The sequence below is a fragment of the Rhizobium sp. P1_C7 genome (genome assembly GCF_056406295.1).
This window is the reverse complement of record NZ_JBFUAL010000004.1, coordinates 170708-285090: the sequence shown is the minus strand read 5'-3', so window position 1 is coordinate 285090 and position 114383 is coordinate 170708. Positions and strand designations below refer to the sequence as shown.

Annotated in this window: 102 protein-coding genes and 1 pseudogene (1 of these 103 cut by a window edge); 45 read left to right on the top strand and 58 right to left on the bottom strand. The window is 61.1% G+C overall.

Features of this window, described 5'->3' with window-relative positions; genetic code table 11:
* From AC1D2R_RS08175 to coxB, 3 genes are all read right to left on the bottom strand, one after another.
* Positions 1–746 carry the 5' portion of a heme o synthase gene (locus AC1D2R_RS08175; protein WP_477966563.1) on the bottom strand. It extends 211 nt beyond the left edge of the window, so 746 of the gene's 957 nt are visible here — the first part of the coding sequence; it begins with the start codon at positions 744–746; its stop codon lies beyond the left edge, outside the window.
* A 68-nt stretch (positions 747–814) separates the two neighbouring features.
* Entirely contained in the window at positions 815–2518 is a 1704-nt protein-coding gene (gene ctaD, locus AC1D2R_RS08170; RefSeq protein ID WP_477966561.1) for a cytochrome c oxidase subunit I, read from the bottom strand.
* Between the two features lie 19 nt (positions 2519–2537).
* A complete protein-coding gene (gene coxB / locus AC1D2R_RS08165) occupies positions 2538–3431 on the bottom strand; it encodes a cytochrome c oxidase subunit II (protein WP_477966559.1) in 894 nt (297 codons plus the stop codon).
* Positions 3432–3768: 337 nt separating this feature from the next.
* Here coxB and AC1D2R_RS08160 point away from each other — a divergent pair, with 337 nt between their 5' ends.
* Positions 3769–4359, top strand: a complete 591-nt coding sequence (locus AC1D2R_RS08160) for an invasion associated locus B family protein (RefSeq protein WP_477966557.1) — start codon at positions 3769–3771, stop codon at positions 4357–4359.
* Positions 4360–4444: 85 nt separating this feature from the next.
* A complete protein-coding gene (tldD, locus tag AC1D2R_RS08155; protein ID WP_477966555.1) occupies positions 4445–5860 on the top strand; it encodes a metalloprotease TldD in 1416 nt (471 codons plus the stop codon).
* A 76-nt stretch (positions 5861–5936) separates the two neighbouring features.
* On the opposite strand, the gene AC1D2R_RS08150 is transcribed toward tldD, so the two are convergent.
* Positions 5937–6245, bottom strand: a complete 309-nt coding sequence (locus tag AC1D2R_RS08150) for a pyrophosphatase (RefSeq protein WP_477966553.1) — start codon at positions 6243–6245, stop codon at positions 5937–5939.
* Positions 6246–6301: 56 nt separating this feature from the next.
* Complete coding sequence (locus AC1D2R_RS08145; RefSeq protein ID WP_477966551.1) at positions 6302–7588, bottom strand: D-alanyl-D-alanine carboxypeptidase family protein; 1287 nt, start codon at positions 7586–7588, stop codon at positions 6302–6304.
* A 229-nt stretch (positions 7589–7817) separates the two neighbouring features.
* Between AC1D2R_RS08145 and AC1D2R_RS08140 the strand changes: the two genes are divergently transcribed.
* Positions 7818–8870, top strand: a complete 1053-nt coding sequence (locus AC1D2R_RS08140; RefSeq protein WP_477966549.1) for a polysaccharide deacetylase family protein — start codon at positions 7818–7820, stop codon at positions 8868–8870.
* A 62-nt stretch (positions 8871–8932) separates the two neighbouring features.
* Here AC1D2R_RS08140 and pdxH read toward each other — a convergent pair whose 3' ends face one another.
* Positions 8933–9553 carry a pyridoxamine 5'-phosphate oxidase gene (gene pdxH, locus AC1D2R_RS08135; protein WP_477966547.1) on the bottom strand — a complete coding sequence of 207 codons (621 nt, stop codon included), beginning with the start codon at positions 9551–9553 and terminating at the stop codon, positions 8933–8935.
* A gap of 66 nt (positions 9554–9619) precedes the next feature.
* Between pdxH and AC1D2R_RS08130 the strand changes: the two genes are divergently transcribed.
* The 4 genes from AC1D2R_RS08130 to AC1D2R_RS08115 all read left to right on the top strand — a co-directional run bounded on the left by AC1D2R_RS08130 (position 9620) and on the right by AC1D2R_RS08115 (position 13156).
* Positions 9620–10078 carry an RT0821/Lpp0805 family surface protein gene (locus tag AC1D2R_RS08130; RefSeq protein WP_477966545.1) on the top strand — a complete coding sequence of 153 codons (459 nt, stop codon included), beginning with the start codon at positions 9620–9622 and terminating at the stop codon, positions 10076–10078.
* A 261-nt stretch (positions 10079–10339) separates the two neighbouring features.
* Complete coding sequence (locus AC1D2R_RS08125) at positions 10340–11536, top strand: DnaJ C-terminal domain-containing protein (protein WP_477966543.1); 1197 nt, start codon at positions 10340–10342, stop codon at positions 11534–11536.
* Between the two features lie 122 nt (positions 11537–11658).
* The gene (gene fabI / locus AC1D2R_RS08120; protein WP_477966541.1) at positions 11659–12477 is read left to right on the top strand and encodes an enoyl-ACP reductase FabI; all 819 of its coding nucleotides are present in this window, start codon (positions 11659–11661) and stop codon (positions 12475–12477) included.
* An 88-nt stretch (positions 12478–12565) separates the two neighbouring features.
* Positions 12566–13156, top strand: a complete 591-nt coding sequence (locus AC1D2R_RS08115) for a histidine phosphatase family protein (protein ID WP_477966539.1) — start codon at positions 12566–12568, stop codon at positions 13154–13156.
* 26 nt (positions 13157–13182) lie between these two features.
* Here AC1D2R_RS08115 and AC1D2R_RS08110 read toward each other — a convergent pair whose 3' ends face one another.
* Positions 13183–13443, bottom strand: coding sequence for a DUF1344 domain-containing protein (locus AC1D2R_RS08110; protein ID WP_477966537.1), 261 nt, complete (start codon positions 13441–13443; stop codon positions 13183–13185).
* 438 nt (positions 13444–13881) lie between these two features.
* Between AC1D2R_RS08110 and AC1D2R_RS08105 the strand changes: the two genes are divergently transcribed.
* The 3 genes from AC1D2R_RS08105 to ribB all read left to right on the top strand — a co-directional run bounded on the left by AC1D2R_RS08105 (position 13882) and on the right by ribB (position 19231).
* Positions 13882–16860: a bifunctional diguanylate cyclase/phosphodiesterase gene (locus tag AC1D2R_RS08105; RefSeq protein ID WP_477966535.1), complete on the top strand. Its 2979-nt coding sequence runs from the start codon at positions 13882–13884 to the stop codon at positions 16858–16860.
* A gap of 160 nt (positions 16861–17020) precedes the next feature.
* A complete protein-coding gene (gene aroC / locus AC1D2R_RS08100; protein ID WP_477966533.1) occupies positions 17021–18118 on the top strand; it encodes a chorismate synthase in 1098 nt (365 codons plus the stop codon).
* A gap of 9 nt (positions 18119–18127) precedes the next feature.
* On the top strand, positions 18128–19231 hold the full coding sequence (gene ribB / locus AC1D2R_RS08095) for a 3,4-dihydroxy-2-butanone-4-phosphate synthase (protein ID WP_477966531.1): 1104 nt from the start codon (positions 18128–18130) through the stop codon (positions 19229–19231).
* Positions 19232–19359: 128 nt separating this feature from the next.
* On the opposite strand, the gene AC1D2R_RS08090 is transcribed toward ribB, so the two are convergent.
* Positions 19360–20550 carry a winged helix-turn-helix domain-containing protein gene (locus tag AC1D2R_RS08090; RefSeq protein WP_477966529.1) on the bottom strand — a complete coding sequence of 397 codons (1191 nt, stop codon included), beginning with the start codon at positions 20548–20550 and terminating at the stop codon, positions 19360–19362.
* A gap of 151 nt (positions 20551–20701) precedes the next feature.
* Between AC1D2R_RS08090 and AC1D2R_RS08085 the strand changes: the two genes are divergently transcribed.
* From AC1D2R_RS08085 to AC1D2R_RS08075, 3 genes are read left to right on the top strand one after another with little or no spacing between them, the layout of a single operon-like run.
* On the top strand, positions 20702–21376 hold the full coding sequence (locus AC1D2R_RS08085; RefSeq protein ID WP_477966527.1) for an energy-coupling factor ABC transporter ATP-binding protein: 675 nt from the start codon (positions 20702–20704) through the stop codon (positions 21374–21376).
* Positions 21376–21984, top strand: a complete 609-nt coding sequence (locus tag AC1D2R_RS08080) for an energy-coupling factor transporter transmembrane component T family protein (protein WP_477966525.1) — start codon at positions 21376–21378, stop codon at positions 21982–21984. Before AC1D2R_RS08085 ends, AC1D2R_RS08080 begins: the two co-directional genes overlap by 1 nt.
* A gap of 23 nt (positions 21985–22007) precedes the next feature.
* On the top strand, positions 22008–22571 hold the full coding sequence (locus tag AC1D2R_RS08075; RefSeq protein WP_477966523.1) for a biotin transporter BioY: 564 nt from the start codon (positions 22008–22010) through the stop codon (positions 22569–22571).
* Here the strand turns inward: AC1D2R_RS08075 and AC1D2R_RS08070 are convergent.
* On the bottom strand, positions 22568–22969 hold the full coding sequence (locus AC1D2R_RS08070) for an acyl-CoA thioesterase (RefSeq protein WP_477966521.1): 402 nt from the start codon (positions 22967–22969) through the stop codon (positions 22568–22570). The two genes, AC1D2R_RS08075 and AC1D2R_RS08070, sit on opposite strands and share 4 nt — an antisense overlap.
* Positions 22970–23231: 262 nt before the next feature.
* Between AC1D2R_RS08070 and AC1D2R_RS08065 the strand changes: the two genes are divergently transcribed.
* The 4 genes from AC1D2R_RS08065 (at position 23232) to dxs (ending at position 27709) form a co-directional block, all read left to right on the top strand.
* Positions 23232–24167 (top strand): histone deacetylase family protein, encoded by a 936-nt coding sequence (locus AC1D2R_RS08065; protein ID WP_477966519.1) that lies wholly within the window; start codon positions 23232–23234, stop codon positions 24165–24167.
* Between the two features lie 2 nt (positions 24168–24169).
* Positions 24170–24421 (top strand): exodeoxyribonuclease VII small subunit, encoded by a 252-nt coding sequence (locus AC1D2R_RS08060; protein ID WP_477966517.1) that lies wholly within the window; start codon positions 24170–24172, stop codon positions 24419–24421.
* A 341-nt stretch (positions 24422–24762) separates the two neighbouring features.
* Positions 24763–25686 (top strand): pirin family protein, encoded by a 924-nt coding sequence (locus AC1D2R_RS08055; RefSeq protein WP_477966515.1) that lies wholly within the window; start codon positions 24763–24765, stop codon positions 25684–25686.
* Between the two features lie 106 nt (positions 25687–25792).
* Positions 25793–27709: a 1-deoxy-D-xylulose-5-phosphate synthase gene (gene dxs / locus AC1D2R_RS08050; RefSeq protein ID WP_477966513.1), complete on the top strand. Its 1917-nt coding sequence runs from the start codon at positions 25793–25795 to the stop codon at positions 27707–27709.
* A 601-nt stretch (positions 27710–28310) separates the two neighbouring features.
* Here dxs and AC1D2R_RS08045 read toward each other — a convergent pair.
* The gene (locus AC1D2R_RS08045; protein WP_477966511.1) at positions 28311–30248 is read right to left on the bottom strand and encodes a methyl-accepting chemotaxis protein; all 1938 of its coding nucleotides are present in this window, start codon (positions 30246–30248) and stop codon (positions 28311–28313) included.
* Between the two features lie 751 nt (positions 30249–30999).
* Here AC1D2R_RS08045 and AC1D2R_RS08040 point away from each other — a divergent pair.
* Together AC1D2R_RS08040 and AC1D2R_RS08035 are read left to right on the top strand one after the other, a co-directional pair.
* Entirely contained in the window at positions 31000–31746 is a 747-nt protein-coding gene (locus AC1D2R_RS08040; RefSeq protein WP_477966509.1) for a TlyA family RNA methyltransferase, read from the top strand.
* Positions 31743–32993, top strand: a complete 1251-nt coding sequence (locus AC1D2R_RS08035) for a class I SAM-dependent RNA methyltransferase (protein ID WP_477966507.1) — start codon at positions 31743–31745, stop codon at positions 32991–32993. Before AC1D2R_RS08040 ends, AC1D2R_RS08035 begins: the two co-directional genes overlap by 4 nt.
* An 86-nt stretch (positions 32994–33079) precedes the next feature.
* Here the strand turns inward: AC1D2R_RS08035 and mcpU are convergent, their stop codons facing one another.
* The 3 genes from mcpU to AC1D2R_RS08020 form a co-directional block, all read right to left on the bottom strand.
* Positions 33080–35167, bottom strand: a complete 2088-nt coding sequence (gene mcpU / locus AC1D2R_RS08030) for a methyl-accepting chemotaxis protein McpU (RefSeq protein ID WP_477966505.1) — start codon at positions 35165–35167, stop codon at positions 33080–33082.
* A 198-nt stretch (positions 35168–35365) separates the two neighbouring features.
* Positions 35366–36118, bottom strand: a complete 753-nt coding sequence (locus AC1D2R_RS08025) for a crotonase/enoyl-CoA hydratase family protein (RefSeq protein ID WP_477966503.1) — start codon at positions 36116–36118, stop codon at positions 35366–35368.
* Between the two features lie 9 nt (positions 36119–36127).
* Positions 36128–37906: an acyl-CoA dehydrogenase gene (locus AC1D2R_RS08020; protein ID WP_477966501.1), complete on the bottom strand. Its 1779-nt coding sequence runs from the start codon at positions 37904–37906 to the stop codon at positions 36128–36130.
* A gap of 307 nt (positions 37907–38213) precedes the next feature.
* On the opposite strand from AC1D2R_RS08020, the gene AC1D2R_RS08015 reads away from it, so the two are divergent.
* The gene (locus AC1D2R_RS08015; protein WP_477966499.1) at positions 38214–39209 is read left to right on the top strand and encodes a transporter; all 996 of its coding nucleotides are present in this window, start codon (positions 38214–38216) and stop codon (positions 39207–39209) included.
* A 52-nt stretch (positions 39210–39261) separates the two neighbouring features.
* Here the strand turns inward: AC1D2R_RS08015 and AC1D2R_RS08010 are convergent, their stop codons facing one another.
* On the bottom strand, positions 39262–39777 hold the full coding sequence (locus AC1D2R_RS08010; protein WP_477966497.1) for a BA14K family protein: 516 nt from the start codon (positions 39775–39777) through the stop codon (positions 39262–39264).
* Positions 39778–39990: 213 nt separating this feature from the next.
* Between AC1D2R_RS08010 and AC1D2R_RS08005 the strand changes: the two genes are divergently transcribed.
* Positions 39991–40935, top strand: a complete 945-nt coding sequence (locus tag AC1D2R_RS08005) for a glycoside hydrolase family 25 protein (RefSeq protein ID WP_477966774.1) — start codon at positions 39991–39993, stop codon at positions 40933–40935.
* 71 nt (positions 40936–41006) lie between these two features.
* Here AC1D2R_RS08005 and AC1D2R_RS08000 read toward each other — a convergent pair whose 3' ends face one another.
* Positions 41007–42251 (bottom strand): aromatic ring-hydroxylating oxygenase subunit alpha, encoded by a 1245-nt coding sequence (locus tag AC1D2R_RS08000; RefSeq protein WP_477966495.1) that lies wholly within the window; start codon positions 42249–42251, stop codon positions 41007–41009.
* Between the two features lie 416 nt (positions 42252–42667).
* Here AC1D2R_RS08000 and AC1D2R_RS07995 point away from each other — a divergent pair, with 416 nt between their 5' ends.
* The 4 genes and pseudogenes from AC1D2R_RS07995 to AC1D2R_RS07980 form a co-directional block, all read left to right on the top strand.
* Positions 42668–43276 (top strand): DUF6656 family protein, encoded by a 609-nt coding sequence (locus AC1D2R_RS07995; protein ID WP_477966493.1) that lies wholly within the window; start codon positions 42668–42670, stop codon positions 43274–43276.
* Between the two features lie 79 nt (positions 43277–43355).
* Complete coding sequence (locus AC1D2R_RS07990) at positions 43356–44330, top strand: L-threonylcarbamoyladenylate synthase (protein WP_477966491.1); 975 nt, start codon at positions 43356–43358, stop codon at positions 44328–44330.
* A 20-nt stretch (positions 44331–44350) separates the two neighbouring features.
* Positions 44351–45778: an FAD-binding oxidoreductase gene (locus tag AC1D2R_RS07985; RefSeq protein WP_477966489.1), complete on the top strand. Its 1428-nt coding sequence runs from the start codon at positions 44351–44353 to the stop codon at positions 45776–45778.
* A 121-nt stretch (positions 45779–45899) separates the two neighbouring features.
* Positions 45900–46154 (top strand): annotated as a pseudogene (locus tag AC1D2R_RS07980) (sterol desaturase family protein); the annotation flags it as partial.
* 125 nt (positions 46155–46279) lie between these two features.
* Here AC1D2R_RS07980 and AC1D2R_RS07975 read toward each other — a convergent pair.
* Complete coding sequence (locus AC1D2R_RS07975; protein ID WP_477966487.1) at positions 46280–49558, bottom strand: DUF1217 domain-containing protein; 3279 nt, start codon at positions 49556–49558, stop codon at positions 46280–46282.
* 299 nt (positions 49559–49857) lie between these two features.
* Here AC1D2R_RS07975 and AC1D2R_RS07970 point away from each other — a divergent pair, with 299 nt between their 5' ends.
* On the top strand, positions 49858–50424 hold the full coding sequence (locus AC1D2R_RS07970; RefSeq protein ID WP_477966485.1) for a DUF6101 family protein: 567 nt from the start codon (positions 49858–49860) through the stop codon (positions 50422–50424).
* A gap of 60 nt (positions 50425–50484) precedes the next feature.
* Here the strand turns inward: AC1D2R_RS07970 and ubiA are convergent, their stop codons facing one another.
* The 4 genes from ubiA to AC1D2R_RS07950 form a co-directional block, all read right to left on the bottom strand.
* Positions 50485–51444, bottom strand: coding sequence for a 4-hydroxybenzoate octaprenyltransferase (ubiA, locus tag AC1D2R_RS07965; protein WP_477966483.1), 960 nt, complete (start codon positions 51442–51444; stop codon positions 50485–50487).
* A 94-nt stretch (positions 51445–51538) separates the two neighbouring features.
* The gene (locus tag AC1D2R_RS07960) at positions 51539–52120 is read right to left on the bottom strand and encodes a histidine phosphatase family protein (RefSeq protein ID WP_477966481.1); all 582 of its coding nucleotides are present in this window, start codon (positions 52118–52120) and stop codon (positions 51539–51541) included.
* Between the two features lie 59 nt (positions 52121–52179).
* Entirely contained in the window at positions 52180–53439 is a 1260-nt protein-coding gene (locus AC1D2R_RS07955; protein WP_477966479.1) for a class I SAM-dependent methyltransferase, read from the bottom strand.
* Between the two features lie 134 nt (positions 53440–53573).
* Positions 53574–55883 carry a Tex family protein gene (locus AC1D2R_RS07950; protein WP_477966477.1) on the bottom strand — a complete coding sequence of 770 codons (2310 nt, stop codon included), beginning with the start codon at positions 55881–55883 and terminating at the stop codon, positions 53574–53576.
* 420 nt (positions 55884–56303) lie between these two features.
* On the opposite strand from AC1D2R_RS07950, the gene glyS reads away from it, so the two are divergent.
* The gene (gene glyS / locus AC1D2R_RS07945) at positions 56304–58532 is read left to right on the top strand and encodes a glycine--tRNA ligase subunit beta (protein ID WP_477966475.1); all 2229 of its coding nucleotides are present in this window, start codon (positions 56304–56306) and stop codon (positions 58530–58532) included.
* A 19-nt stretch (positions 58533–58551) separates the two neighbouring features.
* Here glyS and AC1D2R_RS07940 read toward each other — a convergent pair whose 3' ends face one another.
* Positions 58552–58992 (bottom strand): YqaA family protein, encoded by a 441-nt coding sequence (locus tag AC1D2R_RS07940; RefSeq protein WP_477966473.1) that lies wholly within the window; start codon positions 58990–58992, stop codon positions 58552–58554.
* A gap of 158 nt (positions 58993–59150) precedes the next feature.
* Between AC1D2R_RS07940 and AC1D2R_RS07935 the strand changes: the two genes are divergently transcribed.
* A complete protein-coding gene (locus tag AC1D2R_RS07935) occupies positions 59151–59672 on the top strand; it encodes a 2-thiouracil desulfurase family protein (RefSeq protein ID WP_477966471.1) in 522 nt (173 codons plus the stop codon).
* A gap of 92 nt (positions 59673–59764) precedes the next feature.
* On the opposite strand, the gene AC1D2R_RS07930 is transcribed toward AC1D2R_RS07935, so the two are convergent.
* The 10 genes from AC1D2R_RS07930 to AC1D2R_RS07885 form a co-directional block, all read right to left on the bottom strand.
* A complete protein-coding gene (locus AC1D2R_RS07930) occupies positions 59765–61582 on the bottom strand; it encodes a methyl-accepting chemotaxis protein (RefSeq protein ID WP_477966469.1) in 1818 nt (605 codons plus the stop codon).
* A gap of 342 nt (positions 61583–61924) precedes the next feature.
* Positions 61925–62389: a plant virulence effector HPE1-like domain-containing protein gene (locus tag AC1D2R_RS07925; protein WP_477966467.1), complete on the bottom strand. Its 465-nt coding sequence runs from the start codon at positions 62387–62389 to the stop codon at positions 61925–61927.
* Positions 62390–62494: 105 nt separating this feature from the next.
* On the bottom strand, positions 62495–63766 hold the full coding sequence (gene purD, locus AC1D2R_RS07920; protein WP_477966465.1) for a phosphoribosylamine--glycine ligase: 1272 nt from the start codon (positions 63764–63766) through the stop codon (positions 62495–62497).
* Positions 63767–63856: 90 nt separating this feature from the next.
* Positions 63857–65806 (bottom strand): DUF2207 domain-containing protein, encoded by a 1950-nt coding sequence (locus AC1D2R_RS07915; protein ID WP_477966463.1) that lies wholly within the window; start codon positions 65804–65806, stop codon positions 63857–63859.
* A gap of 41 nt (positions 65807–65847) precedes the next feature.
* A complete protein-coding gene (locus AC1D2R_RS07910) occupies positions 65848–67107 on the bottom strand; it encodes a 3-phosphoshikimate 1-carboxyvinyltransferase (RefSeq protein ID WP_477966461.1) in 1260 nt (419 codons plus the stop codon).
* Between the two features lie 93 nt (positions 67108–67200).
* Entirely contained in the window at positions 67201–67752 is a 552-nt protein-coding gene (locus tag AC1D2R_RS07905) for a LemA family protein (RefSeq protein WP_477966459.1), read from the bottom strand.
* An 82-nt stretch (positions 67753–67834) separates the two neighbouring features.
* Entirely contained in the window at positions 67835–68797 is a 963-nt protein-coding gene (locus AC1D2R_RS07900) for a glycine--tRNA ligase subunit alpha (protein WP_477966772.1), read from the bottom strand.
* Positions 68798–69278: 481 nt separating this feature from the next.
* Positions 69279–69509 (bottom strand): AbrB/MazE/SpoVT family DNA-binding domain-containing protein, encoded by a 231-nt coding sequence (locus AC1D2R_RS07895; RefSeq protein WP_477966457.1) that lies wholly within the window; start codon positions 69507–69509, stop codon positions 69279–69281.
* A 56-nt stretch (positions 69510–69565) separates the two neighbouring features.
* Positions 69566–69760, bottom strand: a complete 195-nt coding sequence (locus tag AC1D2R_RS07890) for a hypothetical protein (RefSeq protein ID WP_477966455.1) — start codon at positions 69758–69760, stop codon at positions 69566–69568.
* Between the two features lie 20 nt (positions 69761–69780).
* A complete protein-coding gene (locus AC1D2R_RS07885; RefSeq protein WP_477966453.1) occupies positions 69781–70641 on the bottom strand; it encodes a S49 family peptidase in 861 nt (286 codons plus the stop codon).
* Between the two features lie 170 nt (positions 70642–70811).
* Here AC1D2R_RS07885 and AC1D2R_RS07880 point away from each other — a divergent pair, with 170 nt between their 5' ends.
* Complete coding sequence (locus AC1D2R_RS07880) at positions 70812–72152, top strand: Nramp family divalent metal transporter (RefSeq protein WP_477966451.1); 1341 nt, start codon at positions 70812–70814, stop codon at positions 72150–72152.
* Positions 72153–72165: 13 nt separating this feature from the next.
* On the opposite strand, the gene AC1D2R_RS07875 is transcribed toward AC1D2R_RS07880, so the two are convergent.
* The gene (locus AC1D2R_RS07875) at positions 72166–72942 is read right to left on the bottom strand and encodes a tRNA1(Val) (adenine(37)-N6)-methyltransferase (RefSeq protein WP_477966449.1); all 777 of its coding nucleotides are present in this window, start codon (positions 72940–72942) and stop codon (positions 72166–72168) included.
* Between the two features lie 7 nt (positions 72943–72949).
* Positions 72950–73177, bottom strand: coding sequence for a putative signal transducing protein (locus AC1D2R_RS07870; RefSeq protein ID WP_477966447.1), 228 nt, complete (start codon positions 73175–73177; stop codon positions 72950–72952).
* A 109-nt stretch (positions 73178–73286) separates the two neighbouring features.
* On the opposite strand from AC1D2R_RS07870, the gene AC1D2R_RS07865 reads away from it, so the two are divergent.
* From AC1D2R_RS07865 to moaB, 4 genes are all read left to right on the top strand, one after another.
* Positions 73287–74303: a polyprenyl synthetase family protein gene (locus tag AC1D2R_RS07865; RefSeq protein ID WP_477966770.1), complete on the top strand. Its 1017-nt coding sequence runs from the start codon at positions 73287–73289 to the stop codon at positions 74301–74303.
* Positions 74304–74433: 130 nt separating this feature from the next.
* Positions 74434–76266, top strand: a complete 1833-nt coding sequence (locus AC1D2R_RS07860) for a tetratricopeptide repeat protein (protein ID WP_477966445.1) — start codon at positions 74434–74436, stop codon at positions 76264–76266.
* 6 nt (positions 76267–76272) lie between these two features.
* Positions 76273–77178, top strand: a complete 906-nt coding sequence (locus tag AC1D2R_RS07855; RefSeq protein ID WP_477966443.1) for a 4-(cytidine 5'-diphospho)-2-C-methyl-D-erythritol kinase — start codon at positions 76273–76275, stop codon at positions 77176–77178.
* The gene (moaB, locus tag AC1D2R_RS07850) at positions 77165–77716 is read left to right on the top strand and encodes a molybdenum cofactor biosynthesis protein B (RefSeq protein ID WP_477966441.1); all 552 of its coding nucleotides are present in this window, start codon (positions 77165–77167) and stop codon (positions 77714–77716) included. The genes AC1D2R_RS07855 and moaB overlap by 14 nt, the downstream gene beginning before the upstream one ends.
* 45 nt (positions 77717–77761) lie before the next feature.
* Here the strand turns inward: moaB and AC1D2R_RS07845 are convergent, their stop codons facing one another.
* Positions 77762–78079 (bottom strand): hypothetical protein, encoded by a 318-nt coding sequence (locus tag AC1D2R_RS07845; RefSeq protein ID WP_477966439.1) that lies wholly within the window; start codon positions 78077–78079, stop codon positions 77762–77764.
* A 185-nt stretch (positions 78080–78264) separates the two neighbouring features.
* On the bottom strand, positions 78265–78783 hold the full coding sequence (locus tag AC1D2R_RS07840; protein ID WP_477966437.1) for a glycosyl transferase: 519 nt from the start codon (positions 78781–78783) through the stop codon (positions 78265–78267).
* A 138-nt stretch (positions 78784–78921) separates the two neighbouring features.
* On the opposite strand from AC1D2R_RS07840, the gene AC1D2R_RS07835 reads away from it, so the two are divergent.
* Both AC1D2R_RS07835 and AC1D2R_RS07830 read left to right on the top strand, forming a co-directional pair.
* Positions 78922–80079: a PA0069 family radical SAM protein gene (locus AC1D2R_RS07835; protein WP_477966435.1), complete on the top strand. Its 1158-nt coding sequence runs from the start codon at positions 78922–78924 to the stop codon at positions 80077–80079.
* A 108-nt stretch (positions 80080–80187) separates the two neighbouring features.
* The gene (locus tag AC1D2R_RS07830; protein ID WP_477966433.1) at positions 80188–80859 is read left to right on the top strand and encodes a ribonuclease HII; all 672 of its coding nucleotides are present in this window, start codon (positions 80188–80190) and stop codon (positions 80857–80859) included.
* 7 nt (positions 80860–80866) lie between these two features.
* Here the strand turns inward: AC1D2R_RS07830 and AC1D2R_RS07825 are convergent, their stop codons facing one another.
* The 9 genes from AC1D2R_RS07825 to corA form a co-directional block, all read right to left on the bottom strand.
* Positions 80867–81622, bottom strand: a complete 756-nt coding sequence (locus AC1D2R_RS07825; RefSeq protein ID WP_477966768.1) for an aminoglycoside phosphotransferase family protein — start codon at positions 81620–81622, stop codon at positions 80867–80869.
* Positions 81623–81705: 83 nt separating this feature from the next.
* Complete coding sequence (locus AC1D2R_RS07820; RefSeq protein WP_477966431.1) at positions 81706–82197, bottom strand: F0F1 ATP synthase subunit B; 492 nt, start codon at positions 82195–82197, stop codon at positions 81706–81708.
* Between the two features lie 3 nt (positions 82198–82200).
* Positions 82201–82839 carry a F0F1 ATP synthase subunit B gene (locus AC1D2R_RS07815; RefSeq protein WP_477966429.1) on the bottom strand — a complete coding sequence of 213 codons (639 nt, stop codon included), beginning with the start codon at positions 82837–82839 and terminating at the stop codon, positions 82201–82203.
* 78 nt (positions 82840–82917) lie between these two features.
* Positions 82918–83145 (bottom strand): F0F1 ATP synthase subunit C, encoded by a 228-nt coding sequence (locus AC1D2R_RS07810; RefSeq protein WP_003588243.1) that lies wholly within the window; start codon positions 83143–83145, stop codon positions 82918–82920.
* Between the two features lie 71 nt (positions 83146–83216).
* A complete protein-coding gene (locus AC1D2R_RS07805) occupies positions 83217–83969 on the bottom strand; it encodes a F0F1 ATP synthase subunit A (RefSeq protein WP_477966427.1) in 753 nt (250 codons plus the stop codon).
* A gap of 73 nt (positions 83970–84042) precedes the next feature.
* Positions 84043–84387, bottom strand: coding sequence for an AtpZ/AtpI family protein (locus AC1D2R_RS07800; RefSeq protein WP_477966425.1), 345 nt, complete (start codon positions 84385–84387; stop codon positions 84043–84045).
* Between the two features lie 281 nt (positions 84388–84668).
* On the bottom strand, positions 84669–85847 hold the full coding sequence (locus AC1D2R_RS07795; protein WP_477966423.1) for a cell wall hydrolase: 1179 nt from the start codon (positions 85845–85847) through the stop codon (positions 84669–84671).
* Positions 85848–86029: 182 nt separating this feature from the next.
* Complete coding sequence (locus AC1D2R_RS07790) at positions 86030–87928, bottom strand: potassium transporter Kup (protein WP_477966421.1); 1899 nt, start codon at positions 87926–87928, stop codon at positions 86030–86032.
* 18 nt (positions 87929–87946) lie between these two features.
* Entirely contained in the window at positions 87947–88924 is a 978-nt protein-coding gene (corA, locus tag AC1D2R_RS07785; RefSeq protein WP_477966767.1) for a magnesium/cobalt transporter CorA, read from the bottom strand.
* Between the two features lie 173 nt (positions 88925–89097).
* Here corA and AC1D2R_RS07780 point away from each other — a divergent pair, with 173 nt between their 5' ends.
* Positions 89098–89313, top strand: a complete 216-nt coding sequence (locus tag AC1D2R_RS07780; protein ID WP_477966419.1) for a hypothetical protein — start codon at positions 89098–89100, stop codon at positions 89311–89313.
* Positions 89314–89328: 15 nt separating this feature from the next.
* Here AC1D2R_RS07780 and apbC read toward each other — a convergent pair whose 3' ends face one another.
* From apbC to AC1D2R_RS07765, 3 genes are all read right to left on the bottom strand, one after another.
* Positions 89329–90486: an iron-sulfur cluster carrier protein ApbC gene (apbC, locus tag AC1D2R_RS07775; protein WP_477966417.1), complete on the bottom strand. Its 1158-nt coding sequence runs from the start codon at positions 90484–90486 to the stop codon at positions 89329–89331.
* 528 nt (positions 90487–91014) lie between these two features.
* Entirely contained in the window at positions 91015–91746 is a 732-nt protein-coding gene (locus AC1D2R_RS07770; protein ID WP_477966415.1) for a helix-turn-helix transcriptional regulator, read from the bottom strand.
* 201 nt (positions 91747–91947) lie between these two features.
* Positions 91948–92739 carry an IclR family transcriptional regulator gene (locus AC1D2R_RS07765; RefSeq protein ID WP_477966413.1) on the bottom strand — a complete coding sequence of 264 codons (792 nt, stop codon included), beginning with the start codon at positions 92737–92739 and terminating at the stop codon, positions 91948–91950.
* Positions 92740–92850: 111 nt separating this feature from the next.
* On the opposite strand from AC1D2R_RS07765, the gene AC1D2R_RS07760 reads away from it, so the two are divergent.
* From AC1D2R_RS07760 to AC1D2R_RS07740, 5 genes are all read left to right on the top strand, one after another.
* Entirely contained in the window at positions 92851–93612 is a 762-nt protein-coding gene (locus AC1D2R_RS07760; RefSeq protein WP_477966765.1) for an SDR family NAD(P)-dependent oxidoreductase, read from the top strand.
* Positions 93612–94529 carry a 2-dehydro-3-deoxygalactonokinase gene (locus AC1D2R_RS07755; protein ID WP_477966411.1) on the top strand — a complete coding sequence of 306 codons (918 nt, stop codon included), beginning with the start codon at positions 93612–93614 and terminating at the stop codon, positions 94527–94529. The genes AC1D2R_RS07760 and AC1D2R_RS07755 overlap by 1 nt, the downstream gene beginning before the upstream one ends.
* Positions 94530–94544: 15 nt before the next feature.
* Positions 94545–95177, top strand: a complete 633-nt coding sequence (locus AC1D2R_RS07750; RefSeq protein ID WP_477966409.1) for a 2-dehydro-3-deoxy-6-phosphogalactonate aldolase — start codon at positions 94545–94547, stop codon at positions 95175–95177.
* Positions 95178–95182: 5 nt separating this feature from the next.
* Positions 95183–96070, top strand: coding sequence for an SMP-30/gluconolactonase/LRE family protein (locus AC1D2R_RS07745; protein ID WP_477966407.1), 888 nt, complete (start codon positions 95183–95185; stop codon positions 96068–96070).
* Between the two features lie 252 nt (positions 96071–96322).
* Positions 96323–96937 carry a PRC-barrel domain-containing protein gene (locus AC1D2R_RS07740; protein WP_477966405.1) on the top strand — a complete coding sequence of 205 codons (615 nt, stop codon included), beginning with the start codon at positions 96323–96325 and terminating at the stop codon, positions 96935–96937.
* A 77-nt stretch (positions 96938–97014) separates the two neighbouring features.
* Here AC1D2R_RS07740 and AC1D2R_RS07735 read toward each other — a convergent pair whose 3' ends face one another.
* Together AC1D2R_RS07735 and AC1D2R_RS07730 are read right to left on the bottom strand one after the other, a co-directional pair.
* On the bottom strand, positions 97015–98370 hold the full coding sequence (locus AC1D2R_RS07735) for a putative bifunctional diguanylate cyclase/phosphodiesterase (RefSeq protein ID WP_477966403.1): 1356 nt from the start codon (positions 98368–98370) through the stop codon (positions 97015–97017).
* Positions 98371–98494: 124 nt separating this feature from the next.
* Positions 98495–100213 carry a response regulator gene (locus AC1D2R_RS07730; protein ID WP_477966401.1) on the bottom strand — a complete coding sequence of 573 codons (1719 nt, stop codon included), beginning with the start codon at positions 100211–100213 and terminating at the stop codon, positions 98495–98497.
* Between the two features lie 176 nt (positions 100214–100389).
* Here AC1D2R_RS07730 and mutL point away from each other — a divergent pair, with 176 nt between their 5' ends.
* Both mutL and AC1D2R_RS07720 read left to right on the top strand, forming a co-directional pair.
* The gene (gene mutL, locus AC1D2R_RS07725; protein WP_477966399.1) at positions 100390–102207 is read left to right on the top strand and encodes a DNA mismatch repair endonuclease MutL; all 1818 of its coding nucleotides are present in this window, start codon (positions 100390–100392) and stop codon (positions 102205–102207) included.
* 68 nt (positions 102208–102275) lie between these two features.
* Positions 102276–102506 (top strand): DUF2093 domain-containing protein, encoded by a 231-nt coding sequence (locus AC1D2R_RS07720; RefSeq protein WP_037059721.1) that lies wholly within the window; start codon positions 102276–102278, stop codon positions 102504–102506.
* Between the two features lie 4 nt (positions 102507–102510).
* Here AC1D2R_RS07720 and lpxK read toward each other — a convergent pair whose 3' ends face one another.
* The 6 genes from lpxK to AC1D2R_RS07690 all read right to left on the bottom strand — a co-directional run bounded on the left by lpxK (position 102511) and on the right by AC1D2R_RS07690 (position 108319).
* On the bottom strand, positions 102511–103551 hold the full coding sequence (gene lpxK / locus AC1D2R_RS07715; RefSeq protein WP_477966397.1) for a tetraacyldisaccharide 4'-kinase: 1041 nt from the start codon (positions 103549–103551) through the stop codon (positions 102511–102513).
* A 106-nt stretch (positions 103552–103657) separates the two neighbouring features.
* Positions 103658–104371 (bottom strand): HAD family hydrolase, encoded by a 714-nt coding sequence (locus AC1D2R_RS07710; RefSeq protein ID WP_477966395.1) that lies wholly within the window; start codon positions 104369–104371, stop codon positions 103658–103660.
* Positions 104372–104383: 12 nt separating this feature from the next.
* Positions 104384–105703 carry a lipid IV(A) 3-deoxy-D-manno-octulosonic acid transferase gene (waaA, locus tag AC1D2R_RS07705; protein WP_477966393.1) on the bottom strand — a complete coding sequence of 440 codons (1320 nt, stop codon included), beginning with the start codon at positions 105701–105703 and terminating at the stop codon, positions 104384–104386.
* Positions 105704–105839: 136 nt separating this feature from the next.
* Positions 105840–106085, bottom strand: coding sequence for a DUF4170 domain-containing protein (locus AC1D2R_RS07700; protein ID WP_477966391.1), 246 nt, complete (start codon positions 106083–106085; stop codon positions 105840–105842).
* A gap of 69 nt (positions 106086–106154) precedes the next feature.
* A complete protein-coding gene (locus AC1D2R_RS07695) occupies positions 106155–106955 on the bottom strand; it encodes a 3'(2'),5'-bisphosphate nucleotidase CysQ (protein ID WP_477966389.1) in 801 nt (266 codons plus the stop codon).
* 17 nt (positions 106956–106972) lie between these two features.
* Positions 106973–108319: a TldD/PmbA family protein gene (locus tag AC1D2R_RS07690; RefSeq protein ID WP_477966387.1), complete on the bottom strand. Its 1347-nt coding sequence runs from the start codon at positions 108317–108319 to the stop codon at positions 106973–106975.
* A 119-nt stretch (positions 108320–108438) separates the two neighbouring features.
* On the opposite strand from AC1D2R_RS07690, the gene AC1D2R_RS07685 reads away from it, so the two are divergent.
* Positions 108439–110250: a monovalent cation:proton antiporter-2 (CPA2) family protein gene (locus AC1D2R_RS07685; protein WP_477966385.1), complete on the top strand. Its 1812-nt coding sequence runs from the start codon at positions 108439–108441 to the stop codon at positions 110248–110250.
* A gap of 74 nt (positions 110251–110324) precedes the next feature.
* Here the strand turns inward: AC1D2R_RS07685 and AC1D2R_RS07680 are convergent, their stop codons facing one another.
* The 3 genes from AC1D2R_RS07680 to AC1D2R_RS07670 are packed head-to-tail and all read right to left on the bottom strand — an operon-like array spanning position 110325 to position 113830.
* Positions 110325–111224 (bottom strand): patatin-like phospholipase family protein, encoded by a 900-nt coding sequence (locus AC1D2R_RS07680; RefSeq protein ID WP_477966383.1) that lies wholly within the window; start codon positions 111222–111224, stop codon positions 110325–110327.
* Positions 111225–111249: 25 nt separating this feature from the next.
* Positions 111250–111810 (bottom strand): 16S rRNA (guanine(966)-N(2))-methyltransferase RsmD, encoded by a 561-nt coding sequence (rsmD, locus tag AC1D2R_RS07675; protein WP_477966381.1) that lies wholly within the window; start codon positions 111808–111810, stop codon positions 111250–111252.
* The gene (locus tag AC1D2R_RS07670) at positions 111791–113830 is read right to left on the bottom strand and encodes a pseudouridine synthase (RefSeq protein ID WP_477966379.1); all 2040 of its coding nucleotides are present in this window, start codon (positions 113828–113830) and stop codon (positions 111791–111793) included. The genes rsmD and AC1D2R_RS07670 overlap by 20 nt, the downstream gene beginning before the upstream one ends.
* An 89-nt stretch (positions 113831–113919) precedes the next feature.
* Between AC1D2R_RS07670 and AC1D2R_RS07665 the strand changes: the two genes are divergently transcribed.
* Positions 113920–114348: a nucleoside deaminase gene (locus AC1D2R_RS07665; protein ID WP_477966763.1), complete on the top strand. Its 429-nt coding sequence runs from the start codon at positions 113920–113922 to the stop codon at positions 114346–114348.
* The last annotated feature ends 35 nt before the right edge of the window (positions 114349–114383 follow it).

The window sequence follows — 114383 nt, the reverse complement described above, 5'->3', positions numbered from 1 at the left end:
CTGGCGAAACCAAGCACGGTCGGCAACACGGCGCAGAGGGCCGTCAAGATGGCGTAGGCTACAATCTGATGCTTGGTAGTGCGTTCGCCCGAGACGTTCGGCAGCATCGGGACGCCGACAGCCTCGTAATCGCCCATTTTAAAGAGAGCGAGCGCCCAGAAATGCGCGGGCGTCCAGAGGAAAATGATCATGAAGAGCACGACGCTCTCGATCGGGACCGTGCCGGTGACGCAGGCCCAGCCGATGACGGGCGGAAACGCACCGGCAGCGCCCCCGATGACGATGTTCTGCGGCGTCGAGCGCTTCAGCCACATCGTATAGATCACAGCGTAGAAGAAGATGGTGAAGGCGAGGATCGATGCAGACAGCCAATTGACGGCGAGCCCGAGGATCGTCACCGCGAAGCAGGACAAAACCAGGCCAAAGGCGAGTGCCTCCCTCGGGGCAATGCGGCCGGCCGGAATTGGGCGCTTGGCTGTCCGGGTCATGATGGCGTCGATGTCGGCATCGTACCACATGTTGAGCGCACCCGAAGCGCCGGCGCCGACAGCGATACAAAGGATAGCGATCAGGCCGATGACGGGATTGATGTGGCCCGGCGCCAGCACCAGGCCGGCAAATGCCGTGAAAACCACGAGTGACATGACCCGCGGCTTCAGAAGTTCGAAATAATCGCGCGCGCTTGCTTCCGACAGGCGAAACTCGCTGTCGTGTGCAAGAGCTTTGCGATTGCCGATGACTGTCATTATCTCGTCCTGCAAACTTGAAGGCGATCGCCACACTCTAACACGCGGCGATCGCAATTTCTTGCATCTTACTTGATGCGCGGGAGCTGTTCCCACTGGTGGTACGGCGGCGGTGAAGACAGCTGCCATTCGAGCGTCGTTGCGCCCTCACCCCAGGGATTGTCGCCGGCAACGCGCTTCTTGGCGAAAGCTTCGAAAACGCAGACCAGGAAGATCAGCACGCCGACAGCCGAGATGTAGGAGCCGATGGAGGAGACGTAATTCCAGCCGGCAAATGCATCTGGGTAGTCGATATAGCGGCGCGGCATGCCTGCGAGACCGAGGAAGTGCTGCGGGAAGAACACCAGGTTGACGCCGATGAACATGACCCAGAAGTGCAGCTTGCCGAGGAACTCGTTGTACATGTAGCCGGACATCTTCGGGAACCAGTAGTACCAGGCAGCGAAGATGGCGAACACGGCGCCAAGCGACAGAACGTAGTGGAAGTGAGCCACGACGTAATAGGTGTCATGCAGCGAGCGGTCGAGGCCGGCGTTGGCGAGCTGGACGCCCGTGACGCCACCGACAGTGAACAGGAAGATGAAGCCAATCGCCCAGATCATCGGCGTGCGGAAAGTGATCGAGCCACCCCACATCGTCGCGATCCAGGAGAAGATCTTCACGCCCGTCGGAACGGCGATGACCATCGTCGCGAAGACGAAGTAGCGCTGCGCGTCGAGCGAGAGGCCGACAGTGTACATGTGATGCGCCCAGACGACGAAGCCGACGGCGCCGATCGCGACCATGGCGTAGGCCATGCCGAGGTAGCCGAAGACCGGCTTCTTCGAGAAGGTCGAGATGATGTGGCTGACGATGCCGAAGCCGGGCAGAATCAGGATGTACACTTCCGGATGACCAAAAAACCAGAACAGGTGCTGGTACAGGATCGGATCACCGCCGCCTTCAGGCGAGAAGAAGGCCGTGCCGAAGTTGCGGTCGGTCAGCATCATGGTGATGGCACCAGCAAGAACCGGCAGCGACAAGAGCAGCAGGAACGCGGTGATCAGAACGGACCACGCGAAAAGCGGCATCTTGTGCAGCGTCATGCCCGGTGCGCGCATGTTGAGGATGGTGGTAATGAAGTTGATCGCACCCAGGATCGAGGACGCTCCGGCGATGTGGAGTGCAAAGATCGCAAGGTCCACTGCCGGACCCGGCGTTCCCGTGCTCGAGAGCGGCGGATACATCGTCCAGCCACCGCCGGCGCCGTATGCGCCCGCCGGGCCTTCGACGAACATCGACATGATGAGCAGAAGGAAGGCCGGAACGATGAGCCAGAAGGAGATGTTGTTCAGGCGTGGGAATGCCATGTCCGGTGCGCCGATCATGATCGGCACCATCCAGTTGGCAAATCCGCCGATCATCGCGGGCATGACCATGAAGAAGATCATGATCAGCGCGTGCGCGGTCGTGAACATGTTGAACATCTGCTTGGCACCGTCGATGGCGGCGTCGCCTTCGTAGCCGTAAACCATCGATGCCAGACCGTGGAAAATCTGGATGCCGGGCTCCTGCAGCTCCATGCGCATGGCAACGGAAAGCGCACCGCCGATGATGCCGGCAATGATCGCGAAGATCAGGTAGAGCGTGCCGATGTCCTTGTGGTTCGTCGAAAAGAACCAGCGGTTGATGAAGCTTGGCTTGTGCGAGTGGTCGTGGTGGTCGTCATGGGCATGTGCGCCATGAGAGTGATCATGCGAATGATGATCGTCGTGTGCGGAAGGTCCAGCCATAGTCCCGTTCCCTCTTCCCTTACTGTGCGACGTTTTCGGCAACATCGACGGTCTTTGCAGGACCATCGGTTGCAGCGATGAGGGCCTTGTAGGCTCCGGGCAGATCGGCAGCGGCGGCGGTCAGCCACTGCTTGTACTTGTCCTGGGAGACAACGCGAATGGCGATGGGCATAAACGCATGGTCCTTGCCGCAAAGCTCGGAACACTGGCCGTAGAAGAGACCTTCGCGCTCGGCCTTGAACCAGGTCTCGTTCAGACGGCCCGGCACGGCGTCGATCTTGACGCCGAAGGACGGCATCGCGAATGCGTGGATGACGTCGGTCGGAGCGGCTGTCACGAGGACACGCACCGTCTTGTTGACCGGCAGAACAAGCTCGTTGTCGACGGTCAGGAGGCGCGGATAGATCGCCTTGTCTTCCTTGCCGGCCGCAGCGCGATCCTGATCCTTGAGCAGGAAGGAATCGAAGGCGAGCGGGCTGTCGCCGGTGCCTTCATATTCGTAGTTCCACTGCCACTGGGTCGCCGTCGCCTTGATGGTCACGTCCGGATTTTCCGGCAGCGTTAGCTGGGCGGTCAGCAGGTTGAAGGAAGGAACGGCCAGAAAAAGAAGAACCAGAACCGGCCCAACGGTCCAGGCGACTTCGATCAGCGTGTTGTGGCTCGTCTTGGAAGGCACCGGGTTCGCGCTGGCGCGAAACTTGAAACAGACGACGAGAATAAGGACCAGAACGAAGAGCGTGATCGGAACAATAAACCAAAGGGTATACTGTTCGAACCAATGGATGTCCCGCATGATCGGCGTCGCCGCCGGTTGCAGAGTCGCCTGCCAGGGCGTCGGCTGGTCGGCATAACTGCCGGAAGCAAAAAGCAGACAGACCAGCGCGGTCAGAGCTGCATAAGCCTTCTTAATCACGTTTATATCTCCCTCGAGCGCTGATCTGCGTAAAATGCGCGCAGAATCCTTGCCATCTTCTGCGCTTCAAACCACAGTTTGGCATCCGCCGCAACAGGCCAAAGCATTTGTCTGTGCGGCATTTTTGCCTGAAGACGCATTCCTCCAAGCACAAAGAAACGTTCCATCTTTTTCGTCATGATACGGAAAAGGCAGCCGCAGGCCAGTCAGCGGCGGCAACATTCTTTAGCAAAGGTCCCATTTCCGCCGTAGTCCCCGGCTTTTGAGCGAGTAGGGCTTTTCATTTCGGACGACGAGCCCCAACTTAGCGGCACTGATTCGAACTGCAGAGGTTTTCATGGGTTTCCGTTCCCTCGCACGGCCATTTGTGCTGACAGCGTGCATTGCGGCCGCAGCGACTGCTCCCGCGTTCGCCCAGCAGCAACCGGCGCAACCCGCCGCCCCCGTTCCCGCCGCGCCTGCGACGCCGGTAACGCCTGGACAAACGCAGCCGCAGGCGCCGGGCACCGTCAAATCGAACCACGGCGCATGGTCGGTCGTGTGCGACAAGCCTGCCGGCGCTTCGGCCGAGCAGTGCGCGCTGATGCAGAACGTCATCGCCGAAGACCGGCCTGAAGTCGGCCTCTCGGTGGTCGTGCTGAAAACCGCCGACCGCAAGTCGAAGATCCTGCGCGTGCTTGCGCCCCTCGGCGTGCTTTTGCCGAACGGCCTTGGCCTCAATGTCGACGGCAAGGATATCGGCCGCGCCTATTTCGTCCGCTGCTTCGCCGACGGCTGCTATGCCGAAGTCGTGCTCGAAGACGAGCTGCTGAAAACCTTCCGCAGCGGCGCCAGCGCCACCTTCATCGTCTTCCAGACACCGGAAGAAGGCATCGGCATCCCCGTCGATCTCAAGGGTTTTGCCGAAGGCTACGACGCCCTGCCCTGATCGTCACCATTTTGGGGGCTTGCTCGAACCGTCCACGGGACCTACATCGGCTGAAAGCATTTCTGCTTCAGCGGAGCATAAAGATATGAACACCGATCTCCTGACGCTTTTCGACGCTGACGAAGCGAAGATGCGTTCGCTTGTTGCCGAAGCGCTTTCCGGCGCTGACGATGGCGAGCTCTACATCGAACACGCCCAGGCGGAATCCCTGATGTTCGACAACGGCCGCCTGAAGGGCGGAAGCTTCAACACCGAGCAGGGTTTCGGGCTGCGCGCAGTGGCGGGCGAAGCGGTCGGATATGCGCATGCGGGCGATCTGTCGGTGGCGGCACTCAAGCGCGCAGCCGATGCGGTCGGAGCGGTGACGCGCGGCTATTCCGGCAGCTATGCCGCCGCTCCCCAGCGCACCAACAAGAAGCTCTATTCAGACGAGAACCCGATCGGCTCCCCGACCTTCGAAGAGAAGGTTAAGGTGCTGCAGGACATCGACGCCTATCTGCGCGGCAAGGACGACAAGGTGCGGCAGGTGACGGCCTCCGTCGCCGCAAGCTGGCAGGTGGTCGACATCCTGCGTGCCGACGGCCACCGCGTCCGCGACATCCGGCCGATGACGCGCATCAACATCTCGGTCATGGTCGGCGAAGGCGAGCGGCAGGAAACCGGCTCCTACGGCAGCGGCGGCCGCATCGGCTTCGGCGATTTCATTGCAGAAGGCAGCTGGCAGTACGGCGCCGACGAGGCGCTGCGCCAGGCTCTCGTCAACCTCGAAGCAATCGAGGCGCCTGCTGGCACGATGGACGTCGTGCTTGGCTCCGGCTGGCCGGGCGTCATGCTGCACGAGGCCGTCGGCCATGGGCTCGAAGGCGATTTCAATCGCAAGAAGACATCGGCATTCGCGGGCCTGCTCGGCCAGATGGTCGCCGCTCCCGGCGTGACCGTCGTCGACGACGGCACGATCGACAACCGACGCGGCTCGATCACCATAGACGACGAAGGCACGCCTTCGGCCTACAACGTGCTGATCGAAGACGGCAAGCTGGTGGGCTACATGCAGGATCGGCAGAACGCACGGCTCATGGGCCTGAAGCCGACCGGCAACGGCCGGCGTCAGGGCTATGCTCACGTGCCGATGCCGCGCATGACCAACACCTATATGCTCGGCGGCGACAAGACGCCGGACGAGATCATCGCCTCTGTAAGGAAGGGCATCTATGCCGTCTCCTTCGGCGGCGGCCAGGTGGACATCACGTCTGGCAAGTTCGTCTTCGGCTGCACTGAGGCCTACCTGATCGAGAACGGCCGGATCGGCGCACCGGTCAAGGGCGCGATGCTGATCGGCAACGGGCCCGAGGCAATGAAGCGCATTTCCATGGTCGGCAACGACATGAAGCTCGACACCGGCATCGGCAATTGCGGCAAGGCCGGACAGTGGGTCCCGGTCGGCGTCGGCCAACCGCATTTGCGGATGGATCAGGTGACCGTCGGGGGAACCAAGGCCTGACCCGCAGGAGCGGCAATGAGACCGTCGGTGTCGGCTGAAGCAAATTTCAAGCAGCTGAATATCCCGACGGCTGGGTCTATGCTTCGTTTGGCCAGAACAGCCCCTTGCGCTTGATGGCGGCCGGGAGATCCAGGAGGTTCCTGTGGGCGAACTGCAGGACTTGCCCGAGCACGTCGGACGTCTCGTCCGCAAGATCGCATGACATTTCCTCGTCGGAACGCCCCTTGCGGCGACCGCGGTCGCTGATACGGTTCCAGGCCTGAGTGAGCTCGCCCATTTCGTCCTGAAGCTTTAACAAAAACCAGTCGGCATCGTGTTCTATGCCGTTCGTCTGCGCATAGGCGCGGGATGCCAACTCAAATTTCTCGGTGAGTTCATCCAGCATGACGTTCTCCTTTTGCTTACGAAGGAGAACGCTGATTCCCGGCCCATGTCCAGAACTCAGCCGCGATCGGGGAGAAGCACGCAATCGTAGGAGCGCTGCCTCAGCGCATCGCAAGCCGATGTCGCGGCCTCGCGGCTCTGGAAGCCGACGAAGCGGGCCCGAAAGACCCTATTGGCGCCCTTGCCGACAGCTTCCGTGTACGGAGACGCGGTCTTCAGCGCAGCACCGCCTTCGGACTTGGCCAGCGCCAGCAGTGCGCGGGCGGCATCATCGCTCGGAGCTGCGGAAATCTGGATCTGCCAATCGCCCGACGCCGGTGCAGCGCCCACACGCTGGGAGGCGGGCTTGCCGATGTTCGCCATTTCCTCAATCGCAGAGGGTCGCTCCATCGGTACGGCCGTGTCGCTCAAATAGCCCAATGCTCTTGGCGCCAGATCGTTCGAACGCGGTGCCGTTGCCGGAACCGGGAGATCGCTCGCCTCCGCGGCAGAGGCAACCTCGACCGGCTGGCGCGAATTGACGCTGGCCACCAGCTTGGCGCCGCCGGATGAGGAGGCACGGCCCAGATACTTGTCGAGCAGACCCGCCATCTTGTCGTCGCGGCTTCGGGCGGTGCGGCCGCCGAGCACGACGCCGACAACGCGGCGGTTGCCGTCCTTGACGGCGCTCACGAGGTTGAAGCCGGAGGCGTTGGTATAGCCGGTCTTGATGCCGTCCATACCCTGGTATCGGTACATCAGGTTGTTGTGCCCGCGGATCGTCTTGCCACGGAAATTGAAGCTCGCCGTGGCGAAGAGGCGGTACTCGCTCGGATAGTTCCGCATCAGTGCGATGGCGAGCGTGGACATGTCGCGGGCGGTCGTCAGCTGACGGCTGTCCGGCAGGCCGGAGGCATTGTAGAAGGTCGTGCGGCTCATGCCGAGCTGGCGAGCCTTTTGCGTCATCATGCGCGCAAAATTGCTTTCCGATCCGCCGAGCGTCTCGCCCATCGCGGCAGCGGCATCGTTCGCGGACTTGGTGATCATGCCGAGGACCGCTTCGCGGACCGTGATGGTGCCGCCAGCGCGTACGCCGAGCTTCGTCGGCGGTCGGGAAGCCGCGTATTTCGACACCGTGATCGGCGTATTCCAGCTGATCTTCCCGCGGCTCATGGCCTCAAACGTCATATAGATCGTCATCATCTTCGTCAGCGACGCGGGATGGTTCAACTCGTCGGCATTTTCAGAGGAGAGAACCTGGCCGGTTCGCGCGTCGAGGATCAGGGAGGCATTGCCCGCCATCGCCATTACAGGCGCCGCAACGACGAGCGTTGCGGTCAGAAACGCGGCGACCAGCTTATTCATGCACTTCCCCTCAGAGATCGAACGACCGTCGTCATCCGGAATTGTCCCGTTCCGCTACAGAAGGGCTCAATGTGGCGCGACATTGCGGCAACTGGCACTATTTTTGCCAAGTTTTATCCTTCATAGTGAAAGAACGGTAAAAGCGCCACGCGAAAAGTTAGCATTCAGTAAGACTTAACCTCAGGCCTGCTAGTTTCCGCGCTCATTGGAACCGGCAAATGGGGCGGAAATGACGGCGAGCGCCAGAATGCTTGCGAGGCGAATCGCCATTACGGGCGGGCTCGAGGCTGCTAATCTGCTGCGCGCGGCGGGTCTGATGCGCGGCGCCCGCGGTCGTGGCGCCGTTTTCACGCTTCATCATGTTCGGCCTGACGAAACGCCATCGTTCGCGCCCAATGCTCACCTGGAGATCACGCCGGGCTTTCTTGACGCCGTGCTCACGCAACTGAAGGCAGACGGCTATCGGTTCATATCGCTTGGCGACATTCCCGCCCTGTTGTCGGAACCCGAGCCGAAGCAACCCTTCGCTGCCTTTACGCTGGATGACGGCTACCGGAACAATCTCGTCTATGCGTTGCCGATCTTCGAGCGCCACCGGGCGCCTTTTACCATCTTCGTGCCCAAGGGGCTGGCGGAACGCACCCACACGATCTGGTGGGAGACGCTGGCAGCCCTGTTGCGCAAGGAGGAAAGGCTCGGCTTCGATTTCGGCAACGGAAACGAGATGGTCGATCTTGCGACGCCCGCGGCCAAGCATCGGGCTTTCGAACGCTTTGCGCAGTATCTGCATCGAAGCGATGAAGCAGCGGCTGTTCTGAAGATAGACAGCGTCGCACGAGCCCACGAGCTCGATCCCGTCGAGATCGTCGACGACCTCGTCATGGGTCCGGCCGAGCTCAATCTGCTGGACGCCAGCCCGCTGGCATCCCTCGGAGCCCACACGGTCAGCCACCGGGCCGTTTCGCGCCTCACCGATGCGGAGGTCCGCGCGGAGATGGAAGAGTCCTGCGAATACGTTGCCGCAATTGCCGGCAAGCGGCCTCACTCCTTCGCATACCCCTATGGCACGCGGGAAGCGGTCACCCAGCGCCAGGCAGAGATCGCCCGTGACCTCGGCTTCACGATCGCCGTCACGACGCAACCCGGCGTGGTGGCGCAGCGCGCGCTGTCCAGCATCACCTACCTGCCCAGGCTTTCGATCAACGGTCTCTATCAAAAGGCCCGCTACGTCTCGGGCCTGGCCTCGGGGATCCCCCTGAAGTTAATCGGCAATCTGGGATGACCACGGCGCAGGCCATCAAGCCGCGCTATGGGGGCCACATGCCGGTTGCCCTGTCTCAAGACCTAAGGATACATCCGCACCTTCGACCAATCGCCGTCGGGCGAGGAGCGGCGAAACTCGATGCGGTCATGGAGGCGGAATTTCTGATCCTTCCAGAATTCGATGGAGACCGGCCGGATGCGGAAGCCCGACCAGTGCGCGGGACGCGGGATTTCGCCGATCGCGTAACGGGCGGTGTATTCGGCAACGGCCTTTTCCAATGCGAATCGACTTTCGAGGGGGCGCGACTGCTTTGACGCCCACGCGCCGATGCGGCTGCCGCGGGCACGCGTCTGGAAATAGGCGTCGGCCTCCTCGTCGCTGACGATATCCACAGGGCCACGCAGGCGAACCTGCCGGCGCAGCGTCTTCCAGTGGAAGCACATGGCCGCTTTTTTCTGTCCGAGGACCTCGCGGCCTTTCTGACTCTCGAAATTCGTGTAAAACACGAAACCGTCTTGATCGAATCCTTTAAGGAGAACCATGCGGACATTGGGAAGGCCGTCCTCGTCGACCGTCGCAAGCGCTACCGCATTCGGGTCATTGATCTCGGAGGCTTCCGCCTCGTTGAGCCAATCTGCAAAGAGATCGAACGGTTCGTTTCGCTCGGTGAAGTCACCGCTTGTTAACTCATTTGCCGACATATTAGCTCAAATGCCCCGGGTTTATTCGAAGATTGCCCAGCTTTACGCTACTGGACAGGACGCAGGGTGGAAGTCATAGCAAAGTCAGATCGTGATACAAAGGGTCTGCTGCGGCAATGCGCGGCCTTCTGCATTGTCGGCATGGCGGTGCTCTCCCTCTCCGGCTGCGTCTCCAGCGGTATCGATATGTTCAGCAGCACCAAGGTCGACCGTTCGGTCGCGACCGGCACCGTGCCGCAGCCTGTCCCTACCAGCGATTCAATTTCCGACGAGATGACCGTCGGCAACGCCGTGACCTCGGCCGATATCCAGCGACTGGAAGGCCGTCCCCTCCCGTGGGCGAACGCATCGACCGGAAGCGCCGGGGTTATCGATACGATCGTCGAGAACACCGACACGGGCCAGGTCTGCCGCCAGTTCCGCACGACCCGCCATTCCTATGTCGGCATTTCAAAATTCTACGGCAAGACCTGCCTCGTCGGCGGCGGCAACTGGCAGCTGTTGAGCTTTCAGCCCGAAAGCTGAGCGAGCCTGGGACCGTGCTTGGCGCTCGGTCCCATTTTCCTTCGAAATTTAGCAAAACAATAACCATTCGGCATGAAACCGCCGCTCCTTTCCCCGTGCAATAAGGACTGATTAGCAACTTTACCGGAAGATCGTTCCCATAAGTACGTTCATTTTTCCGCTTGGGAAGCGAACCTGAACGCACCAAATGAGTTGTATGTGGGCTTCGGGGTGCTGGACAGAGGACAAGCACACCGCATTAGAACACCGGCGGTTTGAAACATGCGCGATCCTTATAAGATCTTAGGCGTCAAGCGCGACGCGGGGCAGGACGAAATCAAGGCGGCTTGGCGCAATATGGCCAAGGCCGTGCACCCTGATCACAATCAGGGCGATCCGACGGCGGGCGCGCGCTTCGCAGAGATCGGCCGTGCCTATGAGACGCTGAAAGACCCCAAGAAGCGCTGTCTCTTCGACACCGCCCTGCGTATGGCGGAAGCTAAACAGAACGAAAACACCATCATGCAGCAGCGCCAGGTGGCCCGCGAAGCGGCGATGCGCGCCAAGGCAGCACAGGCAAACGCCGAGCGCGTGATGGAAGAACTCGCCCGAGCGGCAGCACAAAAGGCAGCAGCCGACGCGGCCAAGCCGCAGCCGGCTCAGCAACAGCAGACCCAGCAGCAACAGACGGGCGCCGCCGAACCCGCCGAGGAGATGATCGAGCGGATCTTCGGGGCACAGGCGCGCACTGCAAGTGCAGGAGGCGGACGGGCTCAAAGTTTTTCGGCAAGCGCGACAAGGCGGCCCGAGACAGAGGCGTCGAACGCCGAGGCGCAGACTGACGCGGCCAGGGCGGCGGAAGGCGAGCCAACGGTTGAGGAGGCCGCTGCCGCGGCGTCTGCGATTCTGCAACCGCTCAGCCTGCTCACGTCGCTCGTTCGCCGTTTCACCGGCAGCGCTCCCTTGCCCGAAAAGGCTCCGGATCAGATTGCCACCGCAACGGTGACCATCGACGATATCCTCAAGGGCAGCTGGACGAGCGTGGATCTAGGCGAGGGCCGTGAAGCGGGCTTTGCGCTGACATCGGGCACGACCGAAGGTCATCAGGTGCGGCTCAAGGGCCAGGGACACAAGCTGGCGGGCATGCAGCGCGGGGATGCCGTCATCAATATCCATATCGCGGCCGATGCGCGCTTCACGGTGGACGGCTTCGACCTGCACGCGGTTCTGCCCGTGACGATCGAGAACGCGGTTCTCGGCACCGAGGCACATATCGATGGCCCGAACGGTTCACTGACGGTGACAGTTCCGGCTTGGTCAGGCTCTGACAAGACGATCCGAATCCCCGGTCAGGGTCTTGCCAACGGCGAAGGCGGCAAGGGCGATCTTGTCGTGGAACTGCGGATTATTCTGTGGGAAAAGCCTGACGCCAAGGTGACAGATCTCATGCGCAGCTTGAAGAATGGGCTGTTTCTGTGAAATTTTGGTGACAAGAGCACCCTTTGTTACGTTCCCTAACAGTTGATGATTGCTGCCAATCTTGAACCGGTTAGCAGCCTATGCCATAGGCAGGACCGATCAATTTCCTTAGGGGGCGAAATATGGCTCAGGCATCAGGCCTCATGTCAGGCAAACGCGGCGTCATCATGGGCGTTGCCAACAATCGTTCGATTGCGTGGGGCATTGCCAAGGCTGTTCATGCACAGGGTGCCGAGATTGCTTTTACCTATCAGGGCGATGCGCTGAAGAAACGGGTCGAACCGCTGGCGGCCGAACTCGGCGGCATTCTCGCAGGCCACTGTGATGTCAGCGATGAAGCATCGATCGACACGGTTTTCCACAATATCGAAAAGACCTGGGGCAAGATCGACTTCATCGTTCATGCAATCGGCTTTTCCGACAAGGACGAACTGACGGGCCGCTACGTCGACACGACGGCTGACAACTTCGCAAAGACCATGCAGATCTCCGTCTATTCCTTCACCTCGGTCGCTCGCCGCGCCGAGAAGCTAATGACGGACGGCGGCTCCATGCTGACGCTGACCTATTATGGCGCCGAAAAGGTCATGCCGAACTACAACGTCATGGGCGTCGCAAAGGCCGCGCTCGAGGCGAGCGTCAAGTATCTGGCGGTCGATCTCGGACCGAAGAACATCCGCGTGAATGCGATTTCGGCAGGCCCCATCAAGACGCTCGCAGCGTCGGGAATCGGCGACTTCCGCTACATCCTGAAGTGGAACGAGTACAACGCACCGCTGCGCCGCACCGTCACAATCGAGGAAGTGGGCGACGTCGGCCTCTACATGTTGTCGGATCTCTCGCGTTCGGTCACGGGTGAAGTTCACCATGCAGACAGCGGCTACCATGTCATCGGCATGAAGGCTGTGGACGCACCGGATATTTCCGTCATAAAAGACTGATCGCACTCCTTTTACTGCGTCGTGCTCGCGGCCCCTCCCCCAACGCGACAGCATTTCGAGGGCCGAGCGTGCTAAACGGAGCCGATCGTTGCTTATCTACGTTATCCGACACGGCCAGACAGACTGGAACGCGGAGCGCCGTCTGCAGGGTCAGAAGGATATTCCGCTGAATGCAATCGGCCGTGAACAGGCCCGGCAAAACGGCATCGACCTTGCGGAAATCCTGAAGATCGAGGCTGTGTCCTTCGATTTCGTTGCAAGTCCGCTGGGGCGCACCCGTGCCACCATGGAAATCATGCGCGCGGCAATGAACCTGCCCGCGCGGGACTACCACACCGACCCGCGACTGGTGGAGGTTTCCTTCGGCGACTGGGAGGGCCACACGGTCAAGGAATTGAAGGCAACGGTTCGCGATCGCATTACTGAGCGAAATCTCAACAAATGGGATTTCATCCCGCCGGGCGACGATGCCGAAAGCTACGAAATCATGTCGTGGCGTGTTGCCTCGTGGCTGAATTCCGTCGAGCAACCCACCGTCTGCGTCACGCATGGCGGCGTGATCCGCAGTCTTTTTCGAACGATTGCCGATGTGCCGAAGAACGAAGCCGCGGAAGGCGAAATCCCGCAGGATCGCATTCTGAAGATAGAAACCAGAGACAGGCTGATAGGCTGGATCTGATCCGCCGCTCCTCGAGGAATATCTCCTTACTGGACGATATCGAGGTCGTTTATAACGCGCTTGCCGTCCACTTCGGTATAGAAGACAATAACCTTCACGCCGGCTTTCAGGCCTTCGAAATTGAACTCCTCGGACGCCTGATAGGTCTTTCCGTCGTCGAGAGTCAGGCTGAGGTTAGCCATGTCGACCTTCTTGATCGTTGCCTCCACGTCCGCGCTCTCGGCAAAGCCGCTGATCGGCGACAGAAAGCTCGCTGTGGCCATAAGCGTAGCTACTACAAAGCGCATGACGGCATTCCTTCGAAAACGCGACTCAAACATCCAATTGCGCACAGATAATCTCCCGAATATGGCGAAAGTTGCCCTGAAGAGTGACCTTCCGCGCCCAATTCATGAATAGCATTTTAACTAAAATCAACACTGCCCGTTAGCAATCCCGCCGGCGCCCCGCCGGTCCCAAGGTGATCTCCGGGAAATCGTAAATTAACCGCTTCAATCTAAGGTCATTCCGAACAGGGAGACCTCATTTTGTTATTCCGCATCAACTACATCGGCACGTCAAGGCGCATTTTGCGGAATACATATGTCTCGATATTGGTCTCCTGCCTTGTCGCAGTTGTTGTCATTTGGGTCGGATTCAGCCTCGACCGTGCCAATACTGCGGCCCACCTTCGAGAATCGGCCATCCGAACAGAGAACGAGACAAACCTCATTCGGGCGCGCGTGATGGCACAGATCAACATGGACATCACGGTCGTCCGCGATCTCGCCAACATGGTGGCGATCAATTCCAGCGTGAACGCCGAGGAGATGGAGCGCCAGATAAACTGGCTGCTCATCCAGAACCCCCATTTCGTACGCATTGCAATCGCCCCTGACTTCATCGTCAACTCTGTCTTTCCGTTGCCCACGGCACAGGCCAGGCTCGGAAAGGACGTGCGCGAGCCGATGCTCGCGCGCCAACCTGCCACCCGCAACACAAGCAATCAGCAGGCACGCTTCTATGGTCCGATCGGGAATCCGGACGGAAAGGAAGCCTTTGCGATTTTCTTTCCTGTCTTCGTCAAGGAAAACGGACAGCGTCGCGTCTGGGGTGCGGTCGAGGTCACGATCGACGCGGACGTGTTCTACCGGAACACCGGGCTGAAGTCGGCGCGCAACGCCGAAAACGAGGAAAAGTATCCGCACCTCGATCACTTAAAGATCGCGGTTCGCGACCTGATCACGGCCGATCAGGCAACGGCTCCTTTCTTCGGTTCACCGGAAGTGCTCGTACAACAGCCGATAACGCGGAGGATTGGATTTGCCGGCGGGCGCTGGGAGATCGCCGCCATACCGAAGACGGGCTGGGAAGCCGTTCCGGAGAATCAGCTCTCTCTGCGTCTAATCATTCTTGCCGCCGGCTGCGCGACGATCATACCGATCTTCTTTGCTACATTGCTACTCGGCGAGCGCAACCGCAACATTGCGCAACTGGAGAAGCGCGAAGCGACACTGCTTGAGCTGTCGCAGCGGCTCGATCTGGCGCTGGATTCATCGAACATCGGGATTTGGGAGCTCCACGAGGGGGGGCGCACCCTGTTTTGGGACAGCCGCGCCTCCATGCTGCATGGCAGGCCGCCGCTGGAAGGCGGGCATTCCATTGATGACTGGCTTGCTGCAATCGTTCCCGAAGACCACGGGACCGCGAAAGTGCACCTGCTCAACGAGAATGCCTCCGGCTCGTCATACACGGCGCAATACCGGATTCGTCTCGGAAACGGCAGTCTTCGGCACTTGCGCTCGGTCGGCTCGGCCTACACGGACGCAGCTGGCGCCAACAAGACCATCGGCATCGTCTGGGATGTGACGACCGATGCGGAGGCGGCGGACACGCTGCGAAAGGCAAAGGATACGAGCGACATCAAGAACGCGGAACTGGAACTCGCGCTCGACGAACTCTCCCGTCGCGAAGCCGAACTCGCCGAACTGTCGGGCAAGCTCGACCTGGCGCTCGACTCCTATCAGTGCGGCATCTGGGAAGCGACACTCGGGGACGACGGCGGCTCCATATGGGATGAGCGGATGCACGAACTCTACGGCCTTGCACCGCGGACGGGCTTCATGACCGAGCCGACCTGGCTCTCCTGCATCGTTCAGGAAGACCGGCCGCTGGCGATAGAAAGCGCACGGCACTTCGAGCAGATTGGCGACACGCACACGCTCATTTGCCGCGTGCCGGCGAACAACGGGACGGTGCGCTACGTCCGCTCCACCGGCAAAGTCCACCAGACGCCGAGCGGCCAGTTGAAAATCATCGGCGTCGCCTTCGACATCACGGAAGACGCGCTCATGACGGCGCAGCTCAAGGCTGCCAAGGACGAGGCGATCGCCAAGAACATCGAGCTCGAACTTGCCAAGAACCGTATCGAGCACAATTCGCTGCACGATCCCCTCACCGGGCTCGCCAATCGCCGAAAGCTGGACATGGCACTCGAAAGTCTGACCCAGGACGGCCGGAACGGGCGACAAAAATTCGCGATCCTTCACATCGATCTCGATCGTTTCAAGGATATCAACGATACACTCGGCCACGCGGCGGGCGACGCAATGCTCGTTCACGCGTCGCAAGTCCTGTCGAGGAACTTGAGAAACGATGACATCGTCGCGCGTATCGGGGGCGACGAGTTCGTCATCCTTGCCGACAATGCCAGCGATGCGGAGATGTCGGGCCTGGCCGGGCGCATCATCGAACAAATGCGCCAGCCGGTCGATTTCCAAGGCTTCGGATGCCGCTGCGGCGTCTCGATCGGCATCGCGCTTGCGAATGGCGTCCATGTCGACGCCCGGAAAGTTCTGATCAATGCCGATATTGCGCTCTACCGCGCCAAGAGCCAGGGCCGCAACCGCTACCAGTTCTTCAATCACAACCTGCAGGCAGACATCATCAACAACAAGCGGCTGGCGGACGAAATCCTGTCCGGCATCGAGAACAACGAGTTCACTGCATGGTATCAGCCTCAGTTCAGCGCGCAGACCATGCGGCTGACCGGTGTCGAGGCGCTGGTGCGCTGGCACCATCCCACCAAGGGTTTGCTGACGCCTGACAAGTTCCTCAAGGTCGCCGAGGAGATCAACGTCATGCAGACCCTCGACCGCATCGTTCTGGAAACGGCACTCAAGGACAAGATGCGCTGGGCTGCGCTCGGCGTTTCCATTCCCAAAGTCTCGGTCAATGTTTCAGCTCGACGCCTGCACGACGAAAGCCTCATCGAGTCTCTGCGCCACCTGCAGATCCGACCGGGAGAGATATCGTTCGAACTCGTGGAGTCCATCTTTCTCGATGAAAGCGAGGACATCGCCGCTCACAACCTCGACCGCATCAAGGCGCTTGGAATCGACATCGAGATCGACGACTTCGGCACCGGGCACACCTCGATCGTCAGCCTGCTGAAGCTGAAGCCGAAGCGGTTGAAGATCGACCGGCAGCTCGTGCAACCGATCGTAACCTCGCAGCAGGAACGGGCGCTTGTCAGCTCGATCATCGACATTGCCCGCTCGCTTGGTGTCGAGACCGTCGCGGAGGGTGTCGAGACGGCTGCCCATGCCACGCTGCTCCATGAACTCGGTTGCGATCTCCTGCAGGGCTACGCTTTCGCACGTCCGCTTTCCTTCCACGACTTTACAGCGGCAGCCACCGGAACGGCATGGCGCATCGCGTCATAGGCCGACTGTTCTCAATTTGCGGAAACACCATTTCCTCAAAGTGGCGATTTCGCGCAAAGAAAGGCGTTTGCCCGCGCTGTTTTTTGGCCTATGAGTGTCGCGCCTTTCAAGAGAATGACGCGGCCGGTGACGACCGGCCGGCGCGATCCGGTCGGAACATATGTCGCACAATACATTCGGTCACCTTTTCCGCGTAACCACCTGGGGCGAAAGCCACGGACCGGCGCTCGGCTGCGTCGTTGACGGTTGCCCTCCCGGCCTGCGCTTCAAGCTCGAAGACCTCCAGGTCTGGCTCGACAAGCGCAAGCCCGGCCAGTCGCGTTTCGTAACGCAGCGGCGCGAGGACGATCTCGTCAAGGTTCTCTCGGGCGTCATGATTGACGCCGACGGCGAGACAATGATTACGACAGGCACGCCGATCTCGATGATGATCGAGAATACCGACCAGCGTTCCAAGGACTACGGCGAAATCGCTCGCCAGTACCGTCCGGGCCATGCCGACTATACCTACGATCTGAAGTACGGCATCCGTGACTATCGCGGGGGCGGGCGTTCTTCGGCCCGCGAGACGGCGGCGCGCGTCGCAGCCGGCGGCATCGCCCGCCTCGTCGCGCCCAGCGTCACCGTGCGCGGAGCGCTGGTGCAGATCGGCAAGCACAAGATCAATCGGCAGAACTGGGACTGGGCACAGATCGACAAGAACCCGTTCTTTGCGCCCGATCCCGAGATCGTGCCTGTGTGGGAAGACTATCTCGACGGCATACGCAAGAAGGGGTCTTCAATCGGCGCCGTCGTCGAAGTCGTGGCCGAGGGCGTTCCGGCAGGGCTGGGCGCGCCGATCTACGGCAAACTCGACCAGGATATCGCTTCGCTGCTGATGTCGATCAACGCCGTCAAGGGCGTCGAGATCGGCAATGGCTTCGAAGCCGCCGAAATCACCGGCGAGGAAAACGCCGACGAGATGCGCATGGGCAACGACGGCACGCCGCTGTTTCTTTCGAACCATGCGGGCGGCATCCTAGGCGGCATTTCCACCGGCCAGCCAGTGATTGCCCGATTCGCGATCAAGCCGACCTCCTCGATCCTCACCGAGCGGCAGTCGATCGACGCCGACGGCCGCAACGTCGATGTGCGCACCAAGGGTCGGCACGACCCGTGCGTGGGCATTCGCGCCGTGCCGATCGGTGAGGCCATGGTCGCCTGCGCCATCGCCGACCATTATCTTCGAGACCGCGGCCAGACCGGCCGGCTGAAATAGGAACGAACCATGCCTTATGACCAGAAGCGCGTCGTGGATGCGATCCGAGCCTTCGAAGCCGGCGAGATCGTCGTCGTCATGGACGACGATGACCGTGAAAACGAAGGCGACCTGATCGTCGCGGCTGTGCATTGCACGCCGGAGAAGATGGCCTTCATCGTTCGCCATACATCCGGCATCGTCTGCACTCCCATGCCGAAGGAAGAAGCCAAGCGGCTGAACCTCAACGCCATGGTAGCGGAAAACGATTCCGCCCATACCACGGCCTTCACCGTCACCGTCGACTTCAAGCACGGCACGACCACCGGCATTTCGGCCGATGACCGGACGCTAACCGTGCGCAACCTCGCAAATCCGAATGTCGGCCCGGCGGATTTCGTTCGCCCCGGCCACATCTTCCCGCTGATTGCGCGCGAAGGTGGCGTTCTCATGCGCTCGGGCCACACCGAAGCTGCGGTCGATCTCTGCCGGCTCGCGGGCCTGCCGCCGGTCGGTGTGATCTGCGAGCTCGTCAATGACAACGGTACCGTCACGCGCGGCCCCGAGGTCGTCGACTTCGCGCAACAGCATGGCCTCAAGCTCGTCTCGGTCGCAGACCTCATCGCTTATCGCCAACGCAAGGAAACGCTGATCGAACTCGGCACCAGCTTCGACATAGAAACGCCTTTCGGCAAGGCGAAGGCCCATACCTATTCGCTTCCCTGGGATCCGATGCAGCATCTGGCCGTCGTCTTCGGGGACATCCGCGACGGCATCGACATTCCCGTGCGCCTGCATCCCGAAAGCGTGGCCGAGGACATCTTCGGCAAGCGGCGCCCCGTCGATCAATACATGAAGCGGATTGCCGAGGAAGGCCGCGGCGTGATCGTCTATCTGCGCGAGGGTTCGGTTGGCGTCGGCCATCACGACAACGGAAGGAAGGCGCGTTCACAGGGCCGCGAAGAACATGCCGAAGCGCAAAACCGCGAAAGCGAATGGCTGGAAATCGGCCTTGGCGCGCAGATCCTGAAGGACCTTGGCGTCTCCTCGATTAAGCTCTTGACCAGCCGCGAACGGCACTATGTCGGCCTGGAAGGTTTCGGCATCAAGATCACCAAGACAGAGATCGGGTGAGGAACAGCCTCCTCAGAATTAAGGCCCAAAGCGTCGGACCTTGCCTGCGGCACGGTCCTATCCCACTCGAACAAGGGAGCTCGGTTCTGCGCCGAAAAATCCTGCGTCCGCCTAACCGCAAGCAGGCTTTAGTCCCGCCAGCCCTCTCCAAATATTACCTTCTCAACGCCCGCGAATTTCGCGACGCGCTCCAACTCGGCCTCCAGACGGTCCAGCCGCCCGGCGGAGGCCCGCACGCCCGGCTCCAGCCATAACCGCTTGACATCGAGGGTTCCGCGCTTGCGGTCGGCCTTCATGTCGATGCGTCCGATGAGCGTGTCGCCCTCCAGGAGCGGAAAAACATAGTATCCGTATTCGCGCTTCGGTTCCGGGACGAAGATCTCGATCCGATAGAAGAAACCGAACAGGCGTTCTGTGCGATTGCGGTCACGGATCATCGGATCGAACGGGCTAAGCACGCGAACTCGGGCCGGTGCCTCTGGGTAGGTGTGGAGCGACGGGAGGATGTCCGCAAAGGCAAACGACGGCCGCGACCTGCCGCCAAGCGCAGGCTCGACCAGCACCTCTGTCAGCTCGTCGCGGTGCGCCCCCACCCAGGCCTTGGCCTCGTCTGGCGAGAGCAGATCCCAGAAAGCGGCGATCTCCCCATGGGTGGCGAAGCCTAGGCGCGTAAGGGCGCTGCGGCAGGCCCAATCCACGAAAACCTCGCGGCTGACTTCCGGCTCGTGGAACTCTGCCGGAATAACACGCTCGACAAGGTCGTAGACTTTCTGGAAATTCGAGCGCCCGGCAATCGCGAACTTGCCTGTGCGCCAGAAATATTCAAGCGCCGTCTTGTTCGGATGCCAGTTCCACCAGCCACCGGAGACGTGGCCATCCGCCTTGATCTCGCGCGCCATGATGGCGCCGTCCCGCCGTACGCGCTCGTAGGTCTCGTCGAACACGTCCTCGAAGCCTTCGCCGCGCCATTTGCGCCAGCGTTCGACCAGCACCTCCTCCTCGTAGCGGAACTTGTGCTTCCAGTAGCGAAAGAAGGCGCTCGGCACGATCGAGGCATCGTGCGTCCAGTGCTCGAAGAGCGCGCCATCCTTTTCCAGCAGCGCGGTCAGGTGTTCGCGCCGGTAGGTCTGGTTACGGGCAAAGAGGATCTGGTGGTGCGCGCGCTCGACCGTCTGGATGCTGTCCACCTGGACGAAACCGATATCATGGATGAGCTGGAGCAGCCCCGGCTTGGTCAGGGCCCTGTTTGGCGGTGCGCTGAGACCCTGCTTGGCAAGGAACACGCGGCGAGCATCGGAATTCGAAATGAGATTCGTCATGGCAGGCATCATAAGCCGGAAAATTTGCCGAGCCACCCGTTATAGACGGCCTTTCTCGGATAGGGCGATCCCCTTGCCGCCGGGGCCGGATTTTCATCTTTCAATACGCAGGATTCGTTTATAAAACGGCGGTTCAAGCAAGGGGGATCGATTGAACATCCGCTTCGAAGGCACAGGTGTGAGCTACGGAACGCGTGTCGCGCTGCAACCGCTGACGCTCGATCTCGCTGAAGCGCGCATCGGCATCATTGGACTAAACGGTTCTGGCAAGACGACGTTTGCGCGACTTATCAACGGCCTGACGAAGCCCACGACCGGCCGCGTCATCGTCAACGGGCGCGACACGACAGACGAGAAGGCCGAGCTCACCGAGGTCGGCTTCATCTTCCAATCGCCGCAGAACCAGATCATCCTGCCCATCGTGCGCGACGACATAGCGTTCGGCCTCAAAAACCGGGGTTACACGAAAGCAGAGATCGAGGAGAAGGTGGAGGACGTGCTGCAGCGCTTCAACGCCAGGCATCTTGCCGATCGCCGCGCGCACGAGCTTTCCGGCGGCGAACTGCAGCTCGCGGCCCTCTGCTCGGTCCTGGCAACAGGGCCGGACATCCTTATTCTCGACGAGCCGACCAATCAGCTCGATCTTCGCAACCGGAGCCTCGTGCAGGCGTTGATAGACAGTCTCCATGAGAACGCCATCGTCATCACCCACGATCTCGATCTGATCGCGGACTACGAGCGCGTGCTGGTGTTCCATGAAGGCCGGCTTGTCGCCGATGCGCCCGCGTCGCAAGCCGTGTCGTGCTACAGGGAGCTGGCCGCGTGATGCAATCGCTTTTCGTCGAAGGCAACAGCGCCCTGCATCGCCTATCGGCGCGAGCTAAGCTGATCGCCCTGGCCGGACTCGGCGTCGTCCTTTTCACCACGGCGAACATTCCCATTCTCTCCGTTGCGGTGCTTGCCGCCGTGGCTCTTTATCTGAGCATCGGGCTCCCCGTGCGGGCTGCCCTGGCACGTCTGAAGCCTATATTCCTGACGATCCTCGTCGTTGCGGCTTTCAGCCTCGCTTTCAATCCGTGGCACGGGGCTGTCGTCGCCCTGCTGCGGCTGACCGCGCTGATGCTCTTTGCCGCGAGCGTTACCGCGACCACCACGATCACGCAGTTCATCGACGAGATCACGCTTCTCGCGCGGCCACTGGAGCGCATCGGGCTCGTGCGGGCAGGCGACGTGGGTCTCGCGGTCGGGCTCGTCGTCCGCTTCGTGCCCGATATTCTCGGGCGCTACCAGGCCATTCGCGAGGCGCATGCAGCCCGCGGCCTGAAGGTACGGCCGACGACTGTGCTTGTGCCGCTGATCATTCTGACGCTCAAGGATGCAGATAGCATCGCTGCGGCGATTGACGCACGCGGCGTTCGGCGGCATGTCAGTTAACAGTTGTTAAACACGGAGCCGTCATGAGCACCCGCAACCTCGTTCTTTCTGCCCTTTTTGCCGCGATCATCGTCGCGCTCGGGATTCTTCCCCCGATCACGCTCGGCTTCATCCCGGTGCCGATCACGGCGCAATCGCTGGGCGTGATGATGGCCGGCGTCGTCCTCGGCGCCCGGCGCGCGACGATCGCAGTGCTAATCGTGCTGGTGCTCGTCGCAATCGGCCTGCCCGTTCTGTCGGGCGGACGCGGCGGGCTTGCGGCTTTCGCCGCCCCCACCACCGGCTTTCTGATCGGCTGGGTCTTTGCAGCTTTAACGACCGGCTTTCTCAGCGAGCGGCTGGCGAAACCGGAACAGCCTGCAGCCCTGCAGTTGGTCGGCTTTTTCGTGGCCGCTATGATCGGCGGCATCATCGTGCTCTACGCCTTCGGTATCGCCTATCTGGCAGTCGCCGCGCAGATCGGCCTCAAGCAGGCCTTCGTCGGTTCGCTGGCCTTCATCCCCGGCGACCTCATGAAGGCTTTTGTCGCAGCCCTGGTCGGCCGTGCCGTGATGGCTGGTTATCCGCTGCTGCCGGCAAGAAGCTAGTTCACGAAACGATAAAGCCAGTCTCGCGTGATTTCGGGAAGGGGGACTGGCGCGCGATCTCCACGCGCCCGCGCCTGCCAGATGATCTCGACTTCTGCGGCGCGCTCGCCGCCGGTGTCCGCAGCGACGATGAAGCCGACAGACCGGACACCGATCTTGTCGACGGCGGCGGTGAACACGACCTTCTCGTCGTAGTGCAGCGGCCGGTGCAGGATACACGTGACTTTCGAGGCGATGTAGAGCGGTTCATCCTCGACTTCCGGCCGCAGCGACCAGAAACTGGCGAGGACCGACTCCGCATAGGAAATATATGAACCCAGGAACATCTGGCCGTTCATATCCACATCGCGAAACGGCACATGCATGTGCACTGTATTCGAGCGCTGCATCTCGTTCATCTATCTATCCACCCCCTGCTCCCCTTGCAAAACAGTAGAACATGATGCCGCAAAGTGTAAGCGCTTTTCGCGCAGCCGAATGGCGCAGTTCCTTGATTTGGAGCCGAATTCATGTTTCAGACCGGCGCTGCGGAAAGTCCCGGCACCAGCGTTGGTCCAAGCCAGAAACATGCCGCCCCCTGATGCCGCATGCTTGTTGAAATCATCGCTCCGAGCCCCATCTGCTGTGGATCACAATGAGACGCACAGATAGAGTGACTCCATGAGCACCCGCCTTTACGAGCATCCGATCTTTCTGGAACACATCACGCCCTCCGGCCACCCCGAGCGCTCCGACCGGTTGCGCGCCATCAACGTCGCACTCGGCCATCCGAATTTTGAGAAGCTGGATCGGAAGGAAGCACCGCAGGCAAACGAGGACGCTGTCCTGCTCGCCCATCCTGAAGAGCACCTGTTGGAAGTCATACGGCAGATCCCGGAGGACGAAGACGAAATCAACCAGCTCGAAGCTGACACCTATGCGAGCCCGAAGAGCCTGAAGGCGGCGCTGACGGGTGTTGGCGCTGCGATGGCGGCGGTCGACGACGTCTTTACCGGCAAGGCGGACAATGTTTTCGTCGCCTCGCGACCGCCGGGGCACCACGCCGAGAAATCCAAGGCGATGGGTTTCTGCTTCTTCAACAATGCGGCGATCGCCGCCCGCCATGCGCAGAAGGTCCATGGCGCCGAACGCGTCGCGATCGTCGACTGGGACGTGCATCATGGCAATGGCACCCAGGACATCTTCTGGGACGACCCCTCCGTGCTCTTCTGTTCGACGCACCAGATGCCGCTCTATCCCGGTAGTGGTGCAAAGGACGAGACGGGCAAGCACGGCACGATCGTCAACGCCCCCCTATCCCCCAATGTCGGAAGCGACCATTTTCGAGAGGCGTTCAAATCTCGGGTGCTGCCGGCGCTGTTCGACTTCCGGCCGGACCTGATCATCATCTCGGCCGGCTTCGACGCGCACCACCGCGACCCGCTGGCGCAGATCAATCTGGTCGGCGAGGATTTCGACTGGGCAACCGGACGGCTGCTCGAAGTGGCCGACAAAAGTGCCGCAAACCGGGTCGTCAGCCTCCTGGAAGGCGGCTATGATCTCGAAGGACTGGCCGAATCGGCAGGCCTGCATATTCTCAGAATGATGAAGGGTTGAGTATGACAGACAGCGTCAAGCCGGAGGTTTCCGGTCTTTCGTTCGAGAAGGCGGTAGCCGAGCTCGAGAGCATCGTTGCCCGCCTGGAGCGAGGCGACGTGGCGCTGGACGAATCCATCGACATCTACGAGCGCGGCGAAGCGCTGAAGAAGCATTGCGAAACGCTGCTTTCGGCCGCCGAGAACCGCATCGAGAAGATCCGCCTCGACCGTGCCGGCAAGCCGCAGGGCGTGGAGCCACTGGACGGGGCGTGAACTCAGAGTGCTATTACGGTTCGAATTTCGTCATAGCGGCGCGCAATCCGTCGCCGCACCCCTCGATCAGCCCGCGAGAGAATTTCCATATCCTCGAGCTTCAAGCTTTTCACGAGCGCGGAAATGCTCGCTTGCGGATAACAGTGCAGGTGCCGGGCAAGCGCCACACCTTCATTTCCAGAATAGCTTCATCACCGAAAACAATGCCTCACGGATGATAATCTGAGCCTTCATGCGCCCACTATGTCATCGTGCGGCATGTGGCTTCAATCGACATAAAAACTGCGTCTGGCTCTTGCGGGCGTTTATGGCTAGTTTCAGCGATCGATTGGAGATCCACCATGTCCTTCTTTCCCGGTAAAGACCCACTACCCGGCGATGCCTTCGCCTGCAATGCGATCGAGAACCTGATTATTCCGCGCACCAGCGACCTTGGCGGGTTTCAGGTGCGGCGAGCGCTGCCGAGCCGGCAACGGCGACTGGTCGGGCCGTTCATTTTCTTCGACCGCATGGGGCCAGCGATCCTGAAGCCGGATGAGGCGCTGGACGTGAGGCCGCATCCGCATATCGGGCTCTCGACCGTCACCTACCTCTTCGACGGCGAGATCCGGCACCTGGACAGCCTCGGCACCGAAAAGGTCATCCGACCCGGCGACATCAACCTGATGACGGCGGGACGCGGCATCGTGCATTCGGAACGTACGCCGGACAACCTGCGCGGCCATCCGCTGCTGATGTCGGGACTTCAGACGTGGCTTGCGCTGCCTGACGACAAGGAGGAAATCGACCCCTCCTTTACCCACACGGAAAAGAGCGACATGCCGGTGATCGACGAACGCGGCGTGCGCGGTCGCGTCGTCATCGGCGCCTTCGGGGGAATGTCGTCCCCGGTGAAGGTTTTCTCGGATACGCTTTATGCCGACATCAATCTCGAAGCCGGGGTGAAATTTCCGTTCGCGGCGGCGCATGAGGAACGGGCCACCTACATATTGTCCGGTGAAGTCGTGATCGCCGGTGACACATTTGCGGCAGATCAGCTGCTCGTTTTCCATCCCGGCGATGCGATCACGCTGGAGGCGGGCAGTCAGGGCTGTCATCTGATGCTGTTCGGCGGAGCGGCGCTCAATTCCAAGCGTTACATCTGGTGGAATTTCGTCTCGTCCTCCAAGGAGCGGATCGAGAAGGCCAAGGAGGAATGGCGGACCGGCCGCTTCGACATCGTTCCGGGGGACGAGGAGGAATTCATACCTTTGCCGGAAGGCTGATCTCCTTTAGAAAGGAAATCTTGAGGTTCTTGAAATCGACTTTTTTAACAGCAATTTATGCCTTAAAGGCATCCCGCCCAAGAATGACAAGAAAGAGTGCCCACCCGTGACACAACCGCCGAAGACGCCGCTGCTGGATAAGGTTACCTATCCAGCCGACCTCCGAAAGCTGGAGGATCGCGACCTGCCGCAGCTAGCGCGCGAGGTCCGGGACGAAATGATCGATGCCGTGTCGCGCACCGGCGGCCATCTCGGGGCGGGACTTGGTGTCGTCGAACTAACGATCGCCATCCACAACGTCTTCGACACGCCTAACGACCGACTGATCTTCGATGTCGGGCACCAGTGTTATCCGCACAAGATCCTCACCGGTCGCCGCGACCGCATTCGCACGCTTCGCCAGGAAGGCGGGCTTTCCGGCTTCACCCGCCGCGCCGAGAGCGAATACGATCCCTTCGGCGCCGCCCACTCGTCGACATCCATTTCAGCCGGTCTCGGTATGGCTGTTGCCGCAGAGCTCGACAAGACGGACCGCCGCGTGATCGCGGTGATAGGCGACGGCGCGCTGTCGGCGGGCATGGCCTACGAAGCGCTGAACAACGCCGGCGCGCTGGATGCCCGGCTGATCGTCATCCTCAACGACAACGACATGTCGATCGCTCCGCCAACGGGGGCGATGAGCGCCTATCTGGCGCGTCTTGCCTCGGGTCGCACCTACATGGGCTTCCGTGACTTCGGCAAGAAGCTCACGGCCTATCTCGGCAAGAAGGTCGACCGTGCCATCACCCGCGCCGTCGAGCACGCCCGGGGTTACGTCACCGGCGGCACCATGTTCGAGGAGATGGGCTTCTATCATATCGGCCCCATCGACGGGCATTCCTTCGATCACCTGCTGCCGGTGCTTCGCAACGTCCGCGACAATGCCAATGGTCCGGTCCTGATCCATGTGGTGACGCAGAAGGGCAAGGGCTATGCACCCGCCGAGGCCGCCGCCGACAAGTATCACGGCGTCAACAAGTTCGACGTCATCACCGGCGCGCAGGCGAAGGTGAAACCGAATGCGCCGAGCTACACGAGCGTCTTTGCCGAAGCGCTGGTGCAGGAAGCCGAACTCGACGACAAGATCGTCGGTGTTACCGCGGCAATGCCGAGCGGAACTGGCCTCGACAAGCTTGCCGGCGTGTTTCCGTCGCGCTGTTTCGATGTCGGCATTGCCGAGCAGCATGCTGTGACCTTCGCCGCCGGCCTCGCCGCAGAAGGATACAAGCCGTTTATCGCGCTCTACTCCACATTCCTGCAGCGGGCCTACGACCAGGTCGTGCACGACGTCGCAATCCAGGGCCTGCCGGTGCGCTTCCCGATCGACCGTGCAGGCTTCGTGGGCGCGGACGGGCCGACGCATGCGGGCTCCTTCGACACAACCTTCCTTGCCGCCCTGCCCGGTTTTGTGGTGATGGGTGCGGCCGACGAGGCGGAACTGAAGCACATGGTGCGCACGGCTGCCGCCTATGACGCCGGCCCGATCTCCTTCCGCTATCCGCGCGGCGAAGGCATCGGCATCGACATGCCGGCGCGCGGCGAAATCCTGCAGATCGGCAGGGGCCGCGTCGTCAAGGAAGGATCCAAGGTCGCCCTGCTTTCCTTCGGCACGCGTTTGGCGGACTGCCTGCTCGCAGCCGAAGATCTCGACGCCGCCGGCCTATCGACGACGGTCGCCGATGCGCGCTTCGCCAAGCCGCTGGATCACGACCTGATCCGCCAGCTGGCGCGCCACCACGAGATGCTGATTACCGTCGAAGAAGGCTCCGTGGGCGGCTTCGGCAGCCACGTGCTGCAGTTCCTCACGACGGAAGGCCTGCTCGACAACGGCCTCAAAGTTCGCTCGCTTGTCATGCCCGACATCTGGGTGGAGCAGGCCAAGCCCGAGATGATGAATGCACAAGCCGGGCTTGACCGGGCGGGCATCGTCTCCACGGTCTTCAAGGCGCTCGGCCGTCCGGCCGTCGTCGGCGTCGCCGGATAGATCAAAGACCGCTGCCCGGCTGATTCCGTTAACGTCCGTCGCTGGAGTTGGTGCCGGTGGCGTCCTGTCGCAGGAAACCGTTAGTCCGGGGAGCGAGCGGACCTCGTATCTGCCGCAAGACGTTTCCGGATGCCGATGCAGTTGCCCCGGGGATCGCGGAACTGGCACATCCAGAGATGCCCGCCGATCTCCATCAGCCCTCGGTAGAACACCGGTCCCACCGCCCGCAGGTGGGCAAGCGATCGTTCGAAATCGTCCACCCATCAATAGACACCGAACCGGCGGCGCTGCTCTTTGCGGGAACAAGCTCCAGCTGCGCCTCACCCATCTTCAGGATTTCGAAGCCGGAGGGCTGGCTGGTCTCGAAGGCCTAGGGAAACGCACGTTGATACCAAGCGATGCCCTCGGACCTGTCGGCCACGTGCACCAATACGGGATATAAAAGATGCCAAATCCACACCTCAAATCAAACAGCACCGATCGGACTCCCGCAACTTGCTGGCAGGGGTTACAGAAAAAGAAAGGCCCCTCGCGGAGCCTCCTCAGGGACGGCTCTTCCGAACCGCCCCGCTTCTGTTGTCGCTGAACTCGGAGGGACGGCTCAAAATTCCGTCCAGTCCTCCTGAACAGCCGCCGCCATCGCGGCTTTGCCGCCGAAGGCCCTGGCGACCGTCCGTGTCAGAGCCCGAGCCGGGGACGCAACGGGACGCGAGCCGCTATTGGCGATGTTTGTCTTCGGCACCTCGACACGCTGCTGACCGAGGTTGAACTGGCGCAGCAGTTCGTCCAGCGCACCTGCTTCCTGGGCGAGAGAATGGCTGGCTGCGGTCTGTTCCTCGACCATCGCGGCGTTTTGCTGGGTGCCCTGGTCCATGTTGTTGACGGCGGTGTTGATCTCCTGCAGGCCGATCGACTGTTCGCGCGTGGCGGTGACGATGGCGCCGACGTGCTTGTTGATCTCCTGCACGGCGCCGACGATCTCGGTCAGTGCCTTGCCGGTTTCGCCGACGAGCGAGACACCGGCATTGACCTGGGTGCCTGATGTGTTGATCAGCGCCTTGATCTCCTTGGCCGCGTTGGCGGAGCGTTGCGCGAGCTCGCGCACTTCCTGCGCGACGACGGCAAAGCCCTTGCCTGCATCGCCAGCACGCGCTGCCTCGACGCCTGCATTGAGCGCCAGCAGGTTGGTCTGGAAGGCGATGTCGTCGATCACGCCGATGATGTTGCTGATCTCGCCCGAGGACCTTTCGATCTCCTGCATGGCGGTAACGGCCTTGCGGACCACCTCGCCGGACTTCTCGGCACCAAGGCGCGTGCGCTCGACCAGCTGGCCGACATCCTCGGCGCGCTTGGCGGAATCGCGGACTGTCGTCGTGACCTGTTCGAGGGCTGCTGCGGTTTCCTCGACGGCTGCGGCCTGCTGTTCGGTACGACGCGCGAGATCATCGGCGGCGGTGCGAATTTCGCCGGCACCTGCATTAATTGCGGAAGCATTGTGGCCGACCGACTGTAGGGCCGCCTGCAGCTTCTCGACGGCATTGTTGAAGTCGCTGCGCAGACGGTCGAACGGCGATGCAAAGGGCGTGGAGATACGAATGGCGACATTGCCGTTGGCAAGATCGGAAAGACCGCCGGCAAGCGCGTCGATGGCGAAGCGCAATTCGCCTTCCTCGCGCGCCTTCTGTTCGTCGCCGGCCTGACGCTGACGTTCGGCGTCGCTGCGCATGCGGTCGGTCTCACCGGAAAGGCGCAGCTTCTCGATCGCGGCGTCCTTGAAGACCAGGACTGATTGCGCCATGCGGCCCACTTCGTCGTGGCGGTCAAGCGCCGGAACGTCGATGTCGTTCTGGCCGCCCGCCAGACGGCCCATCGCCGTTGTCATACCCACGATCGGGTGGACGATGCTGCGCGAGAGCTGCCAGGCAAGAGCGACGGCGGCGAGCGCAGCGGCGATGCCGCCGACGAGGAGCGTCATGCTGAGATCGCCGCCGGCATCGGCCTGGACGGCGGCAAGCGCATTCGATTCATCGCGCGCGGCCGCCTTTATTTTGGTCGACGCCTGACGGAAGCCGTCCAGCTGCCCCTTGGTCTCGTTTACGCCGATCTTGACGATCTGGTCGACCGGCATGTCTGTTTCCTTGCGCGCCTTCGACTGCGGCTCGGCCAGCTGGTGGAAAAAGAGGTCGGCCGCCTTCTGCATGCCGTCGATCTGCTGGACGAAATCGCTTTTGCCGGCTGCCGTTTCCCTGGCGGCGGCGATCGCCTTCAGCATACGCTCGCGATTGGCGAAAATATCGCCATAGGTGCTGTCGCTGCGGAAGAGCAGGAAGCCGCGCAGGTTCACGGCCTGCTCGAGCATGGCCTGCAGCGCATCGTCGATCTGATTGACCAGGCGCTCCGATCTCTTCTGCTCTTCGGAGGCTGCGGCGACGGCACTCGCCTTTGAGTACACAAAGGCGGAAACGGACAGAAAGATAAGGATCAGCACTGCGAAAGTCACAGCAAGCTTACCGTTCAAGGACATGTTTCTTGCAAACATCAGTCAGTCTCTCCTGACGGCTCAAGCCATGGGAAATCGGGCATGCAAGGCATGCCTGCAAAATTCGTGGATGGGGAACATCGTCTGCAGCTGCGGGCATCGAGCCATCATGGCGGATGCGGTTACCATCAACCGCTGCAATTCGACTGACTTTATTGGGCGAGACTTTAAAATTGCTTAAGTTTGTGCGTCGCAACAATCCGCGCCCGCGGGCTTTGCGCCGCTCCCGCATTCGTGCCCGGCCGCCTCAACTCTGTGATGAGTATTTATCTTTTCGTTTTCCGCCAGAGATTTATATTAGCGATAAATCACATAAGAGAAAAACATGCGCGTTGCCATCGGCGTCATCGCCATTGCATTGCTCACCTGCGCAACGGCCGCGGCTGCGGAAAAGATGAAAGGAAAAGAGCTCACGGCACTGCTCCGGAAGGCAAGGAACTGATCCTGGGTGGTCCCGGGAAGGGTATGCCGGCAGTCTCGTGCTCGCTGCCGATGGCACCAGCAAGGGCCCAGTCAAGCTCGAAAGCAGCGACGTTATCCCGATCGAAGGCGTTTTATCGTACGTGGAAAGACGGCCGCGATGCCGGCAAGGAAACTTGCGAGACTTGGGTCAAAAGCGGGCCGAAGTCAGTCGAGGTGCTGGTCGGCTAAAAGGATCTTGGCACCAACTCGTGGAACTAGACGCTGCGCCAACGGGCCAGCATCGAACAAAAGGCTTGCAACTGCGGGCTTTGCCCTGCATGGACAGGCCATGTCCGATCAGAACACACAACGCCTCGACCAACTTCTCGTCAGCCTTGGCCTCTTCGCCAGCCGATCGCGCGCCCGCGACGCCGTGCAACGCGGCACCGTCAAGGTCGGCGGCAAGGTGGTGACCAAGGCCGGCGCACTTTTCGACGAGGATGCAGTCATCGAAATCGACGACCCGGCACAGGATTACGTCTCGCGCGCCGCCTTGAAGCTGACGGCGGCGCTCGATCATTTCAAGCTTGATCCGGCGGGCCACAACTGTCTCGACGTCGGCGCTTCGACAGGCGGGTTCACCGAGATATTGCTGGAGCGCGGAGCAGCGCATGTGACGGCCGTCGATGTCGGCCACGGCCAGATGCATCCGCGGCTCGCTGCCAATCCTGAGGTGACGAACATCGAGGGGTTGAATGCCCGCAATCTGGTGGCCGAAGACATAGGCCATCCCCTTACGTTCATTGTCTCCGATGTGTCGTTCATATCCCTCAAGCTGGCGCTGGCGCCCGCACTCGACATTGCCGAGCCCGGCGCTACGGCGGTCCTGCTCGTGAAGCCGCAGTTTGAGGCCGGGCGCGACGCAATCGGCAAAGGCGGAATGCTGAAGGACCCCTCCTCGGCACCCGCAGTCGCTGCGGAACTGGAGCGCTGGCTTGTCGAGGACATTGGCTGGACGAGCCTTGGCCTCATCGACTCGCCGATCGCCGGCGGCGATGGCAATCAGGAATTCCTACTCGCAGGGACAAAGCCGTGAGCACCGAGACCGTTACCATTCAGAAGCTGGGCGCGCACGGCGACGGCATCGTCAACAGCGCCGACGGGCCTGTCTACGTGCCTTTCGCGCTGCCGGGCGAAACCGTCGCGATCGCTCGGATCAAGAGCCAGGGGACGGTGATGTCGATCACCACCCCCTCGCCGGACCGGCAGGAACCGCAGTGTCGTCACTTCGGCCCGGACGGTGTTAACGGCACCTGCGGCGGCTGCACCCTGCAACACATGAGCGACGCGCCCTACCGCGCCTTCAAGCGGCAGCTGGTCATCGATGCGCTGAGATCCAAGGGACTGACACCTGAGGTCGGCGAGACTATCGCCGCCCATCCCGGCGAACGTCGCCGTGTCGTCTTCGCCGCACGGAAGACGGAAAAGGACATGCTGATCGGCTTCAATCAGGCCGAGAGCCACCATATTGTCGCCATCCAGGAATGTCCCATCTCGTCGGCAGCCATCATCGCCAGGCTGCCGGCGATCACGGCCATCGGCGCGGCGCTCGCCAACAGCGCCGAGGCCTTCCGCATTTCCGTTCTCGAAACGCAGCCCGGCCTCGATATCGCCGTCGACGGCATCAAGAAGCTCTCCGACCAGCAGCGCCGCAAGGCGATCGAGACCGTGCTGGCGCTTCGCGGCATTGCCCGCGTCTCGCTCAACGGGGAAATTCTCGTCGAGCCGTCGAAGCCGGTGGTCGATTTCGGCGGCGTGAATGTCTCACCGCCGCCCGGCAGCTTCACGCAGGCAACGAAGCCAGCCGAGGAGGCCATGGCCGAACTCGTGCTTGCGCATGTCGGCAAGTCCAAGCGAATCGCCGATCTTTTTGCCGGTGCCGGCACCTTTTCGCTGCGCCTTGCCCGCGCCGGCCGAGTGCACGCCGTCGAGAGCGAAGAGAAGCCACTTGCGGCACTCAATCATGCCGCGCGCAACACGCAGGGACTGAAACCCGTCAGCGTCGAGAGGCGCGATCTCTTCCGCCGCCCGCTGATGACGGTCGAACTGAAGGTCTATGACGCCGTGGTCTTCGATCCGCCTCGCGCCGGCGCCGAATTCCAGTGCCAGGAACTCGCACGCTCGGCCGTGAAGAAGATCGCCGCCGTCAGCTGCAATCCGCTGACGCTGGCGCGTGATCTAGCCATCCTGGTCGAAGGCGGCTACCGCATCACCAGCGTGACGCCGATCGACCAGTTCCTCTGGACCTCGCATGTCGAGGTGGTCGCGACCCTCGAAAAGTAGCTGCTCGCGGGCAGGCCAAGACGGCCAAATCATGAAAGCAAAACGCCCGCGCAAGCGCGGGCGTCTGGCTCTGAACCGGTAACCGATTACGCGGCGCGGCGATTTGATCCGGCGTTGTAGGAGTTGTCCGACAGATTGAACTGAGCGAGCAACTGCATCAACTTTGCCGCTTCCTGCGCCAGGCCGTGGCTCGCTGCGGTCTGTTCTTCGACCATGGCAGCGTTCTGTTGCGTGCCCTGATCCATCGTGTTCACGGCTGTGTTGATCTCCGCGAGGCCGGTTGACTGCTCGCGCGTCGCAGTCACGATCGCCTCGACATGGCGGCTGATTTCCTGCACCTGACCAACAATCGCTTCGAGTGCCTTGCCCGTGTCGCCGACGAGCATCACCCCCGAGCGGACCTGGGAATTCGAAGCCGTGATGAGACCTTCGATCTCCTTGGCCGCCTGCGCGGAGCGCTGGGCAAGCTCACGAACTTCCTGCGCAACGACCGCGAAGCCCTTGCCTGCCTCCCCGGCGCGCGCCGCCTCGACGCCTGCGTTGAGCGCCAACAGGTTGGTCTGGAAGGCGATGTCGTCGATGACGCTGATGATGTTGGCGATCTTTTCCGAAGACTGTTCGATTTCGGTCATCGCAGACACCGCCTTGCGGACGATGTTGCCGGACTCCTCGGCGCCAGAGCGGGTGCGGGAGACCAGGCCGCCGACGTCCTCGGCACGGCGTGCCGTGTCCTTGACCGTCGTGGTGATTTCTTCGAGGGCGGCAGCGGTTTCCTCGACCGAGGCAGCCTGCTGCTCGGTGCGGCGGGCAAGGCCATCGGCAGCCGTGCGGATCTCCGTGGCGCCGGCGTCGATCGCATGAGCATTGTTGCCGACCATCTGCAGAGCGCCGTGCAGCTTGCCGACGGCGGTGTTGTAGTCGTTGCGCAGGCGGTCGAGATTTGCCGCGAATGGCGTCTCGATGCGGTGGCCGAGATCGCCGTTGGAGAGCGCGCCGAGGGCGCCGGCGAGTGCGTCCACGGCATGGCGAATCTCAGCGGTCTCGCGGTTCTTCTGGACCTCGCGCTCCTGGCGCTCGCGCTCGGTCAGCGCGCGGCCCGATTCGGCCTCGCCCTCCAGACGCTCGCGGTCGACGGCGTTCTTCTTGAAGACCGCGACCGCCTCGGCCATCGAGCCGATCTGGTCGGTGCGATCCTCGCCCGGAATGACCGCGGACAGGTCGCCGGCGGCGAGCCGCTGCATGGCGGCCGTCATGTCCGTGACCGGGCGAATGACGAGACCATGCAGCAGCCAGGCCATAGCGGCGATCATCAGGCCGACGGCAAGGATCGTCGAGATCGTTGCGGCAATGCGGAATTCGTTCAGCGAGGCAAAAGCGGCGTCGCTATCGACGACGAAGCCGAGATACCATTCGACCGACGGCAGGCCTGCAACGGGCATGAAGCTGACGAGCACGTCCTTGCCGGAATATTCAGTCTCAACCAGATTGCCCGATATCGACGGCGTTGCGGTCGGGAAGGCATCGGCGAGCGTTTTTGTTACCAGCTTGGCATCCGGATGAATGACAATCTGGCCGCTCTTGCTGACGAGGAAGGCGGTGCCTTTGCCGCCGAGATCGATCTCCTTGATCATGTCGACCATCGATTTCAGCGAAAAGTCGCTGCCGACGACGCCTGCAAGCTTGCCATCATGGCTGACGGGAACCGCAGCGCTGATGATGAGGTCGCCGCTTGAGGCATCGGTATAGGGCTCGGTCATGATGCTGGCATTGGCCTTGACCGCATCCTGATACCAGGGGCGTTTGCGCGCATCATAGCCATCCGGCATCGGCAGCTTGGGCCACATGGTGAAGACGCCCTGCTCGTCGCCGAAGTAGGTGCTGACGAACTGGCCGGTGAGGATATCGTTCTGCAGAACGCCTTCGACGCTCTTCTGATTGCCGGCGCGGCCGACGGCGTTGGCCGCCATGGCGGTCAGCGTCACGCGACCGTTCATCCAGTTGGCAAGACTGCGCGCGGCCTGCTCGCCCGAGGAGCGAATATTCGCCTCGATCGCGGCAGTCGCGGTGTTTCGCTCGACGGAGTTGATGTAGTAGGAAAAGGCGGCAAAGGCCGCGAGGACAACGGCGGACGCGGCAAACAGGATGCGCGTCATCAGGTTCGTCTTCTTTTTCAAGGAAATTCCTTTCGGGGAGCGGTCCGCGTCGCAATCCGGAGACGCGGGCAGCTCAATGCGGCACATGCTGGGGCAAAAAGGGAACGAGGCGCCTCATGCGCCCGGACGACTGCGACTTAGGCATACCGTCCAACCCCTAATATTAGAGGGGTATTTAAAACAGGCTTAAAATTTGACGAAGCTCAAACTTTTCTAACCTTAACGCCGCATGAAGGCTTCGAACGCGGCCCGCGCTTCAGCACTTTGCAGTCGTGCCGAGAAATGGCGGGCTTCTTCGTCGAGGCGGGCAATGATCTCGTCGCGATCTCCTCGAACCAGGTCGCGGGCGATCCGCAAGGCCTCTGGAGGCTTGGCGGCAAGCTTTGCGGCAATCGCCAGCGTCCCCGCTTCAACGTCCTCCGGTGCGCAGACCTTCCAGACGAGGCCGGCGTCTTTCGCTTGGTCGCCAGAGAATGTCTCCCCTGCCGCAAGCAGCGCGAAGGCGCGTTGATGTCCCATGATCCGCGGCGCGACCAGGCTGGAAGCGGCTTCCGGCACAAGCGCAAGATCGACGAAGGGCGTGCGGAACTGGCTGCGCGAGGAAGCGATGGTCAAATCGCAATGGAGGTTCATCGTGGTACCGATACCGATTGCGAGCCCATCGACACCCGATACGACAGGTTTGCGTGACTTCACCAAGGCATAGAGGAAGTCCATGATCTCACGCGGCATGCCGCCGCCCATGGCAACGGCCAGGAAGTCACCGAGATCGTTGCCTGCCGAAAAGCAGCCTTCTGTCCCAAGGAAGGCTGTCGCCCGGATCGATGTATCGTCATCGGCTGCGGTCAGCGCACCGGCCATCTTCGAATACATCGCCCGGGTGACCGCATTCTTCTTTTCGGGACGATTGAAGCGGATGATCTGGACACCGGGATGGGCTGCAGACTGTTCGACGATGATGTGATCGGTCATGTGAACTCCTCAGGCCAGAACGGCTCTGGCAGCGGCCAGGCTTGCGGCGCCGTTGACGACGGTATCCTTCAGTGCCGCCGTTTCGGCGAGCAGGTTCTCGGCGGCAAAGCGGCAGAGCGCGATACGGTTTGCGCCGTCGCCGTCGGAGGCATCGGCAAGGCCGCCCTTGGCGAGGTAGCAGCCAGTCAGCACCAGGCCGAACAGACGCTGATACGGTGTGGCACCCGACAGCACATCCACGGTCCTGCCTTCGGCCAGTTGCGCCAGCAGCCAATCGGTCGCCTCGGCAAGATCGGCAATTGCCGTATCGAGCCTTGTCGCCGTCGTCCCGAAGCCGTCCAGATTGGATCGGCTGACATCGTCGGCGATCGCGGTCAGCTCGGCGATGAGCGCCCGAACCTGTCCGCCGCCGGAGAGCGGCAGCTTACGGGAAACGAGGTCGATCGCCTGTATCCCGTTGGTGCCCTCGTAGATCGGGGCGATGCGGGCGTCGCGCAGATAGCGGGCGGCTCCCGTCTCTTCGATGAAGCCCATGCCGCCGTGGACCTGTATTCCAAGAGAGGCTACGTCGACGCCGACATCCGTCGCGAAGGCCTTGGCGATCGGCGTGAGCAGTGCCGCGCGTTCCTGCCAATGTTGCGTTCGATCCGGCGCGCGGCGCGCCATGTCGGCCGCGTGGGCGCAGGAATAGGCAATAGCGCGAGCACCCTGCGTCAGCGCCTTCATCGTCAGCAGCATGCGGGCGACATCGGGATGCTCGATGATCGGGCTCATGCCGGCGCCGATCCAGCCCGGCGCCTTGCCCTGCGTGCGTTCCCTGGCGTAGGCAATCGCCTTCTGCGTCGCGGCTTCGGCAATGGCGACGCCCTGCATGCCGACCGCGAGACGCGCGTTGTTCATCATGGTGAACATGCAGGCGAGCCCCTTGTTCTCCTCCCCGACCAGCCAGCCGATCGCCCCCTTCGCCCCGCCGAATTTGCCGTCGCCGTAGATCATCGTGCAGGTCGGCGACCCGTGAATACCAAGCTTGTGCTCGAGCGAATGGGCGAACAGGTCGTTGCGGGCGCCGAGCGAACCATCGGCGTTGACAAGGAACTTCGGCACGAGAAACAGCGAGATCCCGCGCGTTCCGGCAGGCGCGTCCGGCAGGCGGGCCAGCACAAGGTGAATGATGTTTTCGGCCGCGTCGTGCTCACCCCAGGTGATGAAGATCTTCTGGCCCGAAATGCGGTACGTGCCGTCACCGCGGCGCTCGGCGCGGGTCTTGAGAACCCCAAGGTCGGAACCGGCATGCGGCTCCGTCAGGTTCATCGTGCCGGTCCATTCGCCGGAGACAAGCTTGGGGAGATAGGTCTGCTTCAGCGCGTCGCTGCCGTGCGCATGGACGGCTTCGATCGCCCCCATCGTCAACGTCGGGCAGAGCGCGAAGGCTATCGAGCCGGAATTCCACATTTCGAGGGCTGCGACGTTCAGCATATGCGGCAGCGCCTGACCGCCGAAATCTTCCGCGGCTGTCAGGCCGTTCCAGCCGCCTGCGATCCAGTTTCGGTAGAGATCGCGCCAGCCGTCCGGCGTCGTCACCTTGCCATCGGCAATGCGCGCGCCCTGGCGATCGCCGACTTCGGCAAGCGGCGCAATTTCCTCGGAGGCGAAACGCCCGGCTTCGGAAAGGATGGCATCGACCAGATCGTCGCCAAGGTCGCCAAGCAGGCTGTCATCCATCGCCTGCCTCAGTCCCGCGACGTGCTTCAGCGTGAATGCAATTTCTTCGACGGGCGCCTTGTACATGGTGTCTCCTCGCATCGCAGGCCGGATAGGTTCTGTCGGTTCCCTTCCTGCTCCCTCGCCGGCAGAGCTAATTGATTTTTACGTAAACGTCAATTTCAAACTTGGGCCGCCGGTCGCGAACACGGCGCTCCGGCGAAGCGTCAAAGTGTCACGAAACTGCAAAGTAGCTGTCATAGAGAAGCTCTAAGGCATGGTCCCCAACAGGGTCTCGCCGCTCGGCGCGACACCATGCTCCATTCGTGGTCGGCAATGCCCCGAGATCGTTCAGCTCGGGGACATCCCGCAGTCGCAAGAGGACCTGCGAACCATGGATACAATGCCAGTCAGCATACCGGGCCTTGTCTGGGCCTACCGCTTTCCGCCGGAAGGCGGCAGTGCGATCCGGCTGCAGAACAGCGCCCTGCCCGTCGAACTGACGAACGGCGGAGGATTCTACTGGCTGCATCTCAACCTTGCCGATGCGCGCGTTTCGGCGCTGCTGGAGACGCTCGACGGCCTGACGGCGGATGCCAAGGCAGCGCTGACGACGCACGACACGCATTCGGCAATCACCGTCGACGAGCACATGCTCTATGGCACCCTTGTCGATTGCCAGCGCGAATTCGACCACGAGACCGCTGATCTGGGCTGGCTGCATTTCGCGATATCCGACCGCTTCATCATCACCACGCGGCTGCAGCCCTTGCGCAGCGTCGAGCGGGCGCGCGGTCTCCTTGAGAAAAACCCGGCAAAGTTCGCGCGTCCCGTCGATCTGTTCGAGATGCTGGTGATCGAGTTCCAACGCACGCTGATTTCAATCGTCATGCAGATCACCGAGGAACTGAACGTCATCGAGGACTACGTTTATGACAACGCGCCTCGCGATGAGCGACGAAGGCTGGCGCCGGTCAGGCGCACGGTCGTCCGCATCCACCGACATCTCAGGACGGTTCTCACCCTCATGCGCCGCGTCGCCGCGTCTGATGACGACGAGATGCCGTTCGGCTTCGAGGATATTGCGGGGCGGCTGACAGGCCGGCTTGAATCCGTCGACCACGACATCTACGCTCTGCAGGATCGCGCCCGACTCCTGCACGAGGAAATCGACTCCAAACTTTCCTCGGAGACGAACCGACACCTCTATATCCTGTCGATCATGACGGCCTTCCTGCTGCCGCCGACGTTGGTCACCGGCTTCTTCGGCATGAACACAGCAAACCTGCCCTTCGCCCAGGGCACCAACGGCACGGAATATGCCATCTGCCTGATCATCGCATCGATCGCGCTGGCATGGTGGCTGCTCAAACGCGTCGATATTCTCTGAAGCGAAAAGCCCGGCATCGCTGCCGGGCCTGCTATCAAGATCGGATGTCGCCTCAATATGGCGAAACGCACTGCCTGCGCGGGCCGTTGTTAGGCTGGAAGGTATTGTCGTAGGCGCGATAGGAGCGGTAGCGCGATGCACACCAGTCAACATGGGCCGAGCCGCCCGGTTCAACATAGCGGGGCTCCGAGGCGATCGCACCGCCAATGACGGCGCCGGCGCCGAAGGCGGCCAGCGGATACCAGTAGCCGTTGTACTGGCGATAGCCTGGACGATAGTAGCTGTAGCCTTGGTATCCGCCGTACCAGCCCGGCCGGTAGGCTGGACGATACGCAGGAGCGGGGCGGTAACCGGGATAGTAGCCCGGACGATAACCAGGGCGATAGCCAGGGTAATAGCCAGCCCCACCACAGCGACCATAGCGGCAATACTGCACGTTCTGCACATCGCCGGATTTATCGAGCTGCGGTCCAAAAGGTCGTTGCATTGCCTGTGAGGGCGTAAAGCCCGTCAGAAGCATCAGCGACGACACAATCGCAATGGCTGCCTTTTTAAATGATCTGACCATAGAAACTCCCAATTCGGATTGGAATAAACGTAACATGAAACGGACAGCTCGCGAGAATGTTCCGATTCGCTTTTTCGTGCCCGTGGCTGACTTTTTGTTTATGAACAGTGCCGGATTAACCGGACATTAACCAGTTTTCACCAGGCTCGTTTCATGAAGCGATACCGTGGAAGTCTTATCCTCCGCCTTCTGCTTCTGGCGCTTGCTGCCGGAATGCCACGGCATGCCGGGGCCGACGACGCGCTTCCATGGAACAATCCTGCAAATACGATTGTGATCGACGCCTACGAACTGAACGAGATCGACTGGCTATCGCTGCTTTCGGATAAGCGGATCGGCGCCTTCATTTCGAAAGCCTCGGACGGGCTGCCGGAGAGCTTCGCCTGCAACGGCGATCATGCCGGCGATACCGTCGGACACTGCAAGACTATGTGGCGCAAGTATGCCGTGAGCCGCGAACTGTTCCAGACGCGGCGGCTCGTTGCGCGCGCAGCCGGTCTGCTCTGGGGAGCCTATCATCTGGCACGGCCCGGCAATCCCATCGACCAGGCGAACCATTTTCTGGAGTATGCCGATCCGAAACCGGATGAGATGATGATCCTCGACCTGGAGGGCATCGATCCCCAGAAGTTCATGTCTCTGGAGGACGCCCAGATCTTCGCCGGGCACATCAAGGCGCGCACCGGCCGCTACCCGGTGCTCTACACCAACCACGATACAGCCCGCTACATCGCCGCCTACCGCAACGATTATCCGGTGCTGGCGCGCCTGCCACTTTGGTATGCGCGCTACAAACCGGATGTCAAGGGCGTCTTCCCGATGGGAAACTGGGACAAGTACCTCCTCTGGCAATTTTCCTCCGGGCTCAATTGCAGCAAGCGCCGTTGCCCCTACCGCGTTCCCGGCGCCCTGACCGATATCGACGTTAACGTCGCTCCGATGAGCAAGGCGGACCTGGCGAAGGCATGGCCGCAGGGCAACCTTCTGCCCGCCCGCGATCCAGATCCGCCGCTTATTCTCGCCAAAATCGAGATGGTGCCACAGGAAACGCCGGCGGCGGTTGCTTCGCTTTCTCCGCCGCGGCCCCTGCCTGATGCAATGGTTACCTCGTCCGTACCTCAACACGAAGTCAACGCCCTGAATTACCAGGATTTCTAAGTCAAATACGCAAACGAACGGTTCCGCCCTCAGATGGAGACGGAGCCACTTTTTTTCGAGGATCGAGCGTATCAGGCGACGACAGAAAGTTTGGCCTGGTCGCCCTGCAGGCGATTGACCATGAAGTTCCCGTACCATTCGAGGAACTGCATGACGCCGCCCTCGTGCAGTGCCGAATAGGGGCCGGGCTCGTAGGCGGGCGAATGAATGCCGAAGGCATTTTCTTCCACGATCCGCCGGTCCTGATCGTTGGTTTCGGTCCAGACGTGGGTGAGTTCCTCGAGATTGTAGTCCACACCTTCCACGGCATCCTTGTGGACGAGCCACTTCGTCGTCACCGCTGTCTCGTTGGCGCTGAGCGGCAGCACACGGAAGGAGATCGCGTGGTCGCCGAGGATGTGGTTCCAGGTCGTCGGATAATGAAACAACAGCATGGCGCCGATCCGGTCGATCGTCACATCATCCGACAGCGGACGGCCGACGGCGCGCTTACCGGACATGGTGTAGCTTTCGGCATCCTCGATTAGCGGCATGCGGGCCGTGCGGAACTGACCGTCCGGGGAGATCTGGAACTTGCTCGGAAGACCGGCGGCCTCGCAGCGTGCCCAGTGGCCTGCGATTTCAGGATCGTCAGCACCGCCGTCTGTACCGGTGACGCTCGGCGCTTCCGGATAGGTACGGCAGAGTTCGGGGTGATTGGCGGCGCAGTGATAGCACTCGCGGTTGTTTTCCCAGACGAGCTTCCAGTTCCCCTTCTCGATGATCGTACTCTGGAAGGCGACCTTGGCATCCTTCAGGTGATGCGGCATCATGTAGGGGGCGACCATGTCGCGAACCGGCTGGAAGTCGGGCGCACTATCGGCGAGGCAGATGAAGATGTAACCCGCGAAGCTTTCGCAGTGGACGGGTTTCAGGCTATAGCCGCTCTTGTCGAAGTCGTCGCCCATGTGACGAGCGAACGCAAGCTTGCCGTCGAGATCGTAAGCCCACTGATGATACGGGCAGACGAGGCGGACCGAAGAACCGTGGTCCTTAGTGCAGACACGAGAGCCGCGATGGCGACAGCTATTGTGGAAGGCGCGGATAACATTGTCCCGGCCGCGAACGATAACCACCGGATACTGGCCGATCTGGACCGTGAAATAGGCACCAGGCTTGGGCAATTCGCAATCATGGCCCATGAACAGCCAGTCGCGATAGTAGATCATCTCCATATCGAGCTTGAAGTAATCCTCATCGATATAGAACGGTTGCTCCAGGCTAAAACCTTCGCGGCGGTTCTTGAGCTGCCGTAAAACGTTGCTGCGAATATCCATCTGCACATCCTCGTCTATTCGGGCGGCCGCTTGCTGGAAGACGAAAGCCGCAGGAAGCGTATGCTCCCTCCCCGTCAGGAGACATTCTTCATGATTTGCATTTAACCACCGCCCACGCCGGGGCCTTGGTTTTAAAGCGACATCGGCTTCGAAAATGACGACAGGTAGCCGAACGCTGCAAAATGGAAGCGTGACGCGCGATTCCCGAACGACGTGACGCAATTCACACCGATCGCGACACGGCGACAACCCTATACGGAATAGCGGTGCCGCGCGCCCCCCTTCGAGGCGACATCCTGTTTGCGACGCGTCTCGCTACAAGTTCTCACTCCGGTACAACCGCAGCCATGCTTAATAGCTCCTTAAGCATGACTGCCTATCCTTCGGGCACATCATCGGTATGCGGAATGCGAGACATGGCGAAACTTCGTTACTTCGACGCAAGCAAAGAGACGGACGGACCGAAAGTCGAGCCGATCGCCTCGCATTCCGAATTCTTGCGAACGGGCAAAATTACGCGGCACCGGGCGCATTGGCTGGCAGCCGAGCGTCGCTATCTGACCCATGACGAGGTGGCCGACAAAACCGGCCGCAAGCTGCAGTCCGCGGGGGAAAAGACACATTATAACATCAACGCCTTTCACCGAACGATCCAGTTTCCGAAGATGCTGTTTCATCGGACCCTGAAGGACAGCCCGCATCTCGGCTACTGCCACGTCACGGCCGCACGGACGAAGTTCGCGCACTACAAAGCCGTCAGCTGGGCATTCTATATCGCCAATTTCTACGCTGACATCGGCGACAACGACAACTTCTTCGAGCGCATCGACGTGCAGTATTCGCGCATGTATTTCGCCGTGGCCATCCGGTCGGGAGAACACACAGCGGAGAAAATGACGATCGATCGGACGGTACGCGGCAACGGCCTTTTGTTTCGCACCCACGATCCCCAAGTCGCGATCAAAAACGTGCTGTTGCTTGGGGCGCGCAACGAGCAGCTCCGCGAGATCATTCGCCAACTCTGATCGGATCATCCGCGTACACTGATATTGATCGGAGCGCGCGGAAGGCATAAGGACTGCCTGATAGAAACCCGGGCGGGACATGGCTGATATCATCGACATCACGAAGGACAAGCGGCGGGCGATCGAAGCCGGCTGCGAGGTGCTTGGCGAAGGCTTGCCGATCGCCATTCCGACGGAGACCGTCTACGGGCTTGCGGCCGACGCAACCAACCCGGCTGCCATCACGAGAATCTACGAGACCAAGGGCAGACCTCGCTTCAACCCGCTGATCTGCCACATGGCCGATCTTGATATGGCCGAGGACTATGCCGAGTTCGACCCGATCTCGCGTGCTTTGGCCGAAGCGTTCTGGCCCGGTCCGCTGACCATTGTGGTGCCGCTGAGGAAGCACAGCGCGATCCACGGGCTTGCGACGGCCGGGCTGGACACAGTCGGCATCCGTGTGCCCAAGGGCTTTGCCGGAGAGCTCATCCGCGCCTTCGGGCACCCGCTCGCAGCACCGAGCGCCAACACGTCGGGCAAGATCAGCGCCACCAGCGCCGCCCATGTCGAGGCCGATCTCGGCGACAAGATCACGCTGATTCTTGATGCCGGCGCGAGTGCCGTCGGCGTAGAATCGACCATCGTCAAAGTCGAAGGCGACCGACTGCGGCTTCTGCGTCCGGGTGGACTGGCCGCATCCGAGATCGAGCGGGTTGCCGGCCGCAGGCTGCTGCGTTCCGGCAAGGCGTCTTCTGCAATCGAGGCCCCGGGGATGCTTGCATCCCACTACGCGCCGGGTGCTGCGGTTCGTCTCGATGCAACGCACATCAATGAAGGCGAGGCATTGATCGCGTTCGGCGCGACTGCGATTGCCGGATCGGAACACGCCCGACTCGTCCTCAATCTCAGCCGAAACGGCAATCTTGCCGAAGCCGCCGCCAATCTTTTTGACTACATGAAGCAAGCCGATGCCAGCGGCGCGGTGACGATCGCGTTTTCCGCCGTTCCTGACGAGGGCCTCGGCGAAGCTATCAACGACCGGCTGCGGCGCGCCGCGGCACCCAGAGAGTGATTTAGAAGGATCAAGGTTCTATGAGCAGCGTTTCACCTGAACTTCTCGATCGTTTCGCAGCCATTGTCGGTGACAGGAATGCCCTGCGCACCGAGGCCGAGCTTGCACCGTACCTGATCGAGAATCGCGGCCTCTATCATGGCGCCTCGCCGCTTCTGCTGAAGCCTGCGAACGTCGAGGAGGTGTCCGCCATCCTCAAGCTTGCCACGGAAACCGGTACAGCGGTCGTCCCGCAGACCGGCAATACCGGCCTCGTGGGCGGACAGACGCCGCGCGAGGGCAAGTCCGACATCATCATTTCACTCGAGCGCATAAACAAGATCCGCGATATCGATCCCGTGGCAAACGTTCTTGTTGCTGATGGCGGCGCGATTCTTGCCGAAGTGCAGAAAGCTGCAGAGGCCCATGGCAGGCTCTTCCCGCTCTCGCTCGGCTCCGAAGGCTCGTGCCGGATCGGCGGGAACCTGTCGACCAATGCCGGAGGCACCGCCGTGCTGGCCTACGGCAACATGCGTCACCTCTGCCTCGGGTTGGAGGTGGTGCTTCCGACAGGCGAGATCTGGGATGGCCTGCGCCGCCTCAAGAAGGACAATACCGGCTACGACCTGCGCGATCTCTTCATCGGCGCGGAAGGAACGCTCGGCATCATCACCGGCGCCGTGCTGAAGCTCTTCCCGCAGCCGCTGGGCAAGCAGGTGGCTTTTGCCGGCCTCAACTCGGTCGAAGATGCGCTGGCGCTCTTCAACCTCGCCTCCAGCCTTTGCGGTACCTCGCTCACCGGGTTTGAACTGATGCCACGCTTCGGCGTCGAGATTACGGCCCGCCACATCGATGGCGTGCGGGATCCTCTGGAATCGGAACATCCCTGGTATTTGCTGATCGACATCTCGACGTCTGATTCCGCCGAGACCGCCGAGCGGATGATGACCGCCCTGCTGGAGCAGGGTTTCGACGCCGGCCTGGTGCAGGATGCGGTGATCGCATCCTCGGTCGCCCAGCAGAAGGCCCTCTGGCATATGCGCGAGAGCATGTCGGAGGCCCAGAAGCCGGAAGGCGGGTCGATCAAGCACGATGTTTCCGTGCCGGTCTCGACGGTACCGCAGTTCATGCGGGAAGCTGGAGAAGCCGTCATGGCAGCCATGCCCGGCGCCCGCATCTGCGCCTTCGGCCACATGGGAGACGGCAACATCCATTACAACATTTCCCAGCCGGTGGGTGCCGACAAGCAGGCGTTTGTCGACCGCTGGCACGAGATGAACACGATCGTTCACCGCCTGGTTCTGTCCCAAGGCGGCTCGATCTCAGCCGAACACGGTATCGGACAGCTGAAACGCGACGAACTCGCCGCGATCCGGCCGCCGATCGAAATCGACTTGATGCGCAGGATCAAGCGAGCATTCGATCCCGCCGGCATCATGAACCCCGGCAAGGTCGTGAACGCCGAATAGCCGCCAGGCCCATTGTTTAATCGCTTTTGAAGCGCACCCCCCCGAGTTCAGGCGAGAGGCGCGCTCTTCCGCTTGTCCGTGCAATGTTATTGCAATCTTCGCGCTTGAGAAGGGCTCGCACTATGTCTTCAGCACACCTCGCCTGCACCGATGGCACCACTCGATAAATCTCGAAGAGGGCAACAAGAACTACGGAGAAAACCTCGTCGTATGGGATCTGTTGCTTGGCACCTACTTTAACCCAGACCGTCCTTCTTCAACGAAGATCGGCATAAGTGGTACCGTTGCAACGAACTTTTGGGCAAAGTTGCGACAGCCCTTCACACGGAAGGGAACTCGGGAACTTCTCGGCAAGCGACCCAAGGTCGAGCGATAAGGACGTGAATCAGAGGTTACAGGTGATGGCAAATCCATCTCCGCGACCTCGACGGCAAAGCACAACCCCTCCGGCTGAGGGTCTCCACCGTTGCGACCGGCCTCTTTTCGGTCCTTTCAAGCGCCTTAGGACGCGCCGCCGTTGGTGAGGATGCTTAACGCCGCTGAGGTGCCGGTGTTGTTTTTCAGATCGTACATCGCGGTGAAACGCTTCAACAGCTTGTCAACCTTTTTGGGATCATGGAGATCATCGAGGTTCACGAACTTCTTGAGCAGTTCCACCTGCTTTTCGACATCCATGCCCGATAGGCTGGTGGGCAGGCTGAAGGTCGTGGTAATCACCTGAAACAGCGGCTTATCGCCAAGGATCGTGTAGAGGGAGGTGATATCGGGAGCTTTGCGGGCAAAATAAAGTGCCAGGCGAACGCCGTCGTTGCTTTGACCCTCCTGCATTTCGAGCGTCTGTTGGAGATAGTTCTGCTGGGTCCGGTCTTCTGCTCCCGTGTTCTGGATCGTGCCGATCTTGGCACGCGTGAGATCGCCATTCTTGTCGAAGTTGAAATCGGCGACAATCTCCTTGAAGATCGAGTCTGCCTTCGTGTTCAGGTAGCTCTTCTTGTCGGAGGGGTCCGAGGTGAAAATCTTCTTCAGCGTTTCCTCGTCGTATTTCTTCGGATCGAGGCCATTTGCCTTCAAGACGAAGCTGGTCAACTTGTCGTTCGACAGGAAGTCGTCGAGCGACTTCACGTCTGCAATGCCCGTTGCAAAATCATCGACGGCCTTGCTGACGTCCTTGGACGCCTTGTCCTTGAGGGCGCCGTCGCTCATTCCCATCAGCGCAAGCGATTTGTAGTCCGTCGCATATTTGGCAAGAACGGCCGGAGACAGCGCCTGCACTTCAGCGGCTATCTTGCCATCGGATCCGAAATTGAATGCCCGCACAAGATTGGTGATCCGATCGTCCTTGAGCGAGGCAACGTAGCCTTTCGGGTCGTAGGGATCGCTCTGTAGGAGCTTGCGCATCATCGAGCGCGGCACCTCCTGTTCCGTCAAGCCGTACGCGCGGAGTGCCACCTGATAAGGGTCGGGGAGCTTATCGTTCTTCTTGTCGACGTCGGCGGTTGCGTTCGTGCGCAGGAAATCATTGATCTTCTTTATGTTTCCGTCGGTCATGCGCTTCTTGTAATTGGCAACGGTATCGTCGATCGCCTTTTGCTGAGCGTCAGCATAGCCGGCTTCGTATGACGTGACCGTATCCATCAGCTGCGCGTTGGTCTGCGGGCCGGAGGTGGGTGCGGCCGAGCCGTCCGCGGCGAAGCCGAACGCCGCGTTGACGTCGCCGAAACCGTTCGCTGCGGCGAAGGTAGGGTCCGTCAGAATGCTTTTCAGGTCCGCATCGCTGGTATTGGCCGGCATCCCGTAGACGGATTTAAGTACGCTTGTCAGCTTTTGGTCGGAGATCAGCTGATCGACGTTCGAGACAGTGACAATCGTGTTCTGGAAGTAGTTCAACGTTTCCCTTGCCTGATTGCGTGTCAGCAGGGCCTGGCTTGTCGTCTGCGCCTTGAGGTCATCCGGAAGGCTGCCGTCGGCAAGAAAATTGAAGGCCGAATGAACATCGTCATAGCCAAGAAGGGTGGCATAGCTCGAGTCCGTCAGGATGCTCCTGAGGTCCGTATCGCTTAGAGTTGGCGACATGCCGAAGGCATTCTTGATATAGCTGGTCAGGCCGGAATTCGCGATCAGGTCATCGACGTTGGTAACCTTGACGATGTTGGCCTGGTAGTAGCTGTCCCCTCCCGCGGCCCTGTCGGCCATGGCGGACATCTGTTGCGATGTCTGGGCGTCGTAGGATGCGGCAATTCCGCCCGTGGCTGTGAAATTGAAGGCGTCGTGCAGGCTGCTGAAGCCCATCGTGGCCGCGGCGCTAGCATCAGTCAGGACCGTCTTCAGGTCGGAATCGCTCGTCGCAGACGAAACGCCGTAAGCGTTTCGCAGATAGCTGTTAATGCGTGTGTCGGCAAGCAGGTCGTCGACATTGCCGAAATCGCCTATGGTGCCGCTGAAGTAGGCGCCATTCGAGGCAACTTTCGTGAGCGTTGCGTTGAGCTGCGTGTCTGTCTGGACTTTCAGGCCGTTCAAGGTGCCATCAGCCTGAAAATTGAAGGCAGCATTGACATCGCTATGGCCGACACTGGTTGCATAGGCGGCATCCGTCAGAATGCTTCTCAGATCCGAATCGCTGAAATCCGGAGCCAGACCGTAGGCGTCCTTGATGTAGGCCATCGTCTTCTTGTCGGCCAGGAGATCATCGACCGTCGTGATGGACCCGCCGGCGATCTTGTTCGCATAGTCGCTGGACTTGGCAGTTCCCTGCGCCACGACGGCATCCGTTTGTGCTGCAGTCTGGGAACGTACCGTCGATCCAAGGGTGCCGTCCGACTTGAAGTTGAACGCCTGGTATACGGCATCGAAATCCAGAGACTGGGCGTAACTCCTGTCTGTGAGCACTTCTTTCAGCGCAGCATTGCTGAAATCGGCGCCCATGCCGAACGCTGTCTTGATATAGGAGGTCAGCCTTTCGTCGGACAGCAGATCATCGACGCTGGTGACCGCTCCGATTTTGGACAGGTAGTAGATCTTGTTGTAGTCGGCCGCGGCCTGCGTCACGACCGATGGAACAGTCAGCGTATACTGCTCCATGACCGCGCCCTTCTGCGTCGCAGTCTGAGCCACACCCGTCACGGTGCCGTCGGCGTTGAAGCCGAACTGCGCCGCCAGCGCCTTGTACTTGTCATTTCCGTTGGTATTCACGAAGCTTGCGGGATCGCTGAGGTCGCTAGTCAGCACCTGCGTCAGAAAGTCCTTGGAAACATACGTCGGATCGATGCCATAGGCCTTCAGGACGTACGTCCGAAGCCGGGTATTGCCAACGAGCTCGTTGACATTCTGAACGCTGTCGATGGCAGTGCCATAGTACTTGGTCTCGGCAGCTGCGTTCTTGCCCTCATCGGCAAACGATTGCGTATACAGGCCGATCAGATCGTCTTCCTGGGCATCGCTCTGCGCATCGGCGGCCGGCGCATGGAAATTGAACGCAGCGGCAAATTCCTTGTAACGCGAGTCCGACAGCTTGTTTGCGAAACTGTTGGCATCTGTCAGGTCGCTCTCGAGAACCTTCTTCATGAAGGCCTTGGCATAGGTCATGTCATCAAGACCGTAGGCCGTCATCGCGTAGCTGTAGAGGCGGTAGTTCCCGAGGAAGTCGTCTACGTCTTTGACCTTGTTGATGTTCTGCTCGTAGTATTCGGCATCGCGCTTGACGGTGGCCTGCGACGCGACACGGTCGAGGCTCTTCTGCATGTTCCCCGACACAATATTGTAGGCCATTGAAGCAGAGATCATAACACGCCCTTTTTCGGCAAAGTCTTTAAAGAATGACAGATCGGCACTGCGTCATTTTGCAATAAAAAGCTTACCCGAGACTTACCCTGGGGTTGTCGCAATCTGGCACACCGGCCGTTCACCCTCCGGAAACCTTGCTGCGTTCGCTTTTGATAACCATCCAGGCAGGCAAAGTTTTCTTAACCGAAATTTTTAAGCTGTCCGGAAGCGCCGGCGCCTATTGTCGAGCCATAGAGGGCGAAAAGCCCCGAGGAGAAGACCGGAAACCGGCTCTCAGGTAAGACAAGGGTAGAATGAACATGAGCAATACCGTTATGAAGCCCGCATGGGCTGGAACGACACTGCGTCTCGATCCGTCGCGCTTTCCCCAGCAGGTTAGCTACGCCATCCACGACTCCACAGCTGACGTCAGCATAACGATCGACGAACGCGGCGCCATTCTCCGCAAGGTCCTTCCTTCAAGCGGCCTGCCGCTTTCGATTGCGCTGCCGAAGCGGGCCTTCAAAGGCGTCGCTGCACGTGCCATCGACCACGGCAACGGCGAAGTCACCGTCACGCTCGAACTGCACCATGAAGACCCCGAGCTTTGCGTGCCGTTGCTGGTCGCCCACGACCTCTCCGACATCGCGGCCGACTGGCGCGGCTGGTCGGAAGCTTTCCGCATTCCCATGCTGATGGTCGAGGCCGATGGCGTTGCGCGTCCGCTGGAAGAACATCTCGGCGATCTGCGCACGAGCTCACTGAAGCCACGTCGCCGCCATTCCTACTTCGCCAATCGTCGTCCGCGATTTCTGGTACGCCGCTCGACCGGAACCCTCGGCGTTGCGATGAAGATCGAAGGCAAGGAAATCATCGCCCGCACATAAGTGGCGAACGCTTGCTGACAAAAGAGCCCGGCACATCCGCCGGGCTTTCCCGTTTTCAGCCTACGGCAAGGCAAAAAGCAGGGCGAGGAAAAGACCGGCGAAGATGATCAGGCCGACGCGGTTGTTCGATTTGAACAATGCGAGGCACTGATCGGCATCGTCGATATCCAGCGTCACGATCTGCCATGCGAACATGCCGGCAGCCACGAGCAGCCCGAAATAGGCGGCTAGGCCGACGCCCGACGCCAAGAAGGCCCAGAACGCGAGAACCAGGGTGAGGCCATAGAGCCCGATTAGCCACTGCCGCGTCTTGTCACCGAACAGCCGGGCGGTCGAACGGACGCCGATCAACTCGTCGTCCTCCTTGTCCTGATGCGCGTAGAGCGTGTCGTAGCCGATCGTCCAGACCACCGAGGCAAAATAGAGGAAAACCGGGGCAATGGAGAGACTGCCAAAGATGGCGGCCCAGCCCATCAGCGCGCCCCAGGAGAAGGCGAGACCCAGGAAAAACTGCGGCCAGTCGGTGAAGCGCTTGGCAAAGGGATAAAGCGCCACGATGCCCAGCGACGCGATACCGAGAAAGACGGCAAACCAGTTGAGCTGAAGAACGACGACGAGCCCGACCAACGCCTGCAGCACCATGAATATCTTTGCCTGTATCCGGGTCACCCGGCCTGAAGGAAGCGGGCGCGAGCGGGTCCGGGCAACTTCCATATCGATCTGGTGATCGACCAGATCGTTGTAGGTACAGCCTGCCCCGCGCATGGTGACGGAGCCGATGAAGTAGAGCAGGAGATGGAAGACCAGCTGCACGCCGGAAAACCGGCCGACATGGACCGCAGCGTTTGCCGCCATCGCCGCCGACCAGAAGCACGGCCACATCAAAAGCTGCCAGCCGATCGGCCTGTCCCAGCGCGCAAGCTGCGCATAGGGCCAAAGCCACGGGGGCAAAACCCGATAAACCCAGTTGTTCGAAGGCGCATCCGCAACGCGCCCGTTCATTCCGCCGATCTGCTGCATGCGGCCATCTAGCGACGAGCCGAGGGGCGGGTCAAGCTGTAGCTCCCGAACTCATCCACACTGCGTCAATCCGCGACAAACCAGCCGGGATGTCCTAACGCCCATTCCACCGTCGCATCACGGGCTCCGTCAAGTCATGCTCGTATCCGAGCACGCTAACGCTTGCGGTGTCCAAAATGAAACGCGCGCCATTTTCCGGCGGCAGACCGAGCCACCGTGCACCGAGGACACGCAGGAAATGCGAGCTGGAGAAAATCAGGATCGTGCTGTTTTCTTCGCGCAACTGCTCGATGATGTTGTCGGCCCTTGCACCGACCTCCGAAGCGACCTCCCCTTTCGGGCATCCGTCGCGGAAGAGCTGCCAGCCAGGGCGTCCGTCCAGAATTTCCTTCGTGGTGATGCCCTCATAGGCACCGTAGTCCCATTCCGCCAGATCGGGCTCGATCACCGCGTCGGCCCCAAATCCCGCAAGCCTGCAGGTGCTTCTGGCACGTTGCGACGGGCTCGACCAGACTGCCGAAAAGGATCGGCCCCGCAGGCTCGGCGCGAGGTTGCGGGCGGCCTCCTCTCCATTCGCCGTCAATGGAATGTCGCTGCGCCCGGTGTGCCGGCCGGAAAGGCTCCATTCCGTTTCACCGTGCCGGACGAGCCAGATCTCGGGCAATGCGATGCTCATGAAAATGCCCTTCCAAAATGAAGAAGGCGCGGTCGATGCCCCGCCCTGCGTTTTGTCGGTCAGAGAATAACCTTTTCCAGCGGTGGGCGGGTCAGCTCGAATTCCCTCAGCTTCGCCTCGTTCTCCGTAATGTAGTTGCGGTTATCAGGGGTCGAAAACTGGTTTTTGGAAATCTGGATCTGCATGATGAAAAGCTCGTCCCAGCGGAAGCCGATTTCCGATCCGGCCAGATAGAATTCCCACATGCGGAAGAAGCGCTCGTCATAAAGCGCGACCGCTTTCGCCTTGTTCGCCACGAAGCGCTCACGCCAATGGCGAAGCGTATGGGCGTAGTGCAGCGGCAGGATTTCGACATCCCTGACGAGCAGGCCGGCCTTCTCGATCGGCGGAAGCGTCTCGCCGATCGACGGGACATAGCCCTGGGGGAAAATATACTTCTCGATGAAGGCGTTGGTGGCAAAGCTCGGCTTCGGACGGGCGATGGAGTGCAGGAGCATGACGCCGTCATCGGCCAACAGTTCATGCACCTTCTTGAAGTACTTGTCGAAATTGCCGATGCCGACATGCTCGAACATACCGACAGAAACGATGCGGTCGAACGTCCTGCCAGTCATCGTGCGGTAGTCCTGCAGCTCAAAGCGGACGCGGTCGGCAAGGCCGCGCTTGCGTGCCCGCTCGCGCGAGATCTTCAGCTGCTCTTCGCTGAGCGTGATGCCGGTGAACTCGAGACCGGGCGTCGATTCCACCAGGTACATGCCCATCCCGCCCCAGCCGGAGCCGATTTCGAGAACCCTCTGGTTCGGCTCCAGCAGAAGCTTGGCGGCGATGTGGCGTTTCTTGGCACGCTGCGCCTCCTCAAGGCTGCTGCCGGGCGGATTGTAGTAGCCGCATGAGTATTGCCAGTCCTCGTCGAGGAAGAGCTCGAACAGACGCTCCGACAGATCGTAGTGGTGAGCGACGTTGCGCTTGTTGCGGTTGACCGGCAGTCGGCTTTTCACTTGCTGAATGGCGATACGTCCGATCAGAAGCGCCGCCATCGGGATGTCGAAAATCTCGTTGATGGTGTTCTGCTTCACCGTCGCCAGGAAATCGTAGATGTCGCCCTGTTCAAGAATGAACCGGCCGTCCATGTACATTTCGCCGAGTTTGAGGGTGGGGTCGCGGCGGATAAGCTTCTCCGCCTCCTCGTCGGCAATGCGCACGACAACCAGATCGCCGGTGCCGTCGCCGATCGCATGTGTTTCGCCATTGGCGAGCGTAAGCCTAAGATGACCCTTGCGGATGATTTTTTGTACAAGCGATAAGAACGTCGACGCCATACGTTAGGCCTCGCAATGTGACAGGATGCCCACTCAACTTAGTCGCTATCATCCGCCTTACAAGCGCCGTATTTCACACCCTGGCAACAAGGCTGCCAAAGTGTGACATTTCTGCAATTGTGGCGTCTAAACCTCTATTTTCGCTTCATGGCCTCGGCAAGCGCCGCGCCGAACGCTCCCTGCGTCTCCTGCTTGGCGGGTGCGGGGCGACGGTCGTTCTGGGCGCGAGGGGCCGGATTCCCGCGTGACTCTACCCGGGGCGCCGGCGCGGAAGAGCCATCGTCCCTGCGCATCGACAGCGCGATGCGCTTGCGCTTTGCATCGACCTCGACCACGCGCACCTTCACCACATCGCCCGCCTTCACGACTTCGTGGGGATCTTTGACGAAGCGGTCGGCAAGCTGCGAGACGTGGACCAGTCCGTCCTGGTGCACGCCGATGTCGACGAACGCGCCGAAGGCGGCGACGTTGGTGACCGTCCCTTCAAGCATCATGCCAGGGGTAAGGTCCGAGATCTCGTTGACGCCTTCGGCGAACGTTGCGGTCTTGAAGCTCGGGCGCGGATCGCGGCCGGGCTTTTCCAGCTCCGAGAGGATGTCCCTCACCGTCGGCAGACCGAACTTCTCATCGATGAATTGGCGCGGATCGAGGGCCTTCAGCGCAACGCTGTCGCCCATCAGCGAGCGCAGGTCGCGGCCGCAGGCGGCAACAATCTTCTTGGCCACACCATAGGCTTCCGGATGCACGGAGGACGCATCGAGCGGTTCCTTGCCATCACGGATGCGCAGGAAGCCGGCACATTGCTCGAATGTGCGCTGGCCGAGCCGGGCAACCTTCAGGAGATCGCGTCGAGTCTGGAAGCGCCCCTCTTCGTCACGATGCTTGACGATCGCTTCGGCAATCGATGCGCCGAGGCCTGAGACGCGCGACAGCAGCGGTGCCGAGGCGGTGTTGAGATCGACGCCGACAGCGTTCACAGCGTCTTCGACCACGGCATCGAGCGAGCGCGATAGCTTCTGCTGGTCGACGTCGTGCTGATATTGGCCGACGCCGATCGACTTCGGCTCGATCTTCACGAGTTCGGCCAGCGGATCCTGCAGCCGGCGGGCGATGGAAACAGCGCCGCGCAGCGACACATCGAGGTTCGGGAACTCGGCGGCAGCAGCGGCCGACGCGGAATAGACCGACGCGCCGGCTTCAGAGACGATCACCTTGGTTGGCTTGGCACCGGGCAACTCTGCCAGCATGTCCGCGACCAGCTTTTCCGTCTCGCGGCTGCCGGTGCCGTTGCCGATCGAGATCAGCTCGACATTGTGCTTGCGGATCAGCGAGGCAAGTTCCAGCTGGGCGCCGCGCACGTCGTTTCTCGGCTGGAACGGATAGACGGTGGAGGTGGCGACGACCTTGCCCGTGGCGTCGGTGACGGCGACCTTGACGCCGGTGCGGATGCCCGGATCGAGGCCCATCGTGGCACGAGAGCCTGCCGGTGCGGCGAGCAGTAGGTCCTTGAGGTTGCGGGCGAAAACGTGGATCGCCTCCTCCTCGGCGCGTTCGCGCAGCTCGCGCATCAGGTCGAGCGACAGCGACATCGAAAGCTTAACGCGCCAGGTCCAGCTTGCGACTTCCATCAGCCAGCGGTCGCCGGGGCAGCTGTTGCCGATCTCGCAGGCCGCAGCGATCATGCGTTCGACGGGCTTGTTCGGGGAGGCTGTCTCGGCATCCGCCTCGATGGTCAGCGTCAGCACTTCCTCGTTCCAGCCACGCAGCATGGCGAGCGCGCGGTGACCCGGCGCAGTCGCCCAGCGCTCAGAGTGATCGAAATAGTCTGAGAACTTCTCGCCTGCCGCCTGCTTGCCATCGACGACCTTGGCCTTCAGAAGTGCCGCACCGCGCAAATGGGCGCGGAGCCTACCGAGCAGATCGGCGTTTTCGGCAATTCCTTCGGCGACGATATCACGTGCGCCTTCCAGCGCCGTCTTCACATCGGGCACCTCAGCGCTGACATAGCTTTCCGCCAACGTCGCTGGCTCCTTCAAGCGGTCGGCAAGGATCGCTTCGGCGAGCGGCGCGAGGCCGCGTTCGCGGGCGATTTCGGCGCGCGTGCGCCGCTTCGGCTTGTAGGGCAGATAGAGATCTTCCAGTTCCGCCTTGGTGGCGGCGCCCGTGATCTTGCCCATCAGCTCTTCGGTCATCTTGCCCTGGCCGCTGATGGATTCGACGATCGTATCGCGGCGGGCTTCGAGCTCGCGCAGGTAGACGAGGCGCTCGGCCAGATTTCGAAGCTGCGTGTCGTCAAGTCCGCCGGTCACTTCCTTGCGGTAGCGGGCGATGAACGGCACCGTCGCACCCTCGTCGAGCAACTCGATCGCAGCCTTGGCCTGATCGGGCCGGGCGCTGATTTCGGAGCCAATGACGGCGGCAAGGGAGCGAAGATCGGCGGCCATGAGAATTCCTGCGTTCACAAAAGTTGGCGGACAATAGCGGCGAAAAGCGGCAAGGCAATGCCCAAGCCAGGTTTCCACAGCGGAAGGTTGGTGGGATTTGGGGTCGATGCTGTGCCAGAAGCCCCCTCATCCGCCTGCCGGCACCTTCTCCAAGGCGGGGAGAAGGGTCGTGCTGCGCCCGCCCTTTTCTTGTCAACCCCCCGCTCAAGATGAAGCAGAACCGTGCCACGATTGCCTTCCCCTCTCGGGGAGAAGGTGCCGGCAGGCGGATGAGGGCGCGACACGGCACCGGATTGCGCTACTTCCACCACCCTCTCCTGCTTTTTGCGGTTGTGCAGATGCGTCATTCTTTGGTAGCAGAGGCGACCGTTTTTAGACCCGCCTTGTGGCGCCTTCCCCGGAGAAGGCAAGGAAAGTGACATGCCAGACCTGCTCCTAGAACTCCGCTCCGAAGAGATCCCGGCCCGCTTGCAGCGCAAGGCTGCCGGCGACCTGAAGAAGCTCGTCACAGACGCGCTCGTGGAGGCAGGACTTTCATACGAGGGTGCGCGCGAATACTGGACGCCGCGCCGCTTGACGCTCGACATCCGCGGCCTTACCGCCCGCTCCGCCGACGTGCGCGAGGAGCGCAAGGGCCCGCGCACCGACGCCAACGAAAAGGCGATCGAAGGCTTCCTGCGCGGCGCCGGCCTTTCCTCGATTGCGGAGGCGCAGGTTCAGAGCGACCCGAAGAAGGGCGAGTTCTACGTTGCCGTCATCGCCAGGCCCGGCCGCAGCGCCGAAGAGATCATCGCCGGCACCATGCCCGGCATCATTCGCGATTTTCCGTGGCCGAAGCCGATGCGCTGGGGCAAGGCGTCGTCGCAGTCCGGCTCGCTGCGCTGGGTCCGCCCGCTGCAATCCATCGTCTGCATGTTCGGCACCGAGCATGAAGAGACGACGGTCATCCCGTTCGAAATCGGCGGCATCATCGCCTCCAACGTGACCTACGGCCACCGTTTCCATGCACCCGCCGCCATCACCGTCAAGCGCTTCGAAGATTACGTCGCCAGCCTCGAGAAGGCCAAGGTGATCCTCGACGCGGAGCGCCGCAAAGATATCATCCTGCACGACTCCCGCGACATCGCCTTTGCGAACGGGCTGGAACTGGTCGAGGACGAGGGGCTTCTCGAAGAGGTCTCCGGCCTCGTCGAATGGCCGCAGGTGCTGATGGGCAGCTTCGAAGAGGACTACCTCTCGATCCCGTCGGAGATCATCCGGCTGACGATCAAGACGAACCAGAAGTGCTTTGTGACCCGCAGACAGGGCGACGAAACGCTTTCCAACAACTTCATCCTAATCTCCAACATCGAAGCCAGCGATGGCGGCAAGGAAATCATCCACGGCAACGGCAAGGTCGTGCGCGCCCGTCTCTCTGACGCGCTGCACTTCTGGAAGCGCGACCAGGGCGATATGCCCGATCTGCAAACGCTCGGAGCGTCGGCCGCCAAGTTCGGTCTCGACCTGAAGAAGCCGCTCGACCAGCGCATGGCGAAGCTAGACGCGCTTGGCGTGACCTTCCACGCCATGCTCGGCACGCAAGGCGAGCGGGTGGAGCGCATCCGCGCCATGGCTGCGAAGGTCGCCTTTCCTGTCGGCGCAGACTACAAGCTTGTCGATCGGGCCGTCGTGCTCGCGAAGGCCGATCTGCGCACCGAGGCTGTCGGGGAATTCCCGGAACTGCAAGGCGTCATGGGGCGAAAATATGCGGTTCTGCAGGGCGAAGAGGCTGCGGTCTCGACCGCTATCGAAGATCACTACAAGCCGCAGGGACCGTCCGATCAGGTGCCTGAGGACAAGATTGCGATCACCGTCGCATTGGCCGACAAGCTGGATACCCTCATCGGTTTCTGGGCCGTCGACGAGAAGCCGACCGGCTCGAAGGATCCCTTTGCGCTGCGCCGCGCAGCACTCGGCGTCATCCGCATCCTCCTTGAGCGGCGCGTCCGCCTGACGCTGCTGCCGCGCATCGAAAGCCACATGGGCCGCATCGATGCCGATATCGCAGCAAAACATAACGCCAAAGAAGCAAAGCAAGGCGGAGACTATCTCACCACTCACGGCCTGGCAGGCGTTGGCCTGTCCCGTCAGCTCGACCTCCTGTCTTTCTTCCACGACCGCCTGAAGGTCTACCTGCGCGACCAGGGCGCTCGCTACGACCTCATCGATGCCGTGCTGACCCCCGAGACAGACGACCTGCTGATGGTCGCCCGCCGCGTCGAGGCGTTGACCGCTTTCATCACCTCGGAGGACGGCAAGAACCTTTTGGCCGGCACCAAGCGCGCGACGCAGCTGCTGACGGCCGAAGAGAAGAAGGGCACCGTGGTCGCCGATGGAGTATCCGAACCCCTGCTGAAGCTCGATGCCGAAAAGGAGCTCTTTGCGGCGATCACCAAGGCCTCCGCCGAGGCTTCGGAGGCGACTGCCAAGGAGGACTTCCGTACTGCGATGGAAGCGCTTTCAAAGCTGCGTGCACCGGTCGATCGTTTCTTCACCGACGTGCTGGTCAACGACGAGGATGCGGCGATCCGAGCCAACCGCCTGGCGCTGCTGCGCCTCATCCGGGAGGCGACGGGCACGGTCGCGGACTTCTCGAAGATCTCGGGCTGATTGATACCATCGTCGGGCGTCAGCCCGCAACGCCTGCTGTGGCGAATGCTAGGACCGCGTAACGCGCGGTCTTGGCAATGGTAACGAGCAGGAGGAAGGTTGGAAACGGCTCCTTGAGCACGCCCGCCACGACGGTAATGGGATCACCCACTATCGGCAGCCAACTTGCCAGCAACGACCACTTGCCGTAGCGGCGATACCAGCGCTGCGCTCTATCCAGCGCATCCGCGCCGACGGGAAACCACTGCCTCTCGCGGAAGCGCTCTATGCCGATCCCAAGCAGCCAGTTGAGCACGGAACCCAGCACATTTCCCGCGCTGGCGACCGCGACCAGCAGCACGACGGAATACTCCCCGGTCAGGACGAGACCGACAAGCCCGGCCTCCGATTGCATTGGGAATATCGTCGCTGCGATCAAAGAGATCGCAAACAGCCCGGCGTAGATCGCAAGAGCGGTCATGGCTTCACCGACAGTGCTGCGAGCTTACATCGGCGCGTTTTCAAAATGGCGGGGGTCCTTCTGGCGGAGGGTCTTCTATAGCAGCGTCGACAATCGAAAGGCACGCTCCAGGACGCCACAGGCTGTAACTATCATGTCCAGCACGCTATTCCCAAGACATGAAGAAGATTCTCGTCAGCGCCTGTCTCATGGGCCATGCCGTTCGCTACGACGGCAAGTCGAAGCCGCTCGCGCATCCGGCCATCAACCGGTGGCGCGAGGAAGGGCGGCTGGTGACGATCTGTCCGGAAATGTCAGCCGGCATGCCGGTACCGCGGCCGCCGGCGGAAATCGCGGGCGGTGCAACGGGCGACGATGTGCTCTCGGGCGACGCGCGCGTTGTCGACATCACAGACGAGGACGTGACCGATGGATTCCGGCAAGCCGCAGAGAACGCCCTGCGGCTCGCCACGGAAACCGGCTGCGGCTATGCTCTGCTGATCGACGGCAGCCCTTCCTGCGGCTCAGGCTTCATCTATGACGGCTCGTTTTCGGGCGCGCGGCGGAGTGGGCAGGGCGTGACTGCGGCGCTGCTAAGGCAGGCGGGCATTGCCGTCTATTCCGACCGGGAGATCGACCGGCTGGCGGCGCGGCTTTCGGCGTGCGACGCAGCCGGTGACGCGAGTTCCGGATTGCTTTAGCGCGCTGCCGGCGACCGCATCCGTGCATCGCAACGAATACGGCCGCCGGATTGCTCCGGCGGCCGTATTTCGTTGTCTTAAGCTATGAGAGCTTATGCGGCGCGGCGCTTCTGGCCTGCGGTGTTATCCGACCCGCCGACGCGGAAGCCGCGGATCAGGTTCAGCCGCTCGTCGGTGTCGCTCGCGAGCGATTCGGCCGAAGCGGTAGTTTCCTCGGCCATGGCTGCGTTCTGTTGGGTTGCGGCGTCGAGCTGGTTGATCGAGGACGAAATCGACCGAAGCGTCGTATCCTGCTCGGAGGCGCTGTGGGCGATCTTCGTGACGATGTCGTTGGCAGCCTTGATCTGGTCCGAAATCCGCTTCAGCGCCTCGCCCGCCTCGCCGACCAAACGGACGCCGTGATCGACCTGATCGGACGAACGGGCAATCTGATCCTTGATCTCCTTGGCGGCAGCGGCGGAGCGCTGTGCCAGTTCGCGGACTTCCTGCGCGACGACAGCGAAACCCTTGCCCGATTCGCCGGCGCGGGCAGCTTCGACACCGGCGTTCAACGCCAGGAGGTTGGTCTGAAAGGCGATGTCGTCGATAACACCGATGATCTTGCCGATCTCGTCGGACGACTTCTCGATGCCGCTCATTGCCTCGATCGCCTGCGTGACCACTCCATCGCTCAGGGTTGCTTCCTTACTGACGGCGTGAACCCGCTTGCTGGCTTCATGGGCACCTTCAGCCGTATGGCGAACGGCCACGCTCAGCTGATCGAGGGCGGCCGAGGTTTCCTCCAGGCTGGCCGCCTGACGCTCGGTGCGCTGCGACAGATCGCTCGATGCGCGGCGGATTTCCTCCTTGCTGACGCTGATATCGCTACCCTTGGCGCTAACTTTCGACATAGCCACCTCGAGATGGGACAGGGCATCGTTGAAGTTGTCGCGCAGTGCCGCATAGTTCTGTCCGAGATCGCCGCAGCGAACGGTAAGGTCGCCGCGGGCGATCTGCTCAAGCGCCTGGCCGATCGTGGAGACGACGCGTGTCTGCGCGGTGGCTTCGTCGCGCTGAAGGCGCTGATTGTTTTCCCGCTCGCCGTCGAGCGCCATCTGCTGGGCGGCTTCGCGCTCCGACATCGCGTGCCGCTCCCTGACCTTCTCCTGCAGAGACTTGGTCGCCTTTGCCATCATGCCGATTTCGTTGTTCAGCTGGGCATGCGGAATGTCAGCGTTGACATTTTCGTCGGCGACCGCTTCCAACGCGTTGTGGACGTCCTGCAGGGGCCCGGTAATGCCCCGGATGAAATAGGTGCCGGCGGCGATACCGGCTGCAACAATGATGCCGCAGGCGATGAGCGCCTTCCAGATGGCCGCATTGATCTGCTTCTCGAGATCATCGAAATAGACGCCGCTCGACACGACGAGCTGCCAGGGTTCGAACGCAGCCGAATAGGCGCCCTTCTGGAAGCGCAGATCTTCCGGCTGGCCGGGCTTGCTCCAATAGTAGATCGTGCGGCCGCCGCCGGCCCTGCCCTTCTGGACCATGTCTTTGCTGAAATAGGTGCCCGTCTGATCAATCTGACCGCTCATGTCCTTGCCGATATTGACGGGGCTTGGATGGAACCTCTGGACGACGTTGTAATCATAGCCGAAAACATAACCGTTCGGTTCGAACTTGATCCTGGACAGAACCTTGAAAGCTTCGGCCTGCGCGGCCTCATGCGTCATCTCACCAGCTTTTTCGCGCTGGTTGTAGGTATCCAGGATGGAGATCGCGGACTCCACCTGCGTGCGCAGAAGGTCGAAGCGATCATCATAGATCGCCTGCGATGTGGTGCGGATCTGAAAATACGTGGCGACGGCGAATGCAGCCATCAGAACGCCGACAAGGGCAAAGAGCTGATGCGCGATCTTGAGTTTTTTCATGGGTGTCTCGCAAGTGGGAGTGAAAGGGCAACTCCGGATCGGGGACTCCCGACCTGCGCGCTGTCGTGCGCGTTACGACCGCAATCATGCGCCCTCCGGCATAGTGCTAAAATTATTGAGAAGGACTGAATGATCTTTTAAGAACTTCACCAAGACGAGCTCGCCGCGGCTATCAGAAATAACCGGTGTATTATTGTAAATGCTTGTCTCGCAATGATTTCGCGATTTCGCGCTGAAATAGAAAATGCGCCCCTGCTTCTCTTCAGGGACGCATTTTGTCCACCTCAAGGGTGGAACCCCGATCGACCGAAACTTTGGGCGGAAGGGGCAGGGAACTTCGGATCAGGGTCGCAACTCGAAAGAGGAAACGTCCAGCGGCGCGATTGGTTCCACCGCGGGACCGGCAACCCCTGCGGCAACAGGCTTGGCATCGCCGCTGAGTACGGCGGACGTGGTTGCGGCGAGATCGACGCCATCGGGCGTCGGCGTTGCTGCAGTCATTGTTTCGGTCGGGGCTTTGGTCACAAAAACGATGGGCGAACCACCCATCCAGGATTCCGTGCGGTACAGTTTCTTTTCGCCGCCCACGTCGCGGATCTGCGACTGCTGAAACGTGCCGTCAGCAAGCGTGGGAACCACGTAGTCCCTCTTGACCTGGGCGACCTGAAGCGGCGGGCAGGTCTGGCAGTGCTTTACTAGAATGCTGCCGCTATCGGTTTGCGCATTCGACCCAACCACCTCGAGCGAGGATGCCAGGGCGGAACTCGCCACGAACACGCAGACTGCACCGAGGAAGATTTGACGCATGGAACCACTCCGTCTCACGATGAGAGCAGAATTAGCGCAGCTTTATTTCCATCCTGTCAGGGGAAAGGGTAAAAATTTAGAGAACTGACCCGATTTCGCTTCGGATCAGGATTTTTCGCGCTCGATCGCGCGCCAGCCGATGTCGCGGCGACAGAAGCCATTGTCCCAGTCCACCTTGTCCAGCAGGGTATAGGCGTGGTCCTGGGCCTCGCCAACTGTCTTTCCCGTTGCCGTGACGTTCAGAACGCGGCCGCCGGTGGCAACCAACGCGCCGTCTTGCAAAGCCGTGCCGGCATGAAACACCTTGGCGCCCTCTCCGGCATCCGGGATGTGGCGGATCGGAGTGTTCTTGTCATAAGTGCCGGGATATCCATTCGAGGCCATGACAACGGTCAGGGCCGGATCGTCGCTCCATTCCGCGGCAACCTGATCCAGTGTGCCGTTGGCGGTGGCAAGCAGAATCGGCAGCAAGTCGCTCTTCAGCCGCATCATCAGCACCTGGCATTCCGGATCGCCGAAGCGGACATTGTATTCGATGAGCTCGGGGCCCTTCTCTGTGATCATGAGGCCGGCGAAGAAGACGCCCGAAAAAGGATAGCCACTTTCGGCCATGCCGCGCATGGTCGGCTCGATAATTTCCTTCATCGTGCGTTGCACCATTTCAGGCGTCATGACGGGCGCCGGAGAATAGGCGCCCATGCCGCCGGTGTTCGGACCGGTATCGCCCTCGCCCACCCGCTTGTGATCCTGGGCGGTGGCGAGCGCCAGCGCGTGCCTGCCGTCGCAGAGGCAGAAAAAACTTGCTTCCTCGCCATCGAGATAGGCTTCGACAACGACCTCGGCACCGGCTGCGCCGAACGCGCCTTCGAAGCAATCGTCCACGGCAGCAAGGGCCTCGTCGACAGTCACCGCAACGGTGACGCCCTTGCCGGCGGCAAGGCCATCCGCCTTGACGACGATAGGGGCGCCCTGCTGCCTGATATAAGCCTTGGCCTTCGGTGCGTTGTTGAAGCGCTGGTAGGCGCCGGTCGGAATGTCGTAGCGGGCGCAGATGTCCTTGGTGAAACCTTTGGAGCCTTCCAGCTGGGCAGCAGCGGCGGAGGGACCGAAGACCGCAAAACCTGCCGTACGCAGCCGGTCGGCGAGGCCCGCGACGAGCGGCGCTTCCGGACCGACGACGATGAAGTCGATCGCCTTTTCCTTGCAGAAGGCGATGACGGCGTAATGGTCATCGACATCGACGGCGACCAGTTTCGCATGATCGGCGATGCCGGGATTGCCGGGCGCAGCGTAGAATTCCGTCATCAACGGCGACTGCGCCATTTTCCAGGCGAGAGCGTGTTCGCGTCCGCCCGATCCGATCAACAGAACCTTCATGCCCGTCCCTTTCGCGTTTCCGTCTGGCGGTTAAGGGGAGAGAGGAGAAAGGTCAAGCGAGAATGCTTGCCCGGGGCCGAGCGCAAGTGCTTACCAGCCCCCGCCACCGCCGCCGCCACCGCCGCCGCCGGAGAAGCCGCCACCGCCGCCACTCCCCCCGGAGAAGCCAGAGGATGAACTGGGCGGCGGGCTCGGAAGCGTCGAGGCGATGGTCGAGGCCATCGAGGAGGAGAAACCGCCGATTCGATCGGAGAAACTGCCACCGCTGAAGTTTCCGGAATACCAGCCCGGATGATAGGCAGCGGCACCGGCCACACCTGCGGCCGCTGCCGCGAGCCAGACTTCGAATGTCTGGCTCCAGGGTTTCTCGACACCCAGCGCGACGGCATAGGGCAGCAGCTTTTCGAAATGCTGCGGCGACATTGCGGGCGCGCCCGCCATGTTCATGCGGTCCTTCTCGGCGAGCGTCAGATACTGGCGCAGGCCGTCTATGCCATCGGTGAGCTTCGCGCCGAGCGGGGTCGGGGCGCCCATGATGAAGACATAGAGCACGTTCAGGAGCACGATACCGCCAATTGCAAACAGCATCGGCGTCTCATGAAATTCCACCAGCGACGAGAAAAGCGCCAGAGCCAGCGACGAGAGGATGCTGAAGCCGACGAAGGCCGCGATCGCGATCGCAATCACCGCAACGATCTTGCCGCCCAGCGACTGGCCCGGGCGGAGCGATTTCGCGAAACCTCCAATGAAAACGGAAACAAAGACGGTCACCACGATCGGGATGATCATCAGGGCGATTGTTTCGGGTTCCAAAGTCCCGAAGACGAAGAGGGCGACGAGCGAAACGGCGCTCAGAACGAGGCCGCCTGCGGTATAGCCAGAATTGGAATTGTAGTATTTGCCGCGATGCTCGCGCTCGATGGCAGAGCGAAAACCGTCGCCGACGGACTTGACGCGTTCGCCGTTCGCCTTGTCGATCGTCAGCGAGCCCTTGCTGCCCACGGCGTTGAGCAGGCTCGCTTCGCCGGCTTCGAGCTTCTCCTTGCCTACCGGCTTTTCGGTCCGGCGGATGACGATCGATTGCTTGAGATCCTCCAGAACGACATAGCCGCGCACCGCGAGATTGAGCGCCGTGGCCGACAGCGCAATCCAGCCTTGGCCGGAGAAGCCGCGATTGTCGATATAGTTCACCAGCGCCGGCGAAATGCTTTCGGGCGGATCCCAACGCGGCACGACAACGCCGCGTGCCGGATCGCGGCCGACTTTCAGCCAGGATCGGGTGTAGTAGAGAAAGACTAGGATCACCCCGCCGAAGCCGATGAAATAGTCGCGGTTGTCGCTTAGCCACCAGCGTTGTGCATCGCTCGAGCTCGGCGGCTCAATCGATCCCTTCGCCATCTTGACCGCAATCGTCAGCCCCTCGCCGGCATCCAGCGGCTGGGTGGTCGAAAACAGTAGGCGATCGCCGCTTGTCGACACGCGCGCGTTTGAATCAGTTGCGCCGAATGCCCCGGTGAAGAAAGCCGTGTCCGTCGCCGTCACGCCCTGGGGCAAAGTCACGGCTGCGGTCGCCGACAGGATCGGAAAGATCCAGCCGTTGCCCGTGACGTTCCAATAAAGCTCGTCATGCTCGGCGAAATAGCGGATCTGGCGGTTGGTACGGTAGGTGATGACGTATTGGTGCCGGCCGTCGCTCAGCATCACGTCTTCCGTGCCCGCATAAATGCGAATGCCGCCCGAAATGGACTCGGTGTGCCAGGGCTCGTCGCGGCCGTCGCGCGTGATCGAGACCACATCGAAATCGACACGGATGGTACGGCCGTTGGCATCCTTCAGCGTCAGCGGAAAATCGCGATAGATGCCACGCCGGATGCGGTTGCCCTCGGCATTGGCGGTGATCGTCTCCGTCACCGTCATCGCGCCGCTCCTGTCCAGCACGATGTCGGAGGCAAAGGAGTTGATGACCTCAGCCGCGAAGGACGAGCCCGCGGCAAGCGTCAGAAGCAGAACGAAGCACAGGCCGAAAAGCCGCCGGATCATCTTAGTCCCCCGCCTGCGGCGCCCGGCCGCGTCAGATCGTGTTAGCCCTCGTCCACATAGCTCACACCAAGTCCCTCAAGGGTCCGCCAATAGGCCGGGAAGGTCTTGCCGATGCAGTCGGGATCCAGAATGGTGATGCCGTCGATCTTCAGGCCGGCGAGCGCGAAGCTCATGGCGATGCGGTGATCTGCAAAGGTGTCGATCTCAGCCGGCAAATGCTGGCCTGCCAGCGACGGATCGGACTGCACGATCAGGTCGTCGCCTTCCTCGCGCGCAAGATCCGCGCGGATCTGCGTCAGGCCGGTCGACAGTGCCCGGATGCGATCGCATTCCTTGACGCGCAGATTGGCAATGCCGACGAAACGCACGGGCGTTTGATTGAAGGCGGCGAGGACGGCCAGCGTCGGAACCGCGTCCTGCATCTGCGACCCGTCGATTTCGGCAGGCAGATGCGGGAACTTGGCGATCATGTCGTAGGCACGGGCATCCGGCTGGGTGAAATCGCCGGCGGCCACGCCGAGGTCGATCTTGCCCGATGTCAGCACTTCTGCCGCCCAGAGATAGGTCGCAGCCGAGGCATCTGGCTCGACGACGAAATCCGCGGCGGTGTAACCTGTCGGCTCGATCCGCCACGAGGATGGAGTCGGCTGCGTGACCTTGGCGCCGAAGGCCCGCATGACAGCGAGCGTCAGGTCGATGTAACCGCGTGCACCGATATCGGCGCCGGCAAGCTCGATCTCGAAACGCTCGGACCCGCAAGCCGCCACCATCTGCAAGGCGGAGACATACTGGCTGGAGAGGCCGGCATCGATGACGACCTTGTTGCGATCAAAACGGCCTGTGGCGTCGATCGTTACCGGCGGGCAGCCGGTCGGCGCGTCGATGGCGACGCCCAGCGACCTCAAGGCTTCGACTAGCGGCTTGATCGGCCGCTTGCGCATATGCTCGTCGCCGTCCACGACATAGCGGCCGTGGCCCAGCGCCAGCGCCGCAGTCAAAAAGCGGGTCGCGGTACCGGCATTGCCGAGAAAGAGAGGGGCTGCCGGGGCTTTCAGTTCGCCCGAGCTGGTGACGACGAAGGTGGTCGCATCAGGTTCATCCACCGTCACGCCCATGGCGCGCAGCGCCTCGGCCATGTAGCGCGTGTCGTCGCTCTTCAATGCACCGGTCAGCCGGCTCGTTCCCTTGGCAAGTCCCGCCAGCAGCAGAGCGCGGTTGGTGATCGACTTCGAGCCGGGCGGCACGGCACGGCCGGAAAGCGGCCTGCCCGGCGGAATGATGGTGAGCTGATCTTTACTCATTGCCTTGTCTTTTCCGTCTTTGCGCGGTGGCCGTTTCCGGCCAGGATCTTTCCCTGCTCATAGCAGCTTTTGCGCAAAGGCAAATGGCGGATGTCAGAACTTTACGGACGGAACGGCGCGATCGGCCTCGTTGGTAATCTCGAAATATTCCCGCTTCTGGAAGCCGAACTGGCCGGCGACGAGATTGGAGGGGAAGCTCTCGACCTTCACATTGAGATCGCGGGCAGCGCCGTTGTAATAGCGGCGCGCCATCTGGATCTCGCTTTCCATCGTTTCGAGCGATGTCTGCAGTTCACGAAAGTTCTCGTTCGCCTTCAGGTCCGGATAGGCTTCGGCGAGCGCCAGAACGCGACCAAGCGCCTGTCCGAGCAGGCCTTCGGCCTGGGCTCTTCCCGCGACATCGCCCGCTGGAACCGCCTGCGCCTTGTTGCGGAGCGCAACGACCTCCTCGAGCGTCGTCTTTTCGTGGCTCGCGTAGCCTTTGACCGTCTCGATCAGATTGGGAATGAGATCGGCGCGGCGCTTGAGCTGTACATCGATGCCGGACCACGCTTCCTCGGCCATCTGGCGGGCACGAACGAGGCCGTTGTAGATGACGACAAGGTAGAGCGCGATCAAGACGATGACGCCAAGTGCTATTAACATCGAGAATCCCCCCAACGACGTAGAGTTTAGACGGACACTATGCAGGTTTGCCGATAGCGTCAAACAACGCGACGACCACGCTTCACGCGGCCGCCTTGTCGACGTTGGCACCGCCGGCGTCCGTTAGCAGGAAGCCTTCGCCGCACGCCTTGGCCAGGGTGCGCACGCGCAGGATATAGCTCTGCCGTTCGGTGACCGAGATCACGCCGCGCGCGTCAAGGAGATTGAAGACGTGGCTGGCCTTGATGCACTGGTCGTAGGCCGGGAAGACGCATTTGTGCAGCTTGCGATTATCGCTGTCGCCGGGGGCGCCGGCGGCGAGCAGTGCCTGGCACTCCTTCTCGGCGTCGATGAAATGCCGGTGCAGCATTTCGGTGTTGGCGAATTCGAAGTTGTGGCGCGAGTATTCCTGCTCGGCTTGCAGGAAGACGTCGCCGTAACTGATCTTCTCGTCGCCTTCGCGACCGTTGAAGTTCAGGTCGTAGACGTTGTCGACGCCCTGGACATACATTGCGAGACGCTCGAGACCGTAGGTCAGTTCGCCGGCAACCGGCGAACATTCGAGGCCGCAAACCTGCTGGAAGTAGGTGAACTGCGAGACCTCCATGCCGTCGCACCAGCACTCCCAGCCGAGACCCCAGGCGCCAAGCGTCGGGCTTTCCCAGTCGTCTTCTACGAAGCGGATATCATGCAGCAGCGGATCGAGGCCGATTGCCTCCAGCGAGCCGAGGTAAAGCTCCTGCAGGTTCGGCGGATTCGGCTTCAGGATGACCTGATACTGGTAATAGTGCTGCAGGCGGTTCGGGTTTTCGCCGTAGCGGCCGTCGGACGGGCGGCGCGAGGGCTGGACGTAGGCAGCCTTCCAGGGCTTGGGGCCGAGGGCGCGCAGCGTCGTTGCCGGATGGAAGGTACCGGCGCCAACTTCCATGTCGTATGGCTGCAGGACCGCACAACCCTTGTCCGCCCAATAGCTGTGAAGCGTCAGGATCAGCGCCTGGAACGAGCGCTTCGGGTTCATGTGGTCGGGGATGGCTGCTGCAGACATGGGAGGATTGCCGTTCGATTGATCTGTTGGCGGGACTGGTGCCACGAACACACCGTGAGGGTCAAGGCTTACCGAAATGGATTGACGATGGTCAGTCGCCCATCGATGACCAAGCCGGCCTGCAAGTCTTCCGAATAGAAGCGTGCGCAACCGGCCGAGCACGCTAAAGCAACCATCAGAGCGTCGTAGAAATCCGAGACTGTAGCGCTGTGCGAGGTCGAGCGCCGACACTGTGATCTGTTCGTCGAGCGGAACACTCGTCGCTGACATAGTGATCAGGTCCGCGACAGCGTATTGGATGTCGGTGCAACTCATGCCCAGGTTCTTGCAACCGACATTGGCGAATTCATTCATAGCTTAAACGCTCAGGATGAACGGCTCAACCAGCAATGGCTGAGCGACCTCCGGACCTCCGCCCGGGCATCCTCGGAAAAAGCGTAGACGAGAATATACGTGTCGAGAAAGCTGCGCGCCGGCGGCATCAGCGAGAGTTCGTTTCGTCTCGATCAAACATCCAATGGGGAGGGAGCCTGAGTTTGAAAGCCTTTATTCTTTCAAACGCCTTCTGCCGGGCATCATTTCGTTCAATCTCGAAAGCTCGATCTTCGGCAACACGGACGACCACTTCGTCGCCCTCCTTCAGCGCCGAAGCATTGACACCCACACTCGGGATCCAAATCGCAAGACTATTTCCCCATTTTGCGACTTGCATGGGTCACCTCATTGCATGCGCGATATGTATATCATGACGCGGGCCGTCGGCAGCTCTCACTCGTCCTCGTCCTTCTTCAGGTGGTATTCGCCGGTCACCGGATCCTTGACCAGTGTACCGATCGCGCCGGTCTGTCGCTCCTTCTGGGCGCGGCGCGTTTTTTCGGCAAGCCGATTTGCCTCGGCAACGAAGCGGCGGTAGAGGAGCCAGGCGCCTACCACGAGCAGACCCAAGATTATAAGCTGCGGCATGTCGCCTGTCTCTCACTCCCTCAGAAGCCGTATCGGCTCCACAATGCCTTTTCCTCGGCGGTCTCCACAAGTCCTGCGGCGAAACCGGAGGCGACGCCTTCAAGCGATGCCGATGATACGCCCGGAATGCGCCGTCCGAAAAGACCCCTGGCGGGTGTGATGAGCGTCAGCTTCGTTTTCGACCCGTAGCGTTTCTTCAATTCCTGCCGCATGTCGCCGAGTCCGTCGAGCAGGCCGAGCTCCAGCCCACGGGTGCCGGTCCAGAAGAGGCCAGAGAACACTGTCTCGTCGTCCTTGAGCTTGCCGGCGCGACGTTCCCGGACCATCGAGATAAAGACCTGATGGATCTCGAGCTGCAACGTCTTCAGATATTCGATGTCCTTTTCCTTTTCCGGCTGGAAAGGATCGAGGATCACCTTGTTCTCGCCGGCGGTGTATACACGGCGCTCGACGCCGATTTTCTTCAGAAGCTCCGGAAAGCCGAACCCGCCGGAAACCACTCCAATCGAACCGACGATGGAGGTCGGATCAGCAATGATCTCATCGCCTGCCAGCGCTATCATGTAGCCGCCCGACGCTGCGACGTCTTCCACGAAGACAAGTACCTTCTTCTGCTTCTCGCGGGCGAGTTCGCGAATGCGGGCGAAGATCAGGCGCGATTGAACCGGCGATCCGCCAGGCGAATTGATCGAGATTGCGATCGCCGGTGCTTCCTTGAAGCTGAATGCTTTCTCGAGAACCTGTGCTGTGGAGGCAAGGTTGAGGGCAGGCCGGAACTGGCTGCCGCCGCTCATAATCGCGCCTTGAAGCCGGACCACAGGGATCTCGATGCCCTCCTTGCGGAACCGCTTGGGCATCAGCTTTCTTAAAAATCCGGCCATTTCCAATCCTTTGCATCGTCTTGAGCGAACGCAATTCATGTATGCAACGCAACGGCAAACGCAATGGCTTTCGCTTAAAACACTCATCGTTTGCATTTCTTATTGCGAATGACTTGCATTATCATTCTAATCAGACATATTGGTCGCATTATTCAACAGGCAGGCATTTTATGGATATTGTAAATCCGAAGGCAAAGATTGGCTGGCGATCAGAGGTCGGCGAGGCGTCGCTGTCCGATGTCTACCGAACGGTAGAGGCTCCGCGGCATGGATCGCGCTGGCGTCGCATTGCCGCATTTGTCGGCCCCGGCTACATGGTGGCCGTCGGCTACATGGACCCCGGCAACTGGTCGACATCGCTCGCCGGCGGCTCCAAGTTCGGCTATGCGCTGCTGACCGTTGCCCTGTTGTCCAACCTGATGGCGATCGTCCTGCAATCGCTATGCGCCCGCCTTGCCATCGCTTCGGGCCGGGATTTGGCCCAGGCCTGTCGCGATGCCTTCCCGAAATACGTATCTCTTCCGCTCTGGGCCTTTGCCGAGATCGCGATCATCGCCACCGACATCGCCGAAGTCATCGGCACCGCGATCGGCCTCAACCTGCTCTTCGGCATTCCGCTCGAACTCGGCGTCCTGATCACCGCGCTTGACGTATTTCTTATTCTCTACCTGCAAAAGATCGGTTTCCGGTGGGTTGAAGCCTTCGTGATCGCGCTGCTCGGCATCATCACCGTGTGTTTCAGCGTGCAAATCTTCCTTGCGGATCCGGAATGGGGAGCGGTGATCCGGGGCTTTTTCCCGACCACCGAAATCGTCTCCAATCCCGAGATGCTCTACCTGGCACTCGGCATTCTCGGCGCGACCGTGATGCCGCATAACCTCTACCTTCATTCCGGCATCGTGCAGACCCGTGCCTACGGCCATTCAGTGCCCGAGAAGCGCGAGGCACTGACCTTTGCGACGATCGACTCGACGGTCGCGCTTTGCTTCGCGCTTCTGATCAACGCGTCGATCCTGATCCTTGCCGCAGCAGCCTTCCACGCCAACGGAAAGACCGACGTGGTCGAGCTCGGCGAGGCGTCGTCCTTGCTAGCACCACTGCTCGGCCTGGCAATTGCTCCAACACTGTTCGGCATCGCGCTGCTCTGCTGCGGCCTGAACTCGACCGTTACGGCAACGCTTGCCGGCCAGATCATAATGGAGGGGTTCCTCAAGATCAGGCTGCGGCCCTGGGTGCGGCGCCTGATCACCCGAGCGATTGCAATCGTTCCGGCCGCTTTCGTGACCATCTGGTACGGCGACGCAGGGACGGCCGAGCTGCTGATCCTGACGCAGGTCGTTCTCAGCCTGCAGCTTTCCTTCGCGGTCTTCCCGCTGGTGATGTTCACCGCAAACAAGGCGAAGATGGGCGAGCTCGTGGCGCCGCGCTGGCTCAGCGCGCTCGCCTATGCGATCGCGGTCGTGATTGCCGGTCTGAACATCAAGCTGCTTTTCGACTTCGTCGCGGGCTAGGGTGAAAAACGGGCTAGCGGCGGGAATAGGCCGCACGGCCGTTGTTGAGATCATCCACGAAGGGGGAGAATTTATGTGTACCCTCTTCGTGCATGATGAGAGGCGCGCGTAGCGAAAGCCGCGCGCGCGACCCTTTTATCGCCGTCACGAGAATGCGCACGGCGTTTTCGCCTTCGCGCGGGTGGATCGCGGTGATCTCGATGCCCCCGAAACGCCTGCCGCAGGCGTCGATGATCTCAGCGATCGACTCTGGTCTCGCGATCAGCGACAACTGCCCGCCGGGAATCGTGATCGCGCCGGCTGTTCGAACCCAGCGTTCGAACAGTCCCTCCGTCATCGCATGCGCCTCCGCCTTCAGGGCATCCGGCGTGCGGCGATCGCCCGCATCGTTGAAGGGCGGGTTCATGATAACGTGATGAAAGCTCTCATCGACGAGGCCTGCCTCGTTGCGCGCCTTGGCCTTCAAGGTCACGTCCGCCTCTACGACGGACACGCGCCCAGCCATGTGAGCGTTCTCCGCAAGCATGATGCTGCGGCGTGCGTAGCCGGCCATTTCCTCCGAGCGCTCGAAGAGAACGACATCGGCAGCAGGCAGCCGGGACGCGACGGCAAGCCCGGCCGCGCCTGCTCCTGCCCCGAGATCCGCAAGCCTGATGGGGCGCTGATCGTCGACCAGGGCCGCTAGCAGCATCGCATCCATGCCGGAACGATGGCCCCTGCCCTTCGGCTGCACGACATGGAACAGGCCGCGATGGAACGCATCGATGGTTTCGGCAACACCGGGCGCCATCGGACGCCTACTTCGGATTGCGCAGTTCGCCGCCAAGCCCCGCATCGATCAAGATGCGGCGCGCCTGGTCGGCCCGGTCTTCATCGACCAGAAGACGGCGCGGCAGCATGCCAAGCGAGCCCTCCAATATGCTCATGCCCTGATCGGCGATGAAGCAGTGGATTCCGGCATCCTTCATGAGGCTCTCGGCGAAGGAGAGCAACACAGGATCATTGGCGCGGATAAGTTCATGCATTTGCCGTGGAATCCCTTTCAATTTTGCGCGACGCGACCATTTCACCCCTTGCCGCGCCTACCGCCCCTTTCTATTGTCAAGCTCAATGAGTGAACAGGAGTCCGGGTCGTTGGGCGTGGTCATACCGCTTGAAGAAAGCAAAAACAAACTGGCATCCGTCAAGCCGCTGGTGGATCTAACCAAGGCGGACATGGAGCGGGTCAACCAGCTTATCCTTTCAAAGGCAGGTTCCGACGTCCAGATGATTCCGGAGGTGGCCAATCATCTCATCTCATCCGGCGGCAAGCGGCTGCGTCCGATGCTGACCCTAGCGTCTTCGGCGCTTTTCGGTTACGCGGGCGAGAACCATATCAAGCTCGCGACCAGCGTCGAGTTCATGCACACGGCGACGCTTTTGCACGACGACGTCGTCGATGAAAGCGATCTTCGCCGCGGCAAGTCCACTGCCCGTATGATCTGGGGCAACCAGGCAAGCGTCCTCGTCGGCGACTTCCTTCTCGGCCAGGCCTTCCGCATGATGGTGGACGTCGGCTCGCTGGATGCGTTGGACGTCCTGTCTTCGGCTGCTTGCGTGATCGCCGAGGGGGAGGTCCTGCAGCTCTCCGTCGCCAAGAACATGGAAACGACAGAAGACGATTATCTCGCGGTCATCCGCGCGAAGACCGCCGCACTGTTTGCGGCTGCCGCTGAAGTCGGTCCGATCGTCGCAGATGCCGGCAAGTCCGGCCGCAATGCAATGAAGTCCTACGGTATGAACCTGGGGCTCGCCTTCCAACTCGTCGACGACGCACTCGATTATGGTGGCAAGGCCGCCGACCTCGGCAAGAATGTCGGCGACGATTTCCGCGAGGGCAAGATCACGCTGCCGGTGATCCTGGCCTATCGTCGCGGCACCGAGGATGAGCGCGCGTTCTGGCGAAAGGCGATCGAGGGTGGCGACAGCACCGATCAGAATTTGGAAAAGGCACTTGGGCTGATCACCAAATACGGAACGTTGAACGATACGATCGCCCGGGCGGTCCACTATGGGACGATAGCACGAGATGCACTCGCGCCGCTCCCCGATACGCCATGGAAATCAGCATTGATGGAAGTCATCGACTTCTGCATCGAGCGCGTCAATTAATCGACGGTCATTGATCGCGGGCTGAATTTCTTGCGGGGCCGCTTCAAAAAAGCCATCCTGCCGTGAATCAGTCCTTACAACTGATTTGCAGCCGGACCGAGGTTGGCTGCCCTGGAAGAGAGGTTTTCTAATGCGGCTGAAATTTGCCATTCGTCTTCTTTCGAGCGCGTCCCTAGCGGCGGTCCTGTCGCTTGGCGCGCTTGGCGGCGCCCATGCCGAAGACGCGGCCAAGAAGGATGAAGCCGGCACCAGCGTGATCTTCGATCCCGATAGCGTCAACACGTTTGCCGGCGCACTGCTTGCTGCCCGCACCGCCGATGTCGATCACGATTACGATACCGCGATTGCGCTCTACAAGAAGGCGCTGCAGATCGAACCCGGCAATCCCGAGATCCGCCAGCGGCTGATGATCTCGCTTCTGCTTAACGGCGACATCAAGGACAGCGTCAAGTACGCGAACGATCTGAAGAACGATCCGACCATCGAGCGTCTGGCGACCATCGTGCGGGGAGCAGACGCGATCCGTCGCGGCGAATACAAGACAGCCGAGACGGCGCTGCGCACAACGGGTCCGACGGATCTCGACCGCGTGATGAACGATCTCATGTCCGCCTGGGCGCGATTGGGCGCCGGCAAGGGCAAGGAAGCCTTGGCCCTGGTCGAGAAAATGAAGGGCCCCGACTGGCTCGGAATTTTCCAAGCCTACAATGCGGGCGCGATCGCGATCGTCAATGGCGACGTAAGATCGGCGCGCCGGCATCTGAACGATGCCGTTCTCGACAAGGACGGGGCTGCAACGGCTCCGGATACGTTTATGCGCGCCGTTATCGCCCTGGCGCGCCTCGAAGCGTCGCAGGGCAACAAGCAGAAGGCGCTCGACACGATCTCCGTCGGCGACAATCTGCTGCCGAACTACGCGCCTCTCAATGCACTGCGCCAGAGCATTACGAACGACGAGAAGCAGAAGCAGCAGGTTGAAACCGCCAAGCAGGGTGCTGCCGGAGTGCTGTTCTCCTTTGCCGGCGCGCTCAATCGAGACGGAGCGGAAGACATCGTCTCGCTCTATTTGCAGATCGCCAAGAGCCTCGATCCGGACAGCGCAGACGCACTCGTGATGCTTGGCGGAATTGCCGAGAAGCAGAACCAGCTGGATCGCGCCATCTCCATCTACAAGCAGGTTCCGGACAATTCTCCGATGAGCCGCATCTCCGAGCTGCAGCTCGGCCTGGCACTCGCTGAAGGCGGCAAGGTCGAGGAAGCCCGCAAGCACCTGCAGGGCCTGATTGCCTCCGACCCGAAGGATGTTCGTAGCTACCTCGCCTATGGCAGCGTTCTTTCCGACGCCAAGGACTATGCGGCAATGGCAGATAATTACGACAAGGCCGTCGAGGTCATCGGTCCGTTGCCGGGCAAGAACACCTGGACGGTCTTCTTCCAGCGCGGCATTGCCTATGAACGCCTGAAGCAGTGGGACAAGGCCGAACCGAGCTTCCGCAAGGCGCTCGAGCTCAACCCCAATCAGCCGCAGGTGCTGAACTATCTCGGCTATTCCTGGATCGACATGAACCGCAACCTCGACGAGGGGCTTGCCATGATCAAGAAGGCGGTCGATCTCCGCCCCGACGACGGCTACATCATCGATTCTCTCGGCTGGGCCTACTTCCGCCTCAACAAGTTCGACGATGCCGTGGACGAGCTCGAAAGGGCCGCCCAGATCAAGGCCGGCGATGCCACGATCAACGATCACCTGGGCGACGCCTACTGGCGCGTCGGGCGCAAGCTGGAAGCTGTCTACCAGTGGAACCGGGCGCTTGCCTCGGAGCCGGAGGCAGCCGAGATTTCGAAGATCAAGGAAAAGATCGCCAACGGCCTGCCCGCCGACGGCGAGAACTCCAAGGCCGCGGACAAGAAGCAGCCGGATCCAGCGCCGGTCGATCCGAAACCTGCGGACAAGAAGTCCTGATAACCGATGCCTGAGACGGGCATCGGCGGTGGCGCGATCATCCGCGAGGACGCGTTTGCGAAAATCAATCTGGCCCTGCATGTGACGGGCCAGAGAAGCGACGGCTATCATCTGCTTGAGATGCTGGTGACTTTCGCCCGGCATGGCGACGGGTTGGACCTTATGTCGACGTCGTCCGATGAGTTCGTCATGACGGGGCGCTTCAGCGACACGCTGAAAGAGGACGGCTGCACCAACCTGGTGCTGAGGGCGCGCGATGCTCTGCGCGCCGCCGTGCTTCGCGCGGGCGGAACCGCCGGTCCAGTCCGCATTCATCTGCAAAAGAACCTGCCCGTCGCCTCCGGCATCGGCGGCGGCTCGGCGGATGCAGCAGCGGCTCTGCGCGGGCTCATGCGTCTGTGGCGAACGTCCGTGCCGCCGGAGACCGTAGAGGAGATCGCCATCGGCCTCGGCGCCGATGTGCCGATGTGCCTGACGAGCAGACCGCTCATCGCGCGCGGCATCGGAGAACGGATCGAGGAGGTCGGTGACATGCCGGCATTTGCGATGGTGCTCGCCAACCCGTTGAAGGGCGTGTCGACGGCTGAGGTTTTCCGGAGGCTTGCGACCAAGAACAATGCGCCACTTGAAACGGGATCAGGGCTATCCTGGCTTGACGCCCTGAATGGCATGCGCAACGACCTCGAACCACCCGCCCGTGCGCTGCTGCCTGAGATCGGCGAAATCTCAGCGATGTTGAAGGAGCATGGCGCCGTGTTCGTGCGGATGTCGGGTTCCGGCGCAACGTGCTTCGGCATATTCGAGACGGCGGCTCTTGCGGAGGACGCGGCGCGCACGCTTCACAGCGAGCGACCCGACTGGTACTTCGAAGCGACGGAAACGCTACCGGGAGACGGCCATGGCAGGACTTGACGAAAACCGCGCCTTCATTCCCGTTGGCATTGCCGTTCTTACCGTGTCGGACACGCGGACGGCGGCCGACGACCGCTCCGGCGACACTCTGGCGGCGCGGATCGTGGACGCGGGTCACAGGCTGATCGACCGCGCCATCGTGCCGGACGAGAAGCAGGCGATCGCAGCGCAGGTCAAGGCATGGACCATCCGCGATGACATCGATGTGGTGATTACCACCGGCGGCACCGGGTTCACCGGCCGCGATGTCACCCCCGAAGCCCTGGAGCCGCTTTTCGAGAAGAAAATGGACGGCTTCTCGCAAGTCTTCCACCGAATTTCCTACGACAAGATCGGCACGTCGACCATCCAGTCCCGGGCGACGGCCGGCGTTGCCGACGCGACCTTCATCTTCGCGTTGCCGGGCTCGCCCGGCGCCTGCAAGGATGCCTGGGACGGCATTCTGAAGGCCCAGCTCGACTACCGCCACATGCCCTGCAATTTCGTGGAGATCATGCCGCGCCTGGACGAGCATCTAAAGCGTGGCGCAGGCAAATGACACACAAGGCGCTCCGCCTCGGCGACGGCGAGCAGCGTTGGGGCTCTATGTTGCTATGCCCGGCAGGGCCGGCATGGTTTCCCAGCTATCACCCGATATCAGAATGCAGCTCACGCCGCGCACATCCGTGATGAGCAACGTCCATGTCCCGCTTTGCGCGGCGTAGACCTCGAGCATGGCGTTCTCGTTGATCAGACCGACCGCCCTTAGCTTCTCGGCAAAGTTCGTGTCCAGGAAATGAACGACCTCGGATCGGTCTGCGCAACTGCGCATCATCTGCGATGCTGCCGAATTCGGATGCGCGATCATTGATGCCGCCAATACGGCGGCCGATAGCAGGCCGCGGATCATATTGCGTTTCATGACGCACCTCGTTTTGCCGGAAACCGGCAGAAGAGGAAACTTCCGCTGACCTGTTCTGCCGTCTACCGGCGTTCCATGGTCGACCGTCGCGAAGCGAGGCGCTCGGGCGGCGCCATGCGCAAATTATAGCGCGAAATCGTATCGGGCGCCATTAATTGCGCAACAAGCCACCGGAGTGCCGGCAGCTACCGTGCCGAGCGCGCGACCCAGGAGGGAATCAGCTCGCTCGAGAGCTTGCGCAGCTTCTGGCCCTTGACGAATTCAGACAGCCGCATGCCGCTTCGCGCGGCAGCCAACGCGTGGTTTTTCGGCAGCAGGAGCCCAAGCTCCAATGACGGTTTCGAACGTCCGAACCTCTTGTAGAACGGCTGGCGGTATCCGCGGTAGGCGGTGAAACGCGCCGGCAGCTTGTGGAGCGAGACATATTCGGCAATCTCGTCGATCCAGCCCGTCTGCGGCCTTGCGCCGGGTTCCACGAACAGCAGCCACTCGCCCCGCGCCGAGCGCAGTACGTCCTTGATGTCCCACTGCGAATGGAAACGACAACCCGCCGCATCGGCCACCTTCGACGAGCCGTCGCGCGAACCGTGGTCCAAAACCACGACATCGCTGACAAGCCCTTCAACCGCGCCTGCAACCAACACCGATAAAGTCTGCGCCAGTTCAGGCTCCTGATCCTGGCATTCGAGCACTACTGTCAACATTGCCTATCTATAGAGCGTCGCACAAAACTTTGCCAGCGCCACTTTCCTAATTTTGTTCTTGCATTGTTCTCTTTTTGCCGATAGGAATTTAATCATCAAAACAGACGGAAGCAAAGCGCTCCGTCGACGGAGAACCCGATGAACGAGCAGTCCCTTGCAGGGCAGGCCGCATTTGCGCCTGCCAATACGGCAGATATTGCCGACGCAATGATCGTTTCTTCCGGCCTGCGGATCGAGATCGACCGCCGCCGCGGCCGCGCCGCCGGCCTGAACCCAAGCGGACGCTTCGAGCCCCTGCGGCGCGAGACAATGGACGACGGCTGGCAGACGCTGGAAGAACTGCCGCCGTTCAAGACCGAGGTGCAGATCGAAAAGCCGCGCACTGCAATCACCCGCAACGAGTCGCCTGACATCCCTTTCGATCGCTCGATCAATCCCTATCGCGGCTGTGAACATGGATGTATCTATTGCTTCGCGCGGCCGTCTCACGCTTATATGGGGCTTTCGGCCGGGTTGGACTTCGAGGCGAAGCTTTTTGCCAAGCCGGGTGCTGCCAAGCTGCTGGAGCGCGAACTGGCAAAACCCAGCTACAGGCCACGCGTGATCGCGATCGGTACGAACACGGATCCCTATCAGCCGATCGAGAAGGAATGGCGCATCATGCGCCAGATTCTCGAAGTGCTCGAGAAGGCGAACCATCCGGTATCCATCGTCACCAAGTCGGCGATGATCCTGCGGGATGTCGACATCCTCAGGAAGATGGCGGCGAAGAACCTACTGCGCGTCTCGCTGTCGGTGACGACGCTCGACCGCAAGCTGGCGCGCACGATGGAGCCCAGGGCTTCCACACCGGAGCGTCGGCTTGAGGCGATCCGGGCGTTGAGCGACGCAGGCATCCCGACATCGGTGATGGCTGCGCCGATGGTCCCGGCTCTGAACGATCACGAGCTGGAGCGCATCCTGGACTCGGCGAAGGCTGCGGGCGCGCAGGAGGCGGGCTATGTCATTTTGCGCCTGCCGCTGGAGGTGTCGCCACTCTTCCGGGACTGGCTGCTGCAGAATTATCCCGACCGATATCGCCATGTGATGTCCCTCGTGCGCTCGATGCGCGGCGGCAAGGACTACGACGCCGATTTCGGCAAGCGGATGAAGGGAGCCGGACCCTATGCCTGGCAAATCGCCCGCCGTTTCGAGATGGCGACGAAGCGACTGGGCATGACCCGGCGCAGCATGCCGTTGCGTGACGACCTGTTCGTTCCGCCGGATGGCAGCGGCGTGCAGCTGTCGCTGCTTTGATATTCAGCTTGCGGATGGCTGCCTTGCCCGTCCGCACTCAAGTCCCCGGCCCGCCGCCCTGATCCGGGGACTTGCAGGAAATCGGGTTGGCGTGCGAAGTTCAGCCGCATGAAACGTCGCACGCCACCCGATTCTCCTATGCTTTTCGAAGATGTCCCGCTCGTACCCGATTTCCGACTGGAGCTGAAGGCACGAAAGGCCGGCCTTTGGCCAGTGGCCGGGGCCGATGAAGCCGGGCGCGGGCCGCTGGCCGGGCCGGTCGTCGCCGCCGCGGTCATTCTCGACCCCAGGCGTATTCCTGATGGATTGAACGATTCCAAGCAGCTCTCGGCTTTGAAACGGGAGCAGCTATTCGAGCAGATCCTCGCGACGGCCACGGTCGCCATCGCCTCCTCCAGTTCCAGGCGCATCGACGAAACAGACATCCGCAAGGCGAGCCTGGATGCCATGCGACGCGCCATCTGCAGTTTGGCCATCCTGCCGAGTTACGTACTGACAGACGGCCTTGATGTTCCACCGGGGCTCCACTGCCCGGGTCAGGCCGTCGTCAAGGGCGATGCGCGTTCGGTTTCGATCGCAGCCGCATCGATCGTCGCCAAGGTCACCCGCGATCGGATGATGGCCCGGGCCGACCGGATCTTTCCGCTCTACGGCTTTGCTGCCCATGCCGGGTACGGAACCACCCAGCATCGGGCCGGCATCGAGGCGCATGGTCCCTGCTCACTGCACCGGATGACCTTTCGCCCGTTAAAACTGGCTGGGATCGTAGAGAGCGAATGAGCGGTCGTCAGCGCGGCATCATCCCCTCCAAAATGCGGTGGCGATGAAAGCGGACATAGTCGATGTCCAAGCGATAGACGCGATCGTGTCCGGCTTCGAGATTGGCCCGGTATTTCTCCGAGCCAGCGGCCGCTTGCTCCTGCATGAATGCCACGAGGCGTTCAAGCCGCTCTACGATCGTATCGACGATGCCAGCTCGGAGCCCCTTCTCGAACCCGTATTCGTCCAGGAACAGCCGCGCTCGATCGACCTGACCGTCGATACCGGCCAACGGTGCCCCGACGCCCGCGCTGAGCGGTGCCCAGCGATAGATGGCATAGGCCAGATCCCAAATGCGTGGGCCCGGATGCGCGGTCTCGAAATCGATGATCCCACACACCTCCCCGTCCCGCAGAACGACATTGTAGGGCGCGAAATCGCCATGGCAGATCGTCTCGAACGGCGCCCTCGGCGGCAGCTGCCAGATCCGCTCGCCCCATCCTGTAGCGACCGGCGCGGCACAAACGTGGTAGCGGCGGAGTAGGCGCGCGGCCGACACCAGCGCGGCCGCCGACTGCATCTCTACATCAGTTTCAATTTCAGCGGTCCTGCCGTCGACAAAGCTGACGCGATCCCACACCTGATCCCCACCGGCAGGCCGCGGCGCGGCGCAGAAACCATCGGCGTGCAGATGGGTCAACAGCGCCCGCACGCCGGCGCTCCACGGGGCCGCCCGCCGCCAGACCAGGCCGTCGCGTAGGAAAGGCCCATCACCGCTCTCCACAACCAACGTCCGCCTCTCCTGAGAATACTATCACGCACAAAAAAGGCCCCACGAGGGGGCCTTTCGAAAGCATGCCGCTCAACTCAGTTGAGACGGCTCTTCACTTCACCGACGGCGTTGCCGAAAAGTTCGGTCTGAACCTTCGCATCGGCCTTCTTCGCCAAAACGGTTTCGGCAGCGGCAATTGCCAGGTCGACGGCAGCGGAACGAACCGCCTTCATCGCATCGGCTTCGGCCTGCTTGATCTTCTGCTCGGAAACCGCAGTGCGGTTTGCGACGAATTCTTCGGTCTTCTTCTTGGCCTCGGCGGTCAGCATCTCGGCTTCACGTTCGGCAGCTGCCACAATGTGCGCGGCTTCGGCTTCGGCTTCCTTGCGCTTGCGCTGGTATTCGGCCAGCAGGTGCTGGGCTTCCTCGCGCAGACGCTTGGCTTCCGCCAGCTCGTTGCGGATCTGGTCGGCGCGGTCGTCAAGCGACTTCGCCATCATGCCCGGAACCTTCAGGTACACGACCAGCGCCAGGAACAGGACGAGACCGACAAATGCGAAGAATGTTGCGTCCAGTGCAAATTCCATCGGTCAAGCCCCCTTCTTGGCAGCTGCAACGGCAGCGGCGACCTCAGCCTTGGCGGCATTGCCGCCGATCAACTGGTCGACAACGGCGGTTGCGGTTTCTTCAGCGATGGTGCCGACGTCGGCAAAAACCTTCGCCTTGATATCAGCGATGCGGCCTTCTGCAGCCTTGAGCTTTTCGGAAAGGCCTGCCTCGACTGCACGGCGGTCGGCTTCAGCCTTCGCCTTGGCAGCGTCACGAGCGGCAGAACCGATCGCGTTCGACTTGGCCCGAGCCGTAGCGAGTTCGGCTTCGTATGCGGCAACATCGGCGTCGGCTTCGGCCTTCAGGCGACCGGCCTCGTCGAGGTCCTGCGCAATGCGGTCGTGACGCTGATCGAGGATGCCGCTGATGCGCGGTGCGATGACCTTTTGCATGAGCACGAAGAAGACGCCAAACGTAATCGCCAACCACAGGAGCTGGGACGCGAAAGTCGTCGAATCGAAAGGCGGAAAGACACCGCCATGGTGTTCGGCTGGCACGCCGGTTTCGGTGTGGACCTCGCCTGCTGCCGGGGCGGCATGCGCGTCTGTACCGGTAGCTGCACCAGTTTCTGCGGTTCCCGCCGGGGCTTCTTCAGCGTAAGCCGGGGTCACAAAAAACATGCTCACCTCCAGGTGTACTGCAAATGCAAAGGATCACGGCTTGCGGGTCGCAGGCCGTGATCCTTCAACGCGTCTGACTTAGACGGCGAAGAGCAGGAGGAGAGCAACGAGCAGCGAAAAGATGCCCAGAGCTTCCGTAACGGCGAAGCCGAAAACCAGACGGCCGAACTGGCTATCAGCGGCAGACGGGTTGCGCAGTGCGCCGGACAGGTAGCTGCCGAAGATGTTGCCGAGGCCGAGAGCCGTACCGGCCATACCAAAGCAAGCCAGACCTGCACCGATGAACTTTGCTGCTTCCGCTTCCATGTTGAACTCCTTTGAAATGGTTGTGTTGCGGCGAATTGACTGACGCACATCGGCGTCAATGTCGGTATCCCTTAGTGGCCACCCGGATGGATCGCGTCGTTGAGGTACATGCAAGTGAGCACCGCAAAGACGTAAGCCTGGAGGAAGGCGACGAGGAACTCGAGACCGGTCAGGGCGACCGTCATGATGAGAGGAAGAATGGCGCCGCCGATGCCCATCGCGCCCAATGCTCCAAGCGAGGCGACGAAGCCCGCGAACACCTTCAGCGTAATGTGGCCCGCGAGCATGTTCGCAAAGAGACGAACAGAGAGCGAAATCGGCCGGGACAGGAAGGAAATGATTTCAATTGATACCACCAGCGGCAGGAGCAATCCGGGCACCCCTTGCGGGATGAACACGTTCAGAAAGCCGAAACCATGCTTGTAGAAGCCGTATACGAGCACCGTGCCGATGACGAGCATAGCCAGCGCGAAGGTGACGATGATTTGACTGGTGATCGTGAAGAAGTAAGGGAACATGCCGAGCAGGTTCGCCGTCAGGACGAACATGAAAAGCGAAAAGACCAGCGGGAAGAACTTCATCCCCTTGGTACCCGCACCTTCCTTCAGCATTCCGGCGATGAACTCGTAGGACATCTCGGCAACAGACTGCGAACGGCCCGGCACGATCGCGCGGTTCGACGTGGAGAAATACAGGAAACCGGCAGCGACGGCTGCAGATGCGGCCATGAAGAGCGATGCATTCGTAAACGAGAAATCAATTCCGCCGATTTCGATCGGCACAATCTTCTGGATCAGGAACTGATGGGTCGGATCGTTAGACACCGCTTGTTCTCTCTATCTTTGGCCCGCATGACACGGGATTTCTGCACTGGATCGAACGCCGGAGCGCTCCATCCTATTTCTTTTCGTTGTCGAGATCGGCCGGTCTCGGTGTCGCCACCTTTCCAGCCGCCCGCATAACGTTCAACACGCCGGCACCGAATCCGAGAAGAAGAAGAACCATCAACCCCCAAGGCGCCGTGCCGACAAAACGGTCGAAGACATAGCCAAGAACAGCACCGACGACGATTGCGGAAATGAACTCGCTCGAAAGCTTCATCGCCTCGGCATAGCCTTTACGGCTGACCTCGGCGCTGGCTTCACCAGCCTCGTCCTTCCCCGCCTCTGTGCGCTTGGTTGCGAGCTTCGCTCCCAATTGCGCACGGCGCTTTTCAAGACTTTCCTCACGGTCATCCGCCATGTTGCTCTCCTCCGCTTGCCGCTGTCCGCGATCCCGCTACCCCGGTCTTCAGGACAACGACCCCAAGGTTTGAGAACCTTCCGGCCCGTTTTGAAGTCGCGCGCAACATAGTTTTAGCAAAAAGCATAGTCAAGGCGTTGGCGACTTATGTCCAGCCATAAAATAAGCCATAAAAAACATATGCTTAGGTCGCGTTTTGAACCATAATGCAAATTCGACGGTAAGAATCCGCTTTGGCGAGCGTTTATCCCAACGAAAATCGGAGCCGGATCGACGATTTGTCAGCTCCAGCCCCCGCCATAGGTGCGGTAAAAGACGTGCAGACCGATGCGACCGACCTTTTCCATCGTCTTTGCCCATGTCGGGCGGACATAGACGGCGTGATAGTGAGTCGCTGAGCCGACCTGAGGCAACCAGATCTTGCCTGCGGTTACGGCCATCGCGACTTCGCGTGCAACTCTCCAATGATATTGCGAGTTCACCCGATCCTTGATGTTGTCGCATGCGAAGGAAAACTGGCAGCGATTGCGCCAGTCCTCATTCTGATAGACGACGCCGCAGATCGTTTTCGGATAGGTCGGATTGCGAACGCGATTGAGAATGACCTGTGCGACGGCGGCCTGCCCCTTAACGGTTTCGCCGCGGGCCTCGAAATAGATGCCGGATGCGAGGCACTGCTGTTCGGTCGCCGAGAAGACGGATGGCGCGAGCACGCTCGCCGCCCAGGCGTGGTCATGAGGACCGATCTGGGGGACGAACCGGCCGTCGTCAGCCTTGTCAGTCAGGATGGAATCGAACGGAGACTGGCGTGAGTAATCGGGCGCCGGAGGGGCGTAGGCGACGGCCAGAACGTCGGCCTTCTCGCTGGTGACCAGGCCCGCCAACATCGGCGAAACGCCGCGATCCTGCTTCGGCTGCTGTTTCTTATAGAAATTCGTGGCGATCTGGATTTCCTTGCCCTTGATCTTCGGCTTCACGAAGGCGGACCTGTCCTTGAGATCGAAGGTCGGCTGGAGGAGAAGTCGGGTGCGCTGGAGAATCGAACCTGCGGAAAAATCCTTGGGCGGCTGCACCTGCTCGACGGTCACCACCCTGCCCCTCTTGGAGCGACGATTGACGCGGTCTTCATCGGGCGTCGCTTCATGACCCTTGTCCTTTGCCATGAAGGCAACCTTACGGCCATCGGGCAGAACCATGCCCGCGCCAGAGGCAATCGTGCTTGTCACGATCGGATCGGAAAAGGCGAGTTCGGCCTGATGAATCGAACCGGCCGGGGAGTTGGTCAGCACCATACGCCAGTTTTCGCGGCCCTGATCGAGACCCGCGAGCAATGCCGCGAGGTCGGCGTGCGATGCCATGGTAGGGAACATCAGCCATCCGCAGATGCCGAAGAGAGCGGGTGAGCTCCAGTTTTGAAGCAAGAGACGCAGCTTGCCACGGGAACGGCTATTTGGACGCAACACCAGACTCCGGCATGAGACGCATGAACATGCCGTTGAAAATGTCTCATTAACCTTGATGCTTAGTTAATGCAGCGATCCTAATTCATCCATCAGGGTCCCAAGCTGTCGTAAAAACGCAAAGAGCCCGGCGCGATGGCCGGACTCTTTGAACGCGAGACTCTTTGAAAGGCCGGGCGGCCTCAGATGATGACGTGCGAGCCGAGCTCGACCACCCGGTTTGCCGGCAGCCTGAAATAGTCGGAGGGATTGGCCGCCGCGTTGGCGAGCGCAATATAAAGACGATCCTGCCAATAGGGCATGCCCGACTTCGCATCCGGCACCAGCTTGCGGCGCCCGAGGTAGAAGGAGGTCGACATGATGTCGAACTTCAGCCCGGTCTTGCGAAGGGTCGCAAGCGCCTGCGAGACGTTCTGCGATTCCATGAAACCAAACAGCAGCTCGACGCGCGAGAAGCGCTCGGAAATCTGCTCGACCTTATAGCGGTCGGAGTTGGCGACACGCGGCTTGTTGACGGTGCGGATCGTCAGAATCACATTCTTGTCATGAAGAACGTGGTTGTGCTTCAGATTGTGTAGCAACGCAGCCGGCGCGGACTCCGGATCGCTGGTCAGGAAGATCGCGGTGCCCGGGACGTGTGCGGGCGAGTGGTCGCTCTTGCGCTCGATCGAGCTCACGAACGATGCCAGCGGGATGTCTGTATGGCGCGTCTTCTCCATGAGAAGCGCGGAACCGCGGCGCCACGTCCACATGATGATGGTGAACGCCGTCGCGATCAGAACCGGAATGTAACCGCCGTCATGGATCTTCAGGAGGTTCGCACCGAGGAAGATCATTTCCAGCGCGACTAGCGGCGCAAGAGCGATCGTCGCCACCGGGATAGACCAGTTCCAGCGCACCCGCACGAACTCAAAGGCCATGATCGAGGTGACGACCATCGCGCCTGTAACGGAGATGCCGTAGGCCGTGGCCAGAGCGTCCGACGTCCCGAAGCTGATGACGAGGAAGATGACCCCGAAGAAAAGAACGGTGTTGACCGACGGCAGGAAGATCTGCCCGGTGTTGGTTTCAGACGTGAAGAGAATTTCCATCCGCGGAAGGAAGCCGAGGTTGATGCCCTGGCGCACGAGCGAGAAGGCGCCTGTTATGACGGCCTGGCTGGCGATGATGGTCGCGGCGGTTGCAAGAATGACGACCGGCAGCAGCGCCCACTTCGGGTACATCAGATAGAAGGGATCCGACATCGCCTCGGGATTGCCGAGCACGAGCGCGCCCTGGCCGAGATAGTTGAGCGTCAGCGCGGGGAAAACGAGCGCGAACCAGGCCCACTGGATGGGACGACGGCCGAAATGTCCAAGATCGGCATAGAGCGCTTCGGCTCCGGTCACGGTCAGGAAGACTGCACCCAGCACCACCACGCCGTAAAAGCCTTCGTGCAGCAGGAAGCTGACCGCATAATACGGATTGAAAGCGGCAAGGATCTCATAGTCGTCCGAGATATGCGAAATACCCGCTACGGCCATGACAATGAACCAAAGCGCGGTGATCGGTCCGAAAAACCGCGCCATTGTACCGGTTCCGCGCGATTGTACGGCAAACAGAACGGCCAGAATACACACGGAGATCGGCACGATGTAGCCGCTCATGCTGGGGGCGACCAGCTTCAGACCTTCGACGGCCGACAGAACCGACAGCGCTGGCGTGATCATCGCATCGCCGAGGAAAAGCGCGGCACCGACCAGGCCGAGCAGCATCAGGAACGCGGTGTGCCCATTGGCGGTTTTCATCAGCAGGGCGAGCAGGGACAGGGTTCCGCCTTCACCTTCGTTGTCTGCGCGCAGAAGGAAGAGCACGTACTTGATGGTGACGATGATGGTCAAAGCCCAGATCATAAGCGAGATGAGGCTAATGACCTCAAACCGCGTCAGCCCATCGATCGCCACCGGTTTCAGGGCTTCGCGAAAGGCGTACAAGGGGCTGGTGCCGATATCGCCGTAGACGACGCCGACTGAGCCAAGCGCAAGATAAAAGAGCTTGCGCGGCCTCATTTTTTGATCGTGAGAATGGCTGCCTTCGGACATGAAATGAAAACAGGCTCTTCAGAGCCAGCCTTTCCATCGGAAAAAGAAAAAGGGAATGATGGCGGAAATCACCATGAGTCCGAGCGAATAGGGATAGCCCTGGACCCAGTGCAGTTCCGGCATGAGTTCGAAATTCATGCCATAGATGGAGGCGACAAGCGTCGGCGGCAAGAAGACCACCGACGCAATCGAGAAAATCTTGATGATCGAGTTCTGTTCGATGTTGATCAGACCGAGGGACGCGTCAAGAAGGAAGGTGATGTTGCCGGCGATAAACGACGAATGCTCGGAGAGCGACTGGATGTCTCGCGAAACCGTACGGCAGAGTTCCTTCGTGGCGTGGTCCTGCTGAACTGCGGGAATGTTGTAGAAGAACGTCATGAGCCGGGACAGGGAAGCCAGGCTGTCTCGAACCTTGCTGACAAGACGGTGATGGCCGGCAATATCTCGCAGCTTTTCCTCGAGATAGTTCGAGGGCTTGCGGACCTGCTTGGCGCGCTCGCCGAACACATGCATCGACAGGATATCGATCCGCGCGACCGATATCTCCAGAATCTCGGCTGTGCGGTCGATGATCGTTTCGAAGAGCTTGGCAAGCAGTGCCGCGCCGCTTCGCCATTGCTCGGGTACGCGGTGAAGCGCGGCTATGAACAGGGCAAACGACTTCGGGTGAGCGTAGCGAATGGTTACCAAACGCTTGCCTGCCAGTATGAAAGCGACGTCGGTCAGCGTCGGTGCCCCGGTCTCCGCTTTCCAGACGAGCGACGCCGTCATGAAGACGGCGTCGTCCTCGACATACAAGCGGGCTGACGGTTCAATGTCTTTGAGATCGTCTCGGGTCGGCACCTCGATGGCAAGCACCTTCTCGACATACAGCTCTTCCTCATGCGTCGGCTCGATCATGTCGATCCACACGACGTCGTTCGGCAAGGCGGTCGCCTGCGACAGGTCACCGAGCTCGATCGACTTGCAATTGGAACAGTATGCCGTGATCACCGGGCGCTTCTCCGGCAATCGGGCCAACGCACGGCCATCGCGCTTTTCATCAAAAGCCCTTCCGCTGCGCGCCAGCCAGGAGGGCGCGCGGGTCATCGGTCTTCGATCCTAACGAAAGCACCTGAAAGTTCATATCGTTCCTGTCATATCCCGGCCAGACCTGGATACGCTTTATGCTCAACCGCATCGCAGTCACCAATCTATCGACCGACAAGAGAACTCCGAACACGCAGGTGGCGCAGCATCCGGCAACACCGGATATTATCGAGCATTCGCAAAGCCGCTATCGTGGCGACGGCGCGCCATATGACGGAAACCCACACAAGAATCAAGACATCTCACGTGAACTGCGCCGTTTGACCACATTTACTCCTCAATTGGGAGTCTAGCGGCGAGCCGTGTCATCACTCGAAAACGATCGCCGGCGCCGGGCGCTGCGGCTGTATGCCGAGTTGTTCCCACACCTTCGCAGCGATATCGCGATAGATACCGGCGACAACGCCATTCGGCTCGGAAGCGACCATAGGCGTGCCGGCGTCGGATGTCTCGCGGATGCTGATCGTCAGCGGCACCTCGCCAAGGAAGGGGACGCCGATGCGTTCCGCTTCCTTGCGGGCGCCGCCGTGGCCGAATATGTCATATCGCGTGCCGGTGTCGGGTGCGATGAAATAGCTCATGTTCTCGACGATTCCGAGAACAGGGACCTCGACCTTCTTGAACATATTCAACCCCTTGCGGGCATCGATCAGGGCAAGGTCCTGTGGTGTCGAAACGATCACAGCGCCAGCCAGGGGCACCTGTTGCGCCATCGTCAGCTGCGCATCCCCTGTTCCAGGCGGCATATCGACCACCAGAACGTCGAGATCGCCCCAGGCGACTTCGCGCAACATCTGCAGCAGCGCCGATTGCACCATCGGGCCACGCCAGATCATCGCCGTTTCCTCGTCGACGAGGAAGCCCATGGACATGACCTTGACGCCGTAGTTTTCCATGGGATTGATGATGCGGCCATCGATCTGCGTCGGCCGGCCGGAGATATGCAGGAGCCGAGGCATGGACGGGCCATAAATATCTGCGTCGAGAATTCCGACGCGCAGTCCGTTCGCCTGCAGGCCAAGCGCAAGATTGACCGCCGTCGTCGATTTGCCGACACCGCCCTTGCCCGAGGCAACCGCGATGATCGCGTTGATGCCGGGGACGCCGATCTTGCCTGCACGCTGCTGCTGCGGCTGCGGAGCGTGGGAATGGCCGCGATGGTCGTGGCCTGCATGCGGCTGCGGACCCGAAGCCGGCGCTGCTGTGGAGCCGGCCTTCTTGTCCGCGGTGAGGGCAACCAATGCGCCCTTTACGCCCGGCATCTCCTTGATGACACGCTCGGCAGCAAGCCGCAGCGGCTCCAACGCTTGCGCCTGATCCGCCGGAACGGTAACTGAGAAATAGACCTTGCCGTCGGAAATGAAGACGTCGGAAACCATGCCGAGCTCGACGATATTGTGTTCGAGATCCGGTCCGCGCACTGTCTTCAGCGTTTCGAGAACTTGTTCCTTTGTAACGCCGCTCATCCGATCCTCATTCCTGCTTCGGCAATCTTGATAACGGAGTGCCGCGGCTTCGCCAAACAAAATCGGCTCATCCTGTGGATCGGACTGGAATGGGTGTATGCACTGCTAGCGTATCCCGTCGCGCCATCAAGTCCGCCGGGCTTTCGCCCTGATGGCGCAACGGGTCTGCTGCGAAGCATCAGGGATTTCTAGGGCAGGCTCCTCAAAATGCCAGCCGCACGGTGCAGATTGTGAATGCCGGGCATCCAATGCATGACAACCCGTATCCAAAATACAACAAACCGCCGCCCGATGGCCTCTCGCCAAGAAACGAGCCAAGACATCGAACGGCGGCGTGCAGGTCGCGCCGTTGATACGGCGTCGTTACCAGGTCCCCTCTGGACCGCTTGCAATACAGAAGCAGAAAACATGCCAGATGGGAAGACGTCGCGAACGCTGAAATGTAGCCGTGTGCAACCACAGGCAACACGTGTCGACTGGCGTATTTTTAGGCTCAGCGCCTCACTTCGCCCGTAATTTAAGCAGCCATTATTTTATCAATCCGACGCGAAGGGCCTTTGCCACAGCCTGTGTACGATTGACGGTGTCCAGCTTCTTGGTCGCGCGGTTGAGGTAATGATTGATCGTATGCTCCGACAGACCGAGGATCTCCGCGATCTCGACGCTAGTCTTGCCTGCAGCAGTCCAGTTGAGGCAGTCGATCTCGCGATCGGTCAAAGTGTCGACCACGCGATTGTCGAGCGTCCGGATCTCGGCGAGCCTATCGAACACGTGGATGGAGATGTAATTCAGCTCACGCATCTCTTCAGCACCGAACGCCTCGCGATCGCCGGAAAACGAAATGGCACCGCGGCAACCTGAGGGGTCATGTGTCGGGAAGTAGGCGCAGCACGTCATCCTAAAACGCTCGAACATCGCAGCGACGATTCCGGCTTTACCGTCCGCGCGGTCCACTTTGGCTTTCGACAGATCATTGAAGAAAGGAACAGTCGATGTGCGCAGCCGGAACATGACGGGGCTGTTCGTCACGAGGCCTTCATGGTCATAGGCTGACAGAAGCTCAACGGGCCAATTCGTGATGACCGTATTGCTCTGCAGGTCACGCGCGGTCGAGGATGGAAGATTGAACACCATAAACGCACGCGTCCGATACGCTTCGGTCACTTTCTTCATGAATCGAAAAATATCGAACTGGGTATTCAGTCCGGCGACTTCGCTTACGTAGACGTCTACGGAAGACGATTGCGGCACATAGGTCATTGGTACTTTTAACTCGAGTTTCTCGGGGGCATGTTAAGGGGGCGGCACGTTGTCTCTTAGGCCTTCGGTTGCATCGCCGGTCACAAGCCGACGGCAGATACACCCCAGGACAGGGGATTGACAACGTTCAATTGTGATGATTCGTCACAAAATCACAATATCAGAATACTCTTATTTTGGTGCAAATGATGGCGATTCCGCTCAGCGGCGCGGCCCGAGACCGATGCGCATGCCGCTCATGATCTTTGCCGCCGTCTGCCGAACGGGAGACGCCCATTCATTCAACCGCTCCATCGTCAGCCGATAGGCCGGGCCGGTGACGGAGACTCCGCCGACAAAAGACAAGTCTTCCGACCAGATCGGCGCTGAGACACAGCGAATTCCGACTTCATGCTCCTCCCGATCAAAAGCTGTGCCGTCTCTCCTGATCTCCTCCATCTCAGCCAACAGGGTTTCGGCCGTTCGCGTGCTCGGCGTGAACCGCTGAAACGTGATTCCGGAGATCAGCGCCTCCACGCGCTCGTCCGGCAGCACCGACAGCGCAGCCTTGCCGACGCCGGTGCAGTAGACCGGCGAAGCGTTGCCGATCTGCGAATACATTCTGACCGGCTGGCGTCCCTCCACCTTGTCCAGATAGATGACCGATGCACCACGCAGGACACCGAGATGTACCGTTTCGCTCGTCAGCTGCTGCAGGGCATTCAGATGCGGCTCGGCAATCAATCTGAATTCGTTGCGCGCCCAGCTGCGCGACGCAAGCTCGAGCAGACGCAGACCGGGGGAATAACGGCCATCGCCATCAATCTCCAAGAGCCCCTCCTCGACGAGATGTCCGAGCTGACGGTGGAGCGTGCCGCGGGGCTGCTCACCGGCGGCCAGGATGTCGGTGAAGCGCAGCGGTCCATCCGCATGCGTAACGACATCCAGGAGCACCATCAACTTGCCGAGCGTGCCCGTCTCCCGCTGCTGCGTCATTTCGTTCCCGTCGATCATACGTGTCCCGGTGCCTTGACAGGAGCGGCAGCATAATCCGATAATTCCACATTGTCAAATTGAGTTCCGAATAATGGAATACTTGCTGCCGGGAGGAAAACGGTGACGAACTTGAGTGCGTCTTTTCCAGAGTTAAGGGATCGCAGCGTGCTGGTAACCGGCGGCGGCTCCGGCATCGGCGCAGCCATTGTCGAGGGCTTCGCCAGGCAGGGTGCCAAAGTTTCCTTCGTCGATATCGCCGAAACGGTAAGCCGGGCGCTCGCCGATCGGCTTTCCCGAGATACCCTGCATCCTGTTCGATTTCACCAGGCAGACCTGCGCGACATCGGCGCCGTCCGCAATGCAGTCGATGCGATTGTCGCCCATTCAGGTCCGATCGGCGTGCTCGTCAACAACGCGGCACGAGACGACCGCCATGATTTCGAGACTGTGACGGAAGAATACTGGGACGACAACCAAGCGACCAATCTGCGCCACGTCTTCTTCGCTGCGCAAGCGGTTGCCCCGTCGATGCGGGCAGCGGGCGGTGGCGCGATCATCAACATGTCATCGATCGCGTTTCTCCTGAACATGCCTGAGTTCCCCGGATACTCGGCAGCAAAGGCTGGCGTGATAGGACTGACGAAGAGCCTGGCCGGCAGGCTCGGGCCGGACAATATCCGCGTCAACTGCATCCTACCCGGAATGATCATCACCGATCGCCAGATGAAGCTCTGGCTAACCGAGGAAGGCATAGCACGGACAGTCGAGCGCCAGTGCATCAAGAAAATCTTGCATGCCGAGGCGATCGTCGGCCCGTGTCTGTTTCTAGCATCCGACTGCGCGTCCGCTGTGACTGCACAGTCCCTTATTGTCGATGGAGGCATTTTCTGATGGCAAAACCCGCTTATATTGCGGTCGATTGGGGCACGAGCAGCTTCCGGCTGTGGCTGATCGGCACGGACGGCAGCATCCTTGGCGAAAGCCGGAGCGACGAAGGCATGACGACGGCAGCCAAGACAGGGTTCCCCGCCGTGCTCGCAACGCATCTCGCAAAGGTCGGCGCGCCAGACGCCACACCCGTGATCGTCTGCGGGATGGCGGGCGCAAAGCAGGGATGGGTTGAAGCCGGATATATCGATGTCCCCACATCGCTTTCCGCCATTCTCGCCGGCGCCGTCGCCGTTCCCGGCCAGAGCCGAGACGTCCGCATTCTTCCGGGCCTCGCTCAGCGCGACAAGGCAATGCCTGACGTCATGCGCGGTGAGGAGACCCAACTTCTCGGTGCGCTTGGCTCCGACAGCAAGGGATCGCAGGCCGTTTGCATGCCGGGTACCCACTCGAAATGGGTGCACGTGACCGACAGAAACGTCACGGGCTTTTCGAGCTTCATGACCGGCGAGCTCTTTGACGCCATCAGCAAGCACACGATCCTCGCGCATGCTGTGGCAGCTGCTGACCAGCTGCCGGCGGACACGGCTGCATTCGAAGACGCGGTTCGCGCCGCCTTCGAGCGTCCCGCCATGGCAACCAACCTGTTCTTCACCGCGCGCTCGGGACAGCTGCTGCACGGACTGACGGCCGCCGGCGCGCAGGCCCGGATTTCGGGTACCCTGATCGGCATCGAGATCGCCGGCGGGCTTTCGGAAGCAGGCACGGGCGTTAACATCAGCCTTGTCGCATCAGGCAGGCTGCAGGGCCTTTATGAAACAGCCTTCAAGACACTATCTCTGTCCTACACGACAATCGATGCCGATACCGCGGTGCGCCGTGGCCTTGCGGCAGCCGCCAATGCCATCTGGCCTAACTGAGAAAGCTAAAGAGCGATGAACCGCATCCCCTTCCCCACTATGAAGCGCCCCTTGATCGCCATTCTTCGCGGCATCAGTCCGGAGGAAACCGAAGGCGTGGTCGGCGCGCTAATCGAAAACGGCCTGACAGCGATCGAGATCCCGCTGAATTCGCCTGAGCCGTTCAAGTCGATCGAGATCGCGGCGAAGATGGCTCCGGCCGATTGCCTGATCGGCGCAGGCACCGTGCTGACGACGGAAGCCGTCGACAGCCTGCATTCGGCCGGCGGCAAGCTGCTGGTCACGCCAAACGTCGAGCCAGACGTCATCATTCGCGCCCGCAACTACGGCATGGTCACCATGCCCGGCGTGTTCACGCCGACCGAAGCGCTCTCGGCGGCGCGCGCCGGCGCTACCGGGCTGAAATTCTTCCCGGCCAGCGTACTCGGTCCTTCCGGGATCAATGCGATCCGTGCGATCCTGCCTCCGGAACTGACGATTGCTGCCGTTGGCGGCGTTTCGGACAAGAATTTCGCGGACTATACGAATGCCGGCATCATGGCCTTCGGTCTTGGCACCAGCATCTACAAGCCGGGAATGACTGTCGCAGAGGTTGCCGAGCGCGCCAGGGCGACCATTTACGCCTACGACGCAGCGGTAGGAGCTTGAGGCGTATGACGGAAATTCATGAGTTCGAGGGCAAGACACTTTGCAGCACCAATTCGGTGCTTGGCGAAGGACCGACCTATGATCCCGATACCAACACTGTCTGGTGGTTCAATATTCTCGGCAAGGAATTGCACGCGCTCAATCTTTCCACGCAGGAGAAAAAGGTCCACGCCTTGCCAATGATGGCGAGCGTGCTTGCGCGTATCGACACCGATCGGCAGCTGCTGGCAACCGAAGAGGGACTTTTCGTGCGCGATACGAAAAGCGGCCAACTGACGTTTCATGCCGCGCTCGAAACCGACCAACCGGAGAACCGTTCGAATGACGGCCGCACGCATCCCTCCGGTTCCCTATGGGTCGGCACGATGAGCAAGCGCGCCGAAACGCATGCCGGCGCGATCTACCATGTTGCCCGCGGCAAGGTGACGAAGATCTTCAATGCGATCAGCATTCCGAATTCGATCTGCTTTTCGCCTGACGGTTCGATCGGCTACTATACCGATACCAGGCTCAGCCGTCTCATGCGCGTGATGGTCGATCCGGCAACCGGACTTCCGACCGGGGAGCCGATCGTACTGGTCGACAGCATGGAGGAAGAAGGCGGCATCGACGGCTCGGTGGTGGACGCCGACGGTTATATCTGGAATGCCCGCTGGGGCGGCGGCTCGGTCGACCGCTACAGCCCCGACGGCCTGCGCATTGCCCGCTACAAGGTCCCGACCGCACAGCCCTCGTGCCCTGCCTTTATCGGCCCCAACGCCGATCGGCTTGCCGTGACCACGGCTTGGGAAGGGCTGGACGAGGCGACGCGCGCGACACAACCGGAAGCTGGTGCGCTTCTCGAACTCGGCATCACAGTGAAGGGTATTTTCGATCCCGCCTACGTGCTCTGAAGCAGTCCCTACGGAGCGTTTGATAGGGCGTCGCCGCGAGCGGCGCCCTTTTCTTATGATGGTCCTAACAGCCTCGTGCGAAACCAAACCTGCCGAAAAGTTCCGCACATATTGTCAATTTTTCCGTGTCTTTTTATCGGAACCAATAGCCAACCCATTCATTTCAATAAAGAACTGGCCAGGCAAACACGCCCTCTCGGGGGGTGACGCGTCAGGCTAGAGATCACCAAGGAACGTAAAGGTAGGTACGATATGACACGCAAACTTCTGACGACCGTCGCCGCTAGCGCCCTGTTTGTCACAGCCTTCGCACCGGCAGCATTTTCGCAGAGTGCAACCCAGCCGGCAACGCCGGGCGCTCCGGCAACACAGGCTGCTCCGGTCGATCCCGCTGCACCGCCGAAGGCTCCGGACGTAATGGCTCCGGCCAGCGATGCGGCGCAGGTCCCCGCCCCGGCAGCAACGACCGACACCGCACAGGCTGGTGCCGGCATCTATCTGACGGAACAGTCGCCAGATCAGGTGAGCGCAAACACCTACATCGGTCAGTCTGTCTATAACGGCCAGAACGAAAGCATCGGTAGCGTCAACGACCTGATCATGGAGAAGGACGGCGGCATCGTCGCTGCAGTGATTGGCGTCGGCGGCTTCCTCGGCATCGGCGAAAAGAACGTCGCCGTTCCGATGAAAAAGGTTACCGTCGCTCAGAACACGCAGGACGGCAGCGTCAAGCTGACGACCTCGGAGACGGTGGAGTCGCTGAAGGCAGCGCCGGAGTTCAAGACGCTGAAGATGCAGACGGCCGAAAAGGCACCGGCACCTGGCGCAATGGACACCACTGCAACCGGTTCCACCACCAACAACTAGGAATGCTGCGCACGACTTGGAATACTGCGCAGTGAGTACCGCGTAACCGATGGCGTCCGAAAGGGCGCCATCGGCTTTTATGCGATGGCCCGTTCACCGGCGTCGTAATAGTTCTCATGCAGAAAGCGCAATGTCGCGATGCTGTCGGCTGGCTTGCCGAAGTGATATCCTTGGCCCATGGCGCAGCCAAGCATCCGAAGCTTGGTCGCCTCGGAGTAGTCCTCGATACCTTCCGCCACCACCTCCAGATCGAGGCCTTCGCACATCGTCAGGATAGCCTTGATGATGTGTTCGGAGGCGCGATCCGAATTGATGCGGGAGACGAAGGCCCGGTCGATCTTGATCTTGTCGAACATGAAATCGCGCAGGCGCCCGAGGCTCGACTGGCCGGTTCCGAAATCGTCGAGCGAAATGCGTACACCCGCCTGGCGCAGATCAGCGATGATGCGATTGGCCGTATCGGCCGAGCCCATGACTGCCGTTTCTGTGATCTCGAGCTCAAGCCGATGGGGATCGAACCCGACCCGGCCGAGAATCGAAAGCACGCTCCCGCTCGTGCCTGGATCCATCAACTGGGCAGAAGAGAGATTGAAGGAGAGGAAAAGCTCGCGCGGCCAGGAGAGTGCGGCTTCGGCCGCCTTGCGCAACAACGCCTCGGAGAGCGCGTCGATAAAGCCGCGCTCTTCGGCAAGTGGCACGAAGACACCGGGCGAAACGAAGCCGAGATCGGGATCGTTCCAGCGGGCAAGAGCTTCGAAGCCCACGACCTGACTATTGGCAAGCGAAACGATCGGTTGAAAATGCACGTCAATCGCATCGGAGATGATGGCGTTTCGAAGCGCCTGTTCGAGCTGTGTCGCTCGTTTCATTTCCTGAGCGATCTCGCGCGAATAGACTGTGATCTGGCTGCGGCCGCGGCGCTTGGAGCGGTAGAGCGCCGTCTCCGCGTTCTTGCTCAGCTCCTCGAATTCCTCGCCTGCAAAGGGGTAGATGGCGAAGCCGAAGGATGCCGAGAGGCGGACGTTTCGGTCGCCGAGATCGTAAGGCGCGGACAGGACCTCGCGGATCATCTGCCCGAACTTCTCGGCACTCGCGCGCTCGAAGATCAGCGGCAGCACGAAAGCGAATTCGTCGCCATCGTGTCGGGTGACCAGCGCGCCGTCCGGAATGCACGCCTTGAGGCGATGGGCCACCTGGCATAGAATTTCGTCGCCGGCGCTGGAACCGAAGAGATCGTTGATCGGCTTGAATGAATCGAGATTGGCGATGCCGATGGTGAAGGGTGCCGGGTCGCTGGCGCGCTCTGCCGATATCTGGGCGATGCGGTCTCGCATGCGATAGCGGTTGCCCAGCCCGGTCAGCGGATCCGTATAGGCCATCGTCTGAAGCTCATTCTGGCTTACGGGCACCAACGGCATATCGGCCAACATCATCGCTCAGACCCAGGAGTTTTCCCAACAGGCGGCAGGATGGCGGGCAAGTCTTAAAAATTCGATATTGGAAGACCCCCATTGTAACCGTGTTCACTCCCAAGATCTTGGGAGTTGACGCTGCTGTCTATAGTCTGGCCTGCACACCGTCGATACTGATATATTTCTGGAAGATCGTCTCGAGAATGTCGGGGCTGACCGGCTTCATGATGACGTCGTCCATTCCGGCTTTCGCGCATTCGGCTCGGTCACGCTCGAACGCCTGCGTCAGCACGCCGATGATCGGCGTTCTCGAGGGGCCGCCGTCCTCCACCTGCCGGATCAGCCGCGCCGCTTCGAAGCCATTGAAGCCGGGCAGCGAGATATCCATCAGAACGATCTTCGGCTTGTGCTCCGTCCACAGCCGCACGGCCTCATCACCGCTGGCGGCGATCAGATACCGATAGCCGAGGCCTTCGAGGATCTGCGAGAAGACGATCTGGTTAATGTCGTTGTCTTCTGCGACCAGCACATCGAGCGCCCGCACCTCTTCGGTGGTCGTTATTTCCCACGCTGTGTCTATGGTGACTGGCGTGCTGCCGCGATTGCTGCGGTTGAAGTGCCTGGCAATCTGGAAGGTCAGCTCGTTGGCAAGCTGAAACCCATCCATCACCAGTGACGGAATACCATACTGCTCGGCGAGCTCCAGGCAGCGCATTCCCATCTGATTGTCGACGATGAGCAGATCCAGCGAGATTCCGGCCGATGTCGCGATTTCGAGGAATTGCTCCTGTTCGTCCTCGCAGTGCACGGAACACGCCTCGAAGCCATATTTCGCCAGCGTCCTCAGTGCAGCCGTCTCCGCGGCAATGTCGCCCGTCACCACCACGATCTTCCGGCCGGAGAAGTTCTCCGGCACGATCGCCTCCATGGCCGCCGGCTCGCGGCGCTCGCCGTTGCCGTTGGGAACATAGGCGCGACGGTAGGAGCTTCTGCTGGAGGTCGTTACCGTCGATGCCAGTTCGAATTCATCGAGATCGGCGCCCTCGCGGGGTAAATCCTGCATTGTCGAGACAAGGAAATATCGCCCCGGCTTGCCGATGCGGTGCTTGCGGGAGACAATGTCCCGCTCCGAACCGTCGCGGGAAACCTGCCGCTGGCGCGAGACCGACATCTCTCCTGTTTCCAGCACGTGACGATCGCTCTCTTCGAACCGCGCGGCAATCTCAGGCGAAAAGAGATCGGCGCTCTTGCGTCCCAACACCTCGTCCACCGTTGTTTGAAACTTCTCGCAGAAGGCGATGTTGACGGCGACGTAATTTAGATTGCGATCCTTTACGAAGAGCGGGAACGGCAGGTTGTCGAGAATATCCTCGGTCAACTGGACCCGCTCAAGGTCCAGCCGCCACTGTTCCTCACGCTTCTTGTCCTCGGAAATATCCGAGATGACACACACCCCGTATCCACTTGTCAGACGCCGCTTCTGGAAGCGTATCCAGCAATCGTTTGCGTGCCGTTCGACCGCTTCGAAACGCTCGCGCCAATGCGTGGCGATCTTCTGAGATAACCAGTCCTCGCGGCTGATCGCGCCCTTGCTGCCTGTCGATTGGGTGCGGATGCCGGTATCGTAGATGGCGCCCAGGAAGTCGCGAAGCCGCGTGCCGGGCTTGAGCATGGCCGCAGAGATCGGAAAGTAGTCCAGGACCTGCCTGCTGGCAAAGACCATATGATCGGCCTTGTCATAGACAATGAACGCGGAGGAAAGACTTTCGCAAACCGCGTCGAACAGCGCTGTCTGCAGACTGGCTTCAGCCGGCAATTCGCCACTCATAGATGATGTGTCCGCTTTTTCGAAGCCGGCACCCATGCTCACGCGTCCTACATCTGTGCAATTACAATACATTACTCGAAATATCTGGATAAAATGGCAGGTTTGTCTTAAGGCGTGCTTAACAATAAACACCCGAGCATTATGGCGGCACAAGCTTCGCCGGCTGCGCTTTCTCCCTTCCCTCCGGCCCACGAATCCGCGAAAATGAGCACATGGCCATCAGACAGCTTTCCGAGACACTCATCAACCAGATCGCCGCCGGCGAGGTCATCGAACGGCCGGCGAGCGCTGCCAAGGAATTGATCGAGAATGCGCTCGACGCGGGTGCAACCCGCATCGAAATCGCGACCTCCGGCGGCGGCAAGAGCCTGCTGCGGGTTTCCGACAATGGCGCAGGCATGGACGAAACGGACCTTGAGCTCGCGGTCAGGCGGCATTGCACCTCGAAGATCTCCGACACGCTGGACGACATCCGGACCCTCGGCTTTCGCGGCGAGGCTCTGCCTTCGATCGGCTCGGTGGCGCGGCTCAGCATTTCCAGCCGCCGCAGGGACAGCGCCGGCGGCAGCGAAATCGCGGTCGCGGGTGGAAAGCTCCTGTATCTGCGCCCGTCCGCTTCCAATCCCGGCACGATCGTCGAGGTCCGCGATCTGTTTTTCGCAACGCCAGCGCGGCTTAAGTTCCTGAAGACGGAGAAAGCCGAGGCTGCGGCGATTACCGAGATCGTCAAGCGGATGGCGATCGCCTTTCCCGGCGTGCGCTTCGTGCTGTCGGGGACGGACCGAGCGACGCTGGAGTTTCCCGCGACCGGCGACGACCATCTCGCGCGCATGTCGCAGATCCTCGGGAAGGAGTTCCGCGACAATGCCATCGAGATTGATGCCGCGCGCGAAGACGTTACGCTGACCGGCTTCGCCGGCGTGCCTACCTTCAACCGCGGAAACTCGGCGCATCAGTATGCTTTCGTCAACGGTCGACCGGTGCAGGACAAGCTGATCCTCTCGGCGATCCGCGGCGCCTACGCAGAGACCATCCCCTCCGGGCGCTATCCCGTCGCGGTCCTGTCGATCGCAATCGATCCAGCGCTGGTCGACGTCAACGTTCATCCCGCGAAATCCGACGTGCGTTTCCGCGACCCGCAGTTGGTGCGCGGCCTGATCGTCGGTGCAATCCGCGAAGCTCTTGCCCGCGACGGCAGCCGCGCGGCAACGACCGGCGCCGACGGCATGCTGCGGTCGTTCCGTCCGGGTTTCCAGCCGAACGCCCAGCGTCCGCAGCAGCCATGGTCTGCAGAGACATCACCCTCGCGGCCATACCATCAGCCTGCCAACAACGGCTTCGGCGAGCGACCACAGGCATCCTTTGACGGCCTCGTAACACCCACAGCGCGCAGCGAAGCCTCACAGCCATCCTGGACTTCGCCGCCACTTGTTTCCGAAACGGCGGCGCGCTTCCCCCTGGGTGCCGCGCGGGCACAGATCCATGAAAACTATATAGTAGCGCAGACCGACGACGGGCTTGTCATCGTCGATCAGCACGCCGCGCATGAGCGTCTGGTGTTCGAGGCGATGCGCAAGGCGCTCCACTCCAAGCGGCTGGCTTCGCAGGTTCTTCTTATCCCTGAAATCGTCGATCTGCCGGAAGAGGATTGCGACCGGCTGATGCAATTTTCCGCCGACCTCGGTGAACTCGGCCTTGCCATTGAACGCTTCGGGCCCGGCGCGATCGCGGTCAGGGAAACGCCGGCGATGCTCGGCGAGGTCGATGCATCCGGGCTGATCCGCCAGCTGGCAGACGAGATCGCCGAATGGGATACAGCATCAGGTCTATCGGCGAAGCTTGAATACGTGGCCGCGACCATGGCCTGCCACGGATCCGTGCGTTCGGGCCGACGCCTGCGGCCCGAAGAAATGAATGCGCTGCTGCGCCAGATGGAAGTCACGCCCGGTTCCGGCCAGTGCAACCACGGGCGGCCGACCTATATCGAACTGAAGCTTTCGGACATCGAGCGGTTGTTCGGCAGAAGCTGAAAAATGCTGGCAATGGCGTCTGCGTCGGGTTATGGCAGGGAAATGACAGGCCGCAAGGAACGGAGCGTATGAACTTGTTTGAAGGAAATGGAAACCGCGAGGCACAGATTAAGTATCTCGATGCGGACTTTCAGATCCTGTCGCCGGGCTCCTATGTCGTCTGCGCGATTACCGGCAAGCAGATTCCGCTCGATGAACTGCGCTACTGGAGCGTTGCTCGGCAGGAGCCCTATGCCGACGCCATGTCGTCGCTTGAAGCCGACAAGCGTGCCGGCGTGCTGCCGAACCAGAAGCGGTAATGCGCTAAGCCTTCCTCGTTTCCTTCAGTCGACGCTCCCGGCAGGCTTCGACGGCACGATCGATGATGAGGCTCGGCGCAAGGTGATCTGCGAACGCCATCTCCACCTCGATAACCCTGCAGCGTGCGGCAAGCTGCTCGGCCTTGCCGTGATGGCCGGCCAGGCGCACGAAATCCTTCGACGTCGTGACGATCTGAAGACCTTCGCGTTCGGCTGTCTTGAGGATGTCGTCGATCTCATCCTCCGTCAGGTGCTCATGATCGCCGAACGACTGGCGGACTGCGATGTGCGCGCCGACGGATTCAACGGTGCGAAAGAACTTTGACGGGTCGGCAATTCCCGCAAAGGCGAGAACGCTTCGCCCGGCCAGATCGGCGCCCGCCGACACCTTCAGAGCAGCGGTAAAGTAAGGCTTTGCGGCACGCGCGGCGATACGGACGATCGTATCGGCGGCAGTCCCTGTGCCTACCTTCAGCAATGCGGTCGCATAGCGCAACTGCTGGCGGATCGGTGCGCGAACTGGCCCCCCCGGTACGATGTGGCCATTGCCAAGGCCGCGGGTCGCATCGATTACCAGGAGCGCGTAGTCGATCGCAAGCCGCGCGCTCTGGAAACCGTCGTCCATGATGATCAGGTCGGCGCCTTCCTTGACGAGGCGCTTAGCGCCCTCGACGCGTCGCCGCGAAATGACTGTCAACGCCTCGCGAGCCAGAAGCAGCGGCTCGTCGCCGACGTCAACGGCGCGGTGATGGGCCAAATCAACGACTGTCGTGACATCGAGCGAGCCGCCGTAGCCGCGGCTGAGGAAGCCGGGCTTCAGGCCCTTGGCTTTGGCAGCGCGGGCGATCGTCAGCGCGGTCGGGGTCTTGCCCGCTCCACCGACGGTGAAATTGCCGACGCAGATGACCGGAATGGGCACCGTCGCCCGCTTGGCATTCGCCATGCGATATCCGGAAATTCGACCGTAGAGAAAGGAAACAGGATAGAGCGCCCAGGCACGCCAATCGGCCTTCGTCCACCAGAAAGGCGGCGCTTCGGATACCATTCTTGCCGCCCTGCTTTTCGGACCGCGAGCGTGGCGCCAGCGGTTCTCATCCCCAACCGGGCAGAAAGAGAAGGCAATTTTCAAGAAAAAGCAAGCCTTTGATCGATCAGGCGAGCTGAAGATCGGGCAACAGCCCCTCAAGCTCGGTGATATCGTTGAGACAATAATCCGAGGCTGCGGCGAGCGACTCCCGTGATCCGGTGCCCGTCAGGACCGCAACTGTCACACCAGCATTCGCATTGCGACCCATGTGAAGATCGTGGTTGTTGTCGCCGACAACGGCGATCTCGGCCGGGTAAAGACCTGTCGCGGCGCAGAAGCCAAGAACCATGCCTGGCTCCGGTTTGGTGCCGAAGCCGCTGTCGTAGCCTGCCACATAATCCACAAAATCGATGAAGCCGAAGCGCTGCGCGGTCCGCCGGATCGAGCGCTCGTTGTCGCTCGACGCTATGCCGAGACGAAAGCCGCGAGCATGAAGGCGTCGAAAGAAGGCCGACAGATCCGTCACCGGCACGGAAAACTCGGCGGCGTTGGAGAAGAGCTCATCGAGCTTGATCGTCAGTTCGGCGGCATCAATCCCGGAACCGGCCGCCACCAGCCCATCGGCGATCTGCCGGGTGTTTCCTGCCGCCAGCAGACTGTCGGGAACGATATGGCCAGTTGCCGGATCCATGCCGCATGCTGACAACAGGCGATCGGCGAGCTGCGGATCGCCTTCGGACGCAATCCGCGCCAGTTCGAGGTTCACCGGCAGCCAGCTCTCGTCGTAGTCGAGAAGCGTGCCGTCCTTGTCGAAGAGAATGCCTTTGATCGCCCGCATGCCAACCTGCTTTCAGCGTTGTACCGCCGTCTTCGGCAGTAATCTTGCCTTGACCGTCAGCGGGTTGATGTAGGGTTCCAGTCCCTTCACCGTCGCCGTCAGTGCTCCACGCATTTCTTGCACAGCCACGATGCCGGCCTCGATCATATTGCGGCGCGCCTGGTCGTTGCTCAGCAAATAGTGCACGCCCTTTGCAAGCATTTCGGTGTCGCGAACCATGCGCGCGCTGCCGCGGCGAGCGAGCGCATGGTAGGCCTCGCGGAAATTCTGGACATTGCTGCCCGACAGGACGGCGCAGCCGAGCATGGCGGGTTCCAGGGGGTTCTGTCCTCCCTCGGCAAACAGCGAACGGCCGACGAACGCCACTTCCGTCAGGCGCAGATAGAGCCCCATCTCGCCGATCGTGTCACCCAGGAAAACATCGACGTCAGGCGACAGGATATCCTCGCGCGTGCGACGGGCGACTTTGAGGCCCTGCTTGACGAGTTCCTCCTCGACGGCGTCGGCGCGTTCGGGATGACGCGGCACGATGATCGTCAACTGACCGTCGCGCTCCTTCAGCGTGCGATGGACGATACCGGCCGCCTTTTCCTCACCGTCGAACGTGGATATCGCAGCCCAGGTCTTTCGCTCGCCGATCTGCTTCTTGTAGCGGGCGAAAACAGCCGCCTCATAAGACGGCGCATCGGTATCGACCTTCAGGTTGCCCGACATGATCACCTGGCGGGCGCCGAGATCGCGAAAACGCTCCGCATCCACATCCGACTGCGCGATGACGAGAGCCAGATTTTCGAACAGCGCTTCGGCAAGAGATGGCCGGCGGCCCCATCTATCGAAAGAACGATCCGACATGCGGGCATTGACGAGGATCTGCGGAATACGGCGCCGTCCAAGCTCCAGTACAGTCGCCGGCCAGATTTCGGACTCGGCAATGATGGCGCAATCGGGTTGCCAGTAGCTCAGGAAGCGGCTGACAGCCGGCTTCAGATCGAGCGGCACGTACTGATGGATTGCCTCGTTGCCGATACGCTCGGCGGCAAGTTTCGCTGACGTGACGGTACCGGTCGTCAAAATGACGTGAATGTCGCGGCGCCGGATTTCCCGGATCAGCGGAATGACGGCATTCATCTCGCCGACGCTTGCCGCATGAAACCATACAAGCGGTCCTGCAGGCCGGTCGGCGCTCGCATAGCCGGAGCGCTCCAGCCGGCGGGCGCGCTCTTCCTTGCCCTTGGCGGCACGATACGCCAGATACCCGCCGACAAACGGGGAAAACAGCATCCCCGCAGTCTGATAGACGCCCAGCGCTACCCGCGCCATGCGACCGCTCATCTGACATGTCTCCGATCAAGGATGATCGACATGAACCCATTCCCAATTATCGTTGCGGCCGGAATGACCGATCAGTTTGTTCAGAATGCGTCAGCAGCCGCCTCGGCGACCAGGAGCAGTTCGCCGCGATCTGCGCTTATTTGCCGGTCCTGTCTTCCGGATCCAGCAGGCGATGCATATGGACAATAAAATAACGCATGTGCGCATTGTCCACAGTGGACTGCGCCTTAGACTTCCAAGCCGTCAATGCGGAGGCGTAGTCCGGGAAAATACCGACAATATCCAGGCCGCTGAGATCGCGGAACTGGACGTCGTCAAGACTCTCCAGTTCACCGCCAAAAACGAGGTGCAACAGCTGCTTCTTCTCACCGGAATTCGTCATCGTAGTCTCTTTCCTTGTCTGCTCCTCCGCCGCTTCATCTGAGGGATTTTGACGAAAACGTCAACTGCCTCATCGCGCGCCGACGTGCGTTATCAAGTCGTTCAGACGCTGCCGGGAAGCGGCACAAAGTTCGCCGTGGCGGACCTCCGCCTTGTTGTAGACGAGATCGTTTCCATCGAGATCGACGAGACCTCCGCCTGCCCGCTCCAAAATGAGATCGGCTGCAGCAAGATCCCAGTCGTGCGAATTGCGCTTGACGAAGGTTCCGTCGATACTGCCGTCGGCCACCATTGCAATGCGATAGGCAAGCGAGGGCACGTGCCTGACGCGCTCGATCCGGCGCCGCAGCATCTCCGGAAATCCGCTGAGTACGTCTTCGGCGATGGCGAAACGTGCGGGCGTTTCCAGCGCCGATGCCGATACCGTGATAGGTTTGCCGTTCTTCAGCGCCACACCGCCCGCCGTCGCTTCGTAAAACTCATCCAGAGCAGGCGCGTACAGTACGCCGGCGACCGGCCGGCCGCGATGGACAACGGCGACGCTCACGCACCAGAGGGTCTGGCCAGCCAGAAACGCCCGGGTACCGTCGATCGGATCGATGATGAACAGCGTTGCCCGGGAGAGCCGTTCTTGATTGTCGTCCGTCTCCTCGGAAAGCCAGCCGTAGTCCGGGCGCGCGGTGCGAAGGATGGCCTGAAGCGTTTCGTTGGCGGCAAAATCGGCGGCGCTGACGGGGGATCTGCCCTCGTTCTTCCACCACACCTCCGGCGACCGGTTGAAATGGCTGAGAGCGACGGCGCCCGCCTGCCTTGCAGCGTCAGCGATCAATTCCAGATCGCTCTGCCAGCGGGCCATATCCACGTCGCTCATTCCTTCAATCCAATCCGTCAGCGGCCCGCAAGCGTCATGCCTTCGATCGCGAGCGTCGGCGCAGCGACCCCATACTTGCGGTCGATGTCGTTTGCCGGCGTCACCCGCATGAACATGTCTTTCAGGTTTGACGCAATCGTAACCTCCGAAACGGCAAAGGTCAGTTCACCGTTTTCGATCCAGAAGCCAGTGGCGCCGCGGCTGTATTCGCCGGTAATCATGTTGACGCCCTGGCCGATCAGCTCGGTGACGTAGAAACCGTTCCCGACGCTGCGGATCAGATCCTCGGGCGACACCATGCCTGGCTCAAGCGCAAGGTTCGTCGACGCAGGCGTCACCGCGTTACCGCCGCGCACGCCGCGTCCATTGGTTTCCATCCCGATTTCGCGCGCCGTCGATGTCGACAGGAACCAGTGCTTCAGCATGCCGTCCTCGATCATCACCAGCCTCTCGCCGGAGATGCCTTCGCCATCAAAGGGACGTGACGACGGACCGCGCACGATCAACGGGTCATCTGTGATCGACAGCCCCGCCTTGAGGACCTGCTGGCCCATCCTGTCACGCAGGAAGCTCGTCTTACGGGCAACCGAGGCGCCGTTGATTGCACCTGCGATGTGGCCGACGAAGCCGCGGGCAACACGCGGATCGAAGATCACGGTGACGTCCTTGCCGGTATCGACCTGACGCGGGTTAAGACGCTTGATCGCCCGCTCGCCGGCACGCCGGCCGATATCGGACGCATCGTCCAGCTCGGCGAAATAGATGCGGCTGTCAAAATCGTAGTCGCGCTCCATGCCAGTACCCTCGCCCGCAATGACGCTGACAGAGCGACCGAAGCGAGACGCCATGTAGCTGCCCTCGAAGCCGTGCGAGGTGACGAGAACGAGGCCGCCCGTGCCGGCAGACGCGCCGGCGCCGGACGAATTGGTGACGCCCTTGACCGCCAGCCCTGCGGCCTCGGCCGCAAGAGCGGCCTCCGCCAGTTGATCGGACGACACCTCGGTCGTGTCGAGCAACTGCAGGTCGGGATAGGACGTCGCGAGCTTGTCCTCATCAGCGAGGCAGGCGAACGGGTCTTCCGGCGATACCTTGGCCATGGCAACGGCACGCTCAGCAAGGGCGGAAAGATCAAAGCCCGGATTGGCGGAAACACTCGCAACGCGCTTGCCGATGAAGACGCGCAGCGAGAAATCGTCGCTTTCGGACGATTCCGTTCCCTCCACCTTGCCAAGGCGCACGCTGACTGATTGCGAGCGGGAGCGCACGACGACCGCATCGGCGGCGTCGGCTCCTGCCTTCTTCGCGAGGTCGATCAGCTGGCTAGCGCGGGAAAGAAGCGTCGAGGAGTCGATTTTAGAGGACATGATTTGGCCTTTCCTTCGCGTTCCATTTATTGTGCGCTACGGAAAGCATCAAGGCCGGGAGCGCCGATTCTTTTCAGTCCTGCTTGCGCCGCCTTCCCACCGAGAAAGAATGCCGCACCATGTCCGAGCCGAACGCGATTTTTACTGAAACGATCATGCTGCTCGGCGGCGCCGTCGTATCGGCACCGATCTTCAAGCGGCTTGGGCTTGGAACGGTGCTCGGCTACCTCGCAGCCGGGATCGTGATCGGTCCCGTCTTTCATGGACTTACGGACGGCGAGCAGATCCTGAACGTCGCCGAGCTTGGCGTCGTCTTCCTGCTGTTCATCATCGGCCTGGAGCTGAAACCAAGTCGCCTGTGGCAGATGCGGCGCGACATTTTCGGGCTCGGAACCGCCCAGGTGGGGGTGACCGGGCTACTGCTGACGCTGCTGGCCCATCTTTCCGGCATTCTCGACTGGCGGGGGAGCATCATCGCCGGCTTCGGACTTGCGCTCTCCTCCACCGCTTTCGCGATGCAGATTCTCGACGACCAGGGCGAGGTGAACTCGCGGTACGGCCAGCGCTCCTTCTCGATGCTTCTGTTCCAGGATCTGGCCATCGTGCCGTTGCTGGCGCTGATCAACATTCTCGACACCAGCAAGGGGCACGGCGCGCCGATTCTCGATTTCGCCCTGGCGATCGGCGCCATCGGCGCGATGGTCGTCATGGGCCGATACCTGCTGACGCCGCTTTTTCAGGTCATCGCCCGCACCGGAGCGCGCGAGGCGATGATCGCGGCCGCGCTCTTCGTGGTCATGGGGTCGGCGAGCCTGATGCAGTTTGCCGGTCTCTCGATGGCCATGGGTGCGTTTCTTGCCGGCGTGATGTTGGCGGAATCCTCCTATCGGCACGAGCTGGAGGCCGATATCGAGCCCTTCCGCGGTGTGCTGCTTGCCATTTTCTTCATTGCCGTCGGACTGTCGCTTCATCTGGACGTGCTTTGGGACAATGCATTCCTCATCGTCGTCACGGTGCCTGTCATCATGACCGCAAAAGGAATCGTCATCTATGCTCTCTGCCGCTTGACCGGCTCCTCCCGCGACGATGCGATCCGTATCGCCTTCCTGTTGCCGCAGGGCGGCGAATTCGGCTTCGTGCTGTTTTCTGCAGCGGGCGCAGCCGGCCTGATGCCTTCGAGCACGTCATCCCTGCTGATCGCGATCATCACGCTCTCCATGGCGCTCACGCCGATCGGCGTCATATTGTCGAAAAGGTTGCTGAAGGGGGAGGAACGGGAACAGATCGACGAGGATTTCGCGGGGGCCGGCGCCGATGTCCTGATGGTCGGGTTCTCCCGCTTCGGGCAGATCGCGGCACAGATACTGCTAGCCGGCGGGCGTGCGGTAACCGTAATCGACGTTTCCGCCGACCGTATCCGCCAAGCCTCATCCTTCGGCTTCCGCATATATTTCGGCGACGGCACCCGCAAGGACGTGTTGCGGGCCGCCGGCATCGACCATGCCAAGATCGCCGTAGTCTGCACGCAGAAGCGCGAAGTCACCGACAAGATCGTGGAACTCGTGAAGGCGGACTACCCGCACGCGAAGCTCTTCGTGCGCTCCTTTGACCGCATCCATTCGATTGCACTGCGCAACCTCAACGTCGACTACGAACTGCGCGAGACGCTGGAATCCGGCTTGCTGTTCGGGCGGCGGACGCTGGAAGCGCTCGGAATCAGTGAAACTGACGCCTACGAGATCGGCGAGGATATCCGCCGCCGCGACGAACAGCGCCTGGTGCTGCAGGTCTCGCAAGGATTGCAGGCGGGACGCGATATGCTGTTCTCGCAACCGGTCAAGCCCGAGCCGCTGATGAAGCCCAAACGCCCTGCAGACTTCGATGATGATGATCTTCTGGCCGGCACCGCAGAAGCGACAGCGGACGCCTAGGGCATTGCCGCCTTTCTCCGAAAAGCGAAAGCCCTCTAGCCTTTTTCCACGCAATTCCGAACGCTGGAATTGCTCTAAGCCCTGAGGCGCGCTTCGATCTCACGATCAATCGCATATTTCAGCTCGTCCTTGACGCCGACCGACATGGTGAGAACGTCTCTCGCCTTCAGGAAATCCATGACGCCAGTGCGTCCGACCGCGGGGCGTAGAAAGATATGCGGCGGCTGCAGCCTGAGCTTCAGCGAGATTGCGGTCTGCATCATCAATTGGCCAGAGCCGAATATACTTTCCATGCGGTTCGGGATGTGGGTTCCATCACCTTCGGGTGCGCCGACCACATCGATGCCTATGACGATATCCGCACGATCCATCAGGCATTCGTAAGGGACCGGATTGCTGATGCCGCCATCGATCATCACACGCCCATGCAGGCGAACCGGCATGAAGACGGCGGGTATGGCGGACGATGCGGCAAGCGCCGGGAAAAGCTCACCCTTATTCACAAGCACTTCGGCCTGACCGTAATAGTCAGTCGCCGTCACAGTCATCGGGATAGTGAGATCCTCGAAGCGCTCGGGCAATTCGGCAGGCAGGAAAGCCTTGAGGATGCGCTCCAGGTTGAACTGACCAATGCGAACCCCGTTGGCGACAGCGTCGCGCACCGTTTGCGGACGAAGCCCCCAGAGCCGGCTGACGACCGCCCCCTTGTTGCCTACAGTCATCAGCGCATGCTCGCGGATGGCGGCACCGGTCATCCCGGCCGCCATGCCGGCGCCCATGATCGCGCCGATCGAGGAGCCCGATATCGCAACTGGGCGAATTCCGAGCTCGTCAAGGGTTTCGATAACGTGGATGTGCGAGAGGCCACGAGCACCGCCACCGCCGAAGGCGACGGCAATTCTCGGCAAGGACGACCCACCCGGCGCTTCTTGTGTGGCAGGCACCCCGGTACTGGTCATCTCGGCCTGCTGCACCTCTACCCCCACGACGGTCCGCTATTTACTGAGGCTGATAGCGGAAGAAATGAACCCTGGTATCGCCGAAAATGCGGCTTTCCAGGAAGACATACGAAGGATCGACAGAAACGGCAACGTCGGCGCGTTCTTCGAGCACGGCAATTGCACCTGGCTCCAGCCAGCCACCTTTTGCAGCGGTTGCCATCGCCTTTTCACCGAGGCCCTTGCCATAAGGCGGGTCGGCGAAGAGCATCTGGAACGGCTCCAGATTGCCGACGCTGCCGAGATCTGTTGCGTCGCGTCTCAAGATGCGCGTCTTGCCGTGGAGGCCGAGCGCATCGATGTTTTCCCAGAGTAGCGCCCTGCCCTCGACGCTGTTTTCGACGAACAGTGCGTGACGGCAGCCGCGCGATACGGCCTCAAGGCCGACGGCGCCGGTGCCGGCAAACAGGTCCAGTATCCGGGTGCCATCAACGCATTCCGAATAGGCATGGCTCAAAATATTGAACAGGCTCTCACGCGTCCGGTCGGCAGTCGGCCGGATGTCATTTGACTTTGGTACGGCGAGCGGCCGTCCGCGAAACTCACCGCCGACGATCCGCACCGCGCGTCATTCCCTTCCCTTTAGGTCCACCACGCGACGGCCCGCCCCCAGGCTTGCCACCGCCACTCGGCCGGTCGCCCGCAGGTTTACCGGAGAAACTCTTGGCCCCACCGGGCTTGCCGCCGAAGCTCTTGCCACGCGGCTTGTCGCTGTAGGGCCGGGCGCCCTGGGGCCCGTCACCGGCCGGACGCTCGGAGCGTGCTTCGCCGGAAAAGCTCTTGGCGCGCGGACGCTCGTCGCCCTCAGCACGCGGGCGGCGCGGCTTGTCGCCGAAGGGGCGTGCGGGACGATCGCCAGCCTCCTCGCGCGGCTTGCGGTCCCCGCGGGGTTTGTCACCAAAGGGACGATCACCACGAGCCGGGCGATCACCGGCCGGACGCTCAATGCGTGCCGGACGATCACCATAAGGTCTGTCGCTACGTGCCGGACGATCACTGCGGGCAGGACGGTCGGCATAGGAACGGGGACGATCGCCACCCTCTTCGCGCGGCTTGCGATCGCCGCGGGGCTTGTCGCCGAACGGCCGGTCACCGCGCGCCGGGCGCTCCCCGGCTGGCCGGTCGCCACGGGGAGGACGGTCGCCATATGGTCTGCCTCCACGGGCGGTACGATCGCCAGAGGGGCGGTCGCCGCGAGGCGGACGGTCGCCGAAAGGCTTGTCGCCCCGCGCGCCACGATCGCCAGATGGGCGATCGCCGGGGCGCTTGCGGCCACCCTCTTCCTTGCTGACTTCGCTGGAACGGATCCACTCGCCTTCGTCATCGCGTGCGCGGTTGATCTGGACGCGCGGACCGGTGTCGTCGTGGCGGGTCGGCTGCGGCTTGGCGCGGCCGGGCTTCTCGCCTCGCTTGAGCGCGGTCTGGGCATTCTTTTCGGCCTTGGCGGCGGCCTTCTCGCCCAGCGGGCGGGCGCCTGGCGCCATCCAGACGTTGGCGTTGCGGCGGCTGCCGAGCGCCGGGCGCTTGGGACGGTCGTCTTCCTTCCGCGGGCCATCGCGGCCACCACCATCGCGGCGATCATCGCGCTTGGTGTCGAGGCGGCTCAAGGCGCGTTCGCGCTTGTCTTCAGGCTTCCAGGAGCGCTCGCGGCGTTCCGGCTTGGCCTCAACCTCTTCTTCGGCGGCAACAGCCGGCGCATTGTAGATCGGCGCGTCGAAATTGGCCTTGGCATCCTCGATCAGGCGGGGGCCGAGCTGGTCGCGCAGCGTGCGACCGCGCACCTCGACAACCTCGCGTTCCGGCAGATCACCGAGCTGGAAGGGTCCGTATGAAATGCGGATCAGGCGGTTGACGTCGAGGCCGAGCGCGCCGAGCACGTTCTTGATCTCGCGGTTCTTGCCTTCGCGAAGGCCCATCGTCAGCCAGACGTTGGAGCCCTGCGTGCGGTCGAGCGTCGCTTCGATGGCGCCATAGAGCACGCCGTCGACGGCGATGCCGTCCTTCAGCTTGTCGAGTGCATCCTGGTCGATCTCGCCGTGGGCGCGCACGCGGTAGCGGCGCAGCCAGCCCGTCGTGGGCAGTTCCAGCGCGCGGGCAAGGCCACCGTCGTTGGTGAGCAGCAGCAGGCCTTCGGTATTGATATCGAGACGTCCGATCGACATGACGCGCGGCAGATCGTCCGGTAGATTGTCGAAAACGGTCGGGCGGCCCTCCGGATCGGAGTTGGTGGTCACGAGGCCTGCCGGCTTGTGATAGAGCCAGAGGCGCGTGCGCTCAATGCCGCGGATCGGCATGCCGTCCACTTCGATCCTGTCCTCGAGCGTCACGTTGACAACAGGCGTGTCGAGAAGCTTGCCGTTCAGCGTGACGCGGCCTTCCATGATCATGCGTTCGATATCGCGGCGCGAGGCAACGCCGGCGCGCGCCATCACCTTGGAGATGCGTTCCGCCTTGGAGTCGCTATCGGTCGTGCTCGCCTCGGTCCTGGCGACCGTCTTTGGGGGCTTTGCGCCGGATTTCGGAGCGTCATCGCGCGAAGATGGCTTGCCGCCAGGCCGTTTTGGCTTGTCTTTGAATGTCATTTGTTGTTTGCCTGCCTTTTGGGCCTGTCTATCAGGTCGCGCCCCTGCGGTTAAGTGGAAATTGTCGAGTCGTGAAGACAAATCAATTTATGGATCTGGCGCTCGATGAAGCGCGTGCCGCGGGCGAGCGCGGCGAGGTGCCGATCGGCGCCGTGCTGGTATTCGACGGCGCCGTAGTCGCACGCTCCGGCAACCGCACGCGCGAGCTGAACGACGTCACCGCCCATGCGGAAGTCGCGGTCATCCGAAAGGCCTGCGAATCGCTCGGCCAGGAACGACTGACGGGCGCCGACCTCTACGTGACGCTGGAGCCGTGCACGATGTGCGCGGCCGCCATTTCGTTCGCCCGGATCCGCAGGCTCTACTACGGAGCGGAAGACCCGAAGGGTGGCGCTGTCCACAACGGCATACGCTTCTTTGTGCAACCTACATGTCACCATGCACCAGATGTCTACTCAGGCCTGCAAGAAACCGTGTCTGCGGATATCCTGCGGACATTCTTTATGCAGAAGAGATAGATGATGCAGAAGAGATAGATGCCATGACGTTGCTT

Bases quoted from the DNA above. Each gene is read 5' to 3' on its own strand.
- ctaD (WP_477966561.1), bottom strand. From the start codon at position 2,518: ATGGCTGGACCTTCCGCACACGACGATCATCATTCGCATGATCACTCT.
- AC1D2R_RS08160 (WP_477966557.1), top strand. From the start codon at position 3,769: ATGGGTTTCCGTTCCCTCGCACGGCCATTTGTGCTGACAGCGTGCATT.
- tldD (WP_477966555.1), top strand. From the start codon at position 4,445: ATGAACACCGATCTCCTGACGCTTTTCGACGCTGACGAAGCGAAGATG.
- AC1D2R_RS08150 (WP_477966553.1), bottom strand. From the start codon at position 6,245: ATGCTGGATGAACTCACCGAGAAATTTGAGTTGGCATCCCGCGCCTAT.
- AC1D2R_RS08145 (WP_477966551.1), bottom strand. From the start codon at position 7,588: ATGAATAAGCTGGTCGCCGCGTTTCTGACCGCAACGCTCGTCGTTGCG.
- AC1D2R_RS08140 (WP_477966549.1), top strand. From the start codon at position 7,818: ATGACGGCGAGCGCCAGAATGCTTGCGAGGCGAATCGCCATTACGGGC.
- pdxH (WP_477966547.1), bottom strand. From the start codon at position 9,553: ATGTCGGCAAATGAGTTAACAAGCGGTGACTTCACCGAGCGAAACGAA.
- AC1D2R_RS08125 (WP_477966543.1), top strand. From the start codon at position 10,340: ATGCGCGATCCTTATAAGATCTTAGGCGTCAAGCGCGACGCGGGGCAG.
- fabI (WP_477966541.1), top strand. From the start codon at position 11,659: ATGGCTCAGGCATCAGGCCTCATGTCAGGCAAACGCGGCGTCATCATG.
- AC1D2R_RS08110 (WP_477966537.1), bottom strand. From the start codon at position 13,443: ATGCGCTTTGTAGTAGCTACGCTTATGGCCACAGCGAGCTTTCTGTCG.
- AC1D2R_RS08105 (WP_477966535.1), top strand. From the start codon at position 13,882: ATGGCACAGATCAACATGGACATCACGGTCGTCCGCGATCTCGCCAAC.
- aroC (WP_477966533.1), top strand. From the start codon at position 17,021: ATGTCGCACAATACATTCGGTCACCTTTTCCGCGTAACCACCTGGGGC.
- ribB (WP_477966531.1), top strand. From the start codon at position 18,128: ATGCCTTATGACCAGAAGCGCGTCGTGGATGCGATCCGAGCCTTCGAA.
- AC1D2R_RS08090 (WP_477966529.1), bottom strand. From the start codon at position 20,550: ATGACGAATCTCATTTCGAATTCCGATGCTCGCCGCGTGTTCCTTGCC.
- AC1D2R_RS08080 (WP_477966525.1), top strand. From the start codon at position 21,376: ATGCAATCGCTTTTCGTCGAAGGCAACAGCGCCCTGCATCGCCTATCG.
- AC1D2R_RS08075 (WP_477966523.1), top strand. From the start codon at position 22,008: ATGAGCACCCGCAACCTCGTTCTTTCTGCCCTTTTTGCCGCGATCATC.
- AC1D2R_RS08070 (WP_477966521.1), bottom strand. From the start codon at position 22,969: ATGAACGAGATGCAGCGCTCGAATACAGTGCACATGCATGTGCCGTTT.
- AC1D2R_RS08065 (WP_477966519.1), top strand. From the start codon at position 23,232: ATGAGCACCCGCCTTTACGAGCATCCGATCTTTCTGGAACACATCACG.
- AC1D2R_RS08060 (WP_477966517.1), top strand. From the start codon at position 24,170: ATGACAGACAGCGTCAAGCCGGAGGTTTCCGGTCTTTCGTTCGAGAAG.
- AC1D2R_RS08055 (WP_477966515.1), top strand. From the start codon at position 24,763: ATGTCCTTCTTTCCCGGTAAAGACCCACTACCCGGCGATGCCTTCGCC.
- AC1D2R_RS08045 (WP_477966511.1), bottom strand. From the start codon at position 30,248: ATGTTTGCAAGAAACATGTCCTTGAACGGTAAGCTTGCTGTGACTTTC.
- AC1D2R_RS08040 (WP_477966509.1), top strand. From the start codon at position 31,000: ATGTCCGATCAGAACACACAACGCCTCGACCAACTTCTCGTCAGCCTT.
- AC1D2R_RS08025 (WP_477966503.1), bottom strand. From the start codon at position 36,118: ATGACCGATCACATCATCGTCGAACAGTCTGCAGCCCATCCCGGTGTC.
- AC1D2R_RS08020 (WP_477966501.1), bottom strand. From the start codon at position 37,906: ATGTACAAGGCGCCCGTCGAAGAAATTGCATTCACGCTGAAGCACGTC.
- AC1D2R_RS08015 (WP_477966499.1), top strand. From the start codon at position 38,214: ATGGATACAATGCCAGTCAGCATACCGGGCCTTGTCTGGGCCTACCGC.
- AC1D2R_RS08010 (WP_477966497.1), bottom strand. From the start codon at position 39,777: ATGGTCAGATCATTTAAAAAGGCAGCCATTGCGATTGTGTCGTCGCTG.
- AC1D2R_RS08005 (WP_477966774.1), top strand. From the start codon at position 39,991: ATGCCACGGCATGCCGGGGCCGACGACGCGCTTCCATGGAACAATCCT.
- AC1D2R_RS08000 (WP_477966495.1), bottom strand. From the start codon at position 42,251: ATGGATATTCGCAGCAACGTTTTACGGCAGCTCAAGAACCGCCGCGAA.
- AC1D2R_RS07995 (WP_477966493.1), top strand. From the start codon at position 42,668: ATGGCGAAACTTCGTTACTTCGACGCAAGCAAAGAGACGGACGGACCG.
- AC1D2R_RS07990 (WP_477966491.1), top strand. From the start codon at position 43,356: ATGGCTGATATCATCGACATCACGAAGGACAAGCGGCGGGCGATCGAA.
- AC1D2R_RS07985 (WP_477966489.1), top strand. From the start codon at position 44,351: ATGAGCAGCGTTTCACCTGAACTTCTCGATCGTTTCGCAGCCATTGTC.
- AC1D2R_RS07975 (WP_477966487.1), bottom strand. From the start codon at position 49,558: ATGATCTCTGCTTCAATGGCCTACAATATTGTGTCGGGGAACATGCAG.
- AC1D2R_RS07970 (WP_477966485.1), top strand. From the start codon at position 49,858: ATGAGCAATACCGTTATGAAGCCCGCATGGGCTGGAACGACACTGCGT.
- ubiA (WP_477966483.1), bottom strand. From the start codon at position 51,444: ATGCAGCAGATCGGCGGAATGAACGGGCGCGTTGCGGATGCGCCTTCG.
- AC1D2R_RS07960 (WP_477966481.1), bottom strand. From the start codon at position 52,120: ATGAGCATCGCATTGCCCGAGATCTGGCTCGTCCGGCACGGTGAAACG.
- AC1D2R_RS07955 (WP_477966479.1), bottom strand. From the start codon at position 53,439: ATGGCGTCGACGTTCTTATCGCTTGTACAAAAAATCATCCGCAAGGGT.
- AC1D2R_RS07950 (WP_477966477.1), bottom strand. From the start codon at position 55,883: ATGGCCGCCGATCTTCGCTCCCTTGCCGCCGTCATTGGCTCCGAAATC.
- glyS (WP_477966475.1), top strand. From the start codon at position 56,304: ATGCCAGACCTGCTCCTAGAACTCCGCTCCGAAGAGATCCCGGCCCGC.
- AC1D2R_RS07940 (WP_477966473.1), bottom strand. From the start codon at position 58,992: ATGACCGCTCTTGCGATCTACGCCGGGCTGTTTGCGATCTCTTTGATC.
- AC1D2R_RS07935 (WP_477966471.1), top strand. From the start codon at position 59,151: ATGAAGAAGATTCTCGTCAGCGCCTGTCTCATGGGCCATGCCGTTCGC.
- AC1D2R_RS07930 (WP_477966469.1), bottom strand. From the start codon at position 61,582: ATGAAAAAACTCAAGATCGCGCATCAGCTCTTTGCCCTTGTCGGCGTT.
- AC1D2R_RS07925 (WP_477966467.1), bottom strand. From the start codon at position 62,389: ATGCGTCAAATCTTCCTCGGTGCAGTCTGCGTGTTCGTGGCGAGTTCC.
- purD (WP_477966465.1), bottom strand. From the start codon at position 63,766: ATGAAGGTTCTGTTGATCGGATCGGGCGGACGCGAACACGCTCTCGCC.
- AC1D2R_RS07915 (WP_477966463.1), bottom strand. From the start codon at position 65,806: ATGATCCGGCGGCTTTTCGGCCTGTGCTTCGTTCTGCTTCTGACGCTT.
- AC1D2R_RS07910 (WP_477966461.1), bottom strand. From the start codon at position 67,107: ATGAGTAAAGATCAGCTCACCATCATTCCGCCGGGCAGGCCGCTTTCC.
- AC1D2R_RS07905 (WP_477966459.1), bottom strand. From the start codon at position 67,752: ATGTTAATAGCACTTGGCGTCATCGTCTTGATCGCGCTCTACCTTGTC.
- AC1D2R_RS07900 (WP_477966772.1), bottom strand. From the start codon at position 68,797: ATGTCTGCAGCAGCCATCCCCGACCACATGAACCCGAAGCGCTCGTTC.
- AC1D2R_RS07895 (WP_477966457.1), bottom strand. From the start codon at position 69,509: ATGCAAGTCGCAAAATGGGGAAATAGTCTTGCGATTTGGATCCCGAGT.
- AC1D2R_RS07890 (WP_477966455.1), bottom strand. From the start codon at position 69,760: ATGCCGCAGCTTATAATCTTGGGTCTGCTCGTGGTAGGCGCCTGGCTC.
- AC1D2R_RS07885 (WP_477966453.1), bottom strand. From the start codon at position 70,641: ATGGCCGGATTTTTAAGAAAGCTGATGCCCAAGCGGTTCCGCAAGGAG.
- AC1D2R_RS07880 (WP_477966451.1), top strand. From the start codon at position 70,812: ATGGATATTGTAAATCCGAAGGCAAAGATTGGCTGGCGATCAGAGGTC.
- AC1D2R_RS07875 (WP_477966449.1), bottom strand. From the start codon at position 72,942: ATGGCGCCCGGTGTTGCCGAAACCATCGATGCGTTCCATCGCGGCCTG.
- AC1D2R_RS07870 (WP_477966447.1), bottom strand. From the start codon at position 73,177: ATGCATGAACTTATCCGCGCCAATGATCCTGTGTTGCTCTCCTTCGCC.
- AC1D2R_RS07860 (WP_477966445.1), top strand. From the start codon at position 74,434: ATGCGGCTGAAATTTGCCATTCGTCTTCTTTCGAGCGCGTCCCTAGCG.
- AC1D2R_RS07855 (WP_477966443.1), top strand. From the start codon at position 76,273: ATGCCTGAGACGGGCATCGGCGGTGGCGCGATCATCCGCGAGGACGCG.
- moaB (WP_477966441.1), top strand. From the start codon at position 77,165: ATGGCAGGACTTGACGAAAACCGCGCCTTCATTCCCGTTGGCATTGCC.
- AC1D2R_RS07845 (WP_477966439.1), bottom strand. From the start codon at position 78,079: ATGAAACGCAATATGATCCGCGGCCTGCTATCGGCCGCCGTATTGGCG.
- AC1D2R_RS07840 (WP_477966437.1), bottom strand. From the start codon at position 78,783: ATGTTGACAGTAGTGCTCGAATGCCAGGATCAGGAGCCTGAACTGGCG.
- AC1D2R_RS07835 (WP_477966435.1), top strand. From the start codon at position 78,922: ATGAACGAGCAGTCCCTTGCAGGGCAGGCCGCATTTGCGCCTGCCAAT.
- AC1D2R_RS07830 (WP_477966433.1), top strand. From the start codon at position 80,188: ATGAAACGTCGCACGCCACCCGATTCTCCTATGCTTTTCGAAGATGTC.
- AC1D2R_RS07820 (WP_477966431.1), bottom strand. From the start codon at position 82,197: ATGGAATTTGCACTGGACGCAACATTCTTCGCATTTGTCGGTCTCGTC.
- AC1D2R_RS07815 (WP_477966429.1), bottom strand. From the start codon at position 82,839: ATGTTTTTTGTGACCCCGGCTTACGCTGAAGAAGCCCCGGCGGGAACC.
- AC1D2R_RS07810 (WP_003588243.1), bottom strand. From the start codon at position 83,145: ATGGAAGCGGAAGCAGCAAAGTTCATCGGTGCAGGTCTGGCTTGCTTT.
- AC1D2R_RS07800 (WP_477966425.1), bottom strand. From the start codon at position 84,387: ATGGCGGATGACCGTGAGGAAAGTCTTGAAAAGCGCCGTGCGCAATTG.
- AC1D2R_RS07790 (WP_477966421.1), bottom strand. From the start codon at position 87,928: ATGTCCGAAGGCAGCCATTCTCACGATCAAAAAATGAGGCCGCGCAAG.
- AC1D2R_RS07780 (WP_477966419.1), top strand. From the start codon at position 89,098: ATGCTCAACCGCATCGCAGTCACCAATCTATCGACCGACAAGAGAACT.
- apbC (WP_477966417.1), bottom strand. From the start codon at position 90,486: ATGAGCGGCGTTACAAAGGAACAAGTTCTCGAAACGCTGAAGACAGTG.
- AC1D2R_RS07770 (WP_477966415.1), bottom strand. From the start codon at position 91,746: ATGACCTATGTGCCGCAATCGTCTTCCGTAGACGTCTACGTAAGCGAA.
- AC1D2R_RS07765 (WP_477966413.1), bottom strand. From the start codon at position 92,739: ATGATCGACGGGAACGAAATGACGCAGCAGCGGGAGACGGGCACGCTC.
- AC1D2R_RS07755 (WP_477966411.1), top strand. From the start codon at position 93,612: ATGGCAAAACCCGCTTATATTGCGGTCGATTGGGGCACGAGCAGCTTC.
- AC1D2R_RS07750 (WP_477966409.1), top strand. From the start codon at position 94,545: ATGAACCGCATCCCCTTCCCCACTATGAAGCGCCCCTTGATCGCCATT.
- AC1D2R_RS07745 (WP_477966407.1), top strand. From the start codon at position 95,183: ATGACGGAAATTCATGAGTTCGAGGGCAAGACACTTTGCAGCACCAAT.
- AC1D2R_RS07740 (WP_477966405.1), top strand. From the start codon at position 96,323: ATGACACGCAAACTTCTGACGACCGTCGCCGCTAGCGCCCTGTTTGTC.
- AC1D2R_RS07735 (WP_477966403.1), bottom strand. From the start codon at position 98,370: ATGATGTTGGCCGATATGCCGTTGGTGCCCGTAAGCCAGAATGAGCTT.
- AC1D2R_RS07730 (WP_477966401.1), bottom strand. From the start codon at position 100,213: ATGGGTGCCGGCTTCGAAAAAGCGGACACATCATCTATGAGTGGCGAA.
- mutL (WP_477966399.1), top strand. From the start codon at position 100,390: ATGGCCATCAGACAGCTTTCCGAGACACTCATCAACCAGATCGCCGCC.
- AC1D2R_RS07720 (WP_037059721.1), top strand. From the start codon at position 102,276: ATGAACTTGTTTGAAGGAAATGGAAACCGCGAGGCACAGATTAAGTAT.
- lpxK (WP_477966397.1), bottom strand. From the start codon at position 103,551: ATGGTATCCGAAGCGCCGCCTTTCTGGTGGACGAAGGCCGATTGGCGT.
- AC1D2R_RS07710 (WP_477966395.1), bottom strand. From the start codon at position 104,371: ATGCGGGCGATCAAAGGCATTCTCTTCGACAAGGACGGCACGCTTCTC.
- waaA (WP_477966393.1), bottom strand. From the start codon at position 105,703: ATGAGCGGTCGCATGGCGCGGGTAGCGCTGGGCGTCTATCAGACTGCG.
- AC1D2R_RS07700 (WP_477966391.1), bottom strand. From the start codon at position 106,085: ATGACGAATTCCGGTGAGAAGAAGCAGCTGTTGCACCTCGTTTTTGGC.
- AC1D2R_RS07695 (WP_477966389.1), bottom strand. From the start codon at position 106,955: ATGAGCGACGTGGATATGGCCCGCTGGCAGAGCGATCTGGAATTGATC.
- AC1D2R_RS07690 (WP_477966387.1), bottom strand. From the start codon at position 108,319: ATGTCCTCTAAAATCGACTCCTCGACGCTTCTTTCCCGCGCTAGCCAG.
- AC1D2R_RS07685 (WP_477966385.1), top strand. From the start codon at position 108,439: ATGTCCGAGCCGAACGCGATTTTTACTGAAACGATCATGCTGCTCGGC.
- AC1D2R_RS07670 (WP_477966379.1), bottom strand. From the start codon at position 113,830: ATGACATTCAAAGACAAGCCAAAACGGCCTGGCGGCAAGCCATCTTCG.
- AC1D2R_RS07665 (WP_477966763.1), top strand. From the start codon at position 113,920: ATGGATCTGGCGCTCGATGAAGCGCGTGCCGCGGGCGAGCGCGGCGAG.